General features: G+C 69.8%; 92 protein-coding genes and 1 pseudogene (1 of these 93 running past the window's edge). 36 read left to right on the top strand and 57 right to left on the bottom strand.

The window, feature by feature from the left end; all coding sequences use genetic code 11:
* The 3 genes from ABZ789_RS17640 to ABZ789_RS17630 form a co-directional block, all read right to left on the bottom strand.
* On the bottom strand, positions 1-118 hold the 5' portion of the coding sequence (locus tag ABZ789_RS17640; protein ID WP_358426152.1) for a ferredoxin. It extends 77 nt beyond the left edge of the window; the window shows 118 of its 195 coding nt (coding positions 1-118); it begins with the start codon at positions 116-118; its stop codon lies beyond the left edge, outside the window.
* Entirely contained in the window at positions 115-1,290 is a 1,176-nt protein-coding gene (locus tag ABZ789_RS17635; protein WP_358426150.1) for a cytochrome P450, read from the bottom strand. Before ABZ789_RS17635 ends, ABZ789_RS17640 begins: the two co-directional genes overlap by 4 nt.
* A gap of 83 nt (positions 1,291-1,373) precedes the next feature.
* Positions 1,374-23,378, bottom strand: coding sequence for a non-ribosomal peptide synthase/polyketide synthase (locus ABZ789_RS17630; RefSeq protein ID WP_358426147.1), 22,005 nt, complete (start codon positions 23,376-23,378; stop codon positions 1,374-1,376).
* A gap of 526 nt (positions 23,379-23,904) precedes the next feature.
* On the opposite strand from ABZ789_RS17630, the gene ABZ789_RS17625 reads away from it, so the two are divergent.
* A complete protein-coding gene (locus ABZ789_RS17625) occupies positions 23,905-24,489 on the top strand; it encodes a hypothetical protein (protein ID WP_358426144.1) in 585 nt (194 codons plus the stop codon).
* A gap of 23 nt (positions 24,490-24,512) precedes the next feature.
* Here ABZ789_RS17625 and ABZ789_RS17620 read toward each other — a convergent pair whose 3' ends face one another.
* Entirely contained in the window at positions 24,513-24,845 is a 333-nt protein-coding gene (locus tag ABZ789_RS17620) for a hypothetical protein (RefSeq protein ID WP_358426141.1), read from the bottom strand.
* A 228-nt stretch (positions 24,846-25,073) separates the two neighbouring features.
* Between ABZ789_RS17620 and ABZ789_RS17615 the strand changes: the two genes are divergently transcribed.
* From ABZ789_RS17615 to ABZ789_RS17595, 5 genes are all read left to right on the top strand, one after another.
* Complete coding sequence (locus ABZ789_RS17615; RefSeq protein ID WP_026061850.1) at positions 25,074-25,412, top strand: RNA polymerase-binding protein RbpA; 339 nt, start codon at positions 25,074-25,076, stop codon at positions 25,410-25,412.
* Between the two features lie 252 nt (positions 25,413-25,664).
* Positions 25,665-26,018, top strand: coding sequence for a chorismate mutase (locus tag ABZ789_RS17610; protein ID WP_358426138.1), 354 nt, complete (start codon positions 25,665-25,667; stop codon positions 26,016-26,018).
* Between the two features lie 12 nt (positions 26,019-26,030).
* On the top strand, positions 26,031-28,178 hold the full coding sequence (gene pabB, locus ABZ789_RS17605; RefSeq protein ID WP_358426135.1) for an aminodeoxychorismate synthase component I: 2,148 nt from the start codon (positions 26,031-26,033) through the stop codon (positions 28,176-28,178).
* Positions 28,175-29,113, top strand: a complete 939-nt coding sequence (locus tag ABZ789_RS17600; protein WP_358426132.1) for a prephenate dehydrogenase/arogenate dehydrogenase family protein — start codon at positions 28,175-28,177, stop codon at positions 29,111-29,113. The genes pabB and ABZ789_RS17600 overlap by 4 nt, the downstream gene beginning before the upstream one ends.
* Positions 29,110-30,099 carry a diiron oxygenase gene (locus tag ABZ789_RS17595; protein WP_358426129.1) on the top strand — a complete coding sequence of 330 codons (990 nt, stop codon included), beginning with the start codon at positions 29,110-29,112 and terminating at the stop codon, positions 30,097-30,099. The genes ABZ789_RS17600 and ABZ789_RS17595 overlap by 4 nt, the downstream gene beginning before the upstream one ends.
* Positions 30,100-30,162: 63 nt before the next feature.
* Here ABZ789_RS17595 and ABZ789_RS17590 read toward each other — a convergent pair whose 3' ends face one another.
* From ABZ789_RS17590 to ABZ789_RS17575, 4 genes are read right to left on the bottom strand one after another with little or no spacing between them, the layout of a single operon-like run.
* The gene (locus tag ABZ789_RS17590) at positions 30,163-30,939 is read right to left on the bottom strand and encodes a polyprenol monophosphomannose synthase (protein WP_358426127.1); all 777 of its coding nucleotides are present in this window, start codon (positions 30,937-30,939) and stop codon (positions 30,163-30,165) included.
* Positions 30,939-32,516: an apolipoprotein N-acyltransferase gene (gene lnt / locus ABZ789_RS17585; protein WP_358426220.1), complete on the bottom strand. Its 1,578-nt coding sequence runs from the start codon at positions 32,514-32,516 to the stop codon at positions 30,939-30,941. The genes ABZ789_RS17590 and lnt overlap by 1 nt, the downstream gene beginning before the upstream one ends.
* 20 nt (positions 32,517-32,536) lie before the next feature.
* The gene (locus ABZ789_RS17580; RefSeq protein ID WP_358426124.1) at positions 32,537-34,147 is read right to left on the bottom strand and encodes an amidohydrolase family protein; all 1,611 of its coding nucleotides are present in this window, start codon (positions 34,145-34,147) and stop codon (positions 32,537-32,539) included.
* Between the two features lie 19 nt (positions 34,148-34,166).
* Complete coding sequence (locus ABZ789_RS17575; RefSeq protein ID WP_358426121.1) at positions 34,167-34,712, bottom strand: FxsA family protein; 546 nt, start codon at positions 34,710-34,712, stop codon at positions 34,167-34,169.
* A 106-nt stretch (positions 34,713-34,818) separates the two neighbouring features.
* Between ABZ789_RS17575 and ABZ789_RS17570 the strand changes: the two genes are divergently transcribed.
* Genes ABZ789_RS17570 through ABZ789_RS17560 form a run of 3 tightly spaced genes read left to right on the top strand, consistent with a single transcriptional unit; the run spans position 34,819 to position 38,502 of the window.
* Positions 34,819-35,583, top strand: a complete 765-nt coding sequence (locus ABZ789_RS17570) for a TSUP family transporter (protein ID WP_358426118.1) — start codon at positions 34,819-34,821, stop codon at positions 35,581-35,583.
* 43 nt (positions 35,584-35,626) lie between these two features.
* Entirely contained in the window at positions 35,627-37,135 is a 1,509-nt protein-coding gene (locus ABZ789_RS17565) for a TldD/PmbA family protein (RefSeq protein WP_358426115.1), read from the top strand.
* A complete protein-coding gene (locus tag ABZ789_RS17560; protein WP_358426113.1) occupies positions 37,132-38,502 on the top strand; it encodes a metallopeptidase TldD-related protein in 1,371 nt (456 codons plus the stop codon). The genes ABZ789_RS17565 and ABZ789_RS17560 overlap by 4 nt, the downstream gene beginning before the upstream one ends.
* A 41-nt stretch (positions 38,503-38,543) precedes the next feature.
* Here ABZ789_RS17560 and ABZ789_RS17555 read toward each other — a convergent pair whose 3' ends face one another.
* Positions 38,544-39,077, bottom strand: coding sequence for a glutathione peroxidase (locus tag ABZ789_RS17555; RefSeq protein ID WP_358426110.1), 534 nt, complete (start codon positions 39,075-39,077; stop codon positions 38,544-38,546).
* Between the two features lie 132 nt (positions 39,078-39,209).
* Positions 39,210-39,626 (bottom strand): PPOX class F420-dependent oxidoreductase, encoded by a 417-nt coding sequence (locus tag ABZ789_RS17550; protein ID WP_358426107.1) that lies wholly within the window; start codon positions 39,624-39,626, stop codon positions 39,210-39,212.
* A gap of 73 nt (positions 39,627-39,699) precedes the next feature.
* On the opposite strand from ABZ789_RS17550, the gene ABZ789_RS17545 reads away from it, so the two are divergent.
* The 3 genes from ABZ789_RS17545 (at position 39,700) to ABZ789_RS17535 (ending at position 42,566) form a co-directional block, all read left to right on the top strand.
* Positions 39,700-40,464 (top strand): precorrin-3B synthase, encoded by a 765-nt coding sequence (locus ABZ789_RS17545; RefSeq protein WP_358426104.1) that lies wholly within the window; start codon positions 39,700-39,702, stop codon positions 40,462-40,464.
* 79 nt (positions 40,465-40,543) lie between these two features.
* Entirely contained in the window at positions 40,544-42,007 is a 1,464-nt protein-coding gene (locus ABZ789_RS17540; protein ID WP_358426102.1) for an NAD(P)/FAD-dependent oxidoreductase, read from the top strand.
* 85 nt (positions 42,008-42,092) lie between these two features.
* Positions 42,093-42,566, top strand: coding sequence for a hypothetical protein (locus ABZ789_RS17535; RefSeq protein WP_358426099.1), 474 nt, complete (start codon positions 42,093-42,095; stop codon positions 42,564-42,566).
* 72 nt (positions 42,567-42,638) lie between these two features.
* On the opposite strand, the gene ABZ789_RS17530 is transcribed toward ABZ789_RS17535, so the two are convergent.
* From ABZ789_RS17530 to ABZ789_RS17515, 4 genes are all read right to left on the bottom strand, one after another.
* On the bottom strand, positions 42,639-42,974 hold the full coding sequence (locus tag ABZ789_RS17530; protein ID WP_358426096.1) for a type II toxin-antitoxin system HicB family antitoxin: 336 nt from the start codon (positions 42,972-42,974) through the stop codon (positions 42,639-42,641).
* A complete protein-coding gene (locus tag ABZ789_RS17525; protein ID WP_358426093.1) occupies positions 42,971-43,228 on the bottom strand; it encodes a toxin HicA in 258 nt (85 codons plus the stop codon). Before ABZ789_RS17525 ends, ABZ789_RS17530 begins: the two co-directional genes overlap by 4 nt.
* A 261-nt stretch (positions 43,229-43,489) precedes the next feature.
* The gene (locus ABZ789_RS17520; protein ID WP_358426091.1) at positions 43,490-44,041 is read right to left on the bottom strand and encodes a PIN domain-containing protein; all 552 of its coding nucleotides are present in this window, start codon (positions 44,039-44,041) and stop codon (positions 43,490-43,492) included.
* A gap of 1 nt (position 44,042) precedes the next feature.
* Entirely contained in the window at positions 44,043-44,477 is a 435-nt protein-coding gene (locus ABZ789_RS17515; RefSeq protein ID WP_358426088.1) for a helix-turn-helix domain-containing protein, read from the bottom strand.
* 586 nt (positions 44,478-45,063) lie between these two features.
* Between ABZ789_RS17515 and ABZ789_RS17510 the strand changes: the two genes are divergently transcribed.
* Positions 45,064-45,468: a hypothetical protein gene (locus ABZ789_RS17510; protein ID WP_358426085.1), complete on the top strand. Its 405-nt coding sequence runs from the start codon at positions 45,064-45,066 to the stop codon at positions 45,466-45,468.
* 112 nt (positions 45,469-45,580) lie between these two features.
* Here ABZ789_RS17510 and ABZ789_RS17505 read toward each other — a convergent pair whose 3' ends face one another.
* Both ABZ789_RS17505 and ABZ789_RS17500 read right to left on the bottom strand, forming a co-directional pair.
* Complete coding sequence (locus tag ABZ789_RS17505) at positions 45,581-46,384, bottom strand: hypothetical protein (protein ID WP_358426082.1); 804 nt, start codon at positions 46,382-46,384, stop codon at positions 45,581-45,583.
* Between the two features lie 480 nt (positions 46,385-46,864).
* A complete protein-coding gene (locus tag ABZ789_RS17500; RefSeq protein ID WP_358426079.1) occupies positions 46,865-47,053 on the bottom strand; it encodes a hypothetical protein in 189 nt (62 codons plus the stop codon).
* Between the two features lie 717 nt (positions 47,054-47,770).
* Between ABZ789_RS17500 and ABZ789_RS17495 the strand changes: the two genes are divergently transcribed.
* The 4 genes from ABZ789_RS17495 to ABZ789_RS17480 all read left to right on the top strand — a co-directional run bounded on the left by ABZ789_RS17495 (position 47,771) and on the right by ABZ789_RS17480 (position 53,077).
* Positions 47,771-49,018: an IS256 family transposase gene (locus ABZ789_RS17495; RefSeq protein ID WP_358426077.1), complete on the top strand. Its 1,248-nt coding sequence runs from the start codon at positions 47,771-47,773 to the stop codon at positions 49,016-49,018.
* A gap of 289 nt (positions 49,019-49,307) precedes the next feature.
* Entirely contained in the window at positions 49,308-50,270 is a 963-nt protein-coding gene (locus ABZ789_RS17490) for an SMI1/KNR4 family protein (protein WP_358426074.1), read from the top strand.
* A 551-nt stretch (positions 50,271-50,821) separates the two neighbouring features.
* On the top strand, positions 50,822-51,772 hold the full coding sequence (locus tag ABZ789_RS17485; protein WP_358426071.1) for an SMI1/KNR4 family protein: 951 nt from the start codon (positions 50,822-50,824) through the stop codon (positions 51,770-51,772).
* A 195-nt stretch (positions 51,773-51,967) separates the two neighbouring features.
* The gene (locus ABZ789_RS17480; RefSeq protein WP_358426068.1) at positions 51,968-53,077 is read left to right on the top strand and encodes a transposase; all 1,110 of its coding nucleotides are present in this window, start codon (positions 51,968-51,970) and stop codon (positions 53,075-53,077) included.
* A 364-nt stretch (positions 53,078-53,441) separates the two neighbouring features.
* Here ABZ789_RS17480 and ABZ789_RS17475 read toward each other — a convergent pair whose 3' ends face one another.
* On the bottom strand, positions 53,442-54,188 hold the full coding sequence (locus tag ABZ789_RS17475; RefSeq protein WP_358426066.1) for an SDR family NAD(P)-dependent oxidoreductase: 747 nt from the start codon (positions 54,186-54,188) through the stop codon (positions 53,442-53,444).
* Between the two features lie 58 nt (positions 54,189-54,246).
* Here ABZ789_RS17475 and ABZ789_RS17470 point away from each other — a divergent pair, with 58 nt between their 5' ends.
* Positions 54,247-54,561, top strand: a complete 315-nt coding sequence (locus tag ABZ789_RS17470; protein ID WP_358426063.1) for a hypothetical protein — start codon at positions 54,247-54,249, stop codon at positions 54,559-54,561.
* 15 nt (positions 54,562-54,576) lie between these two features.
* On the opposite strand, the gene ABZ789_RS17465 is transcribed toward ABZ789_RS17470, so the two are convergent.
* Entirely contained in the window at positions 54,577-55,707 is a 1,131-nt protein-coding gene (locus ABZ789_RS17465) for a Xaa-Pro peptidase family protein (RefSeq protein WP_358426060.1), read from the bottom strand.
* A 35-nt stretch (positions 55,708-55,742) separates the two neighbouring features.
* Between ABZ789_RS17465 and ABZ789_RS17460 the strand changes: the two genes are divergently transcribed.
* Entirely contained in the window at positions 55,743-56,720 is a 978-nt protein-coding gene (locus ABZ789_RS17460; protein WP_358426057.1) for a 5'-3' exonuclease, read from the top strand.
* A 12-nt stretch (positions 56,721-56,732) separates the two neighbouring features.
* On the opposite strand, the gene ABZ789_RS17455 is transcribed toward ABZ789_RS17460, so the two are convergent.
* From ABZ789_RS17455 to pafA, 7 genes are all read right to left on the bottom strand, one after another.
* A complete protein-coding gene (locus tag ABZ789_RS17455; protein WP_358426054.1) occupies positions 56,733-57,563 on the bottom strand; it encodes a DUF4333 domain-containing protein in 831 nt (276 codons plus the stop codon).
* Between the two features lie 82 nt (positions 57,564-57,645).
* Positions 57,646-60,366, bottom strand: coding sequence for a DEAD/DEAH box helicase (locus ABZ789_RS17450; RefSeq protein ID WP_358426051.1), 2,721 nt, complete (start codon positions 60,364-60,366; stop codon positions 57,646-57,648).
* Complete coding sequence (gene tatC / locus ABZ789_RS17445) at positions 60,363-61,307, bottom strand: twin-arginine translocase subunit TatC (protein ID WP_358426048.1); 945 nt, start codon at positions 61,305-61,307, stop codon at positions 60,363-60,365. The genes ABZ789_RS17450 and tatC overlap by 4 nt, the downstream gene beginning before the upstream one ends.
* A 104-nt stretch (positions 61,308-61,411) precedes the next feature.
* The gene (gene tatA, locus ABZ789_RS17440; RefSeq protein WP_358426045.1) at positions 61,412-61,666 is read right to left on the bottom strand and encodes a Sec-independent protein translocase subunit TatA; all 255 of its coding nucleotides are present in this window, start codon (positions 61,664-61,666) and stop codon (positions 61,412-61,414) included.
* A 110-nt stretch (positions 61,667-61,776) separates the two neighbouring features.
* Positions 61,777-62,793, bottom strand: a complete 1,017-nt coding sequence (locus tag ABZ789_RS17435) for a YafY family protein (protein WP_358426042.1) — start codon at positions 62,791-62,793, stop codon at positions 61,777-61,779.
* The gene (locus tag ABZ789_RS17430) at positions 62,790-63,785 is read right to left on the bottom strand and encodes a YafY family protein (RefSeq protein ID WP_358426039.1); all 996 of its coding nucleotides are present in this window, start codon (positions 63,783-63,785) and stop codon (positions 62,790-62,792) included. The genes ABZ789_RS17435 and ABZ789_RS17430 overlap by 4 nt, the downstream gene beginning before the upstream one ends.
* A gap of 84 nt (positions 63,786-63,869) precedes the next feature.
* On the bottom strand, positions 63,870-65,228 hold the full coding sequence (gene pafA / locus ABZ789_RS17425) for a Pup--protein ligase (RefSeq protein WP_358426036.1): 1,359 nt from the start codon (positions 65,226-65,228) through the stop codon (positions 63,870-63,872).
* Positions 65,229-65,290: 62 nt separating this feature from the next.
* Between pafA and ABZ789_RS17420 the strand changes: the two genes are divergently transcribed.
* Positions 65,291-66,811, top strand: a complete 1,521-nt coding sequence (locus ABZ789_RS17420) for a phosphatase PAP2 family protein (protein ID WP_358426033.1) — start codon at positions 65,291-65,293, stop codon at positions 66,809-66,811.
* On the opposite strand, the gene prcA is transcribed toward ABZ789_RS17420, so the two are convergent.
* From prcA to arc, 6 genes are all read right to left on the bottom strand, one after another.
* Complete coding sequence (prcA, locus tag ABZ789_RS17415) at positions 66,760-67,524, bottom strand: proteasome subunit alpha (protein ID WP_358426030.1); 765 nt, start codon at positions 67,522-67,524, stop codon at positions 66,760-66,762. The genes ABZ789_RS17420 and prcA overlap by 52 nt on opposite strands.
* Complete coding sequence (gene prcB / locus ABZ789_RS17410) at positions 67,521-68,267, bottom strand: proteasome subunit beta (protein ID WP_358426218.1); 747 nt, start codon at positions 68,265-68,267, stop codon at positions 67,521-67,523. Before prcB ends, prcA begins: the two co-directional genes overlap by 4 nt.
* 104 nt (positions 68,268-68,371) lie before the next feature.
* Complete coding sequence (locus tag ABZ789_RS17405; RefSeq protein ID WP_006552173.1) at positions 68,372-68,563, bottom strand: ubiquitin-like protein Pup; 192 nt, start codon at positions 68,561-68,563, stop codon at positions 68,372-68,374.
* Between the two features lie 145 nt (positions 68,564-68,708).
* Positions 68,709-70,202 carry a depupylase/deamidase Dop gene (gene dop, locus ABZ789_RS17400; RefSeq protein WP_358426026.1) on the bottom strand — a complete coding sequence of 498 codons (1,494 nt, stop codon included), beginning with the start codon at positions 70,200-70,202 and terminating at the stop codon, positions 68,709-68,711.
* Between the two features lie 54 nt (positions 70,203-70,256).
* Positions 70,257-70,643 carry a nitroreductase family deazaflavin-dependent oxidoreductase gene (locus ABZ789_RS17395; RefSeq protein WP_358426023.1) on the bottom strand — a complete coding sequence of 129 codons (387 nt, stop codon included), beginning with the start codon at positions 70,641-70,643 and terminating at the stop codon, positions 70,257-70,259.
* A 79-nt stretch (positions 70,644-70,722) separates the two neighbouring features.
* Positions 70,723-72,492 (bottom strand): proteasome ATPase, encoded by a 1,770-nt coding sequence (gene arc, locus ABZ789_RS17390; protein WP_358426021.1) that lies wholly within the window; start codon positions 72,490-72,492, stop codon positions 70,723-70,725.
* 185 nt (positions 72,493-72,677) lie between these two features.
* Between arc and ABZ789_RS17385 the strand changes: the two genes are divergently transcribed.
* On the top strand, positions 72,678-73,157 hold the full coding sequence (locus ABZ789_RS17385; protein WP_358426018.1) for a nuclear transport factor 2 family protein: 480 nt from the start codon (positions 72,678-72,680) through the stop codon (positions 73,155-73,157).
* A 24-nt stretch (positions 73,158-73,181) separates the two neighbouring features.
* On the opposite strand, the gene ABZ789_RS17380 is transcribed toward ABZ789_RS17385, so the two are convergent.
* Positions 73,182-74,033 (bottom strand): tRNA (adenine-N1)-methyltransferase, encoded by an 852-nt coding sequence (locus ABZ789_RS17380; RefSeq protein WP_358426015.1) that lies wholly within the window; start codon positions 74,031-74,033, stop codon positions 73,182-73,184.
* An 89-nt stretch (positions 74,034-74,122) separates the two neighbouring features.
* On the opposite strand from ABZ789_RS17380, the gene ABZ789_RS17375 reads away from it, so the two are divergent.
* Both ABZ789_RS17375 and ABZ789_RS17370 read left to right on the top strand, forming a co-directional pair.
* On the top strand, positions 74,123-74,944 hold the full coding sequence (locus tag ABZ789_RS17375) for a PD-(D/E)XK nuclease family protein (RefSeq protein WP_358426012.1): 822 nt from the start codon (positions 74,123-74,125) through the stop codon (positions 74,942-74,944).
* 57 nt (positions 74,945-75,001) lie between these two features.
* Positions 75,002-75,841, top strand: a complete 840-nt coding sequence (locus ABZ789_RS17370; protein ID WP_358426009.1) for a thioesterase family protein — start codon at positions 75,002-75,004, stop codon at positions 75,839-75,841.
* A 41-nt stretch (positions 75,842-75,882) separates the two neighbouring features.
* Here the strand turns inward: ABZ789_RS17370 and hisG are convergent, their stop codons facing one another.
* From hisG to metH, 6 genes are all read right to left on the bottom strand, one after another.
* Positions 75,883-76,746 carry an ATP phosphoribosyltransferase gene (gene hisG, locus ABZ789_RS17365; RefSeq protein ID WP_358426006.1) on the bottom strand — a complete coding sequence of 288 codons (864 nt, stop codon included), beginning with the start codon at positions 76,744-76,746 and terminating at the stop codon, positions 75,883-75,885.
* A 91-nt stretch (positions 76,747-76,837) separates the two neighbouring features.
* Entirely contained in the window at positions 76,838-77,119 is a 282-nt protein-coding gene (locus ABZ789_RS17360; RefSeq protein WP_241386812.1) for a phosphoribosyl-ATP diphosphatase, read from the bottom strand.
* Positions 77,120-77,162: 43 nt separating this feature from the next.
* Complete coding sequence (locus ABZ789_RS17355; protein ID WP_358426003.1) at positions 77,163-78,053, bottom strand: pseudouridine synthase; 891 nt, start codon at positions 78,051-78,053, stop codon at positions 77,163-77,165.
* Positions 78,054-78,056: 3 nt separating this feature from the next.
* The gene (locus tag ABZ789_RS17350; RefSeq protein WP_358426001.1) at positions 78,057-78,938 is read right to left on the bottom strand and encodes a rhodanese-related sulfurtransferase; all 882 of its coding nucleotides are present in this window, start codon (positions 78,936-78,938) and stop codon (positions 78,057-78,059) included.
* A gap of 1 nt (position 78,939) precedes the next feature.
* Positions 78,940-79,647 carry an HAD family phosphatase gene (locus ABZ789_RS17345; RefSeq protein WP_358425998.1) on the bottom strand — a complete coding sequence of 236 codons (708 nt, stop codon included), beginning with the start codon at positions 79,645-79,647 and terminating at the stop codon, positions 78,940-78,942.
* A complete protein-coding gene (gene metH, locus ABZ789_RS17340) occupies positions 79,640-83,209 on the bottom strand; it encodes a methionine synthase (protein WP_358425995.1) in 3,570 nt (1,189 codons plus the stop codon). Before metH ends, ABZ789_RS17345 begins: the two co-directional genes overlap by 8 nt.
* A 51-nt stretch (positions 83,210-83,260) precedes the next feature.
* Here metH and ABZ789_RS17335 point away from each other — a divergent pair, with 51 nt between their 5' ends.
* Together ABZ789_RS17335 and ABZ789_RS17330 are read left to right on the top strand one after the other, a co-directional pair.
* Positions 83,261-84,160: a PAC2 family protein gene (locus ABZ789_RS17335; RefSeq protein ID WP_358425992.1), complete on the top strand. Its 900-nt coding sequence runs from the start codon at positions 83,261-83,263 to the stop codon at positions 84,158-84,160.
* Positions 84,157-85,302, top strand: coding sequence for an MFS transporter (locus tag ABZ789_RS17330; protein ID WP_358425989.1), 1,146 nt, complete (start codon positions 84,157-84,159; stop codon positions 85,300-85,302). The genes ABZ789_RS17335 and ABZ789_RS17330 overlap by 4 nt, the downstream gene beginning before the upstream one ends.
* A gap of 146 nt (positions 85,303-85,448) precedes the next feature.
* Here the strand turns inward: ABZ789_RS17330 and ABZ789_RS17325 are convergent, their stop codons facing one another.
* Complete coding sequence (locus ABZ789_RS17325; RefSeq protein WP_358425986.1) at positions 85,449-86,465, bottom strand: AraC family transcriptional regulator ligand-binding domain-containing protein; 1,017 nt, start codon at positions 86,463-86,465, stop codon at positions 85,449-85,451.
* Positions 86,466-86,587: 122 nt separating this feature from the next.
* Here ABZ789_RS17325 and ABZ789_RS17320 point away from each other — a divergent pair, with 122 nt between their 5' ends.
* On the top strand, positions 86,588-87,505 hold the full coding sequence (locus ABZ789_RS17320; RefSeq protein WP_358425984.1) for an SDR family oxidoreductase: 918 nt from the start codon (positions 86,588-86,590) through the stop codon (positions 87,503-87,505).
* 22 nt (positions 87,506-87,527) lie between these two features.
* Here the strand turns inward: ABZ789_RS17320 and ABZ789_RS17315 are convergent, their stop codons facing one another.
* Positions 87,528-87,989 (bottom strand): 6,7-dimethyl-8-ribityllumazine synthase, encoded by a 462-nt coding sequence (locus ABZ789_RS17315; protein ID WP_358425981.1) that lies wholly within the window; start codon positions 87,987-87,989, stop codon positions 87,528-87,530.
* 118 nt (positions 87,990-88,107) lie between these two features.
* On the opposite strand from ABZ789_RS17315, the gene ABZ789_RS17310 reads away from it, so the two are divergent.
* The 4 genes from ABZ789_RS17310 (at position 88,108) to ABZ789_RS17295 (ending at position 93,359) form a co-directional block, all read left to right on the top strand.
* Positions 88,108-89,175 (top strand): helix-turn-helix domain-containing protein, encoded by a 1,068-nt coding sequence (locus tag ABZ789_RS17310; RefSeq protein ID WP_358425978.1) that lies wholly within the window; start codon positions 88,108-88,110, stop codon positions 89,173-89,175.
* A 70-nt stretch (positions 89,176-89,245) separates the two neighbouring features.
* Complete coding sequence (gene otsB, locus ABZ789_RS17305; RefSeq protein ID WP_358425975.1) at positions 89,246-90,097, top strand: trehalose-phosphatase; 852 nt, start codon at positions 89,246-89,248, stop codon at positions 90,095-90,097.
* 54 nt (positions 90,098-90,151) lie between these two features.
* On the top strand, positions 90,152-92,569 hold the full coding sequence (locus tag ABZ789_RS17300) for a glycosyl hydrolase family 65 protein (RefSeq protein WP_358425972.1): 2,418 nt from the start codon (positions 90,152-90,154) through the stop codon (positions 92,567-92,569).
* 19 nt (positions 92,570-92,588) lie between these two features.
* The gene (locus ABZ789_RS17295; protein ID WP_358425969.1) at positions 92,589-93,359 is read left to right on the top strand and encodes an HAD family phosphatase; all 771 of its coding nucleotides are present in this window, start codon (positions 92,589-92,591) and stop codon (positions 93,357-93,359) included.
* Between the two features lie 3 nt (positions 93,360-93,362).
* Here ABZ789_RS17295 and ABZ789_RS17290 read toward each other — a convergent pair whose 3' ends face one another.
* From ABZ789_RS17290 to pepN, 4 genes are all read right to left on the bottom strand, one after another.
* On the bottom strand, positions 93,363-95,774 hold the full coding sequence (locus ABZ789_RS17290; protein WP_358425966.1) for a phosphoketolase family protein: 2,412 nt from the start codon (positions 95,772-95,774) through the stop codon (positions 93,363-93,365).
* Positions 95,775-95,834: 60 nt separating this feature from the next.
* Positions 95,835-96,518 (bottom strand): DNA alkylation repair protein, encoded by a 684-nt coding sequence (locus tag ABZ789_RS17285; protein WP_358425963.1) that lies wholly within the window; start codon positions 96,516-96,518, stop codon positions 95,835-95,837.
* Between the two features lie 64 nt (positions 96,519-96,582).
* The gene (locus tag ABZ789_RS17280) at positions 96,583-97,713 is read right to left on the bottom strand and encodes an integrase (RefSeq protein WP_358425960.1); all 1,131 of its coding nucleotides are present in this window, start codon (positions 97,711-97,713) and stop codon (positions 96,583-96,585) included.
* Positions 97,710-100,202 (bottom strand): aminopeptidase N, encoded by a 2,493-nt coding sequence (pepN, locus tag ABZ789_RS17275; RefSeq protein WP_358425957.1) that lies wholly within the window; start codon positions 100,200-100,202, stop codon positions 97,710-97,712. Before pepN ends, ABZ789_RS17280 begins: the two co-directional genes overlap by 4 nt.
* 76 nt (positions 100,203-100,278) lie before the next feature.
* Here pepN and ABZ789_RS17270 point away from each other — a divergent pair, with 76 nt between their 5' ends.
* Positions 100,279-101,010: a DJ-1/PfpI family protein gene (locus ABZ789_RS17270; RefSeq protein ID WP_358425954.1), complete on the top strand. Its 732-nt coding sequence runs from the start codon at positions 100,279-100,281 to the stop codon at positions 101,008-101,010.
* 116 nt (positions 101,011-101,126) lie between these two features.
* On the top strand, positions 101,127-101,564 hold the full coding sequence (locus ABZ789_RS17265; protein ID WP_358425951.1) for a carboxymuconolactone decarboxylase family protein: 438 nt from the start codon (positions 101,127-101,129) through the stop codon (positions 101,562-101,564).
* A 27-nt stretch (positions 101,565-101,591) separates the two neighbouring features.
* On the opposite strand, the gene ABZ789_RS17260 is transcribed toward ABZ789_RS17265, so the two are convergent.
* From ABZ789_RS17260 to ABZ789_RS17250, 3 genes are all read right to left on the bottom strand, one after another.
* Positions 101,592-102,320: a LysM peptidoglycan-binding domain-containing protein gene (locus ABZ789_RS17260; protein ID WP_358425948.1), complete on the bottom strand. Its 729-nt coding sequence runs from the start codon at positions 102,318-102,320 to the stop codon at positions 101,592-101,594.
* 44 nt (positions 102,321-102,364) lie between these two features.
* The gene (locus ABZ789_RS17255) at positions 102,365-102,820 is read right to left on the bottom strand and encodes a nitroreductase family deazaflavin-dependent oxidoreductase (protein WP_358425945.1); all 456 of its coding nucleotides are present in this window, start codon (positions 102,818-102,820) and stop codon (positions 102,365-102,367) included.
* Positions 102,821-103,116: 296 nt separating this feature from the next.
* On the bottom strand, positions 103,117-103,842 hold the full coding sequence (locus tag ABZ789_RS17250) for an amino acid racemase (RefSeq protein WP_358425943.1): 726 nt from the start codon (positions 103,840-103,842) through the stop codon (positions 103,117-103,119).
* A gap of 606 nt (positions 103,843-104,448) precedes the next feature.
* Here ABZ789_RS17250 and ABZ789_RS17245 point away from each other — a divergent pair.
* Positions 104,449-105,516, top strand: coding sequence for a hypothetical protein (locus tag ABZ789_RS17245; RefSeq protein ID WP_358425940.1), 1,068 nt, complete (start codon positions 104,449-104,451; stop codon positions 105,514-105,516).
* Between the two features lie 198 nt (positions 105,517-105,714).
* On the opposite strand, the gene ABZ789_RS17240 is transcribed toward ABZ789_RS17245, so the two are convergent.
* Positions 105,715-105,900 carry a hypothetical protein gene (locus ABZ789_RS17240; RefSeq protein WP_358425937.1) on the bottom strand — a complete coding sequence of 62 codons (186 nt, stop codon included), beginning with the start codon at positions 105,898-105,900 and terminating at the stop codon, positions 105,715-105,717.
* A 3-nt stretch (positions 105,901-105,903) separates the two neighbouring features.
* Between ABZ789_RS17240 and ABZ789_RS17235 the strand changes: the two genes are divergently transcribed.
* On the top strand, positions 105,904-106,866 hold the full coding sequence (locus tag ABZ789_RS17235; RefSeq protein ID WP_358425934.1) for an alpha/beta hydrolase: 963 nt from the start codon (positions 105,904-105,906) through the stop codon (positions 106,864-106,866).
* A 389-nt stretch (positions 106,867-107,255) separates the two neighbouring features.
* The gene (locus ABZ789_RS17230) at positions 107,256-108,134 is read left to right on the top strand and encodes a class III extradiol ring-cleavage dioxygenase (RefSeq protein ID WP_358425931.1); all 879 of its coding nucleotides are present in this window, start codon (positions 107,256-107,258) and stop codon (positions 108,132-108,134) included.
* 252 nt (positions 108,135-108,386) lie between these two features.
* On the opposite strand, the gene ABZ789_RS17225 is transcribed toward ABZ789_RS17230, so the two are convergent.
* The 6 genes from ABZ789_RS17225 to ABZ789_RS17200 form a co-directional block, all read right to left on the bottom strand.
* A complete protein-coding gene (locus tag ABZ789_RS17225; protein ID WP_358425928.1) occupies positions 108,387-108,488 on the bottom strand; it encodes a pentapeptide repeat-containing protein in 102 nt (33 codons plus the stop codon).
* A gap of 60 nt (positions 108,489-108,548) precedes the next feature.
* A complete protein-coding gene (locus ABZ789_RS17220) occupies positions 108,549-109,283 on the bottom strand; it encodes a heme-binding protein (RefSeq protein ID WP_358425925.1) in 735 nt (244 codons plus the stop codon).
* Between the two features lie 228 nt (positions 109,284-109,511).
* Positions 109,512-110,276: an ABC transporter permease gene (locus ABZ789_RS17215; protein ID WP_358425922.1), complete on the bottom strand. Its 765-nt coding sequence runs from the start codon at positions 110,274-110,276 to the stop codon at positions 109,512-109,514.
* Positions 110,273-111,085 (bottom strand): ABC transporter ATP-binding protein, encoded by an 813-nt coding sequence (locus tag ABZ789_RS17210; protein WP_358425919.1) that lies wholly within the window; start codon positions 111,083-111,085, stop codon positions 110,273-110,275. The genes ABZ789_RS17215 and ABZ789_RS17210 overlap by 4 nt, the downstream gene beginning before the upstream one ends.
* Entirely contained in the window at positions 111,082-111,444 is a 363-nt protein-coding gene (locus ABZ789_RS17205; RefSeq protein WP_358425916.1) for a DUF1048 domain-containing protein, read from the bottom strand. Before ABZ789_RS17205 ends, ABZ789_RS17210 begins: the two co-directional genes overlap by 4 nt.
* On the bottom strand, positions 111,441-111,776 hold the full coding sequence (locus ABZ789_RS17200; RefSeq protein ID WP_358425914.1) for a PadR family transcriptional regulator: 336 nt from the start codon (positions 111,774-111,776) through the stop codon (positions 111,441-111,443). The genes ABZ789_RS17205 and ABZ789_RS17200 overlap by 4 nt, the downstream gene beginning before the upstream one ends.
* A 672-nt stretch (positions 111,777-112,448) precedes the next feature.
* Between ABZ789_RS17200 and ABZ789_RS17195 the strand changes: the two are divergent.
* Positions 112,449-113,479, top strand: a pseudogene (locus ABZ789_RS17195) (transposase).
* Positions 113,480-113,630: 151 nt separating this feature from the next.
* Here the strand turns inward: ABZ789_RS17195 and ABZ789_RS17190 are convergent.
* The 3 genes from ABZ789_RS17190 to ABZ789_RS17180 form a co-directional block, all read right to left on the bottom strand.
* Positions 113,631-114,266 carry an RES family NAD+ phosphorylase gene (locus ABZ789_RS17190; protein WP_358426216.1) on the bottom strand — a complete coding sequence of 212 codons (636 nt, stop codon included), beginning with the start codon at positions 114,264-114,266 and terminating at the stop codon, positions 113,631-113,633.
* A 9-nt stretch (positions 114,267-114,275) separates the two neighbouring features.
* The gene (locus ABZ789_RS17185; RefSeq protein ID WP_358425911.1) at positions 114,276-114,893 is read right to left on the bottom strand and encodes a hypothetical protein; all 618 of its coding nucleotides are present in this window, start codon (positions 114,891-114,893) and stop codon (positions 114,276-114,278) included.
* Between the two features lie 120 nt (positions 114,894-115,013).
* Positions 115,014-115,343 (bottom strand): transposase (locus ABZ789_RS17180; protein ID WP_358425908.1); only part of this gene is annotated, 330 nt, incomplete at its 5' end.

Genomic DNA, 115,343 nt, shown 5'->3' with positions numbered 1-115,343 from the left:
GCACCTCGGTGACGTCGAGGATCAGTTCACCGTCGTCGTCGAGGTGCATCAGTTCGGGTGCGGCCTCCTCGCACAGGCCGTGGCCTTCGCAACGGGGGCGGTCGAGGGTGATCTTCATGCGGGGACGACCTCCGTGATGTCGAGCCGGTCGATGGAGCGGGTGGTGTTGGCGGGCACGCGGACCGGTTCCGCGGCGACCAGGCGGCGGGTGTGGGTGGCCAGCGCGGTGATCACCGCGTGCGCTTCGAGGCGGGCGAGGCCCTGGCCGGCGCAGCCGTGCGGGCCGTAGCCGAAGGACAGGTGGTCGACCGGGTTGCGGTCGATGCGGAAGGTGTCCGGATCGTCGTAGTGCCGCGGATCGCGGTTGCCGGCCCCGAACAGGATCGCCACCTGCGCTCCGGCGGGCACGGCGAAGCCGTCGATCTCGACGTCGCGGGTCACGGCCCGGCCCCAGGCGTGCAGCGGTGCCCAGTAGCGCAGCACCTCGGCGAAGGCCGCCGGCACCAGGGTGGGGTCGCTGCGGAGCAGGTCGAACTGCTCGGGGAACGCCGAGAACAGGGCGATGAGGTTGCCGATCGAGGCGATGGTGGTGTCCACCCCGGCGCCGAGATACTGGTGGATGATGTGGCCGGCGCTGCCGGCGGGGATGGCGCCGCGGGCTTCGGCGTCGAAGATGCCGCGGCCGACCGAGCCGGGGGTCAGATCCTCGGCGGTGACCTGCGAGCACCATGCATACAGTTCCCCGGCGATGGGGAAGTTCTCGGCGGTGCGCGGGTTCATCGGGCCGAGTACTTCCATGGCGGCCTGTCCCCAGCGGAGCATGTTGGCCCGGACCTCACCGGTGAAGCCGATGAGGTCGGCGACGATCTCGAGCGGGAAGGCGCGGGCGAGGGCGTCGATGGCCTCGAATGACCCTTGGGCGACGAGGTCGGCGACCAGCGCGTCGGCCTTGGACTCGATGGTGCTCTTGAGTCCGCGCAGCGCCCGCGGGGACAGGTTCTCGGTGAGGGCGGCGCGCAGTTCGGTGTGGACGGGTGGGTCCGATGCCAGCGAGGTGCCCTGCAGGACGTCGTTGGCGGCGGGGTTGAAGCCGACGGTGCGGGAGGAGAAGGTCGCCGGGTCGCCGAGGGCGTCCCGGATGACGTCGTAGCGGGTCAGGGCGTAGACGTCGTGGGCGGGCAGGTACACCACGGGGGCGAGTTCGCGCAGTGCGGTGAACGTCGGGTAGGGGTCGACGAGTATGTCGTCGGCGAACAGGTCGAGGTCGGCAGTGGGCGGGCTGCTGGTCATGCCTTCAGTGAACGGCCACTCACTGCATAAATCCAACTCATAATCTGCATCCACTGCTATGCATGGGATGCATAGCAGTGGGGTCAGGGGCGGTGGTGCCCGTTGCGTCCGGCCGCCTGCACCTCGGGATGCGTCCAGCGGCGCACCGCCGCGTCGCTCTCGCTCAGCCGTGCCGCGAGCACCGCGACGATCGTCTCGACCGCCGGGTCGGTGACCATCTCGTGGTGGTCGCAGTCGAGCCGGTACTGGTGGATCTCCCCCGCGATCACGTTGTGCCAGGCCGCCACCGCCGGGGTCGGGGCCTCCGAGCGGGCGGCGGTGAAGAACAACGCGTCCCCGTCGAAGATGTCCGGTTCGTGCCGCCGCACGGCGCGGGTGGTGTCGGTGGAACCGGCGGCGAGCCGTTCGAGGTGCCCGGCGGTCAGGCCGGTGCCGCCGCCGAACGCCTCGTCGAGCGCGGCGGCGGCGTCGGCGAAGCTCGGGGTGGTGCCGTCGACGGCGAGCCCGAGATCGCGCAGCATCTCGCGGGTGCCGATCGCCGGTGCGGCCCCGACGGTGAGGTGGCTGTCGAGCAGGGCGAGGGTGTCGACGAGTGCACCGGCGCGGCGCAGTTCGACGGCGACGGCTTGTGCGACGACACCGCCGAGGGACCAGCCGAGCAGGTGGTAGGGCCCGTGCGGTTGCACGCGGACGATCTCGCGCACGTAGTGGCGGGCCAACGCGGTGACGGTGTCGTGGCGGGCACCGCCGGACAGGGTGGGCAGTTGCAGCCCGTAGACGGGCCGGTCGTCGTCGAGGCGGTGCGCGAGCGTGCTGTAGGGCCAGGCCAACCCGGCTGCGGGGTGGATGCAGAACAGGGCGGGGCCGGTGCCGGGGCGCAGCGGTAGGAGCACCCGGAAGGCGTCGTCGACGTCGGCGGCACCGGGGTCGGCGCTGCCGAGCGCGGCGGCCAGTTCCGCCGGGGTGGGATGGGTGAAGATCGCGGCGATCGGCACCCGGCGGCCGAGGCGTTCCCCGAGCGCCGGCAGCAGCCGGGTGGCGAGCAGCGAGGTGCCGCCGAGGTCGAAGAAGTCGTCGTCGGTGCCGACGCGGTCGAGGCCGAGATGTTCGGCGAACGCGGCGGTGACGAGTTCTTCGAGCTCGGTGACCGGGGCGCGGTAGCTGCCGGCGGGGGCGGCGAAGTCCGGGGCCGGCAGTGCGTCGCGGTCGAGTTTGCCGGCCGGGGTGAGCGGCACGGTGTCGACAACGGTGATCACCGCCGGCACCATGTGCGGCGGAAGATGCTGCGCGACGAACGTTTTCACGTCCGCGGCGGTGGCGGCCGCGGCGGGGGCGAGACGGATGTAGGACACCGGCACCTGCTGCCCGGACGGGGCGGTGTGCCCGAGGGTGTGCGCGAAGACCACCTGGGGGTGGGCGGTGAGGGCGGCGTCGATCTCGCCGAGTTCGACCCGGAAGCCGCGGATCTTGATCTGGAAGTCGGTGCGGCCGACAAAGTCGAGCCGGTGGTCGGCGGTCCAGCGCACCAGATCGCCCGTGCGGTACATCCGCTCCCCCGCCCCGGTGGGGTCGGGCACGAACCGCGCGGCGGTCAGCGCGGGGCGGGCGTGATAGCCGCGGGCCAGACCCGGCCCGGCGACGTACAGTTCCCCGGCCACCCCGACCGGCACGGGCCGCAGCCGCGCATCGAGCACCAGGGCGGTGAAGCCGCGGCTGGGGGTGCCGATGGTGACGGGCTCCCCGACCTGCAGCGGCGCCCCCAGGGAGGTCATGATGGTCGCCTCGGTGGGGCCGTAGGCGTCGAAGACCCGGTGGGTGCCGGCCCACCGGGCCACCAGCTCGGGTGGGAGCGCTTCCCCGGCGACGAGCAGGGTGTGCAGGTCGGGGACGGTGGGCGGATCCAGGGAGGCCAGCGCCGTCGGGGTGATGAACGCGTGGGTGACCCGCTGCGCGCGCAGCACCGCGGCGAGGTCGTCGCCGCCGTAGACCTGCGGCGGCACGATCACCAGGGTCGCGGCGGCGCACAGCGCCATCATCTGCTCGAAGATCGACGCGTCGAAGCTCGGCGACGCCAGGTGCGACACGCGCGCGTCCGGGGTGACCTGCAACCGGTCGCGTTCCTCGCGGGCGAGGGAGGCCAGGCCGCGGTGGGTGACGGCCACACCTTTCGGGCGGCCGGTGGAGCCGGAGGTGTAGATCAGGTAGGCGGGATGGTCCGGGCGCAGCGGGGCCGGCCGGTCGGCGTCGCCGATCGCGGCCGCCGAGCCGGCGGTCGGATCGAGGTCGTCGAGGACGAGCCAGTCCACCTCGTCGGGCAGCGCGGGCCGGTGCGCGGCGACGGTGATGCCGATGCGGGCGGCGCTGTCGTCGAGCATGAACGCGATGCGCTCGGCGGGATAGGTGGGATCGACCGGTACGAACGCCGCGCCGCTGCGGACGGTGGCCCACACGGCGGTGATCGACTCCGGCGAGCGGGGAATCGCCAGGGCGACGACCTGCTCGGGTCCGGCGCCGCGGGCGAGCAGCAGCCGCGCCAGCCGGTTCGCGCGGGCGTCGAGTTCGCGATAGGACAGGGCCTGGGTTCCGTCGGTGACCGCGACGGTCTCGGGGGCGGTGGCCACGGCGGTGTCGAGCAGGTGCGGCCACACCAGCGCCGGTTCGGGGGCCGGTCCACGGGCGGGCACCAGCGCGGCGTGTTCGGTGTCGGTGAGCAGGTCGAGATCGCCGACCGGGCGGTGCGGGGTGTCGGTGATCGCGTGCAGGAGCCGGACGAACCGGTCGGCGAATGCGTGCACGGTGGCGGCGTCGAACAGGTCGGTGGCGTAGACGAAGGCCGCGTCGAGGCCGCCCTCGGGGTTCTGTCCGACGAGCAGTTCGAGGTCGAAGTTGCACACCGTCGGATCGAGGGAGACCCCGCGCACGCTCAGATGCGGCAGTTCCACCGCGGGCAGTTCGGCGGTGTGGAATTCGAGGGAGACCTGGAACAGCGGTGAGTGCGCGGTCGAGCGGGTCGGGGCGAGGGTCTCGACGACCCGGTCGAAGGGCAGGTCGGCGTGGTCGAAGGCGTCGAGGTCGCGGTCGGTGACCGCGTCGAGCAGGTCCGCGAAGCCGGTCTGCGCGGGCACCGGGGTGCGCAGCACGACGGTGTTGACGAACATGCCGACCAGGTCGTCGAGGGCGCGGTGGCCGCGGCCGGCGACCGGGGTGCCGACGGCGATGTCGTCGCTGCCGGACAGCCGGGCGAGCAGCACCGCGAAGGCGGCGTGCACGGTCATGAACACGGTGCTGTGGTGTTCGGCGGCGAGCCGCTGCAGCCGGGTGAGCAGGTCGGCGTCGACGGTGAAGCGGGTGATGTCGCCGCGGAAGGACTGCTGCGGCGGGCGGGGCCGGTCGGTGGGCAGGGTGAGCACCTCGGGTAGCCCGGTGAGGCGCTCGCGCCAGTAGGCGCTCTGGTCGGCGGCGAGGCTGCCGGGGGTGGCGGGGTCGCCGAGCCGGTCGAGTTGCCACAGGGTGTAGTCGGCGTACTGCACCGGCAGCGGGGGGAAGGCCGGGGGTTCGCCGCGGCTGCGGGCGGCGTAGGCGATCATCAGGTCGCGGGCGAGCGGGCCGGTGGAGCCGCCGTCGGCGGCGATGTGGTGCACGACGAGCACGGCGAGGTGGTCGTCGCGGTCGAAGGAGAACACCCTCGCCCGCACCGGGATGTCGACGGTGACGTCGAAGCCGCCGCCGAGGAAGTCGGCGATGGCGGTGTGCACGCTGTCCTCGTCGGCCGGCACCACATCGAGCGGGAGGGGGGCGTCGGCGGCGGCGAGGATGCGTTGGTGCGGTCCGGCCGCGGACGCCGGATAGACGGTGCGCAGGCTCTCGTGCCGGGCGAGCAGATCGTGCAGGGCGGCGCCGAGCGCGGCCGGGGACAGATGCCCGGACAGCCGGATGGCGAGGGGGATGTTGTAGGCGGCGGAGGTCGGGTCGAACTGGTTGATGAACCACAGGCGTTGCTGCGCCGGGGACAGCGGCACGTGCTGCGGGCGGGGTGCGGCGACCGGCCCGAGTTGTGGGCCGGTGTCCGCGCTGTCGCGGTCCCCGGCGGCGGGCCGGTCCGCGAGCCGGGCGGCGAGCGCGGCGACGGTGGGGGCGTCGAACAGGGTGCGCACCGGCACCGGGCGGCCGAGCCGATCGCCGAGGCGGGCCACCGCGCGGGTGGCGAGCAGCGAGTTGCCGCCGAGATCGAAGAAGTTGTCGTCGACGCCGAGTCGGTCGATGCCGAGCACCTCGCCGAGTTCGGCGGCGAGCAGGGCTTCGAGGGGGTCGGTGGGAGCCGGATGGTCCCGGTCGCCGCCGAGTTCGGGGGCCGGCAGGGCGGCGCGGTCGAGTTTGCCGACCGGGGTCAGCGGGATCTCGTCGAGCACACTCACCACGGTGGGCACCATGTGCGACGGAAGGTGTTCGGCGACATGCTGTTTCAGCTGAGCAGGGTCGATCTCGGTGCCGGGGGCGGGATGGAGGTGGGCGACGAGGACGGTCTCCCCGCTCGGGGCGGGATGCGCGACCGTCACCGCGAACCCGACGCTCGGGTGCGCGGCGAGCACCGCGTCGATCTCGCCGAGTTCGACGCGGAACCCGCGGATCTTGATCTGGAAGTCGGTGCGGCCGATGTACTCGATCCGCAGATCCCCGGCTTCGAGGTCACCGACCCAGCGCACCAGATCCCCGGTGCGGTACATCCGTTCCCCGGCGTGGCCGTAGGGGTCGGCGACGAACCGGGCGGCGGTGAGCCCGGGCCGGGCGTGATAGCCGCGGGCGAGGCCCCAGCCGGCGAGATACAGTTCCCCGGGCACCCCGAACGGCACCGGCCGCAGCGCCGGGTCCAGCACGACGGCGTGCACCCCGCGCAGCGGACCGCCCAGGGTCAGCGGGTCGTCGACGGTGAGCGGGTCGCTGATCGCGGCCATGATCGTGGCCTCGGTGGGGCCGTAGGCGTCGACGAGGCGCCGTCCGGGTGCCCACACGGTCTGCAGGTCCGCCGGCCAGGCCTCGCCGCCGACGGCGAGGTCGGTGAAGGCGGTCAGATCGGCCGGGTCGAGGGAGGCCAGCGCGGCGGGGGTGATGAACCCGTGGGTGACCTGCTGGTCACGGAGCACCCGGCCGAGTTCGGCGCCGCCGACGACGTGCGGGGGCACCACGACGAGGGTGGCGCCGGTACCGAAGGCGAGCAGATATTCGAAGATCGAGGCGTCGAAGCTCGGCGACGAGACGTGCATGACCTTCGCGCCCGGGCCGCCGCCGAACCGGGCGCGCTGGTCGCGGGCGAAATTGTCGAGGCTGCGGTGGGTGGTGAGCACCCCTTTCGGCCGGCCGGTGGAACCGGAGGTGTAGATCAGGTAGGCGGGGTGGTCGAGCCGCACCGCGGCGGGGTGATCGAGCCGCACCGCGGCCGGGTGGTCGGCGGCGCCGTCCGGGACGGTCGGGTCGAGGTCGTCGAGCAGCAGCCACGGCACCGTGTCGGGCAGCTGCGGGCGGTGCGCGCCGGTGGTCACCCCGAAGGCGGCACCACAGTCGTCGAGCATGAACGCCACCCGCTCGGCCGGATAGTGCGGATCCACCGGCACGAACGCCGCCCCGCTCTTGGTGATCGCCCACATCGCGGTCACCGACTCGATCGAGCGGGCGATGCCGAGCGCGACGAACGTTTCCGGGCCGGCGCCGTGGGCGCGCAGCACCCGCGCCAGCCGGGTGGACCGCTCGTCGAGGTCCCGGTAGGTGACGGTGCGCGATCCCTCACGCAGCGCCGGCTCGTCCGGGTACGCGGCGGCGGTCGCGGTGAGCAGGTGCGGCAGGGTCAGCTCACTGCCGCCGGCGGGTCCGTGCACCGGACGCAGCGCCGCCCGTTCGGCGGCGGTGAGCGTCGGCAGCGCGGTGACCGGGGTGGCCGGGTCGCCGGTCACGGCGTCGAGCACGGCGGTGATGCGCCCGGCGATGCCGGTGACGTCGTCGTGGCCGAAGACCTCCGGCAGGTACTTCAGCCGCAGGTGCACCGCGTCGTCGGTGTGCACGACCACCGACAGCGGATAGTGCGCGGCGTCGCGGCCGGTGATGTCGGCGACGCGCATCCCGCCGAGGTCGGTGTCGCTGTCGAGCCCGGCGCGTTCGACCGGATACGACTCGAAGACGGTCAGGGTGTCGAAGCGGACGGCGGCGCCGAGTTCCCGGTCGAGGGTGCCCAGGTCGAGATGGTGGTGGTCGAGCAGGGCGACCTGTTCGGCCTGGACGCGGTCGACGAGCGTGCCGACGGTGTCGCCGGGCCGGACGGTGATGCGCACCGGGACGGTGTTGATGAACAACCCGACCATCGCCTCGATCCCGGGGATCTGCGGGGGCCGGCCGGACACGGTCGCCCCGAACACCACGTCGGTGCGGCCGGTGAGCGCGCCGAGCACCACCCCCCAGGCGGTCTGCACCAGGGTGTTGACGGTGATGCCGCGGTCGGCGGCGGTGTCGTGCAGACGCACCGACAGAGCGGCGCCCAGCTCGACGTCGAGGTCCTCGGAGATGCCGGTGGTGGTGCCGGGCCGATGCTGCGGGGCGAGCAGGGTCGGTTCGTCGACACCGGCCAGGGCGTGCCGGTAGGCGTCGAGGGAGGCGTTGCGGTCGCGGTCGGCGAGCCAGGCCAGATAGCTGCCGTAGTGCGGTGCCGCCGGCAGCGCCCGCAGCTCGCCGTCGGTGGCGTAGAGCACGAGCAGCTCGCGGATCAGCACCGGGGTGGACCAGCCGTCGAGCAGCAGGTGATGATTCGTCAGCGCGAGCAGGTGCCGGCCCGGGCCGGTGTGCACCACCGTCGCGCGCAGCAGCGGCGCGGTCTCGGTGTCGAAGCGGGTGCGCCGGTCCAGGGCGAGCAGTTGCGCGGCCGCATCGTCCGGGTCGGGGTCGTCGCCGGTGTCGGCGACGGTGAACGGCACCTCCACATGGGTGGGGATCACCTGCACATGCCCGTCCCCGGTGGCGGGGAACGCTGCCCGCAGCGCCGGATGCCGGTCGAGCAGCAGCTGCAGCGCCCGCCGCATCCGGCCGGGGTCGACCTCGCCGCGCAGATCGAGCACCAGCTGCACGATGTACGCGTCGGGCCGGTCGCCGGCGAGCAGGGCGTGGAAGAGCAGGCCGGATTGCAGCGGCGCCGTCGGCCACACCGTGTCGAGCTGCCCGTAGCGCTGTTCGAGGCGTTCGATGAGGTCCTGGTCGAGGTGCACCAGCGGCAGGTCCGAGGGGGTCAGGCCACCGGCGTGCGGGCTGCGGGTGTGCCGGGTCAGGGCGGTCGCAGCAGTGCCGAAGTGGCCGGCCAGGGCGGTGATGTCGGCGTCGGTGAGCAGCCCGGCCGGATACGACCAGTGCACCCGCAGCACCGGCCCGGTGGGGGTGTCGGCGGTGACGGCGTTGATGTCGATCACCGCCGCGGCGGGCATGTCCGGGCTCTGCGCGCCGCCGCGGGGGAAGCTGTCGATGGGCAGCCAGGGGGTGTCGGTGTCGGTGATCCCGGCGGTGGGTCGGCCGAGATAGTTGAAGCTCAGCTGCGGGCCGGGCCGGTCGGCGAGATGGGTGGCGGTGTCGTGGTTGAGATAGCGCAGCAGCCCGTAGCCGGTGCCGTGGTCGGGGACGGCGGCGAGGTGTTCCTTGACGGTCTTGACGGCGCGGCCGGCGGCCGGGCCGGCGGTGAGCGCGTCGTCGAGGTCGATGCCGGTCAGGTCGAGCCGCAGCGGATGGATGGTGGTGAACCAGCCGACGGTGGCGGCGAGGTCGGCGCCGGCGGCGGCGGTGCTGTCGCGGCCGTGCCCCTCGAGGTTGAGCAGCAGGGAGCCGGGGTCCTGGCCGCGGTCGCGGCGCCAGGCCGCGACCGCCAGGGCGAGCGCGGTGAGCAGCCCGTGGTCGGGGTTGCCGTGGAAGGCGGCCGGTACCGCGGTCAGCAGCGCCTCGGTGACGGCGGTCGGCAGTTCGGTGGCGAGGGTGGTGACGGTGGCGTTGGTGTCGCGGGCCGGGTCGAAGGGGCGCCGGCCCAGCGGCGGGTCGGTGCCGTCGAGCACCGCGCGCCAGTAGTCGAGTTCGCGGAGCCGCTCGGGGTCGTGCGCGGCGTCGTGCAGCGCGTGCGCCCAGCGGCGCACGCTGGTGCCGGCCGGTGGGGGCAGTAGCGGCGCGGCCGGGGCGGGAGCGGCCAGCGCGGCGGCCCACGCGGCGGCCAGGTCGGGCACGAGGATGCGCCAGGACACGCCGTCCACGGCGAGATGGTGGATCACCACCAGCAGCCGGCCGGCGCCGCTGGTCGCGTCGAACCACACCAGTTGCACCACGGTGCCGGTGCCCGGATCGAGACGATCGGCGGCGGCGTCGAGTTCGGCGGCGGCCAGGGCGAAGAAGTCGTCGCTGTCGGCGGCGCTGGTCACCGGCACCCGGTGCACGACGGTGCCGACGTCGACGCTGCCGGGGGCCGGGACGTGCAGCAGATACCCGCCGGGGGTGTCCGGGGCCGGCACCAGCCGCACCCGCAGCATGTCGTGCCGGTCGAGGACCGCGGCGACGATCGCGTGCAGGGTCGCCGCGTCCAGGCCGGTGGGCAGACGCAGCAGCAGCGCCTGCGAGTAGCGGCCGATGCTGCCGCCGCGGTCGAGCATCCAGTGCGCGATCGGCGGCAGCGGCATGTCCCCGACTCCCCCGCCGGGCAGTTCCGTGAGCACCTCGGCGGGGGCGTGGGTACCGACGACCGCGGCCAGCGCGGCCGGGGTCTTGTGTTCGAAGACATCCCGCGGCGTCAGGTCCACACCGGCCGCCTTGGCGCGGGAAACCAGTTGGATGGACATGATCGAGTCGCCGCCGAGCGCGAAGAACGAATCGTCCACCCCCACCGTCGGCACACCCAGGACCTGGGCGAACAGGTCGACCAGGATGGTTTCGGGGCCGCGCGCCGGGGCGCGGGAGGCGGTGGTGCGGGCCGCGAAGTCCGGGGCGGGCAGCCCACGCCGGTCGAGTTTGCCGGTCGCGGTGACCGGCAACGCGTCGAGCACCACCAGCGTGGCGGGGAGCATGTAGGCGGCGAGGTCCCCGGACGCGCGGTCGAGGACGGCGTCGACATCGAGGTCGTGGCCGTCCTCGGGGACGACGTAGCCGACCAGCCGGTCGGAGCCGGTGGTGTCGTCGCGGTGCACCACGACCACTGCGCGCGCGACCCCCGGGGCGCGCAGCAGCGCCGCTTCGATCTCGCCGAGTTCGATGCGGTAGCCGCGCATCTGCACCTGGAAGTCGGCGCGGCCGAGATATTCGATGTCCCCGTCGCGGGTGCGGCGGGCCAGATCCCCGGTGCGGTAGAGCCGGTCGCCGGGCCGGCCGTGCGGGTCGGCGACGAACCGGGCGGCGGTCAGGTCGGGGCGGCGGTGATAGCCGCGCGACAGTTGTGCCCCGGCGACGTAGAGTTCGCCGATCACCCCGGTGGGCACCGGATGCAGCCGGGTGTCGAGGATGTGCAGCCGCAACGCCGGCAGCGGCGCCCCGATCAGGCTCGCCGACGCGTGGGCGGCCGGCTCCCGGGTCAGGGGGCGGGCGGTGACGTGCACGGTGGTCTCGGTGATGCCGTACATGTTCACCAGCGTCGGGGCGGTGTCGTCGTGGCGGCGGTACCAGCGGTCGAGCTGGGCGAAGTCGAGCGCTTCCCCACCGAAGATCACCCAGCGCAGGGCGGGCAGCTCGGTCCCGGCGGCCCGGTCGGCGTCGATGAGCTGGTAGAAGGCCGTGGGGGTCTGGTTGAGGACGGTGACCTGTTCGCGGCGCAGCAGGGCGAGGAAGTCGCCGGGGTTGCGGGCGGTGTGGTAGTCGACGACGACGAGCCGGCCGCCGTGGGCGAGCGCCCCCCACATCTCCCACACCGAGAAGTCGAAGGCGTAGGAGTGGAACAGTGTCCACACGTCGTGGGCGTCGAAGCCGAACATCTCGCGGGTGTCGGCGAGCAGCGTCACGACGGTGCGGTGCGGCACCACCACCCCCTTGGGGCGGCCGGTGGACCCGGAGGTGTAGATGACGTAGGCGGTCGCCTCCGCCGACACCGGTGGCAGACCCGCCGGATCGGCGGGCAGTTCGGCGAGGCGGGTCTGCACGGCCGGGGCCTGCAGATCCACGATCGGCGGGGTGTGGGCGGGCAACGCGGCGGCGTGCTCGGCGGTGGTGAGCAGGCACACCGGGGCGGCGTCGTCGAACATGTAGGCCAGCCGGTCCGGGGGGAAGGCGACGTCGATGGGCAGATAACCGGCGCCGCTGTGCAGGACCGCGAGCAGCGCGACGATCAGGTCGGTGCTGCGGGGCAGGGCGACCGCGACGAGCCGGTCCGGGCCGGCGCCGTGCTCGACGAGCAGCCGGGCGAGCCGGTGCACCCGGTCGGTGAGTTCGGTGTAGCTCAGGGTGCCGTCGGTGGCCGTGACGGCCACCGCGGCCGGGTCGAGTGCGGCGCCGCGGGTGTAGAGGTCGAGCAGGGTGGCGGTGGCCGGCCGCGCCGGGGCCGGTGCGGTGGGGCGTTCGGCGGCGGTGAGCAGGTCGACGTCGCCGATGGGCCGGTGCGGGTCGGTGGTGACGGCGTCGAGCAGCCGCAGCAGGCGCTCGGTGAACCCCGCGACGGTGGCCTCGTCGAACAGGTCGGTGGCGTAGGTGAACGCCGCGTCCATGCCGCCGGGCCCGGCGCCGTCCGATGCCGGGGTGTCGAGCAGGGTCAGTTGCAGATCGAACTTGGCGACCGGCAGGTCCGCGTCGAGGGCCTGAACCTCGAGGTCGGGCAGCACCAGCCGGGCCGGGTCGGTGTTGCCGTATTCGAGCACCACCTGGAACAACGGGGACCGGTCGATCTCGCGGGCCGGGGCGAGGACGTCGACGAGGGTTTCGAAGGGCAGTTCGGTGTGGCCGAAGGCGGCGAGGTCGATCTCGCGGGTGCGGCGCAGATGGTCGGTGAACGACAGTCCTCCGTCGACGGGGGTGCGCAGCACCACGGTGTTGACGAACATGCCGACCAGATCGTCGAGGGCGCGGTGGCCGCGGCCGGCCACCGGGGAGCCGATGACGATGTCACCGGTGCCGGTCAGGCGGGCCAGCAGCGCCGCGAACACCGCGTGCACGGCCATGAACACGGTGGTGTCGTGGTCGGTGGCGAGCGCGGTGAGCCGCCGGTACACCGCGGCGGGCACGGTGAACCGGTGCAGGCCGCCGCGGAAGCTGCGCTGGGTGGGGCGGGGCCGGTCGGTGGGCAGCGGCAGCAGATCCGGGGCGTCGGCGAGGGTGTCGCGCCAGAAACGCAACTGGCCGGCGGCCAGGGAGTGCGGGTCGTCCGGGTCGCCGAGCAGGCGGCGTTGCCACAGGGCGTAGTCGGCGTACTGCACCGGCAGCGGCACCCACGCCGGTGCCTGCCCGCCGCTGCGGGCGGTGTAGGCGAGCATCAGGTCGCGGGCCAGGGGCGCCATGGAGGCGCCGTCCGCGGCGATGTGATGCACCACCACCGCCAGCAGGTGGGTGTGGTCGTCGAGGCGCCACAACCGGATCCGCAGCGGCACCGCGGCGGCGACATCGAAGCCGGCGCCGACGAAGTCGCCGAGCGCGGCGGGCAGGTCCGCGTCGGTGAGCGGCTGCGCGTCGAGGAGGGGGACGACCGTGTCGGTGGCGACGACCACCTGCCGCGGGCCGTGCTCGTCGCCGGGATACCAGGTGCGCAGGCTCTCGTGCCGGTCGAGCACGTCGCGGACCGCGGCGGTCAGCGCGGCGTTGTCGAGCCGGCCGGTCAGCCGGATGGCCAGGGGAATGTTGTAGGCGGCGGAGGTGGTGTCGAACTGGTTGACGAACCACATGCGTTGCTGCGCCGGGGACAGGGGTAGCCGCTCGGGGCGGTCGGTGGCCACCAGCGGCACCTGATCGTGGCCGCCGTGGTCGTCGAGGATCCGGGTGGCCAGCGCCCGCACGGTGGGGGCCTCGAACAGGGCGCGGACCCCGGCGTCGGTGCCGAGGGCGGTGTTCAGGCGGGCGACGACGCGGGTGGCGATCAGCGAGTTGCCGCCGAGTTCGAAGAAGTTGTCGTCGACGGAGACCTGTGGGTGGCCGAGGGTGTCGGCGACGACGCCGGCGATGGTGGCTTCGAGATCGGTGCTCGGGGCCCGGTAGTCGCCGGCGGGGCGGGTCAGGTCGGGCACCGGCAGGGCGCGGCGGTCGAGTTTGCCGACCGGGGTCAGCGGCAGTTCGTCGAGCACCACCACGGTGGCGGGCACCATGTGGGCGGGCAGGCGGGCGGCGGCCCAGGCGCGCAACGCCCGCGGATCGGCGGTGCCGGACCCCCCGGTGCTGTCGGGCAGCACGTAGGACACCAGGACGGTGTCGCCGCTCGGGGCGGTGTGCCCGATGGTGTGCGCGAAGGCGACCGTGTCGTGTGCGGTGAGGGCGGCGTCGATCTCACCGAGTTCGATGCGGAAGCCTCGTACCTTGACCTGGAAGTCGGAGCGGCCGAGATACTCGATGGTGCCGTCGTGCCGCCAGCGCACCACGTCCCCGGTGCGGTACATGCGTTCGCCGGCGTGGCCGTAGGGGTCGGCGACGAACCGGGCGGCGGTCAGGTCGGGGCGGCGGTGATAGCCGCGGGCCACCCCGGCCCCGGCGATGTACAGCTCCCCGGCCACCCCGACCGGCACCGGCCGCAGCCGGTCGTCGAGGACCACCTGGTGGAAGCCGATGGCGGGGGCGCCGACGGTGACGGTGTAGCCGGCGTGCAGGGGTGCGCTGACGCTGGTTTCGATGGTGGCCTCGGAGGGGCCGTACCCGTTGAACATGCGCCGGCCCGGGGCCCAGCGGGCCACCAGTTCCGGGGGGCAGGCCTCCCCGGCGACGACGAGCACCTCGAGGTCGTCGAGGCCGGTCGGGTCGAGGGACGCCAGGGCGGTGGGGGTGATGAAGGCGTGGGTGACCTTCTCGGTGCGCAGCAGCCGGGCGAGTTCGTCGCCGCCGTAGACGTCCGGCGGCACGATCACCAGGGTGGCGCCGGCGCAGAACGCCTTGGTGAACTCGAAGATCGACGCGTCGAAGCTCGGCGACGCCAGGTGCGAGACACGGGCGTGGTGGGTGATGGTGAAGTGGCTGCGCACCTCGGCGTTGAGATTGGTCATGCCGCGGTGGGTGACGACCACCCCTTTGGGGCGGCCGGTGGAGCCGGAGGTGTAGATCAGATAGGCCGGATGGTCGAAGTGCAGGGCGGTGGTGCGGTCGGCGTCGGTGATCGGGGCGGCGTCGGTGGCGGTGATCCGCTCGGCGATCTCGGGGTCGTCGAGCACCAGCCACGGCAGCTGCGCGGGCAGTGCGGGTCGGTGCGCGGCGGTGGTGATCCCGACGGCGGCGGCGCTGTCGGTGAGCATGTAGCTCACCCGTTCGGGTGGATAGGCCGGGTCGACGGGCACGAACGCCGCCCCGGTCTTGGTCACCGCCCACACCACCGCCACCGATTCGGGTGAGCGGGTCAGGGCCAGGGCGACAACGGTTTCCGGTCCGATCCGGGCGTCGATGAGCAGCCGCGCCAGCCGGGTGGACCAGCTGTCGAGTTCGGCGTAGGTGATCTGCCGGTCGGCGAAGCTCAACGCGACCGCGTCGGGCAGGATCGCCGCGACGGAGGTCAGCAGTTCCGGCCACAGCTGCGGCGAGACCGGCGGCAGGCCGCGCGCCGGGGTCAGATCGGCCAGTTCCCGCTCGGTGACGATGTCGATGCCGCCGACCGGGGCGTGCGGGGCCGCGGTGACGGCGTCGACGATGCGGACGAAACGGTCGGCGAAGGAGGTGATGGTGGCGGCGTCGAACAGGTCAGTGGCATAGGTGAAGGCGGCGCGGATGCCGGCGGGGCCATCGGCGTCGGTGATTTCGGCGATGGACAGTTGCAGGTCGAACAGCGCCAGCGCCGGGTCCAGGTCGAGGGCGGTGACGGTCAGATCGGGCAGCGCGATCTCGGGCCGTTCGGTGTCCTGGAATTCGAGCAGGACCTGGAACAGCGGGGTGTAGGCGGTCGAGCGCGGCGGGTCGAGGACCTCGACGAGCCGTTCGAAGGGCACATCGGTGTGCCCGAAGGCGGTCAGGTCGTCGCTGCGGAGCCGGGCGAGCAGCGCGGTGAACGGCTCGTCGTCGTCGATGCGGGCGCGCAGCACCACGGTGTTGACGAACATGCCCACCAGGTCGTCGAGGACCCGGTGGCCGCGGCCGGCGACGGGGGTGCCGACGACGATGTCGTCGCTGCCGGACAGCCGGGCGAGCAGCACCGTCAGCGCGGCGTGCACCAGCATGAACACCGACGCGTCGTGGGTGCGGGCGAGGTCGAGCAGCCGCCGGTGCGCGGCGGCGTCGAGGGTGAACGGGATGCGGGCGCCGCGCCGCGACGGCTGCACCGGGCGCGGCCGGTCGAGGGGCAGTTCGAGCAGGTCGGGGGCGCCGTCGAGGGTCTGCCGCCAGAACCGCAGCTGGGCGGCGGCCAGCGAGTCGGGATCGGTGTCGTCGCCGAGCACCCGATGCTGCCAGAGGGTGTAGTCGACATACTGCACCGGCAGCGGCGCCCACTGCGGGGGCCGGCCGCCGTGGTGGGCGCTGTAGGCGGCGATCACGTCGCGGGCCAGCGGACCCATGGAGAAGCCGTCGGCGGCGATGTGGTGCACGACCACCGCGAGCACGTGCTCGCGGTCGGACAGGGTGAGCACCCGGATCCGGAGGGGGATCTCGGTGGCCACATCGAAACCGGTGCCCAGGATCGGGGCCAGGGCGGTGTCGAGGTCGGTGCCGTCGTCGACGGTGAGCACCGCCAGGTCGGGGACGGCGGCCGCGGCGGGCAGCACGACCTGCACGGGACCGTCGTCGGTGAGCGGATAGCGGGTGCGCAGCGATTCGTGCCGGCCGAGCACGTCGCCGATCGCGTGCTGCAACGCGACCTGGTCGAGATCGCCGGACAGCCGCAACGCGACGGCGATGTTGTAGGCCGGGGAGGTGGTGTCGAACTGGTTGATGAACCACATGCGCTGCTGCGCCGGGGACAGCGGGATCGGGTCCGGGCGTGGTCCGGCCACGGGGGCGCCGCGGTCGGCGCCGACCCGGCCCGGCCGGTCGAGATGGGCAGCGAGATCGGCGACGACCGGATGGTCGAAGACGTCCCGGATACCGACCTCGCCGCCGGTGGCGGCGGCGAGCCGCGCGGCCACCCGCATCGCGAGCAACGAGGTGCCCCCGAGATCGAGGAAGTGGTCGTCGGCGCCGACGCGGTCGACGGCGAGCAGGTCGGCGAAGACGGTGGCGACGAGTTGTTCGGTGGGGGTGCGCGGGTTCCGGTAGCCGGTGGGCGCCGGGGCCGGTGGGGCCGGCAGCGCGGCCCGGTCGAGTTTGCCGTTCGGGCCGATGGGCAGCGCGTCGAGCACCACCAGGGCGGCGGGCACCATGTAGTCGGGCAGCTGGGTGGCGAGCTCGGCGACGACCACGGCGGTGTCGATGCTCGCGCCCGGGCGGGGCACGAGATAGCCGGTGAGCCGGTCGTCGGCGCCGTGCTGGACGAGCACCACCGCCTGCCCGATCTCGTCGCGGCTGCGCAGCAGATGTTCGATCTCGCCGAGCTCGATGCGCAGCCCGCGGATCTTGACCTGGAAGTCGGTGCGCCCCATGTACATCAGGGCGCCGTCGGCGCGGCGGGCGGCCAGATCCCCGGTGCGGTACATCCGCTCCCCCGGCGCCCCGAACGGATCGGCGACGAACCGGTCGGCGGTCAGGCCCGGCCGGTGGAGATAGCCGCGGGCGAGCTGGACGCCGGCCAGATACAGTTCGCCGGCCGCACCGGCGGGTACCGGATGCAGCCGCGCGTCGAGCACATAGGTGCGGGTGTGCCACACCGGATACCCGATGGGTACCGCCCCGGCGTCGGCGTCGCCGGTGGTCCAGGCGGTCACGTCGACCGCGGCCTCGGTGGGCCCGTACAGATTGTGCAGGGCGGTGCGCGGCAGCGCGGCGCGCAGCGCCGCGGCGGTCTCGGCGGGCAGGGCTTCCCCGGAGGCGAACACGTGGCGCAGCGACCGGCCGCGGTGCGGGTGTTCACTCAGCGCGTCGACGAACACCGCGAGCATCGACGGCACGAAGTGCGCGACGGTGATCTGCTGCTCGTCGAACAGGCGCAGCAGATAGCCGGGATCGCGGTGCCCGCCGGGGGCGGCGACGACCAGCTGTGCGCCGACCTGCAGCGGCCAGAAGAACTCCCAGACCGACACGTCGAAGGTGGCGGGGGTCTTCTGCACCACCCGGTCGGTGTTCGACAGCGGATAGGTGTGCTGCATCCACCGCAGCCGGTTGACGATCGCCGCGTGCGGCACCGCCACCCCCTTGGGGCGGCCGGTGGACCCGGAGGTGAAGATCACGTAGGCGAGATGCGCCCCGGTCGGGTCGGGGCGGTCGGCGGCGGTGATCGGCGCCGGGGATTCGTCGGTGAGGTCGAGTTCGTCGAGCAGCAGTGTCGGGGCCGCGGTGGTGGGCAGTGCGGCGGCCGCGTCGGTGGTGGTGAGCACCGCGACCGGGCTGGCGGTGTCGAGGACGTACCGCAACCGTTCGGGGGGATGCTCGGGGTCGAGCGGCAGATAGGCCGCGCCGGTCTTGACGATGGCGTACATGCCGACGAGCAGTTCCACCGAGCGCGGCGCGGCCAGGGCGACGACCCGATCGGGGCCGGCACCGGCGCGCAGCAGGCGCCGCGCGAGCCGGTTGGTGACCGCGTCGAAGTCGGCGTAGTCGAGGGTGTGGCCGGCGAAGCCGACCGCCGGGGCGTGCGGGGTCGCGGCGACCTGCGCGGCGAACAGCGCACCCAGGGTGGTGGCGGGGCCGGGTTCGGTGGTGGTGGCGGTCGCGGTGTCGAGGACGGTGCGGCGTTCGGCGGCGGTGAGCAGGTCGATGTCGCCGACCGGTGTCGCGGGTTCGGCGGTGACGGTGGTGAGCAGCCGCACGAGCCGCTCGGCGAAGGCGGCGGCGGTGGGGTGTTCGAACAGGTCGGTGGCGTAGGAGAGGGTGCCGTGCAGCGCCGCGGTGCGGCCGGTCTCGTCGGCGACCGCGGTGACCTGCAGGTGCAGATCGAATTTGGTGGTGTGCGTGTCGATTTCGTCGATATCGACGTCGAGTCCGGGCAGTGCGAGGTGGGCGCCGGTGGTGTCGGCGAAGGCGAGCATCACCTGGAACAGCGGCGAGTAGGCCGCCGACCGGCCGGGGAGCACCGCGTCGACGAGCCGGTCGTAGGGCAGGTCGGCGTGCGCGAAGGCCGCCAGGTCGGTGTCGCGCACCGCGGTGAGGAACTCGGCGAAGGTCGCGTCGGCGGGCACCGCGGTGCGCAGGGCGACGGTGTTGACGAACATGCCGACCAGGTCGTCGAGGTGGCGGTGGCCGCGCCCGGCGACGGGGGTGCCGACGACGATGTCGTCGCTGCCGGACAGCCGGGCGAGCAGCACCGCGAGCGCGGCGTGCACGACCATGAACTCGGTGGCGGTGTGCGCGTGGGCGAGCTCCCGGATCCGCCGGTACAGGGTGGCGTCGAGGTCGAAGTCCAGGGAGGCGCCGCGGAAGGATTGCTGCGCCGGGCGGGGCCGGTCGGTGGGCAGGGTCGGCAGCTCGGGAGTTCCGGCGAGGGCCTTGCGCCAGTAGTCGAGTTGCCGTGCGGCGCGGGAGGTCGGGTCGTCGAGGTCGCCGAGCAGCGCCGCGAACCACAGGGTGTAATCGGCGTACTGCAGCGGCAGCGGCGCCCAGTCGGGGACGCTGCCGGCGGCGCGGGCGGCGTAGGCGGTGACCAGATCCCGGGCCAGCGGCGCCAGCGACGCCCCGTCGGCGGCGATGTGGTGCACCACCACGACCAGCACGTGCTCGTCGTCGGCGACGCGGAACAGGCGCATGCGCAGCGGGGGGTCGACGGTGACGTCGAAGCCGGTCGCGGCGACCGCGGCGATGTCGGCCCGAAGATCGGTGGGGCCGGTCGCGGTCAGGTCCGGGGTCAGCGCCGCGACGGGCAGGATCTGCTGGACGGGGCCGGCGGCGGTGGCCGGGTAGACGGTGCGCAGCGCCTCGTGCCGGCCGAGCACATCGGTCATCGCTGCGGCCAGCGCCGCGGTGTCGAGCCGGCCGTGCAACCGCAACGCGACCGGCAGGTTGTAGGAGGCGGAGGTCGGGTCGAGCTGGTCGACGAACCACAGGCGTTGCTGGGCGGCGGAGACGGGCACGGGCTCCGGGCGCGGGTGCACCGGCGCCGGAGCGGGCCGGTCGGTGTCGTTCCCGGCGGGCAGGTTCGCCGCCAGGGTCCGTACGGTGGCGGTCTCGAACAGCGCTCGCACGCCCAGATCGGTGCCGAAGGTGTCGTTGATGTGGGACACCACGCGGGTGGCGACCAGCGAGTTGCCGCCGAGGTCGAAGAAGCTGTCGTCCACGCCGACCTCGGCGACCCCGAGATGATCGGCGAAGATCGCCGCGAGGGCGGCCTCGGTCGCCGACGCGGTGCCCCCGGCGGTGCCGGCGAAGACCGGTTCGGGTAGCGCCGCCCGGTCGAGTTTGCCGACGGCGGTCAGCGGGATCTCGTCGAGGACGACGACCGCGGCGGGCACCATGTGGGCGGGCAGCCGCTGCCCGAGCGCGGCGAGTACCGCCTCGGGGTCGAGCTCGTGGCCGGTCTCGGGCAGCAGATAGGACACCAGCATCGGCTCGCCGGAGGGGGCGGTGCGGCCCAGGGTGACGGCGAAGGCGATGCCGTCCTGCTCGCTCAGCGCCGCGTCGATCTCGCCGAGTTCGATGCGGAAGCCGCGGATCTTGACCTGGAAGTCCGAGCGGCCCAGATATTCCACCGTCGGGGGCCGGCCCGCACCGCCGGTGGGATCGGTGCGGGGACTCCAGCGGGTGACGTCGCCGGTGCGGTACATGCGGGTGCCGGGCGCGCCGTAGGGGTCGGCGACGAACCGGGTGGCGGTCAGGCCGGGCCGGGCGAAATAGCCGCGGGTGACCCCGGGCCCGGCGATGTACAGTTCGCCGGTCACCCCACCCGGCACCGGATGCAGCCGATTGTCGAGGATCAGTTCGTCGATGCCGCACACCGGGCGGCCGATGGTGATCGCTTCACCCGCGACGAGTGCGTCGGTGATGTTGCACACGATGGTGGTTTCGGTGGGGCCGTAGGCGTTGTACATGCGCCGGCCCGGCGCCCACCGCGCCACCAGTTCCGGGGGGCAGGCCTCCCCCGCCACCGTCACCACCTCGCAGCCGAGACCGGTCGGGTCGGCCGAGGCCAGCGCGGCCGGGGTGGAGAACAGGTGGGTGACCTGCTCGTCGCGCAGCACCGCGGTCAGTTCGGTGCCGCCGTAGATATGGGCGGGCACCACCACCAGGGTCGCGCCGATCCCGAAGGCGGTCATGTACTCGAAGATCGACGCGTCGAAACTCGGGGAGGAGAAATGCGACACCCGCGCGGTCCGCGATGGGGTGAGCCGGGTGTGCAGGGTCGACGACAGGTTCGCCAGGCCACGGTGCGGCACCACCACCCCCTTGGGGCGGCCGGTGGAGCCGGAGGTGTAGATCAGATAGGCCGGATGGTCGACCTGCAGCGGGGTGCGCCGATCGGCGTCGGTGACCGGGGCCGCGCTCGCCGCCGCGATCCGCTCGTCGAGGGCGGGATCGCCGAGCACCAGCCAGGGCACCGTGTCGGGCAGGGCGTCGCGGTGGGCGGGGGTGGCCACCCCCAGCACGGTGCCCGAATCGGCCAGCATGTATTCGAGGCGTTCGGTCGGATAGTTCGGGTCCACCGGCACGAAAGCGGCCCCGGATTTGGCGACCGCCCAGATGGTGGCGACCGATTCCACGGAGCGGGCGATCCCCACGGCGACGAACCGTTCGGGCCCGGCGCCGGCGTCGACGAGGACGCGGGCGAGCCGATTGGACCAGTCGTCGAGTTGCCGGTAGGTGAGCCGCTGCGGCCCGCACACCACCGCGTCGGTGTCCGGCACGATCGCGGCGACCGCGCCGAGGATCTCCGGCAGGGTCTGCGCCGAGCGCGCCGGTTCGCCGTGCGCCGGCAGCAGCCCGGCCAGCTCCCGCTCGTCGACGAGCGGGAGGTCCCCGACCGGCAGTGTCGGCTCGCGGACCACGGCGGTCAGGGCGCGGCGCAGGCGGGCCGCGAGGTCGGCCGCGGTGGCGGTGTCGGTGTGGATCCGCAGGTCGGCGCCGGTGGTGTCGATGCTCAGGTGTGCGGCGGTGACGGGCTCGGCGCCGGCCGGCTCGTCGAGGTGCACCACCACCGGCAGGGCTTCGACGGCCTCGGCGAGCATCGCCGGGTCGACGTCGAGGTGGTCGGTGAGACGCTCGTGCAGCCGCCGGAGCCGGGCGACCAGCGCGGTGAACGGCTCGGCCGGGGTGATGCTCACCCGCAGCGGCAGCACGCGGCCGCGGTGGCCGACGCCGAGGAGGGTGTCGGTCCGGTCGGTCAGGCGGGCGGTGAGTACGGCGACGGCGGCGTGCAGCACCGCCCGCAGCGTGCCCGGCGGGTCGCCGCGGTCGCCGCGGTCGCCGCGGTCGGCGACGGCGGCGAGCAGCGCGGCCGCCGCCGGCAACGTCGCGTCGAGATCGGCGGCGGGGGCGGCGGGTGGGGGCAGTTCGATCCGGTCGGGGACGTCGGTGAGCAGCTCGCGCCACCAGGCGGTGGCGGCGGCGGCCCGGCGGCGCTGGGCGGCCAGGGCCAGGCTGGCCGGATGCACGGCGGTGAGCGGTCGGTCGGGCGGGCTGTGGGCGAAGTCGCCGAGCAGGTCCACGAACCGGTCGTGATGGGTGCGCAGTTCGTCGTCGTCGTAGCGGTTCGGGTTGCCGCGGAAGTCGAGGAAGGTCCGGGCGGGGTTGCCGCTCTGATAGATGTTGACCAGCAGGTCCTCCACCGGCCCGGAGGTCATGATGTGGAACTCGCCGGTGATGTCGCCGAGTTGGATCTCCTGCCGGAACAGCATCACGTTGACCATCGGCCCGGCATAACGGTGCGGGTCGCCGGCCGCGCCGGTCTCGCGGCGGATGTCCTCGAGGCTGAACCGCTGGTGCCGCAACGCCCCGGTGAGTTCGAGTTGCACCCGCCGCGTCAGCGCGGCCCGGGTGTCGGTGGGGTCGACGTGCACACGCAGCGGCGCGGTGTTGACGAGCATGCCGCCGGAGCGGCGGGCCACCGCGGTGGTGCGCGCGAAGACCGGCAGGTTGACGACCACGTCGTCCCGGCCGGTCATGCGGGCCAGATAGCACGCGACCGCGGCGAGCACCGCGGCCGTCGACGACAGGCCCGGTTCGTCGTCCATCGCGGTCAGGGCGTCGACGAGCGCCGGGGGCAGGGTGCGGCTCGACAGCCGGGACACCGCACCGGTGGGGGCGGTGCGCTCGGCGAGGGTGGAACCGTCCTCGAGGCCGGCGACCCGTTCGATCCAGTAGTCGCGGTCGGTGCGGTAACGCTCGGAGGTGCGGTACTCGAGGTCCCAGTCGTAGAGGGCGCGCAGGTCGGCGGCACGGGACGGTTCGGGTTCGCGGCCCTGCACCGCCGCGGTGTACAGGGCGGCGATGCGGTTGACCATCGTCATGGCCGCGAAACCGTCGAGGGCGACGTGGTGGATGCGGCTGTACCAGAGGAACCGGTCGTCGGCGACCTGCAGCAGGGTCATGTTCACCAGCGGGTCGCTGGCCAGATCCACCGCGGTGGCGTAGTCGGCGGTCATCCACGCGTGCGCGTCGGCCATCGGGTCCGGATGGTCGCGGAAGTCGAGCAGCGGGATCGCGTGGACCTGCGCGAGGGTCGGGTCGACATACTGGAAGGGTTCGTCGTCGACGTCGACGATCCGCAGATAGGCGGACCCGAATTCGTTGGCGGCGCGATATCCGCAGCGGCGCAGCAGATCCAGGTCCGGTGCGCCGCGCAGGTCGACATACTGCGCGATGCACACCGGTACCTCGGGTGCGAGTTGTTGGGCGAACCAGATGGCCCGTTGCGCGGACGACAACGGAAAAGCTCCGGTCGGCAACTGCGGACGACGCTGTCGCAGCGACATGACCCCTCCGAAAGCGATGTTGGCCGTGATCGGCACGTCCCCCGACATCGCGTGCAGGGGCCGACCCGACACCGCCGGCTGTGCGGTGAGGCGATCGGACCCCCGTTCGATCGTGCGTGTCCCGTGTGAGCGGGACCTCACCAAGCTAGACCACCTCTGTCGGCGGCAGCAGCGGAATCCGGCCGAGCCCGCTCCCGGGCCCACTGCGGGGGCGCCGTCGGCGCCGCGGCGCCGGCGGCGAAGCGGACACGACCTCGGAAATCAGGCGTTGACCACGGTTTTCGTCGCGGTTCGATAACATTTCCCGACCCCTGGGGATGATTGTCCTGTTCGTGACGGGGGTGATCTGCGGGGCTACCGGCAATGCCGCGACCGCACTCGGCGGAAAACGCCTCCACAATCCGACAGGTCTTTTTATTCTCGAAGCGACCGTCGTGTTCGTGCCCCGTGCCGCGACCCGGACGTGACCGGATCGCGACCGGATCGTCTCGCCCCGCCCGTTCGCCCCGACTCGAAGGAGCCCGAGATGTCGCGTCGCCGATCCGCCCCGCTCGTCACCGCCCTGCTCGCCGCCGCGCTCGCCGCGATGCCCGCCCAGGCGGCCGCCGACCCGGCTCCGCCGGGTGTGCCGCTCGAGCAGTTGCGCGCCGAGGTCGCCGATTCCCCGGAGACCCTCGCCGCGCTCGAACGGCTCGTCGACGACTCCGGCTCGGCGAATCCGTTCGCGCCGCCGCCGAAGAACATCCCGCAGCCGTTCACGGCACCGGCCCCGACCGTCGGGCCCGGCTGCGGCGGTGCCCTGGTGCCGTTCGCGATGACCAATGCCTGGGTGCATCCCGGACCGCACGGGCAGGTGCCGTTCGGCTCGGTCGCGGTGTTCGTCGAACCCACCGTGCCGGCGCCGGTCGCGGCGTCGGACCTGAAGTTCGTGTGGATGAACATGGAGAACTTCCGCGTCGGTGTCGCCACCCTCGGCAACGGCGGCGGACTGCAGTCGGCGGTGATCGACACCGGGCCCGGCGCGGTGCTCGGTGCCCTGTTCGGCTCCGTGCAGTACGCCAACGGGGCGTTCTGCCAGGTCATCTACACCATGGGTGGCTTCTTCGCCTGACCTGCCGGTCGCGGCGGGCGGGGTCAGCGCAGGCGTTCGGCGTCGCGGGCCAGCTCGAGCAACTCCCGGCACAGCGCGGCCAGTTCGTCACCGCCGGCGCCCTCGGCGACGGCGGTGGCCACATCCTCGGCGGCGCACCGCACCCGGAAGGCCCGGTCGGCGAGCGCCTCGACCTCGGCGGCGGTGAGCACCACCGCGTCGTCGGGCAACCCGGCGCGGCGGGTGGTGCTGCGCTGTTCGTAGGCCCGCTGCCGGCACGACTGGCGGCAGTAGCGTCGCCGCCGCCCGGTGCCGAGTTCGGCGACCGGGCGACCACACCACAGGCAGGTGTCGGCTTGCGCGTCACGTCCGGTCACGAGCAGTCACTGTACTGGCGCGCCGGGCGGCGCCGATACCGGCGCGCGGGCGGTGCGGATGCCGCGCGCGCGGCGCCGCGGCGGCTCGGTAGACTGGTCGTTCGGCTCTGCGAGGGGCCGCGGGAACGGAATCGGCTTCGTCGACGTTGAGCACTGTGGACGTCGAGCCCGGTGGGGGTGCCGCACGGCACCGGCGCCCGGGCGGAGCACACAAGGAAGGACACCACCATGGCAGATCGTGTACTGCGAGGCAGCCGACTCGGGGCGGTGAGCTACGAAACCGACCGCGACCACGATCTGGCGCCGCGGCGAATCGCCCGCTACCGCTGCGACAACGGCGAGGAATACGACGTGCCGTTCGCGGACGACGCGGAGATCCCCGGCACCTGGATCTGCAAGAACGGCCTCGAAGGCACCCTGGTGGAAGGCGCCGCACCCGAGCCGAAGAAGGTCAAGCCGCCGCGCACCCACTGGGACATGCTGCTCGAGCGCCGCTCGATCGAGGAGCTCGAGGATCTGCTCAAAGAACGCCTGGACCTGCTCAAGGCCAAGCGGCGCGGCGCCTGATCCCGGCGCACCCTCTGCTGCGACTGTGCCGCCCCGGACGATCCGTCCGGGGCGGCACAGCCCGTTCGGGGCCCGGACATCGGGGCGGCCGCCGCGGCGATGCGAATTCGGTTGCGGGCCTGCCACGAATCGATCAATCGTCGATATCGCGCTCGGAGCGCGTGCAATTATGACCCGAACGCCGACAGATCCCGATCGGCACCGCTGGGTTCTCCGCCACGGCCTTCCCGGCGGGTCGTTGCAAGGGGGTGAGTGCCCGTGACCGACCGCCATCACACCGCAGCGGAGGTGCCACCGGCCCAGGCCGCCGCCGAATTGGCCGATCTGCGGGCCGAACTCGACGACATCGACGGGGCCCTGCTCGACGGCATCCGCGCCCGCCTCGAGGTGTGCGGGCGGGTCGCCGAACTCAAACACCGCCACGGCCTCGACGTCCTGCAGCCCGGGCGCATGGAGGTCGTGCACCGCCGCGCCCAGGACTACGCGCGCCGGCACGGTCTGTCCGGTGAGTTCGTGCGCTCGCTCTACACCCTGCTCATCGACGAGGCCTGCCGGGTCGAGGACCGGATCGTCTCCGGGCCCGGCGCCGTCGACGGTGCGCACTGAGCCGAGGTCGTCGTGTCCGCGCCCCGCCCGATCCGCACCCTGTTGATCGACAACTACGACTCGTTCACCTACAACCTGTACGACCTGATCAGCCGCGTCAACGGGCTGCCGCCCCGGGTGGTGACCAACGACCGCCGCTGGGAGGACCTGCTGGTCGAACCGTTCGACAACATCGTCATCTCCCCCGGCCCGGGCCGCCCCGAGCGGGCGCGGGACTTCGGGATCAGCGCCCGCGCCCTCACCGAGGCCGGGGTGCCGGTGCTCGGGGTGTGCCTGGGCCATCAGGGCCTGTGCCAGTTGTTCGGTAGCGCGGTGGTCGCCGCCCCCGAACCGGTGCACGGCCGCACCAGTGCGATCGTGCACGACGGCACGGGCCTGTTCGCGGGGGTGCCGTCGCCGTTCGAGGCGGTGCGGTACCACTCGCTGATCGCCGACTCGGTGCCCGCCGAGCTCGACGCCACGGCGTGGACCCGCGACGGGTTGCTGATGGCCGTGGCACACCGGCACCTGCCGTTGTGGGGGGTGCAGTTCCATCCCGAATCGGTCGGCACCGCCCACGGCACCGTCCTGCTCACCAACTTCCGGGACGCCACCCCGGCCCGCTCCCCGATCACGATCGGCGGGCCCCCGCCCCCGGCGCCGATGCCGGAGTCGGCACCGCGTTATGTGCTCGCGAGCCGCACCCTCACCCTGCGCCCGGATCCGTCCGCGGTGTACGAGGCGGTCTTCGCCGCCGGCCCGCACGGTTTCTGGCTCGACGGCAGCGCCGCGCTCGAACCGCAGTCCCGGTTCACCGTGCTCGGCAACGGCGCCGGTCCGCGCGCCGAATATCTCACCTATCGGGTGGCGGAGGGTCTCGTGCGCGAGCATCGCCGCGACGGCAGCGTGCACGAACATCGCTGCTCGATCTTCGACCATCTGACCGCGCGGCTGGCGCAGCGGCGGGTCGCCGCCCGCGACGACCTGCCGTTCGGGTTCGCGCTCGGTTATGTCGGCTATCTCGGCTACGAACTCAAGGCCGACACCGGCGGCCAGCTCGTGCACACCTCCCCCCATGCCGATGCGGCCCTGGTGTTCGCCGATCGGGCGGTGGTCGTCGACCACGACGGGGGACGCTGCTATCTGCTGGCCCTGGCCGAGCGGGCGGACGATCCGGACACCCTCGCGTGGTTCGACGCGACCGCCGCGACCCTGGCCGCCCTGCCCGCGGCCGCGACCGACGGGCAGGTGCCGGCCCCGCTCGTCGGCGCCGGAAGTGCCGAGCAGCTGCGGTTGCGGCACTCCCCGCGACGCTATCTCGAGCTGATCGGCCAGTGCCAGAACGAGATTCGCAGCGGCGAGACCTACGAGGTGTGTCTGACGAACACCGTCACCGTCGATCACGGCATCGATCCGCTGAGCACCTATCGGGTGCTGCGGCGGCTCAGCCCCACCCCCTACAGTGCCCTGCTCGACTTCCCCGAGGTGGCGGTGCTCAGTGCCTCCCCGGAACGCTTCCTGCGGATCGGCGCCGACGGTACCGTCGAATCGAAACCGATCAAGGGCACCCGCCCCCGGGGCCGGACCCCCGCCGAGGACGCGGCGTTGCGGGAGGGGCTGCAGGCCAGCGAGAAGGACCGCTCGGAGAACCTGATGATCGTCGATCTGGTGCGCAACGACCTGTCGCGGGTGTGCGTGCCCGGCTCGGTGCACGTGCCGGCGCTGTTCGCGGTGGAGACCTATGCGGCGGTGCACCAGCTGGTGTCCACGGTGCGCGGCACCCTGCGGCCCGGGATGTCGCCGGTCGACTGTGTCCGCGCCGCCTTCCCCGGTGGGTCGATGACCGGCGCCCCGAAGGTGCGCACCATGGAGATCATCGACAAGCTCGAGGACGGCCCGCGCGGGGTGTACTCCGGGGCGATCGGTTATCTGTCGCCCACCGGCACCGCAGATCTGTCGGTGGTCATCCGCACCCTCGTCGCCACCGCCCACGAGGTGAGCTTCGGGATCGGCGGGGCGATCGTCGCCCTGTCCGACCCGGTCGACGAACTCGACGAGACCCTCGTCAAGTCGGTGGTCATGCGCCGCTGCCTCGGTGCCGCCCGCGCCGGCGCCGACCCGGACACCGCCGCCGGTCTCGTCGACGGTCCGCCGCCCCGGCCGGGGTGGGCCGGGCCATGACCGGCACCGGCCCGGTGCTCGTCGCCGGGGGGCTCGGCGCCGTCGGTGCCCTGCTCGGCGCTGCGCTGCGCGCCGACGGCCGGGAGGTGCTCGCCGTCGACCCCACCGCCGTCGACCCCACCGCCGCGGCCCCCGCCGGTGCGGTGCTGCGCGCCGACATCACCGCCCCCACCGCCCCGCTCGCCGCGGCCCTCACCACCGCGGACACGGTGATCCTCGCGGTCCCCGACCAGGTCGCCGTCGCCGCGCTGCCCGCCCTGGCGCCGCTGCTGAAACCCGACACGCTGCTGGTGGAGACCCTGTCGGTGAAGACCCCGATCGCGGCGGCGCTGCGCACCCACCGGCCGGGCGGCCCGGCGGTGGGCATCAACCCGATGTTCGCGCCCGAGCTGGGGCTCGCGCAGCGGCCCGTCGCGGTGATCCGGCACGGCGACGGACCGGCCGTCGCCGCGTTCGTCGCCGCCCTGCGCCGTTGGGGTGCGGCGGTCACCGAGATGAGCGCCGACGATCACGACCGGCTGACCGCCGCCACCCAGGTGCTCACCCACGCCACCCTCCTCGCCTTCGGCGCGGCCCTGGACCGTCTCGACGTCCCGGCCGGTGCGGCGGCGACCTTCCCGCCCCCGCACACCACGCTGCGGGCGCTGCTCGCCCGCCTCGGCGCCGGCACCGGCGAGGTGTATCACGACATCCAGCGCGCCAACCCCCATGCCGCGGCGGCCCGCCGCGCCCTCGCCGACGCCGTCACCGAACTCGACGCCGCCACCGGCTCACCGTCCGCCTTCGCGGCGGTGCTCGAGCGTGGCCGCCGCGCCCTCGGGGACAGCGCACCGGCAGCCCGGCAGCTGTGCGCGCAGCTGTTCGCCGCACTGCCCCGCAACCCGCATCCCGACGGCGCCCCCGGCGCCGCGGCCGAGGACAGGAGCCGGCCGTGACCGATCACGACATCCGGCGCACCCGTGTGCACACCCCCGACCTGCCCGAACACGACCCGGACGATCCCGCCGAGAGCGCGGTCATCGCCGGCCTGGCCCGGTCGTGGCCGCGGCGCGCCGCGGTGAAGAAACCCGAGGTCGACCTCGATGCGCTGTTCGAACCGCACCGCAGCGACTTCCCGGAACAGATGCTGCCCTTCGCCGAGCATCCGCGTTATCTCGCGCTCGACGAGCCGCAGCAGGCGCGCCTGCGGGCCTGGGCGTGGATCGCCTACAACAAGAGCGTCGTCGACATCGAGCAGTACGTCGTCAACCCCGGCTTCGCGCTGATCACCGCGGACGTATTCGGCTTCGGGCCTTCCGACACCGTGGTCACCGGGGTGCTGCAGGCGATGGTCGACGAGCAGTACCACACCCTGATGCACCAGCAGGCGAACGCGCTCACCCGCCGCCGCCGCGGCTGGGCGCTGCCGGAGTCGGTGCTGCCGCTGTGCCCGACGGTCCGCCGGCAGCGCACCGCGGTGGCGCAGGCGGACGATCCGCGGGCGGCGGCGCTGGTGCAGCTGGCGTACACCACCGTCGCGGAAACCTCGATCAGCGCCTATCTGGCGTTGCTCACCGGCGACGCGGCGCTGCAGCCGGTGAACCGAGCCACCGTGGCCGTGCACCGCCGCGACGAACTGTGCCACGCGTCGCTGGCCGGGGGGTTGCTCACCGCGGTGCTCACCGAACTCGACGACACCGACCAGGTGGTCCTGCTCGACGCGCTCGGCGCGGCGGTCGCGGCGTTCACCGGCGCCGACACCTCCACCTGGGCGGCGATCCTCGCGCACGAGCAGGTGCCCGGCGGCGACGAACTCGTCGCCGACACGATCGCGAGCACCGACGGCCGGCCGGTGGTGCAGGACTGCAGCGCCATCCGCCGCCTGTGCGCCGCGCTGGGGCTCGGGGACGAACTCGACGCCCGCTGGCCCTGGCCGAGCTGAACCACCGCCGGGCTCACCGGCCGACCCGGTGGCGGGATCGGCGCGCAGCCGCGCGGGGGCCGGTCAGCGGCCGAGCAGCGCCCGCAGCCGCGCCAGCCGGTTGCGCACTCCCCACACGGTGACCCGCACCAGCGCTTCCTGCACGATATTGCCGTTCATCTTCGACTCGCCGATCTCGCGTTCGGTGAACGTGATCGGCACCTCGGCGACGGTGAAACCGGCCTGCAGGGTGCGCCAGGCCAGATCCACCTGGAAGCAGTAGCCGTGCGAGGCGATCGCGTCGAGATCGAGCTTTTCGAGCACCTCCCGGCGGTAGGCGCGGTAGCCGCCGGTGATGTCGCGAATCGAGACCCCCAACGCCAGGCGGGAATAGATGTTGCCGCCGCGGGAGAGCACCTCACGATGCCACGGCCAGTTCACCACCGTGCCGCCGGGCACATACCGGGAGCCGAGCACCAGATCGGCGCCGGCGTCGATCTTCTCGAGCAGCAGGTGCAGCTGCTCGGGGGCGTGGCTGCCGTCGGCGTCCATCTCCACCAGCACCGTGTAGTCGTGCTCGAGCCCCCACCGGAAACCGGCGATGTAGGCGGCGCCGAGACCGTTCTTCTCGGTGCGGTGCAGCACCGCGATGCGCTCGTCGGCGGCGGCCAGCTCGTCGGCCAGGGCGCCGGTGCCGTCCGGGCTGCCGTCGTCGACGACGAGGACATGGGTGTGCGGCAGCGCCGCGTGCAGCCGGGTGATGATCCGCCCGAGATTCTCCCGCTCGTTGTACGTCGGAATGATCACCAGGGTCCGGGCGCTGGGTGCGCGGTCGTTCCCGGCGGGCGTGGCCGCTGCCATCAGAGGTCCTCCTTGTCGAACCGGCCACCGGCCGGTGCTCCTGCTGCGCCGGCGGGCGGTCGAGCTGCCGCACCGGCCTTCTCCCGCCGCTCCCGCACCAGGGCGAGACCGGCGGCGGCCACGGCGGCGGCGCAGAGCACGAGCTCCGGCGCCACTCCGAGCCGACTAGCCAGCGTAACGTCTGTGCGCACGGGCACCTGCGCCACCAGGGCGGCGGGCACGAACAGCGGTGTGCTCTGCTGCACCCGCCCGTCCGGTTCGACGATGGCGCTGACCCCGCTCGTCGCCGCGACCACCACCGCCCGGCCGTGTTCGACGGCGCGCAGCCGCGACATCGCCAACTGCTGGTAGGTCATCTCGGTGTCCCCGAAGGTGGCGTTGTTCGTCGGCACCGCCAGCAACTGGGCCCCCGCGTCGACCGACTCGCGCAACGCCCGGTCGAAGGCCACCTCGTAGCAGGTCGCCACCCCGATGGGGATGCCGGCGGCGGTGACCGTGCCGTCCCCGTCGCCGGGCACGAAGAAACCGGCCCGGTCGGCGTACTCGGAGAACAACCGGAAGAACGACCGCCACGGCAGGTACTCCCCGAACGGCTGGATGATCTTCTTGTCGTGCTGCTCCCCCGGCCCGCTCTCGGCGTCCCACACGATCACCGAATTGCTGGTGGTGCCGTCCCCGTTGACCAGGACCGCACCGACGAGGATGGGCGCATCGATCGCGGCGGCCGCGGCGGAGATGTCCCGGGCGGCGTCGGCGTTGCGCAACGGATCGATGTCCGAGGCGTTCTCCGGCCAGATCACCACCTGCGGGCGCGGGACCCGCCCGGCGTCGACCTCGGCGGCGAGTTCGAAGGTGCGGGCGACGTGATTGTCGAGCACCGCCTTGCGCTGGGCGTTGAACTCCAGTCCCAGCCGCGGCACGCTGCCCTGGATCGCCGCGACCGTCACCGTGGTCGCGCCGTCGTCCGTGCCGGTGCGCACCAGCGGCCAGGCCGCGGCCGCGAGCAGCGGACCGAGCACGGTCACCGCGACCGGCACCGCCCAGCCCCGGCGGGGACGCCGCCGGGCCGCGCGAACCAGCGCCGCGGCACCGGCGCCGGTCAGCGCCACCGCGAACGACACCAGCGGCGCCCCACCGACGACCACGAGGGAGACGAACAGCCCGTCGGGTTGCCCGAATGCGAGCCGACCCCACGGGAACCCACCGAAGGGGACACTCGAACGCAACCATTCGGTCAGGCTCCACGCCGCCGCGATCCACAACGGCGCGGCGGGCAGCGCCCGCAGGTGCACCACCAGCGCCCCGAACAGACCCACGAAGACCGCCTCGGCGGCGGCGAGCGCCAGCCACGGCAGCGGCCCCACATACACCCCGATCCAGGGCAGCAGCGGCACGAAAAAGCCCAGGCCGGCGAGGTAGCCGTACCCGAAACCCGCCCGTCGCTGCAGCGGCACTGCAGTCAATGCACCGATGAGGAGCGCAAGACCGACGGGGGCGAGGAACCACAGCGGGCGCGGCGGGAACGACGCGAACAGCAGCAACCCCGCGGCCACCGACAGCACCGCCCGCACCGTCATGCCCGCCAGGGGCCGGCCGATCACCGCGCGTACACCACCCGGCCGCGGTGCACACTGCGCACCAGCACCGGATCGCCGCTGCCGGGTTCGAGATCCGGCAGCGGCGCCACCCGCGACCGCGGATCCGTCGACCACCGCTGCACCGAGTCCTGGGGGGCGCGGACCACCAACTCCCCCACCTCCCAGATCGCGTAGGACGCCGGCGCCCCCGGATCCAAGGTGCCGGCCATGCCGTCGCGCACACCTCCGGCCCGCCACGCGCCCCGGGTGGCCGCGGCGAACGCCGCCCGCGGCGAGATGCCGCTGCCCGCGCTGCGGTGATGCACCGCCGCCCGCAGCATCGACCACGGCCGCGGCGCGGTCACCGGCGCATCCGAACCGAACGCCAACGACAATCCGGTGGCGGCCAGCGGCGCGAACGCGTTCAACGCCGCTGCCCGCTGCGCCCCGAGCCGCTGCGCGTACATGCCCTCCGGGCCACCCCACAACGCGTCGAAGCTCGGCTGCATGCTCGCGATCACCCCGTAACGAGCCAGCAGCTGCGCCTGCTCGACGGTCAGCGACTCGACATGCTCGAGCCGGTGCCCGCGCGCGGCCAGCGCCGGGCCACCGACCTCGGCGGCGACGGTGTCGAAGGCCGCCACCGCGGCGCCGGTCGCGGCGTCGCCGATGACGTGGAAACCGGCCTGGATGCCCGCCGAGGTGCACGCCCGCACGTGCGCGGTCACCTCCTCACCGGACAGATAGGTGGTGCCGCAGCACTCCGGCCGGTCGGCATAGGGCCGGGTCAGTGCCGCGGTGTGCGACCCGAACGAGCCGTCGACGAACAGATCGCCGCCGAGCGCGTGGGCGCCGGTCGCGGCGAGCAACTCGACCGCCTCCTCCCCCGAACGCACCGCCTGCCCCCAGTAGCCGCGCACCTGCACCGGATGGTCGGTGCCGAGCAGTTCGGTGAAGTCGTCGAGCCCGGAGATGTCCGGGCCGGCGCACTCGTGCACCGCGACGTAGCCGTGCGCGGCGAAATCGTCGAGGGCGGCCAGCCGAGCGCGGGCCCGCTGCGCGGCGGTCAGGTGCCGGCGGGCCGCACCGCGCACCGCGTGGTGCGCCGCGGCGGTCAGGGGCTGCTGCGGATCGAAGCCGGCCAGCTCCGGCAGCGGGTCGGCGGCCGCCCGCAACGCCGACGAGGCCGCCGCCGAATGCGCATCGACCCGGCCGAGATAGACGAGCCGGCCCGGGGCGGCGGCATCGAGGTCGGCGGTGGTCGGCGGGGTCGGATCGGGCCAGCGGGTCTCGTCCCAGCCGTGCCCCCACAGCACCGCGTCGTCGTGCGCGTCGGCGTGCGCGCGCACCCGGCGCAGCGCGTCGTCGCGGTCGGTGGTGTCGGTCAGATCCAGCCCGGTCAGGGCCAGACCGTGGGCGGTGACGTGCACGTGGGTGTCGACGAAGCCGGGGGCGACGAACGCGCCGTGCAGGTCGACGATCTCGGCGTCGGGATGCAGGGCCCGGCCGGGCCGGTCCTGCCCGACCCACACGACCCGGCCGTCGGTGACGGCCATCGCGGTGGCATCGGGGGCGCTGGCGCTGTAGATGCGGCCGCCGACGAGAAGCTGGGTGTGCGGTGCAGGGCTCACAGCTGCCCAGTCTGCCCGGTTACCGCTCCTCGCGGCGGCGCGGGGTCTCCACGATCTCCCCCTCGAGCACGGTGCCGCGGTCGTCGACCCGGTCGACGGTGGGCGAACCCGCACCGGTCAGGTGCGGGGCGCCGCCGACCACGCTGTGCTCGACCACCTGGCCGTCGACGACCACCAGCCGCTGCGCGGTGAACCCGCTCCGGTGGGCCCGGCGCGCGATCAGCGCGCGCACCACCGGGCGCAGCGCGGCACGGGTGGGCAGCAGCAACACCACCCCCAATGCGGTGCTGAGGATGCCGGGGATCAGCACCAGGGCGGCGCCGGCGCCGGTGAGCGCCCCGTCGGTGAGCACCTGCTCCGGCGACGTCGCGCGTGGGGCGCGGCCGTCGCGCAGCTCCGCGAGGTTACGCAGGGCGCGGCGCCCCCGGGCGGCGAGCACCAGATAACCGGCGACGCTCACGGCGAGGAAGATCAGCACGGTCGCGAGCGCGCCGAGGGCGGACCCGAGCCAGGCGAGCACCGCGATCTCCGCCACGACGTAGAGCACGAACAACAACGGGTACACGGCGGGGTTTCCTTCCGTCGGCGGTTTCTGTCCGGTCAACGAACGAGCGCCCGGTTTTGCTCCCGGGCTCCGGCCGGTGGTGGCCGTCCATGATCGAATGGCCGCCATGGAGGCCGTTGACTGGGCGCTGCTGCTGACCGCCGCGACCGCCGCCGGCTGGGTGGACGCGGTCGTCGGCGGCGGCGGGCTGATCCTGCTGCCCGCGCTGTTCCTCGTCGCCCCGCAGTTGACGCCGCAGGCGGCGCTGGCGACGAACAAACTCACCGCGATCTGCGGGACCGGCGCCGCGGTGCTGACCTTCGCGCGCCGCATCCCGCTGCGCTGGTCGCTGCTCGGCCCGGCCGCCCTCGTCGCGGCGGTCGCCGCGGCCGCCGGAGCGGCGGCGGTGTCGTTGATCGACCGGCAGGTGTTCATCTCGATCGTGATGGTGGTGCTCGTCGCTGTGGCGGTGTTCGTCACCACCCGCCCGACACTCGGGGCCGGCGGCACCCGCCGCCCGTCGCGGCTGCGGCTGGTCACCGTCGTGATCACGGCCGCGGCGATGATCGGCTTCTACGACGGGATCCTCGGGCCCGGCACCGGCACCTTCTTCATCATCGTGTTCGCGGCGATGCTCGGCAGCGAGTTCGTCACCTCGGCGGCGATGGCGAAGGTGCTCAACTTCGGGTCGAATTTCGGGGCGCTGGTGCTCTTCGCCGTCGGCGGGCACGTGTGGTGGACGCTCGGGCTGGCGATGGCGGTGTGCAATGTGGCCGGCTCGGTGCTCGGCTCGCGGATGGCGCTGGCCCGCGGCGCCGGCTTCGTGCGGGTGGTGTTGCTGGTCGTGGTGGTCGCGATGGTGATCCGCCTCGGCGTCGAACAATTCGGGTGAGCCGTTCCCCGATGTCGGTGCGCCGCGGGACTACGGTGGGCGGGTGAACGCGGTGGACGACGACTTCCTGGCACTGCCGTTGCAGGCGGCGGCCGACGCGGCGCTGGCGGTGGCGCAGGCGGCGGGCGCGAGGCACGCCGACGTGCGGGTGCATCGGCTCCGGACCGGCACGACGACGCTGCGCGACGGGGCACTGCAGTCCGCGGTGGACACCACCGACTGCGGTGTCGCGGTGCGGGTGCTGCTCGACGGCACCTGGGGATTCGCCTCGCATCCGGTGCCGGGACCGGACGGCGCCGCCGACGCCGCCACCCGGGCGGTGGCCGTCGCCCGCACCCTGCGCGCACTGAACCGGGATCCGGTGCAGTGGGCCGACGAACCGGTCCACCGCGACGCCGTGTGGGTCTCGCCGTACGAGATCGATCCGTTCACCGTCCCGGCCGCCGAACGCATCGCGGTGCTCGAGGATTATTCGCGGCGCCTGCTCGACGCCGGGGTCGACCACGTCACCGCGCAGCTGATGCAGGTCAAGGAGCAGAGCTTCTACGCGGATCTGGCCGGGTCGACGATCACCCAGCAGCGGGTGCGGATCCAGCCCGAACTCGACGCGACCCGCGTCGACCGCGAGGCCGGGACCTTCGAATCGATGCGTACCCTCGCCGCCCCCACCGGCCGCGGCTGGGAATATGTCGCCGGCGACCGGTGGTGGGACTGGACCGGCGAACTCGACCGGCTGCCGGACCAGCTCGCGGAGAAGGCGCAGGCCCCCTCGGTGGTCGCCGGCCGCACCGATCTGGTGATCGACCCGACGAATCTGTGGTTGACCATCCACGAATCCGTCGGGCACGCCACCGAATACGACCGGGCGATCGGCTACGAAGCCGCCTATGCGGGCACCTCCTTCGCCACCCCGGATCTGCTGGGCACGTTGCGGTACGGCAGCGAACTGATGCAGGTCACCGCCGACCGCACCGAACCACACGGGCTGGCCAGCGTCGGCTTCGACGACGACGGGGTCGCCGCCCAGCGCTGGGATCTGGTGCGCGACGGGCGGCTCGTCGGCTACCAGCTCGACCGGGCGTTCGCCCCGAAACTGGGGGTGGCGCGCTCGAACGGCTGTGCCTACGCCGATTCGGCGCACCATGTGCCGATCCAGCGGATGGCGAATGTGTCGCTGCAACCCGACCCGGTCGTCGACCGCAGCACCGCGGACCTGATCGCCGGGGTCGACGACGGGCTGTACATCGTCGGGGACCGCAGCTGGTCGATCGACATGCAGCGCCACAACTTCCAGTTCACCGGGCAGCGGTTCTACCGGATCCGCGGCGGCCGCCTCGCCGGGCAGGTCCGCGATGTCGCCTATCAGGCCTCGACCACCGAATTCTGGGGTGCGCTCGAGGCGGTCGGCGGCATCTCGACCTGGCAGCTCGGCGGGGCGATGAACTGCGGCAAGGCCCAACCCGGGCAGGTCGCCGCCGTCTCGCACGGCTGCCCGGCCGTGCTGGTGCGCGGCGTGAATGTGCTCAACACGGTGCAAGAAGGTGGCCGATGATCCCCGGAGCCGAGTTCGTCGAGACCGCGCTGGCGGCCTCCCCCGCCGACGAGACCATCGTGCTCGTCACCGACACCGCCGACGCGTCGCTGCGGTGGGCGGACAGCTCGATGACCACCAACGGCTCGGTGCGCGCCCGCAGCACCACGGTGATCGCTCTGCGCCGCACCACCACCGGCACGCACTGCGGGGTGGTCACCACCGCCGGCACCGACCACGCCGACATCGCCGGGCTGGTCGCGGCGGCGTGGACGGCCGCCGAGCAGGCCCCCGCGGCACCCGACGCGATGCCGCTGATCGTCGGGGACGGACCCGACACCGACTGGGGGGAGCCGGCCGCCGGCACCGGCATCGACGTCTTCGCCCCGGTCGTCGACGGACTCGCCGCCGGTTTCGACGACACCGACGCCCTCTACGGCTTCGCGCACCACCAGGTGCACACCCTGTGGCTGGGTACCTCCACCGGGGTGCGGCGCCGCTGGGTGCAACGCGACGGCTCGCTCGAGATCAACGGCAAACGCGGTGGCCTGACCGGGCCGAGCGCGTGGGTCGGCGCCGGGACCGTCGACTTCACCGACATCGCGATGCCCGCGCTGCGCAGCGAACTGGCGCGGCGGCTGGACTGGTCCCGCCACCGGGTCGAGCTGCCCGCCGGGCGCTACGAGACGGTGCTGCCGCCGTCGGTGGTCGCCGACCTGATGATCCCGCTGCTGTGGTCCCTCGACGGCCGCGGCGCCGAGGAAGGGCGCTCGGTGTGGGCACGCACCGACGGCACCCGCCTCGGGGAACGGCTCACCGCGCTGCCGGTGACGTTGACCTCCGATCCGGCCGCGCCCGGACTCGGCTGTGCGCCGTTCGTGGCCGCCACCACCTCCACCGACAGCATCTCGGTGTTCGACACCGGCATGACCACCGGACGCGTCGACTGGCTCCGCGACGGCGCCCTGCACGCACTGGCCTATCCGCGCGCGGCCGCCGCCGAATTCGGGACCACCCCCACCGCGCCGGGTGAGAACCTGCTGCTCACCGGGGGCAGCAGCGCCGATGTGGACGACCTCGTCGCCCGCACCGAACGCGGTCTGCTGCTGACCACCGTGTGGTATCTGCGGGAGGTGGACCCGGCGGTGCTGTTGCTGACCGGGCTGACCCGCGACGGGGTGTATCTGGTCGAGGACGGACAGGTGCGGGCGGCGGTGAACAACTTCCGGTTCAACGAGTCCCCGGTGGATCTGCTGCGCCGCGCCACCGAGATCGGCGCCACCGAACGCACCCTGCCCCGCGAATGGAAGGACTGGTTCACCCGCACCGCGATGCCCCCGATGCGCATCCCCGACTTCCACATGTCGTCAGTCAGCGCGGCTCATTGACCGCTGCGGTCGGCGACGCGCACCGATCGCCGGTGGCCCGCTCAGAGCAGGTCGGCGAGTTCCTTGCCGATCTCCTCCGGAGTGACGGTCGGTTCGAAACGGCGCAGCACCGCCCCCTGCGGGTCGACGAGGAACTTGGTGAAATTCCACTTCACCTCGTCGGTGCCGATCGCCTCCGGGCGGGTGGAGTTCACGTGCTCGTACAGGAAGCCGTGCTGCGGCCCGAAGTCACCGGGCGCGGCGGCACGCAGATGCCGGTAGAGCGGATGCGCGTCGTCGCCGTTGACGTCGACCTTCGCGAACACCGGGAAGGTGACGTCGAAGTTCACCCGGCAGAACTCCTGGATCTCGGTGTCACTGCCCGGTTCCTGACCGCCGAACTGGTTGCACGGGAACGCGAGGATCTGCAGGCCGCGGTCCTTCGTCTGCCGGTGCAGCGCCTCGAGGGCCTCGTACTGCGGGGTCAGGCCGCACTTGCTGGCGACATTGACGATCAGCAGATACCGGCCGGCGAAGCGGGCGAGATCCTCGCTGCCGCCATCGGCGGTGGCGACGGTGAAATCGTGCACGGACATGCGCTCTCCTGGGACTCGATCGGATCGACCCCGTCGGGGCCGAAATCACCACGGACCCTACGGGATCGGACGCACCGCCACGAGCGCGGCATCGCCCCCGGAGCGCGACGACGAGCGCCGGGGCCGCCGGGGCTACCGGCCGGCGGACTCGTCGGCGGCATCGAGCACGCACGCCAGGCCCACCGTGCCGGTGCGGCCGCGGCGCAGCACACTGGCACCGACGATCAACCGCCCGAGCACCCCGTACTTGCGGGCGATCACCGACCGGGCGTGCGCGGAGCCGTCCGCGTCGAGCACCACCGCGGTGCCCGGCACCGCCGCCGACCGCGGCTTGCCGCGCGCATCGCAGATCGCCAGCGACACCCGCGGATCGCGGCGCAGCCGCCGCACCTTGTAGGCGTCGGCGACCGTCCACACCAGCAGCCGGTCACCGTCCGGCGCCGCCCACACCGGGGTGCCCACCGGGCTGCCGTCCTTGCGGTAGGTGGTCAACAGCACGTACTTGGCGGCGGCGAGTTCCGCGAAACCGGGCGTAGTCGAATCGGACATGCGCCCAGCCTACGGACCGCCCGGTCCCCCGGGGCCGTCTCGTCCCGCCCCCGCCGCGTTCTACCCTGACGGCATGGCCGAAACCGCTGTCGACGTGCACCTGCCCGCCGGGCAGCTGACCTCCGCGCAGGTGCAGCTGCTCGCCGATCTCGCCCACACCCACGGCGGCGGGCGACTGCACCTGACCCCGCACGGCCAGCTGCAGGTGCGCGGCGACACCGCCGCCATCGCCGCCGCCCTGACCGAGGCCGGCCTGCGCGTGGACGTCCCCACCCGCGCCCGGGTGCTCGCCTCCCCGCTCAGCGGCCGCATCGGCGGCCACCGCGACCTGCGGGAGCTGACCGCCGAGGTGATCTCCCGCCTCGTCGACCGGCCGGTGCCGGCCGGCACGGTGGTCGGCCTCGACGACGGCACCGGCGACATCGTCGCCCTCGCCCCCACCGTCGCGGTCCTCGCCCGCCCCGACGGGCGGTTCGCGGTGCTCCGCGACGGTGTCGACACCGGGGTGCGCGTGGACCGGGCCGCCGCCGCCGACGCGCTGGTCGCACCCCCGAGCGGGCCGGCCGAGCCTGCGGAACCGGCCCCGGAGGTGCCGCGGCCACCGATCGGCTGGCTCGACCAGCCCGACGGGGCGGTGACCCTCGCCGGGGGCCTGCCCGGCGGGATCCTGCCGGCGCGGCTCGCCGAATTCCTCGCCGCCGTCGACCGTCCGGTGATCGTCACCCCGTGGCGGTCGGTGCTGTTGTGCGATCTCGACGAGTGGACCGCCGAGCAGATCGTGCGGGTGCTCGCCCCCATGGGATTGGTGTTCGACGCCGACTCCCCGCACCTGCACTGACCTGCCCGCAGACTGCGCGAACCGGACCGGTGCGACCGAACTACCGACTCCGGGCCGCCTGCCCGCCTACCTTTTATCCATGACCGGTGCGACGGCGGATTCCGACACCTACGACGTGATCGTGCTCGGCGCCGGACCCGCCGGGGAGAACGCCGCCGACTACGCCATCGCCGGCAGCGACCGCACCGCGGTGCTCGTCGAACACGAGCTCGTCGGCGGCGAATGCTCCTACTGGGCGTGCATCCCCAGCAAGGCGCTGCTGCGCCCCACCCAGGTGCTCGCCACCGCCCGCCACATGCCCGGGGTCGCCGACAAGATCAGCGCCCACGGTGTCGAAGTACCGGCCGTGCTGGCCCGCCGCGACGGTTTCACCCACGACCGCGACGACAGCTCCCAGGTGCAGTGGGCCCACGGAGCGGGCATCGACGTCGTGCGTGGCCACGGCTGCCTGACCGGGGAACGCACCGTCACCGTCACCGGCCGCGACGGCGACCGCCGGCTGCGCGCCCGGCACGCCGTGGTGCTGGCCACCGGCACGCGGGCGTCGGTGCCGGACCTGCCGGGACTGCGCGCCGCGCGGCCGTGGACCTCCCGCGATGCGACGAATCTGTGCGAGATCCCCCGCCGGGTGCTGCTCGTCGGTGGTGGGGTCGTCGCCTGCGAAACCGCCACCTGGCTGCGGCAACTGGGCGTCGAGGAACTCACCCTCGTGGTGCGCGGAGAGCGGTTGCTGCCACGCGTGGAGCCGTTCGCCGCCGAGCGGGTCGCCGACCGCATGGCCCACAAGGGTCTCGACGTGCGCTACCGCACCGAGATCCGCTCGGTGCAGCGCGCCGAGGTCGCCGACACCGGCGTCGGCCGCATCCACGGCGGCCCCGCGACCGTCGAGTTGTCCGACGGCAGCACCCTCGAGGTCGACGAGATCGTCGTGGCCGCCGGCCGGCATCCGGCCACCGAGGGGCTCGGACTCGCCACCGTCGGTCTGACCGACGGGCGGGTGCGGGTGGCCGACGATCTGACCGTCGAGGGGGTGGACGGGCAGTGGCTCTACGCGGTCGGGGACATCGCCGGCCGCACCGCCCTGACCCACATGGGCAAATATCAGGCGCGGGTGTGCGGGGAGGTCGTCGCCGCCCGCGCCGAGGGTCGCCCCACCGACGGGCCGCGGTTCCGGGCGAGCGCCGATCACGGTCAGGTGCCGCAGGTGATCTTCACCGTGCCGGAGATCGCCGCGGTGGGCCGCACCGCCGAGCAGGCCCGCGCCGACGGTCTCGACGTCGAAGTGCTCGAAGCCGACATCGACGTCTCCGGTGCTGCGCTGGCCCGCGACGACTATGCCGGGCACGCCGTGCTCGTCGTCGAACGCGCCACCGACACCCTCGTCGGCGCCACCTTCGTCGGCCAGGAGGTCGCCGAACTCGTGCACGCGGCGACGATCGCCCTGGTCGGACGGGTCCCGCTCGAGACGCTGTGGCATGCGGTGCCGTCCTATCCGACCATCAGCGAGATCTGGCTGCGGCTGCTCGAATCCCGCCGCCACTGACTCGGTCACGGGCCGCGCGAGCCACGCTCGCCGGTGCTGTCGCGAGACACACGGCAGGTGCCGGGAATCCCGTCGGTGACCGCTCGTGACTCTGAATCAGCTGCGGGAGAAGTACGCCGACATCCAGCAATCCAGCCTCGACTTCCTGCGCGAGTTGCTGGAACTGACCCGCGACACCGTGGCGGCCGAAAAAGCCGTCCACGAGATCCCACGGGAAGTGCAGGGCAAGGCCGCTCTCACCGAGCTGTTCCAGGCCTTGAAGACTGAGGGCACCCCGGTGATCGTCGACCACATCGTCACCCGAACCGACGAAGTGGTCCGCGCCGTTCGTTTCGATGGTTGGCAGGCCACCATCCGCGGAGATCAAGAGGTTCGACGAGCACTCCGCCAGACGCTGTATCTGCAGTTCAAGATCCGAGACAACGACGTCTTCGAAAAGGCCTTCGGTTATCTACTGAGGGCAGTCGTGTTCGCCACCCCGGGCACACAACCAGCGCAGTGCTCGCCCTTCGGGAGAAGGCCTGCGTTGATTATCGGACCAGAAGTCAGTCTCAGGTAGTACCGCTCTGCAAGATCTCCCGATGTCTCATTCTTTGGTTTTTGCGACGGTCTGATGCGGTCGGCTCTCCTGCTACGCGCTGGCCAGTCGCTGGGCAGCCCACTGGTTGAGTGAGACGTGGTTTTCTGCCGCCTCCATCACCAACCGGCGATGTACCTCGGCGGAGGTACGCACGTAGATCGTCCCGCTGTAGGACCGCTCCGTGAACGGCTGCGGCACCTCTTCGCCCGCGGCGGCAAGGTCGTTGGTGACGCCGGCTACCACCTCGACCAGCCCTTCGAGCGCCTTGGTCTGATCCTGGTCGAGCCATGACAGTGACGGGAACTCGAGTACCGTCGCCACGTACTCGTCGTCCTCCGGCGACCACTGAACACGGTAGGAATAACGCCGGGCATCGGCACCACTCATGACTGCTCCTCGATCTTCTTGATCGCTGCGAGTACCTGCTTGACCTGGTACGGCTTGGCCTCACCGTTCTTCCCCCGGTGGATGTTCACTCGGGGTCTCCCGGCCACGGCATCCGGAACACTGCATGGCTGGTTCCCTGTTGCCGCGGCTGCCCGAAGATCCGCACGCACAGTGAGTGCAGCAGTCCCCTCGTCGTAGGACACCGAGCGCGGGTTCCGCTCGAGTGCGGCTCGGATCTTGTCGGCCTTCGTCACCCACCATGCTAGCGCATGTGCTAGCACTTCATGAGTCGCCGATGCACTTCGGGTCAACCGACCGGGACCGCGGTCGGCGACTTGTGGGCATCCCACAACAACCCGGATCGTTGGTAGTTGGACAGTCATCCGGCATGCAAGCGGAATCGGGTCGACCCAGCTCCCGGCGTCTCGCAAGTCGAGTCCGAAACAAGGTCTCGAAACATCGGTGCGAGAACAACTGTCGGAACAATCAGGCTGTGTGCGGCGCATCGTGGAGTTTCAGCGGCGCAACGCCGCGGCGGAGATCGGTAGGCCCGCCGCGGCAAGGCGGTCGCATACGTCGGCCGGGGTGCCGGGCGGGTTACGCCACGCTGCGGCGGTCGCGCTGATCGCCTGGTGGACCCGCGCCCCGTCGAGCGTGAACAGGTCCATGACGAACTCGTCCGGGTGCAGGGCTTCGATGCCGAACTGGGCAAGTGCGGTCTCGGGGAAGTCGCGCAGGTTCGCGGTGACGATGACCTGCGCTCCGCAGCGGATCGCCGCAGCGAGCACATGCCGGTCGTCCTCGTCCGGGAGCGTCAGTGCCGGGATGAGCGCCTCGTATCCGGTGACCAGGCAATCCGGGACCGCTCGGTTCATCAGCTCCCGCAGCCTGGCCAGCGTCTCGGTGGGGATGTCCGGTCGGTCGGCGGCGAGATTGCGGAACGTCTCGTCGAGAATCCGGTCGGTCCACCGGGCGTGCACCAGCCCGGTCTGGGCCAGGCGAATCAACACGTCGCGCAGCACGTTCGGGTACAGCACGTTCGCGTCGTAGAGGACGGTGAAGGTCACGTCAGTAGAGTCCGAGGTCCTCGGACAGTGCGGCCAGCTCGTCCGCGGCCCGCCGCGCATTGCGCTGCTGGGTGCGTCGGTACTCGAGCAGCGAGGATGCCAGGATCCGGCGATGCCGGCCTACCAGCCGGTATCGGATGAGGCCCTGGTCGAGAAGTTTGATCACGTGCGGGCGCGAGACGTTGAGCAGCTCGGCGGCCTGCTGGGTGGTGAGCTCCGCATGTGCGGGGACCACGGTCACGCCCTGGCCGGCTGCCATGTTCGCCAGTACGTCTTTGATCAACTCCAGCGCGGAACTCGGCAGGTGCACGGACTCCGACATTCCGGCGACAGTGACGTCGAACGTGTCGGTACTCGGTTTCACATCTCGGAGAGCGTTCAACGCCTGCCGCGCCTGTTCTTGCTCCACGGCACTCGGATGTTCGATCGCGGACATACCCCACCTCCTCCAAGTGAAATATATGCAGTAAACGAAACAAACGCAATCGGGTGGTGTTCGAGCCGCAAGCCCGCCGTGGTGGAAATCTGCCCCGGCCCACTGTGTTCACATCGGTCTTCATGGGTGTGCTGTTTGACGATCCCTAACCAGCACGCATTTCGTGTGCAGGAGCAGGGCTACCGCGAATCCTTCTTGCGCTCATGGTCGGGGCCGGTAGCTCCGCCTGCCGAGTGGGATGTCAGCGGCGTTAGACCTCGTGAGGAACGTCGTGCGCCTTCACGGCATAAGGTCTTCACGTTAGAGTCCACCTGCCCACCCACCGAGGCGTTGGAAGGTCGTGGCACCCATGCTGTCTGCTGTGCGAGGTGCGGCAGTCATCCTGTCACTCGGCGTCCTGGCGACCGGGTGCGCAGCAGACGGGGGTGGCGATGAACCCGCTGCGGCAACCGCTGACGCAGCCGGAACTTCCTGTCAGCGGGTCGAATCGTTCGCCGGGACACTTCGAGTCGGAAACCCGACGCCGATGCCACCGACCGATGCCCCAGCCGATCGAGCTCTGGCACCCGGCGAGGTTCCAGCGGGCGTGGTCTATCCCGTGCTCGACGCCGTCACCATCGGCCCAGGCACTGACTCGGAGGCGGACAAGGTCACCTTGACCTTCGGCGGTGACGGGTCGATCGGTTGGTCCGCGCGGTTCGTGGACATCGCTTTTCGTGAGGGCACCGATGTTCCCGCCCCGGTTTCCGGGAAGTGCCTATTGCAGATAGACCTCAGTGGGGTGGACACCGGTGATGCCTGGACCGGCCGGTCGCCGGTTCATCTGTTCCCCTCCGGTGCCTCGGCGATCGTCGAAGTGTTCAGCTATCCCAGTGACAACTATCTGGCCCAGACGTTCATCGGTACCCGCACGAGCACCCCGGTGATCACCGTCGACGCTGCGGATCTCACCGATACGCTCACCGTCACGGTCGACGCAGCACTGCGGTAATTCCGGTGGTGGTGTCGACGATGCCCGGGAACGATGGCTCGCACACGGACAACGGACAGCTCGTAGCGAGACGAATCAGTTCCGGTGAAGACACCGTCCACGACGCAGAACATCAGGTCAGGGACTGCACAGGCACACTCCCCGGGGAAAAGATGCGCCACCGTCTGTGGCCATCGAGCGGTGGGTTCAGGTCACTGGTTTCCTCGAGTGAACACCCCTGCCACCCTTGAGAGGAACCCGATGCGCATCGACCGTCTCGTCCTTCCCGTCTCCCGGATGGTGCTCCAGCGCCGGGAGGACGGACCTCATCGGCCCAGCTGCCGCAGCTCGCCCGCGCCCGCTCGACGATGGTGAGGACATCGGCGGTCAGCAGCGGCGCCCGCGGGCTGCGGGGCCGGTCCCCGGCGGTTGCGTAGTCCCGGCGGATCCCGGACATCGTCCGGCGCACCAGGTCATCGCCGGTGGGACTGGACTGCCCCGCCTCGCGGTGATGATGCGCGATCGCCGCGAGGTGATGCGCCAACGTGGCCGGGGCATAGGCACGAGTGCCCTCCGGGGTGAGGGTGTCGGCCGCGGCCACCAGATAGGCGGCGACGGTCACCGGATGCGCCGGCAACACCTGATGTCCCTCGCTGCGGCACCAGGTGGTGAACTTCCGCCACGCCGAGGCGTAGGTGCGGCGGGTCCCGGCGGAGCGGGCTGAGGCCACCGAGGCGCCGATCCGTTCGAGGATCTGCGGCGCAAGATCGGGCAGGTCGAGGGAAGAACCGGCCTTGGATGTCTCCACGACCTCACCGGCGGGGATGTGCTCGCTGTCCACGAGCAGCGACGCTACCGAGGTGCGCCGACACAGATCGGGGATGGATCGAGTGCCGCATCCGCCGAGGGTGTCGGTGACGTGCACAGTGAAGGTCACCGGTGGAGACAGCAGCGGTGTCGCCGATCAGAGCGATGATCGAGATCGGCGCCGATCCGGGCGAGCTCCCTTCCGCACCGGTTGCCAGCAACCGGTGCCAGCAACTACCGGCAGGGTAGGGAATCAATGCTTGTAACGTCCGGGACCAAAGTCCCTATATGTGGGTGGCGGTCCTCGGATACCACCTCCCCGGTGAGGACTGCCCGGCTGTGCACTCCTCCCCTCATCTGTGCACGGTCGGCGGGAAGTTCCGATCAGGTACCGTCCGGACTTCCCGCGCTTGGAGGGTCTGTCGACGGCCCCGCGGCTGTGCGCCACTGCGGCCGCCCCGGCAAGTCCCGATCCCGAACGGGAGCGCTCGTCGGACCCGGCACGAGGATCGAGCGCGTGCGGGGCCGGTCGAAACGCAGATGTCGAACCGGGAACCGAGCATCGTCAGCACCGGCTGCGAGCTCGGCAATCGTGGCATCCTTCTGCACGTCACCGGTGGTGTCCACCATGCGCGGACTCGTCTACGGGCGTGAGCGTGCCGGGCAGACACCGGACCGCCGCGAGATCGGTCTCGGTCGGAGCGTGCCCGGTCAACGCTCGCAGTACTGCCTCGAGATCGTTGACCGTCAGCGCGGTGGCCGGTTGCTCCGGGGAGCGGGAACGGCGAGGCGCGAGCATGACAACAACTCCTCGACATACGCCCTGCGGCCTGTACGAGCGCGGGGGCGGAAAAAGGTGACCGCGTCCGCCCCGGACAGAGGCGGACGCGGAATACGAATGCGGCAGGGTGGGATCAGAGCACGATGCCCAGTGCTGCGAGCAGGCCGCCGAGGGTCAGGGCGAGAGATCCGAGAAGCATGCGCAATCCTCCTGAAGCAGTTCGGGATCGGGTGGTGCATCCGGGGCCGGACGCTGATCCGGGAATAGCCCGCTGTGTCTTGTTCGACACCTGATCTAGGTCGAAGTGACCTGTTCGTTATCGATCGAGGTCCTCGCTGCAGTTCGTGCCGATGCGCTGGCCGAGACGAGCGACGACCCAGAAGCAGTGGCCACAGCACCGCGTCCTCACCGATCCTCCTGATCCGGCTACGGGACCCCAGTGACAACTCGACGGTGGAACCGGGAGATTCACCGGCATTCGGACCGGGGTCCCCGCCCACGACAGCGCAGCCCCACCAGTCCTCGCGAGACATCTCACGGCAGCGTGTCGCCTGGCCGGCCGTAGGGAGAATCGAAGGGGTTGTGTCGGGCCAGTTTTCGCTTTGGTTGCGTCCATCAGAGTGGTGTACGAGCCGCAGCTGAATGAGTCTGTGGGCGTGTCGTAACCGGACGAAAGACGGCCATCGCGTGATTCTCGAAGAGACCGACCAAAGTCACTCGAGACAGGACCACGCGATGACCACTGCCCACGATATCGACCTGCGCCGCCTCGTCGAAGACCGACTCACCGGCGCCAGCCCTGATCTGCTGCGCGAGTTGTTGTCGATGTTCATCGACGCCCTGATGAGTGCCGAAGCCGACATGTTGTGCGGCGCCGACTACGGGCAACGTTCCGGCGACCGCGTCAACGTCCGTAACGGCTACCGGCATCGGGACTTCGATACCCGGGTCGGCACCCTCGATGTGTCGATCCCCAAGTTGCGGCAGGGTTCGTACTTTCCGGATTGGCTGCTGCAGCGTCGCAAACGGGCCGAACGGGCGCTGACCACCGTGGTGGCCACCTGCTATCTGCTCGGCGTCTCTACGCGCCGGATGGAGAAACTCGTCGACACCCTCGGCATCACCTCGTTGTCGAAGTCGCAGGTCAGCGTCATGGCGAAAGAGCTGGACGAGCAGGTCGAGGCATTCCGGAACCGGCCACTCGATGCCGGCCCGTACACCTTCGTCGCCGCCGATGCGCTGGTACTCAAAGTCCGGGAGAACGGGCGCGTGATCAACGTGCACACCTTGGTGGCGGTCGGGGTCAATGCCGAGGGCTACCGCGAGGTACTTGGTGTCGATGTCACCTCCGCCGAGGACGGCGCCGGCTGGCTGGCCTTTTTCCGCGGCCTGGTCGCCCGAGGTTTGTCCGGGGTGCGGTTGGTGACCTCCGATGCGCACATCGGGCTCGTGTCCGCGATCGGGGCGACGCTGCCCGGTGCCTCGTGGCAGAGATGCAGAACGCATTATGCAATCAACTTGATGACGGTGACCCCGAAGGCCTCGTGGCCCTGGGTGAAGACGCTGTTGCATTCGGTCTACGACCAACCCGACGCCGATTCGGTTCACGCACAACATGACCGGGTGATCGATGCACTCGAATCGAAACTATCCAAGGTCGCGGAGCATCTCGACACAGCGCGGGCGGACCTGCTGGCGTTCACCGCGTTTCCGAAGCAGATCTGGCGCCAGATCTGGTCCAACAATCCGCAGGAACGGCTGAACAAGGAGATCCGGCGTCGCACCGATGTGGTCGGGATCTTTCCCGATCGGACCGCGCTGATCCGGCTGGTCGGTGCGGTGCTGGCCGAGCAGTACGACGAGTGGATCGAAGGGCGACGCTATCTCGGGCTCGACGTCCTTGCCCGATCCCGCCGCAACAACCCGTCCGCGGAGACCGTCACCGAGCCTGCCGAGGAGGTGACACCCGCGTTGACCGCCTGAACCAACGATGAAGAATCACGCGACAAGGTCGCACACCACCTGCCGGGACTTGACCGCCCGCAGTGGCGCAGGGTGGCACGGGACCCGGGTACAGCATCTGCTTCATCAACCGAAACGACAACAGAGGAGGCGGAGTTGACTTGCGCTGGTTCTACCATTGGAACCGAGTGCTGATGAACGATCCGTTCCACGTCGATGCGAACGGCGGATCTCTCCCCACAGGATGATGAGTATCGGGGCCGGGAATGTGCCCGGCCCCGATGCTCGGGCCAGAATGGAGGTTGCAGTCATGATCGCATGGGATCTGACCGTCTTCTACCGCCGTGGTGACACCGGTGGCGGACAGGGACTGCACGGAATCAACAACTCTGATTCAATCGCGGAGGCAGCACGCGATGCAGTGCATGCCGCCCAGGAATGGGCGGAAAGAACCGGAAGCACCATCAAAACCATTCCCGGTCGCCTGCTGATAAACGGCCTGAAGGGACCGATCGATCTTCCCGGCCTTGACGGCTCCCTGCCATTGAACGAGGCCGTTGCCAGCGCCGAAGAAGCCTTGCGTAAGTGGGATGCACAACAGCAACAATCAGTAACCGAACGCGATACTGCCGCACTGCCCGAGCGGAAGAACGCCGATAGAGACGGGTTAGAAGGACCACGCTACGACATCGTCGGAGGCCATCTAGCCGCGTTGTGGCAAGACCTCGCTTCCACCGGAGCCCTCGACGACACGACGACACCAGGCGCCACCGACAACGATCTCGCCGCCGCCGAGAACCACACCGGATACCGGTGGCCCGACGAGATCCGCGAGCTGTTCAGCCTCCACCCCGGAGGTATCGAGATCGTGCCGATGTTCCGGCTGCTCTCACTCAACGAAGCGATCACCACTTGGGACATGTGGATGCAGATCACCGACGATCTACGAGAGCGCTGGCCGGAGGGTTCCGTACCGGACGAGTCGGCGATTCGGACAGCGCCCGCTGGCACTCCGGCCGAAGTGTTTGTACCCGAGCTGATTCCCATCGCAGATGACGCCGCTGGTACGTCGCTGTGCGTCGACATCCGCACCGGCTCGCTGCACGGTTGTGTCGTCGAGTACTCCGCCACGGCGGGTGGTTCGCGCCCTCTGTGGTCCTCGGCTAGCGCCATGGTCGCGGATGTCGTCGACGCCATCCGGGTACGAGGCACATTTCATGATGACTGGACACCGACCACTTCGGGAACACTCGCCTGGCAAAGTCCCGACTGAGCCTCCGCGGTTGACGGGAATCAGATCGAACTCGATCGAGCAGAAGGTGGCGGATCCAGCAAGGGAGGAATGAGCGTTCCGACGTTGACGGCTCCATTGTCTCGCCCATGATCCGTCAATCTGTAGCGGTGTGTCTCGCCAGTCTTTGTTGCATCTCGACATCAATGGTGCGTAAACGGCAATTTACGACCCCAATCCCGCAGAAACCGGGAGTGACCACGACACTGGGTCCGATTTGACTCGTTTGGCCCTGTTGTTGTTTGTCGAGATGCAGTGAAGATTGACAAGCTCGACCGCCGAGATTGACAACGATCGGTCAGGGCGAAACCGGTGTCACCTGCGCTTACCTGTAACGGCGACCGTTAGCGGCACCGACATTCTGTCAAAGTAGCCTGTCAATCCAGCCCTTCCGTCCTACATTCGACAGAACCGCAGCTGGTCTGGTGAGGCAAGAAAAACGACGCTGGTGTCGGATGCTCCTTTGAGGCATGTACCGCGGTCACGTGCTGGTCACCGCATGCCTCCAGCCGGACCGAAGGAGACTCGATCACATGACGACGCACTGGCGGATCACCATCAGCTCAGTCCAAGAAGGTGATTCTCGCCGAGGACTCGTGACTCTGAAAGGCAGCACATCGAGCAGCGCCCTGCCGGATGTCATCGGTGAGGCCGCAGACCGTGTACATGCCTGGGCCGACAAGTTCGGCAGGACCCTCGCCGGTTGCGCGACTCTTCAACTCGACGGCGAGGACGAAGTTGACGATTACTACAAGATCGAAGGTCTCGACGGTTCACTGTCGTTCGACGAGATCGCAGAGCGCGCAGTCCGGGAGAGGGTGCATCGCCGATCCCAGACGGAGCAATCGCCGCCCCGATCAGAGCGGTCGGTCCGGACACCGGTTGGGGTGGCTTCTCACTACGGGGCCGAGTCCGCGGGTTTCGCGACAGCGTGGCAGGCATTGCGAGACTTGGTCGCCGATGTCTCGATCGTCAGTGGTGCACCCCTGGATGACGTTACGAAAGTGGAGAGCGCGACGGGGGTCCGATGGACTGCCGACCTGCGGACACTGTTCACGCAGCACAGTGGTGGCTTCGAGCTGGTTCCTGCTTTCGAGCTGGTGGATCTGGGGCGTGTGCTCGAGGTGCGGCAGATGTTCTTCGACGCTGAGGAATTCGTAGTCGAACAGCATGCCGATCTCCCTCCGGTTGCAGCAGATGCCGAGCGTCCGGCGGGATCACCAGCGGATCGCTTCGTTCCGCAGTTCATTCCGATCGCCGAAGACAACACCGGTGCTGTGCTGGTCGTGGACATGCGCAGCGGCGAGCTGAGCGGCTGCGTCATCGAGTTCAGCACCAGCATGGGGGGCTCCGAGGCGTTGTGGCCGTCGCTCGGAGCGCTGGTAAGTGATGTGCTCACCGCCCTGACTACGGACGGAGCGTTGTTGCAGGGGAAGTATCGGCCAGAGGTCGGGGCGGGTCTTACGTGGTCACGAATGACGTGAGCACGTAGTGGTGTTCGACCAGGACGTTTTCAGGGTTGAACTCCGCCATGATCACTACATCGACAGATCTGGCGGTCCCGTTATCGGATGTGTTGAGTGATCGCGGCGGGGCGCACATGAGGGGCACCGACTAGGGCGGTGGTTGACCCGTTTGTCCTCGGAGTGGGTGCAGTCCTCGTGCGCTACCGTGCCTTGATGAACCAATCCGGCGTGGCCGTCGCGGATCATCATCAGTTCGTCCTGGGATCTGTGACCGCGGAAACCTACGAACCGTCGGAGACCGGCAGTGTCATCGAGGTCGGGCAGAACTTCGTCACGGTCATGACCGGCATCGCCTACGGTCCGGTGTCGTTGACCGTCGAGGTCTGCGACAACGAGCCGGCTTTCCACGCCGATCGGTGCGCGTGGGAGGTCGTGGAGGAAGCCACGGTGAAGGTGACCAAGGCATTCGCCGTGATCACCCTGAGTGGGGAGAAGCTACCCGACTTCGACCGGCTGGCCATCGGCCGGGGGTCGTATCGGTTCCGGGTGTCCGGTCGCGGTCGGGACACGCACTGGGCTCTCGAGGTCGACGAGCCCACCGAGGAGTATCTGGTGCAGGTGTGGCGGGTGAATCGGCCCCACGGGATGGTTCGGCTTCACAAGACGGACAGTGCCTGGGATCAGGAGATCGTCGAACATCCGACCCGCGCGTGGTGGGACCCCGATCCGGCCGCCGACGCGACCATCTACCTGAGGGTCGGCTACGAGAAGATGGCCGAGGCGGCGAAGCAGGAGGCCATCCGATGGGGTGGGAGACCGCCGTCCGAGAAACTGAGCCGGTGCCCCCAGGCGATCGACCTCGCCGGTGTCGATCGCGCGCTTGCGGACGCGATCGCGAGGGCTCGCGAGCCGAAACTTCGGCGCATTACCGTCTGGGCTGTCCGACGAGCGTTCACCATCGCCGGCATCGCCGACAGGGATTGGATCGCGCCGGCACTGGATGCGCTCGAGGACGGCAACCGGACGTTGCCGCCCCCGTTCGGCCGCGACGAACCTGAGCAGCTGTGGCAGGCGTTCCAGGACGACCCCACCATCGACACCACAATCCCTGAGAACGGTCCGGCTCCGGCGCCGGTCATCGCGATGTACGCGGTGCGAGATGCCTCCGAATCGTTTGCATTCGATCCGCTGCGGGGCACGTTCCAGAGCCTTCAAACTGCCGCTCGGACCGACGGCGGGAACTACATCGCGCTGATCCGCGATCTACGAAAGGAGTTCTTCCCGAAGCTGATGCCCGCTGACCGGTACGAGAGGTGGATCTGATCATTTGCCCGCTGCTGCCCCGGGGGCCATGCCGTTCTCACCGCTCAGAACCGTGCCACCTATCGCCGAAGATCACACACATCGGCGGATTCAGTCGCGGATGTTTCATATACGTTCGTTTTCGGAACAAGATCAATTTTGCGGACCGATCCTGCACACAGCACACCCCGAAACCATCCGGCACTCGATCGTGTCTTGGGAAGACGGCTGTCCGACCGTGCTGTTCAACCGTCCTGCATGCCGGTCTCGAATAGCTGACCCAAACTCCACCATCGTCGCCTCATGGACGGAATCCTCATCGGCTGTGCCCGATGCGACACCGCAAACCGAGATCTGCGAACCCAACGCTCCGCGAGGCGGTCCGTTACCGCGGCAGACGCCGCCAGATCGCCCGCGGCAGCAACCGCATCCCGAAGAACACCGGCCGCAGCACTGCCGGCACCCACACCTCCCCGCGCCCGCGGTGCAACGCCCGCACCGTCGCCTCGGCGACCTGCGGTGGGGTGCTCGACAACGGTGCCGGGCTCATCCCCTCCGTCATCCGCCCGATCACGAATCCCGGGCGCACCAGCAGCAACGACACCCCGCTGCCGTGCAGCGCGTCGGCGAGGCCGGACGCGAAGCCGTCCAGGCCGGCCTTCGCCGAGCCGTAGACGTAGTTGGCGCGCCGCACCCGCCACCCGGCGACCGAGGAGAACACCACCAGCCGCCCCGACCCCTGCGCCCGCAACCGCTGCGCCAGGTCGGTGAGCAACGCGACCTGCGCGAGATAATCGGTGTGCACGATCGACACCGCATGCGCCGCATCGGTTTCTGCGCGGGCCTGATCGCCGAGGATCCCGAACGCCAGCACCGCCACGTCGATCGGCCCGAAGGCGGTAAGTCGATCGAGCACCGCCGAGTGGGTGCCGAGGGCATCGGCATCGAACTCGACGGCATGCACCGCCGCCGCACCCGCCGCCCGCACCGCGGCGCACTCGTCGACCAGGTCATCGGCGCGCCGCGCGGCCAGGATCACGGTGCGGCCCGGAGCGAGCCGGGTGGCGACCTCGACGCCGATCTCGCTGCGCCCCCCGAAGACGACGACGGTTCCCTGCACGGTGTGGTTCATGCGGCCAGTGTCCCGGTCCGACCTGCGGGATGCCCCGCCGGGGTTCTACTGTCGGCGGATGGACAGTGAGCGCACCCCGAGCATCGATGTCTTTCTCGCCGACCTGAAGGCCCGCCGCGACCTTGCAACCGGGCACGCCGCCGAGGAGGGCTTCCCCGAATTGGCCACCGTCCTGTTGACCGTCGCCGAACTCGACCGGTTGCTCGACGTCCATCAACATCAGGACACGGAGATCATCGTCCACGAGTTCATCGCCGGTCTGAACACCCGCTCCCTCCGCACGCTGCACGACCGGGAGAAAGCGGTGCGGCAGGCCGCCGCCGAGCATCCCGGTCCGCTCGCGGACCGGATCATCGCCCTCCTCGCCGAGTGACCGACGGGGACGGAATCAGCCGGGCAGCACCGTCAGCCCATGCGGGCGCCGGTTCATCGATTCGCAGCCGTCCTCGGTGACGACGACGATGTCCTCGATCCGCGCCCCCCACGCGCCGCGGAAGTAGATGCCCGGTTCGATGCTGAACGCCATCCCCGGCTGCAGGGTGTCGTCGTTGCCGGAGACGATGTACGGCTCTTCGTGCACCGACAGGCCGATGCCGTGCCCGGTGCGGTGCACGAACACCTCCCCGTAACCGGCGGCGGTGAGCAGGCTGCGGGCCGCGGCGTCGACGTCCTCGGCGCGCACCCCCGGGCGCACCGCGTCGACGGCGGCCTGCTGCGCCTGCTCGAGCACCGCGACCTTCGCCGCGACCTGCGGATCCGGTTCGCCGACACTATAGGTGCGGGTCGAATCCGAATAGTAGCCCGGTTCGACGGGACCGCCGATGTCGACGACGACGATGTCGCCCGATTCGATGACCCGCTCGGACACCTCGTGGTGCGGGTCGGCGCCGTGCGGACCGGACCCGACGATCACGAACGCCGCCGCGGTGTGCCCTTCTTCGAGGATCGCCGTGGTGATGTCCGCGGCGACCTGCGCTTCGGTGCGCCCGGGCCGCAACCACTCGCCCATGCGGGCGTGCACCCGGTCGATGGCGGCGCCGGCGCGGCGCAACGCCTCGACCTCGTCGGCGTCCTTGACCATCCGCAACTGCCGGATCACCGCGGTGGCCAGCGCCGGGACGGTACCGAACCGGGCGGTCAGCGGCACCAGGTGCAGCGCCGGCATCGCCTCGGCCACCGCGACCGCACCGGCCGCCGGAACCACGTCGCGCACCAGCGCATAGGGGTCCTGACCGTCCACCCAGTCCCGCACCGGCAGCCCGAGTTCACCGATGGCGGAGTCCTCGAGCGACGCCAGTTCCAGGCGCGGCACCACCACGGTGGCGCCGGACCCGTCGGTGGGGATCACCAGGCAGGTCAACCGCTCGAACGATTCGGCGCGGGAACCGGTCAGATACCGCAGGTCCGGGCCGGGGGTGATCAGCAACGCGTCGAATCCGGCGGCGGCCCCGAGTTCGGCGGCGCGGGCCAGGCGGGTGCCGTAACGGTCGGCGGGGAATCGGGTGGCGGCAGCACTCATGCATCCGAGCCTAGTGCGCGCGGCCGGATGGCAGGATGTGGTCCGTGACCGCACCCGAGAACACTTCGCCCGCACCGCACCCGACGTTGATGCTGCTCGACGGCGCGAGCCTGTGGTTCCGGGCCTTCCACGCCATCCCGGAGAAGGTCACCGCCCCGGACGGCAGCCCGGTCAACGCGGTGCGCGGCTTCGTGGACATGGTGGCCTCCCTGATCCGCACCCACCGCCCCACCCGGCTGGTGGTGTGCCTGGATCTGGACTGGCGCCCGGCCTTCCGGGTGGCGGCGATCCCCAGCTACAAGGCGCATCGCGTCGCCGCCGGTTCCGACGGCACCGTCGAGGAGGTGCCGCCCGCGCTGCTGCCGCAGGTGCCGCTGATCCTCGAGGTGCTCGCCGCCGCCGGCATCGCCACCGGCGGCGCGGCCGGGTTCGAAGCCGACGACGTGCTCGGCACCCTCGCCGCCCGCGAGACCACCGACCCGGTGATCGTGGTCAGCGGCGACCGCGACCTGCTGCAGGTGGTCACCGACACCCCGGTGCCGGTGCGGGTGCTCTACGCCGGCCGCGGCCTGGCCAAGGCCGAACTGTTCGACCCGGCGCTGGTCGCCGAACGGTACGGGGTGCCGGCCGAGCGGGCCGGCGCCGCCTACGCCGAACTCGCGGCGCTGCGCGGCGACCCTTCCGACGGGCTGCCCGGCGTCAAGGGCGTCGGCGAGAAGACCGCCGCGTCGCTGCTGCAGCAGTACGGTTCGCTCGACGCGGTGCGCGCCGCCGCCCGCGACGAGACGTCGTCGCTGGCGAAGGGCATGCGGGTGAAACTCGCTGCCGCGGCGGACTATCTGGATGCGGCGCTGCCGGTGGTGCGGGTGGCCACCGACGCGCCGGTGGAGCTGTCCCGCCCCGATGTGCTGCCGGCCGCACCGGCCGAGCCCGCGCACCTCACCGCCCTCGCGCAGCGGTGGGGACTCGACCGGCCGGTCACCGCGCTCGTCGCGGCCCTGGCCGACCGGTAGCGCCGCGGGCGGTCAGTTGGGGCGGCCGACCTCGTAGGTGCCGTCGTCGTCGGTGACGGTGACGGTCACCTCCCGGAACTGTCCGTCGACGGTGACCGAGCAGGTGAAACTGTGCCCGACCTCGACCTTCTGGTCGCTCGGGCACTGCACGTCCCCGACCTGCCCCGCCCCGTACGACTCGGTGAGCACCTGGGCGACACCGGCCTGGGTGGAGTCGGTGTCGAGAACCTTCCCGCCCAAGGTGGTCGCCGCGATCACCCCGACGACCACGAGGACGAGCACCGCCCCGGCCCCGCCGAGGATCCACGGCAGCTTCGACTTACCGCCGGGCTGCGGCGCCGTCCCGGGCTGCGGCGGCCACGGTCCGGCCGGGGCATCCCAGTTCTGCGGGCCGGGTTGCTGCCCGCCCCAACCCGGCGCGGGCTGAGCCGGTTGCCCGGGGGCACCCCACGGCTGCGGCCCGCCGGGCGGCTGCTGTCCCCAGCCGGGCGGCGGGGCGCCCCAGCCCGGCGGCTGCTGCTGCGGGGCGGGTCCCCACCCTTGGGGATGCGACGCACCCGGCTGCGCGGCCCACGGATTCGGTTGCCCCCCACGACCGGTGGCCGGGCCCCAACCCTGCGACTGCTGCGGCTGCTGCTGCGGCGGGTCGGCGGGCTGCTGCTGCCCCCAGCCGGTGCCGGCGCCGCTGCCGCTGCCCGGCGCCCACGGCTGCGCGCCGTGCGGAGGGGCCCACGGCGATGCCGGCTGCTCACCGCCGCCGGACCCGGGCCGCGGCGCCCACGACTCCGTCGGTTCCGGCGGCGTCTGTCCCGGGGAGTCCTGCGGTTCGTTCGGCCCGGTCATCGTCGTCTCCACTCACCCTTCCCGTTGTGTGCCCATACGGTAGCCTCCGCCCGCCGCGCCGGCAGCACCCCCGCCGACCGGTTCATTCGGCGCTCGGGTCGACAGCGACGACACCGCGCCGGATCGCGCCGACCGCCTTACCGGCGGTGCGGGCGAGCTCCGGATCGTCCGCGCTGGCGCGGATCTGGTCGAGCAGATCGATCAACTGGCGGCACCAGCGCACGAAATCGCCGGGTGACAGTTCCTTCCCGGCCGCCTCCGCGGCGACCAGCGCCTCGGTCAGCGAGGCGGTGCTCGCCCAGGTGTAGGCGGCGGTGACGAACCCCAGATCGGGTTCGCGGGTCGGGGGCAGCCGGTGCCGGATCTCCTCGGCGCGCAACCCGTCGCACAGCCGAACCGTTTCGGCCAGCGCCTGCCGGATCGGCCCGGTCGGGCCGACCACGGTGACCGGTTCGTCGGTACGCGATTCGTAGATCACCGCCGAGGCGACCGCCGCCAGCTCCGCCGGGGCCAGACCCGCCCACGCGCGGCGCCGCAGGCATTCGGCGACCAGCAGATCCGATTCGGTGTAGATGCGGGCGAGCCGCTCCCCCGCCTCGGTGGTCGCCGGATCGTCCCCGCCGGTCAGATAGCCGCGTTCGGTGAGCAACGCGACGATCTTCTCGAAGGTGCGCGCCAGCGAATCGGTCGCCGCGGCGGCCTTGCGTCGTTGCTGCTCGGTTTCGCGCAGCAACCGGTGGTAACGCTCCCCGAGGCGGGCCAGCGAGTCCAGGTCGGGGTGCGTCCGCGCCGGATGGTTCTTCAGCCGGCGCCGCAACGCGTCGATCTCCCGGGTGTCGCCCTTGGTCTTGGTGCGTTTCGGGCGCCGCGGCGGCACCAGCCCCTTCGACCGCAACGCCGAGGCGATGTCGCGGCGGCCGCGGCCGGTGCGGTGATCGACGTGCCGCGGCAGACGCAACCGGCCCAGCACCGTCGCCGGGGACGGGAAGTTCCCGGCGGACACCCGCCCGGACCAGGCGTCGGCGGTGACCACCTGCGGCCGGGGATCACCGGCGTCGGTGTCCGGGTCGACGACCACCGCCAACCCGGTGTGCTTCCCGGCGGGCACCGCGACGATGTCACCGCGCCGCAAGGCCACCAGCGACGCGACCGCCGCGGCCCGCCGGTCCTGTCGGCCACGCCGCTCGTGGTCGCGTTCGGTGTCGGTCAGCTCGGCCCGCAACCGCAGATAGTCGAGGATCTCGCTGCTCTCGCCGCCGAGCTGGTCGCGCAACTGCGCCAAGGTGGCCTCGTTGCGGTCGATGCCGCGTTTGAGACCGACCACCGACTTGTCCGCCTGGAACTGGGCGAAGGACATCTCGAGCAGGGCCCGGGACCGGTCGATGCCGACGGCATCGATGAGATTGACGGCCATGTTGTAGGACGGCCGGAACGAGCTGCGCAGCGGGAAGGTGCGGGTGGAGGCGAGCCCGGCGACCGCGGCCGGTTCGATACCCGGCTGCCACAACACCACCGCGTGGCCTTCGATGTCGATGCCGCGCCGCCCCGCGCGGCCGGTGAGCTGGGTATACTCGCCGGGGGTCAGCTCGGCGTGGGTGTCGCCGTTGAACTTGACGAGTTTTTCGAGCACCACGGTGCGCGCCGGCATGTTGATGCCGAGGGCGAGGGTTTCGGTGGCGAACACCGCCCGCACCAGCCCCCGCACGAACAACTCCTCGACGGTGTGCCGGAAGGCCGGCAGCATCCCGGCATGGTGGGCGGCGATGCCCCGTTCGAGGGCGGTACGCCAGGACGCGTAGCCGAGCACCTCGAGGTCGGCGCGCGGCAGATCCCGGGTGTGCTCGTCGATGATGCGGCCGATCTCGGCGGCCTCGGTGTCGTCGGTCAGGTGCAGTCCGGAGCGCAGGCACTGCTGCACGGCGGCGTCGCAGCCGGCGCGGCTGAACACGAAGGTGATCGCCGGCAGCAAACCGTCGCGGTCGAGGCGGACGATCACCTCCGGGCGCGGCGGCGGCCGGAAGCGGGGACCGCGATCGCCCCAGCGGTCCATCCCGGACAGGCTCTGCCGGTGCCGCACCGCCGACACCAGTTCCGGGTTGACGACGATATCGCGGCGGCGCCGCGCCGGAACGGTGTCCGGTTCGGCGCGGCGGTCGAACAGGTCGTAGATGCGGGAGCCGACCATCATGTGCTGGTGCAGCGGGATGGGGCGCACCTCGTCGACGACGACGGTGGTGTCGCCGCGCACCGTGGTCATCCAGTCGCCGAACTCCTCGGCGTTGGACACCGTCGCCGACAGGCTCGCCAGCCGCACATCCTCCGGCAGATGCAGGATCACCTCTTCCCACACGGCGCCGCGGAACCGGTCGGCGAGGAAGTGCACCTCGTCCATCACCACATGGGTGAGCCCGATCAGCGCGGTGGACGAGGCGTAGATCATGTTGCGCAGCACCTCGGTGGTCATCACCACCACCGCGGCATCGGCATTGATCGACTGGTCGCCGGTGAGCAACCCGACGGCGTCGGCGCCGTGCCGGGCACACAGATCGTGATACTTCTGGTTGCTCAGCGCCTTGATCGGGGTGGTGTAGAAGCATTTCGTGCCGGCCTGCAGCGCCAGATACACCGCGAACTCACCGACGACGGTCTTGCCCGCCCCGGTGGGGGCGCACACCAGCACCGAATGCCCGCCTTCGAGGGCGCGACACGCCTCGATCTGGAACGGGTCGAGGGGGAATTCCAGACCGGCGGCGAACGCCGTCAGATGCGGCGCCGGCGCGGCCGGCAGGTGCTCGCCGGTCACAGGGTGTCGGAGTAGTCGGTGCGGGCCGGATCGGCGCTGGTCGGGGCCGGCTTCTCCACCGGAGCGGGAGCGGCGATCGTCGAGCCCTCGTCGTCGTCGAGATCGGCCCAGCCCTCCGCGCGGGCCCGGCGCGCCCGCCGCCGGTCGGTCAACCGGGCGACCTGGATGGCGAACTCGACGAGCAGGGTCAACGCCAACGCCAGGGCGAGCATCGAGAACGGATCCTGGCCGGGGGTGGCGATGGCGGCGAAGACGAACACCGCCATGATCAGTCCGCGCCGCCACGCCTTGAGCTTCTCGTAGGGCAGCACCCCGACCCCGTTGAGCGCCACGATCACCAGCGGGATCTCGAAGGACACCCCGAAGATCACCAGCAGGTTCAGCAGGAACCCGAAGTACTCGGCGCCGGACAGGGCGGTGACCTGCACGTCGTTGCCGACACTGAGCAGGAACGACAAGGCGTGCGAGATCACCAGATAGGCCAGGACCGCACCGGCGACGAACAGGGTCGCCCCGCTGGTGACGAAGGCGACGGCGTAGCGGCGTTCCTTGCGGTACAGCCCCGGCGTGACGAACGCCCAGATCTGGTACAGCCACACCGGGCAGGCCATGACCACCCCGGCGGTCGCGGCGACCTTCAACCGCAGCATGAACTGTTCGAACGGGCCGGTGGCGAGCAGCCGGCACGCCCCGTCGGCGCTCAGATCGGCGCGAGCCGAGGGCGGCAGATCGCAGTAGGGGCCGCGCAGGATCTCGCCGAGGCTGTCGAGCCCGAACAGGCTGCGGCTGTACCAGACGAACCCGAGGATGGTGGTGAGCACGACCGCGGCGAGAGCGATCAGCAGACGCGTGCGCAATTCGTAGAGGTGCTCGACCAGCGACATGGTGCCGTCGGGATTGGTCTTGCGCCGGCTGCGGCGCGGATCGAACGGGATGCGCACGGTGCGGTTCTCAGCTCCTGTCGAGACCACCGGCGCACGGGCGTGCCGGGGTCAGCGGAACGCCGGGACACCCCTTCGAGGCGTCCCGGCAGGATGAACGTCGGTCAGGCAGACCGCGGTTCGGTGTGCGTGTTCTGCGCGGCGGGATCGGTCGTCGGCTGCGCGGCCGGCAACGGATTCGGGGCGGGCTGCGGCGCAGCCGAACGGGCGTCGTCGTTCTGCATCTCCTTGACTTCGCTCTTGAAGATGCGGAGCGAACGACCGAGACCGCGCGCGGCGTCGGGCAGCTTCTTCGAACCGAAGAGAATCACGACCACCAGTGCCACGATGGCCCAGTGCCACGGGCTCATTGCACCCATTTACAACCTCCACTGATCGGCTCCGATCGATGCTACCGGACCTCGAGCACAACCCACGGGTCCACGCAGGTGGATCCACCCACAATTGTCGCCGTTTTCACCCAGATGTTTCACAACGGTGTTGCGGACCCGTGGTCGGTGCCCTCCGCGTCGAGGTCGGTGTAGGCGGCCAGCGCCGCCGCGGCCCGCGCCCGCACCGCCGCCTGCAACTCGGGGGGGTCGAGCACCTGCACCCCGGCGCCGAGACCGAGCAGCAGCCGCGCCATCCAGTCCGGGGAGGCATAACGCATGATCGCCTCGCAGCCCCCCTCGGGCAGCACCTGCACGTCGGTGAGCGGATAGTAGTCGAGCAACCAGGTGTAGGGCGCGGCGATGCGCAACCGGGCCGCCGGCAACGACGGATCGCCCTCGAACAGTTCGAGGTGCTCGTCGTCGCCGAGCGCCCGGTGCGGGGGCCGGGCCGGTTCGTCGAGCACGGTGGCCGCATCGATCCGGTCGAACCGGAACAGCCGCACCCCCTCGGCGCTGCGGCACCACGCCTGCAGATAGGCGTGCTCGTCGATGATCACGATGCGGATCGGGTCGACGACCCGTTCCGAGACGGTGTCGCGAGAGGCCGAATAGTAGGTCAGGTGCACGGCGCGGCCGTCGCGCACCGCCGCCCGCACCCGCCCGGCCGCGCCGCTGTCCCCACCTGCCGCCGCGGCGCCGGTGACCTCGCCCGGCCCGGGACCGGCGGCGGGGGCGGCGGCGGTCCCGGCAGCCGCCTCGATCTTCGCGATCGCGGACTGCGCCGCCGACGGATCGACCACCCCGGGCATCTCCTGCAACGACCGCAACGCCACCAGCAGCGCGGTGGCCTCGGTGGAGGTCAACCGCAGCGGCCGGTCGATACCGGCGGTGAAGGTCACCACGATGCTGTCCTCGGAGAACGACAGATCGATCAGATCGCCGGGGCCGTAACCGGGCAACCCGCACACCCACAGCTGATTCAGATCATCCATCACCTGCTTGGGGGTCACCCCCAGATCCCGCGCCGCCTCGGCCGCGCTGATCCCCGGATGCGCCAGGAAATAGGGCACCAGATTCAGCAGCCGCCCCAACCGCGCCGACAGCCGTGTACTCATCGACTCTCCTCCCCCGCCCGACCCGCTGCCCGCCCCAGGATGCGCTGCACCTCGGCGCGCAACTCCGGCGGGTCGAGCACCAGCGCGTCCGCTCCCTGCCCCGCCACGATCCGCGCGATCCACTCCCAGGACCGCACCGGCACCTCGAGCACCATCCCGTCCCGGCCGCCGACCCGCCGCGCCGCCCCGTCCCGGCCGAGCCGGCGCAGCTCGTACGCCCGCCCGTCGGCCACCCACAACCGCGCCGACCCGCTCACCTCCGCCGGGGAGGTCGCGGCGAGCACCCGGGCCCGCAGATCCACCCCCTCCGGGATCTGCACCGCCCCCTCCGGCCCGATCGCGGTGATCTCGTCGCCGATACGCGAGAGCCGGAAGGTCCGCACCGCATCCCGGTCACGGTCGTGGCCGACCAGATACCAGCGGCCGTGCACGGTGACCACACCCCACGGTTCGACGGTGCGGGTCGACCACGGCTCGGTCGGCGAACTGCGATGGGTGAACCGCACCGCCCGGCGCGCGTCGATCGCGGCGAGCAGCGCCGTCAGGGCAGGTTCGGAGCCACGGGCGCGCGGCGGCAGCGGCGCGACCACCTCCCCACCGTCGGTGTCGACGCGGATCCCGGACGCCCGCAACTTCAGCACCGCGCCCTGCGCCGCGGCGGTCAGTTCCGGGGACTCCCACAGCGCGGCGGCGACGGCGACCGCGGCGGTCTCCTCCCGGGTCAGGTCGATCTCCGGCAGCTCGTAGGCGTCGCGGTTGATGCGATAACCCTCCACCGTCGACGACCGGGACGGCCGCCCCGTCTCCAGCGGCACCCCCAGATCACGCAGTTCGTTCTTGTCCCGTTCGAACATGCGGCTGAACGCCTCGTCGCTCGCGCATTCGGAGTAGCCGGCCACCGAGGCCCGGATCTTCTCCGCGGTCACGAACTGTCGGGTGGACAGCAGCGCGATGACCAGGTTCACCAGTCGTTCGACTTTCGAGATCGCCACGGGCCAACCCTAGTGCCCGCACCGGCCCGGCACCGCACGGACGCTCGCGCACCGGGAACCGCGCCCCCGGGCCGGCAGGGATCCTCACATCGAGGCGATGAGCCGTTCGACGCGTTCGTCCACCGACCGGAAGGGGTCCTTGCACAACACCGTGCGCTGCGCCTGATCGTTGAGCTTCAGATGCACCCAGTCGACGGTGAAATCCCGGCCCGCGGCCTGCGCGGCCGCGATGAAATCCCCACGCAGTTTCGCCCGGGTGGTCTGCGGCGGGGTGTTCACCGCCGCCTCGACCGACTCGTCGTCGGTGGCGCGGGCCGCCAAACCCTTGCGCTGCAGCAGATCGAACACCCCGCGGCCCCGTTTGATGTCGTGATACGCCAGATCCAGCTGGGCGATCTTCGGGTGCGACAGTTCCATGTCGTAGCGGTCCTGATAACGCTGGAACAGTTTGCGTTTGATCACCCAGTCGATCTCGGTGTCGACCTTCGCGAAATCCTGCGATTCGACCGCGTCGAGGACCCGACCCCACAGGTCCACCACCTGCGCGACGTGCGGGTCGGGTGCGCGCTGATCCAGATATTCCACCGCCCGCGCATGATATTCGCGCTGGATGTCGAGGGCACTGGCCTGCCGGCCCCCGGCCAGGCGCACCGGCCGCCGCCCGGTCGGATCGTGGGAGACCTCCCGGATCGCGCGGATCGGGTTGTCGAGCGCGAAATCCCGGAACGGCACCCCCGCCTCGATCATCTCGAGCACCAGCGACGCCGAGCCCACCTTGAGCATCGTGGTGGTCTCGGACATGTTCGAGTCCCCGACGATCACGTGCAGCCGCCGGTACTTCTCGGCGTCGGCGTGCGGCTCGTCGCGGGTGTTGATGATCGGCCGCGACCGGGTGGTCGCCGACGACACCCCCTCCCAGATGTGCTCGGCGCGCTGCGACAGGCAGAAGGTGGCGGCCTTCGGGGTCTGCAGCACCTTCCCGGCCCCGCAGATCAACTGCCGGGTCACCAGGAACGGCAGCAGCACATCGGAGATGCGGGAGAACTCCCCCACCCGGGCGACGAGATAATTCTCGTGGCATCCGTAGGAATTGCCCGCCGAGTCGGTGTTGTTCTTGAACAGGAAGATGTCGCCGCCGATGCCCTCCTCGGCCAGGCGCTGCTCGGCGTCGATCAGCAGCTCCTCAAGCACCCGTTCCCCGGCGTGATCGTGCTCGACGAGCTGGAGCAGATCGTCGCATTCGGCGGTGGCGTATTCGGGATGCGAGCCGACGTCGAGGTACAGCCGCGCCCCGTTGCGCAGGAACACATTGGAGCTGCGCCCCCAGGACACCACCCGGCGGAACAGATAGCGGGCCACCTCGTCGGGGCTCAACCGACGATGCCCGTGGAAGGTACACGTGACGCCGAATTCCGTCTCGATACCCATGATTCGTCGCTGCACACTTCGACAGTACCGCGCGTACCCGGCCCCGACAGGGCGCAACGACATCTACGGTGCGAGGTGTGATCCTTCGCGAGCATTACCGCACCGCCGACCACGCCCTGTTCGAGCGCAGCGGCGCGCTCGGCCCGTCCCTCGCCGACCCGGTGCTCCGCGATCTCGGCCGGGCCGCCAACCGCAGCGTGCTCTGGCTCGGCGCTGCCGCAGTCTGCGCCGCCGCCGGGGGGCACGCGCGGCGCGGCGCGGTGCGCGGACTGTTGTCGGTCGCCGGCGCCAGCGCCCTGACCAACGGGCTGCTCAAACCGTTGCTGCCGCGCCGCAGGCCCCCGGCGCGCACCGAGGCGAAATTCCGGCGACGCAGCGTGCCGATCCCCCGCTCGTCGTCGTTTCCGTCCGGGCACGCCGCCTCGGCGGCCGCCTTCGTCACCGGTGTCGCGCTCGAATCCCCCGCGACCGCCGCGGTGCTCACGCCGCTGGCCGCGGCCGTCGCCTACTCGCGGGTCCACACCGGCGTGCACTGGCCGGGTGATGTCGTCGTCGGCGCCGCGGTCGGCGCCGCAGTGGCCTGGTCCACCCGCCGCTGGTGGGCGGTGCGCAGCCGCGAACCGGCCGAAGTGCAGGTCGCGGCCGCCGCCCCGGCCCTGCCCGGCGGCGACGGCCTGCTCCTGCTCGTCAACCCCGGCGCCGGAACCGCCGACGAAACCGCCACCGCGGCCACCGCCGCCCTGCCCGGCGCGCAGCGCGTCGACCTCGCACCCGACCACGACCCGACCACCGACCTGCCGCGCCTGCTCGCCGCGCACCGGCCCCGCGCGCTCGGGGTGTGCGGGGGCGACGGCACCGTCGCGGCGGTGCTCGCCGCCGCCCGCGACGCCGAACTGCCGGTCGCGGTCTTCCCCGGCGGCACCCTCAACCACTTCGCACACGATCTCGGGGTGACCGACCTGGCGGAGACGGCGCGCGCGATCACCACCGGGCAGGCGGTGGCGGTCGGGCTCGGGCAGGTGACGGTGACCGGACCCGGCGGTCGCACGGTGCAGCGCTTCGCCAACACCGCCAGCCTCGGCGGCTATCCGGATGCGGTGCGGCTCCGGCAACACTGGGAACCGCGCATCGGCAAATGGCCGGCGGCGGGGCTGGCGATGATCGCGGTGTTGCGCACGGCGAGCCCGATGCCGGTGAGCATCGACGGCGACGGGCGTGCGGTGTGGTTGCTGTTCGTCGGCAACGGCCGCTACAGCCCCGGCGACCAGGTGCCGATGTCGCGGTCGCATCTCGACCCGGGCACCCTCGACGTGCGGTATCTGCGGGCCGACCTCCGCCTGTCGCGGCTGCGGCTGCTCGCCGCCGCCGCGACCGGCACCCTCGGAGCGTCCCCGGTCTATCGGCATCGGCACGTGCGCAGCCTGTCGGTGCAGGTCGCGGGGCAGCCGGTGGCGTTGGCCACCGACGGAGAGGTGCCCGCCGACGGCACCACCTTCGAGTTCGTGGTGCTGCCGTCGGCGCTGGCGGTCTACCGGCTACCGGCCGATCAGCCGGCGTCCGGGCCCGGTTCGGTGCCCGGACCGTCCGACTCCGGCTGAGCGGCGCTCGGGGTGGGCAGCAGCGGGTCGAGCGCCGCCCCGGAGATGCGGCGGAACGCGCGGCGCGGCCGCTGCTTCTCGAGCACCGCGACCTCGAGTTCCCCGCGACCGAGCACCCGCAGTGCCCCGTCGGTGCCGGTGGGTTGCTGCAGGGCGGTCACCGCGACCGCCACCGCCTCCCCCAGGGGCAGCTCCGGCCGATAGGACGAGCGCAGGGCGGTGAGAATCGGCTCGGTGTTGCCGCCCATCACCACGAACTGCGGCTCGTCGACGATCGACCCGTCGTAGGTGATGCGGTACAGCTGCGGGGCGTCGTCGGTGTCGGCGCGGCCGACCTCGGCCACGCAGATCTCCACCTCGTACGGTTTGGGCTGTTCGGTGAAGATCGTGCCGAGGGTCTGCGCGTAGGCGTTCGCCAACGCCCGCCCGGTCACATCCCGCCGATCGTAGGAATAACCCCGCATGTCGGCGTGCATGATCCCGGCGCGGCGCAGATTCTCGAACTCGTTGTACTTGCCGACGGCGGCGAACCCGACCCGATCGTAGAGTTCGCTGATCTTGTGCAGTGCCTTGGACGGGTTCTCCGCGACGAGCAGCACCCCGTCCTGATAGGTCAACGCGATCACCGACCGGCCCCGGGCGATGCCCTTGCGGGCCAGCTCCGAGCGATCGCGCATGATCTGCTCGGCGGAGGCATAGTACGGAAGTGTCACCGGGCATCTCCTGCGGTGCGGTCGGCCACGATGGTGCGGGCCAGCTCGGACAGGTTTTCCTCCGCGACCGTCACGGCCCCGGCCGCGGTGATCACCACCGCCGTCGGGTAGATGCCGCGGGTGGTGTCCGGGCCGCCGGTGGCGGTGTCGTCGTCGGCCGCGTCGTAGAGGGCCTCCACGGCGGTGCGCAGCGCGCTCTGCTCGTCGGCGTCGGCGCGGTAGAGCTTCTTCAGCGACGACCGGGCGAACAGCGAACCCGAGCCGACCGCGTGGTAGCCGGCGCGTTCCTCGTAGCGGCCACCGACCACGTCGTAGGACACGATCCGGCCGGCGCGATGCGGATCGGGGGCGTCGAGATCGAATCCGACGAGCAGCGGCACCACGGCCAGGCCCTGCATCGCCGCCCCGAGATTGCCGCGCACCATCGCCGAGAGCCGATTGGCCTTGCCGTCGAAGGTCAGCGGCACCCCTTCGATCTTCTCGTAGTGCTCGAGTTCGACGGCGAACAGCCGCACCAGTTCGATCGCCAGGCCCGCGGTGCCGGCGATGCCGGCGGCCGAATAGCTGTCGGTGATGAACACCTTGTCGACATCGCGGGAGGCGATCAGGTTGCCCATCGTCGCGCGCCGGTCCCCGGCGAGCAGCACACCCCCGTCGAAGGTCACCGCCACGATGGTGGTGCCGTGCGGCGCGAGTTCCACGTGCTCACCTCGCTCGAGCCGGAACCGGTTCTCCGGCAGCATCTCCGGGGCGTGCCGGCGCAGATGCTCGGAGAACGACGACAAGGGCGACGCGAGGTGCAGCCTCGGCTGCACCTCGCGGTAGGGAAGAGAGGACCGTTCGGCTGTCACTGGCCACCTTTCTGCACATATGCCCGCACGAAGTCCTCTGCGTTCTCCTCGAGCACGTCGTCGATCTCGTCGAGAAGATCGTCGGTGTCCGAGGCGAGCTTCTCGCGACGTTCCTGACCGGCACCGCCGTCACCGACGACCTCGTCGTCGTCTCCGCCGCCACCGCGTGTGGTCTGCTCCTGTGCCATCGCCGACGACCTCCTCCTGTATTCGGCGCGGTCCGTCCCCGGTCGACGATCGGTGCGGTCACCGCTGCTTCGAACTCCTACCCTACCCAGCCGAACGCCCCGGCGGTGGCGACACGCGTTCGGTCACCGCGACCGCCCGGCGGGTTCAGTGGGTGAGCTGATCGACCAGTTCCGCCGCCGACTGCGCCGTCTCGAGCAACTCGCCCACGTGGGCGCGGGTGCCGCGCAGCGGTTCGAGCGTCGGGATGCGCACCAGCGATTCGCGGCCGAGATCGAAGATCACCGAATCCCAGCTCGCCGCCGCGATGTCGGCGCCGAAGCGGCGCAGGCATTCCCCGCGGAAATACGCGCGGGTGTCCGACGGCGGGCTGTGCACCGCGTCGAGCACCTGCTGCTCGGAGACCAGCCGCTGCATCGAGCCGCGCGCCACCAACCGGTTGTACAGGCCCTTGTCCAGGCGCACATCCGAATACTGCAGGTCCACCATGTGCAGGCGCGGCGCCGACCAGGACAACCCCTCCCGGTTGCGGAAACCCTCGAGCAGCCGCAGTTTCGCCGGCCAGTCCAGCAGGTCCGCGCATTCCATCGGGTCGCGTTCGAGCAGGTCGAGCACCATCGCCCACTTGTCGAGGATGTCGAGCACCCGCTTGTCCTCGGTGCCGTCGTGGAACCTCGCGGCCCGCTCGTGATAGATCCGCTGCAGTGCCAGCCCGGTCAGTTCCCGGCCGTCGGCGAGCGCAACGGTCTTGCGCAGGCTCGGATCGTGGCTGATGTGGTGGACCGCGGTGACCGGGCGGGCCAACTGCAGATCCGACAGGTCGATACCGGCCTCGATCAGATCGAGCACCAGCGCCGTGGTGCCCACCTTCAGGTAGGTGGACATCTCCGCCAGATTCGCATCGCCGATGATCACGTGCAGCCGCCGGTACTTGTCGGCGTCGGCGTGCGGCTCGTCGCGGGTGTTGATGATGCCGCGTTTGAGGGTGGTCTCGAGCCCGACCTCCACCTCGATGTAGTCGGCGCGCTGCGAGAGCTGGAAACCCGGCTCGTCCCCGGACTGGCCGAGCCCCACCCGCCCCGAACCGGTGATCACCTGCCGGGACACGAAGAACGGGGTCAGGCCCGCCACCACCGCCGAGAACGGGGTGTCGCGGTCCATCAGATAGTTCTCGTGGGTGCCGTAGGAGGCCCCCTTGCCGTCGACGTTGTTCTTGTACAGCTGCAGGCGCGGCGCGCCGGGCACACTCGAGGCGTGCCGGGCGGCGGCCTCCATCACCCGTTCCCCGGCCTTGTCCCAGATCACCGCGTCGAGCGGGTCGGCGACCTCCGGGGCGGAGTACTCGGGGTGGGCGTGGTCGACATACAGCCGCGCCCCGTTGGTGAGGATCATGTTCGCGGCACCGACCTCGTCGGCGTCGACGACCGGGGCGGGCCCGTTGAACCGGCCCAGATCGAACCCGCGGGCGTCCCGCAGGGGCGATTCGACCTCGTAGTCCCAGCGGGTGCGTCGGGCCCGCGGCACGCCCTCGGCGGCCGCATACGCCAGAACGGCCTGCGTGGAGGTCAGGATCGGGTTCGCCGATGGTTCGTTGGGTGAGGAGATCCCGTACTCGACCTCGATACCGATGATCCGCTGCATGCTCTCGAGCCTAGGTGATCGTGCCGTCGGCGGCGGGCAACAGCCCCACCGCGCTCAGGGAGCCGGTCGGGGGGTGCAGTCCAGATAGTCGGGCGCCCCGATCGCCCGCAACGCCCAGCGCACCGGCAGCGGCGCCCAATCCGCCTGCGGGTCGTGCCCGATCCGCGGGCCGGTCACCGGCACCGCCCGGCCCCGGGTGTGCACCACCGCGCCGCCGGCGGCGCACACATTGCGCACCCAATCGGTGTCCGCGCCGTAGGTCAACGCGATCCGCAGATCGTCGCCGGCGGTGAACAGCAACACCGGGGTGCGGAAGGACCGGCCGGACCGGCGACCGCGATGTTCGACCACCGCGGTGCCGGGCAACAGTTGCGCGAACGGGGTGGTGACCCGGTTGGTGGCCACCTTGTTGACTCGCGCCAGCGTGCGCCGCAGCGGCATGGCTGCTCCTCCCCCCTCCGCACCGCGCGCCCGGACCCGGCCCGCGGTGCGGGCAGGCCCGGGCGGGGCCGTGCGGTCCCTACAGGTACTGGCCGGTGTTCGATTCGGTGTCGATCGCGCGGCTCGCGCTCGCGTTCTTGCCGGTGACCAGGGTCCGGATGTACACGATCCGTTCGCCCTTCTTCCCCGAGATCCGGGCCCAGTCGTCCGGATTGGTGGTGTTGGGCAGGTCCTCGTTCTCGGCGAACTCGTCGACGATCGAGTCGAGCAGATGCTGCACCCGCAAACCGGGTGCACCCGTCTCGAGGACCGACTTGATCGCGTACTTCTTGGCGCGATCGACGATGTTCTGGATCATCGCCCCCGAGTTGAAGTCCTTGAAGTACAGGACCTCCTTGTCGCCGTTGGCGTAGGTCACCTCGAGGAACCGGTTGTCCTCGGACTCGGCGTACATCCGCTCGACGACCCGTTCGATCATCGTGCGCACGCAGGCCGCCCGGTCACCGCCGAACTCGGCGAGATCGTCGGCGTGCACGGGCAGGTTCTCGGTCAGATACTTCGAGAAGATGTCCTGGGCGGCCTCCGCGTCCGGACGTTCGATCTTGATCTTCACGTCGAGGCGGCCCGGCCGCAGGATCGCCGGGTCGATCATGTCCTCCCGGTTCGACGCGCCGATCACGATGACGTTCTCGAGGCCCTCGACACCGTCGATCTCGGCGAGCAGCTGCGGCACCACCGTGGTCTCCACATCCGACGACACCCCCGACCCGCGGGTCCGGAAGATCGAATCCATCTCGTCGAAGAAGACGATCACCGGGGTGCCCTCGGAGGCCTTCTCCCGGGCCCGCTGGAAGATCAACCGGATGTGCCGTTCGGTTTCCCCGACGAACTTGTTCAGCAGCTCCGGGCCCTTGATGTTGAGGAAGAACGACTTGGCTTCCTTCGAGTCGTCGCCGCGGGCCTCGGCGATCTTCTTGGCCAGCGAGTTCGCCACCGCCTTGGCGATCAGGGTCTTGCCGCAGCCGGGCGGACCGTACAGCAGCACCCCCTTCGGTGGGCGCAACGAATACTCGCGGAACAGATCCTTGTGCAGGAACGGCAGTTCCACCGCATCGCGGATCTGCTCGATCTGCCGGCCCAGACCACCGATGTCGTTGTAGCCGACGTCCGGGACCTCCTCGAGCACGAGATCTTCGACCTCGGCCTTCGGGATCCGTTCGAAGGCGTAACCGGCCTTGCTGTCGACCAGCAGCGAATCACCCGGTCGCAGCGTGAACGAGGCGGCCTCCTCGTCGAGGAGGTCGAGCGGGGCGTCGAGGGCGGCCGCGGCCAGCGGCGCCGCCAGCCACACGATGCGTTCTTCGTCGGCATGCCCGACCACCAGCGCGCGGGTGCCGTCGTCGAGCACCTCCCGCAAGGTGGTGATCTCACCGACGCGTTCGAAGCCCCCGACCTCCACGACGGTCAACGCCTCGTTCAACCGCACCGTCTGACCGGGCCGGAAGGTGTCGAGTTCGAGATTCGGCGACACCGCGACCCGCATCTTGCGGCCCGAGGTGAACACATCGACGGTCTGGTCGTCGAACGTCTCGAGCAGCACCCCGTATCCGCTCGGGGGCTGGGCGAGCCGGTCGACCTCCTCCCGTAGGGTGATCAACTGCTGGCGCGCGTCCTTGAGGGTCTCGAGCAGTTTGCCGTTGCGGACCGTGAGGGACTCGAGCCGGGCTTCGAGGTCGCGTATCTGATCGGTCGGTTCGCCGAGCCGACGGCGCAAGGTCGCCACCTCTGCGCGCAACTCTTCGATTTCGCGTGCCGCCGCAACCGCATCCGGCTTCTCTGACGAGCTCATAGCGACTCCCTCCACTGTCGATCATTCCACGCTACCGGGACATCGCCCAGCGCGGGAGAGGACACGAAACAGTCGTGTTCCGAACGTGTGTCGCGGGTGGGACAGGTCACGCCACCACCCTCCGGGCCGATGTTAGGCTTCCCTAATATCGCGAGTCGTTCGTTTCTCCCGAAAGGTACCCCGCCGTGATCTCACCCACCGCTCGCGTGACCTGCACCGCCGCAGTGCTCACCGCCCTGGCCACGCTCACCGGCTGCAGCTCCGACAGCAGCGAGGACACCGCCCCCGCCACGACCACCCCGACCACCACCACGAGCACCGTCGCCGCCGCGCCCGTGACCACCGAACAACTGCAGACCCAGATCGACGTGTTCTTCGACCCGGCCGCCACCAGCGCCGACCGCGCCGCGGTGGTGGAGAACGGCACCGCCCGGCTCGCCGTGCTCGACCAGTTCACCGGCGTGCTCGCCGGCTACCCGCTCACCGGCACCGTCGGCGAGATCACCACCGTCGACGCCGACACCGTCACCGCCACCACCGACGTCACCGGCCCCCACGGCGGCGCACCCATGCCGCTGACCTTCGAACAGGTCGACGGCACCTGGCTCATCGCCGACGAAAGCGCCTGCTCGGTGCTCAGCATGGGCCGGCTCAGCTGCGAATGACCCCGCCTCGGGCGCGGCGCCGGCTCAGCCCTTGCTGGGCCGGCGCTGCGGCTTCGGGGTCTCCACCCCGTCCTGCAGCCGCCGCGCACTGACCAGAAACGCCGTGTGCCCCTGCATCCGATGCTCCGGCCGCACCGCCAGACCCACCACATGCCAGCCGCGCACCATCGACTCCCACGACCGCGGCTCCGTCCAGCAGGTCTGCTCCCGCAAGGCCTCCACCACCCGCGACAACTGCGTCGTCGTCGCCACATAGACGATCAGCACCCCACCGGGCACCAACGCCGCCTTCACGGTGTCGAGCACCTCCCACGGCGCGAGCATGTCCAGCACCACCCGATCCACCCGGCCGTGCGTGTCCAGGTCGTAATCGGCCAGATCACCGAGCACCGTCGTCCAGTTCGCCGGGCGCTCCCCGAAGAAGGTGTCCACATTGCGCTCGGCGTATTCGAGGTGATCCGCCCGCACCTCGTACGAGATCACCTGCCCCGCCGGGCCCGCCGCCCGCAGCAACGAACAGGTCAACGCCCCCGACCCGGCCCCGGCCTCGAGCACCCGCGCCCCCGGGAAGATGTCGCCCTCCTGCACGATCTGCGCCGCATCCTTCGGGTAGATCACCTGCGCGCCCCGCGGCATCGACATCACATAGTCGACCAGCAGCGGCCGCAACGCCAGATACGGCGTGCCGTTCGTGGAGGTCACCACCACCCCCTCGTCGGTGCCGATCAGATCGTCGTGCAGGATCCCGCCGCGATGGGTGTGGAATTCCTTGCCCGGCTCGAGCACCACGGTGTACTTGCGGCCCTTGGCATCGGTCAACTGCACCCGGTCTCCGACCTCGAACGGTCCGCTGCGCCCGAGTCCGCCTACTGCCATCGCCGTGTCCACCTTCGTTCCAGCCCCGCACCCGCGAACAGGCACGCAGGTCCGGCACCGTGTCGGACCCGCGTCCTAGCCTGCCAGGTGTGACCACAGCCGCGACCACACCCCCCACCGACGGGGTGCGGCCGCTCGCCCTGTCCCCCTCGCGGGCCGCCGACTTCACCCGCTGCCCGCTGCTGTACCGGTTCCGGGCCGTCGACCGGCTCACCGCACCACCCACCCGTGCCCAGGCACGCGGCACCGTCGTCCACGCCACCCTCGAAGCGCTGTTCGCCCTCGACGCCCCCGACCGCACCCGCACCGCCGCCGAAGCCCTGCTCCCGGCCGCGCTGACCCGGGCACTCGACGCCGACCCCGGCCTCCGCCGGCTCGTCGACACCACCACCCGGCCGGCCTTCCTCGCCGAGGCCGCCGCCGCGCTCGGCACCTACTTCACCGTCGAAGACCCCACCGCGGTCACCGCCGAAGGCTGCGAACTGCGCGTCGAGACCGTCCTCGACGGCGACATCCCGCTGCGCGGCATCATCGACCGCCTCGACATCGACGCCACCGGCGCCGTGCACGTCGTCGACTACAAGACCGGCCGCGCCCCAGCGCCCCACCTCGAACGCACGGCGCTGTTCCAGCTGAAGTTCTACGCACTGATGCTGTTGCAGCAGCGCGGCATCGCCCCGGCCTCGCTGCGGTTGCTGTATCTCGGCGACGGCCAGGTGCTGCACTATCGCGCCGACCCCGACCAACTGCGCCGCTTCGAACGCGTCGTGCGGGCACTGTGGACCACGATCCGGCACCTGCGCGCCGACGGCGACTTCCGCCCCAACCCCGGCCCCGGCTGCCGGTGGTGCGATCATCAGGGCCTGTGCCCGGCCTTCGGCGGCACCCCACCGCCGTACCCGCGACGCTGAGACAGCGCCGCCGACGCCAGCCGCATCCCACCGCCCCGAACAGCAGGAGAACACCGAGTGAGCGACGCCGCCTACTACCTGCCGGTCCCTGAGGCCGCGTCCCCCACCACCGCGGCCGACGACCTGGAGATCGCGGTGTTCCGGCCCACCGCCCGCACCGTCAGCACCTGGGGACCACACCTGCAGCACGGCGCACCGCCCTCGGCGCTGCTCGCCCGCGCGATCGAACGGCACCGGCCCCGCCCCGACACCCGCCTCACGCGCCTGACCGTCGACCTGCTCGGTCCCGTACCCCTGACCGACCTCGAGGTCCGCACCCGCATCGAACGACCCGGTCGCCGGATCGAACTCGTCGTCGCCGAACTGTGGGCCACCGCCCCCGACGGCACCGACCGCGCGGTGGCGCGCGGCACCGGCTGGCGCCTGGAAACCGTCGACCTGCCCGAAATCAGCTGCACCTCCGAACCCCCGCTGCCGCCGCCCGCCGAGGCCACCCCCGCCGACCCCGACCCGTCCTGGAAAGGCGGCTACATCGACACCCTCGACTGGCGCATCGTCGTCCCCTTCGGCGCACCGGGCCTGTCCTCGGCGTGGATGCGCAGCGAGATCGCCCTCGTCGAAGGCGAGACCCCCAGCGGGCTCGACCGGCTGATGAGCGTCGCCGACGTCGCCAACGGGGTCGGTTCCAAACTCGATCCCCGCCGCTGGACGTTCCTCAACACCGAACTGACCGTGCACCTGTTCCGCGTCCCACAATTCCGCGAGCAGGACTGGGTCGGGATCGCCGCGGAAATGTCCGTCGGACCCGACGGGGTCGGCATGACCGCCGGGCTGCTCTACGACGAGACCGGCACGCTGGGCCGCATCACCCAGAACGTGCAGGTGCGGCCCCGCTGATCGCGGAGCCGCACCGAAAGACAACCAGGTGGCAAGCGTGCCTATTCGGCGGCGCGCATCGCCCGGCACGAACGGATGTTCGACGCGAGGATCGCGCGCGCCCCGATCTCGGCGAGCCGGTCCATCACCGCGTTGTGCCCCTTACGCGGCACCATCGCCCGCACCGCCACCGACGTCTCGTCGGCCAGCGGCGAGATCGTCGGCGACTCCAACCCGGGGGTGACCTGCACCGCCTGATCGAGCAGGTGCTTGGGGCAGTCGTAGTCGATCATCACGTACTGCTGCGCGAAGACCACACCCTCGAGCCGGGCGATCAGCTGATTGCGGGCCCGATCCGAACGATCCGAACCCTCCCGCTCGATCAGCACCCCCTCCGAATCGCACAACGACTCCCCGAAGGCGACGAGATCGTGCTGCCGCAACGTCCGCCCCGAACCGACCACATCGGCGATCGCGTCCGCGACCCCGAGCTGGATGGAGATCTCCACCGCACCGTCCAACCGGATCACCTCGGCCTCGATGCCACGGGCCTCGAGATCGCGGCGCACCAGATTGGCGTACGAGGTGGCGATGCGCAGCCCCTGCAGATCCTCGACCGCCCACTCCCGGCCCTTCGGTGCGGCATACCGGAACCGCGACGACCCGAAGCCCAAGGCCAGCCGTTCGGTGACCGGCGCCCCCGAATCCATCGACAGGTCGCGGCCGGTGATTCCCAGATCCAACTCACCGGAGCCGACGTAGATGGCGATGTCCTTCGGGCGCAGGAAGAAGAATTCGACGTCGTTGACCGGATCGATGACCGTCAGATCCCGCGAGTCCGTGCGGCGACGGTAACCCGCCTCCTGCAGGATCTCGGCGGCGGACTCGGACAGCGAACCTTTGTTGGGAACTGCGACGCGCAGCATGAGCAGGGGTCCTTTCGAACAACGAGCAGAAGCGAGGAAGGGAGCTACAGGGCACGGACGGCGGCGCCGGCAACAGCCGGACCACCGGCCGTCACAGATGCTTGTAGACGTCCTCGAGCTTCAGACCGCGCCCCACCATCAGCACCTGCACCCAGTACAGCAGCTGCGAAATCTCCTCGGACAGCTCCTCGTCGGACTGGTACTCGGCGGCGATCCACACCTCACCGGCCTCCTCGAGTACCTTCTTGCCCTGGAAATGCACACCGGCGTCCAGGGCAGCGACGGTCCCGGAACCCTCGGGTCGGGTCTGGGCACGTTCGGACAGCTCGGCGAACAGGGAATCGAAGGTCTTCACAGGGGTCGATTGTTTCATGCCCCGCCCCCGGGCCCGCATCCAGGACACCGACGCCCCGGGCTCAGAACTCGAGCACCCGCTCGCTGACGAACCGTCGCGGCACCCCACTGATCGGATCGGTGAACTCGAGCGCCCGCGCCAGCAACCGCAGCGGCGCGGTGAAATCGTCCGCACGGCGCCGCAGGAACTGCGGATAGAAATTGTCCCCGACGATCGGCAACCCCAAACCCGCCAGATGCAACCGCAACTGGTGCGTGCGGCCGGTACGCGGCCACAACCGGTAGCGGGCCAGCTCCCCCCGCCGCTCCACCAGCTCGATCCGGGTCTCCGCATTCGGCTCGCCGTCGAAGAACTGCGCCGCCGTGAGCTCCCCGTGCCGCTTGACGATCCGCGAGCGCACCACCCGCGGGAACTCCAGCTCCGGCCGGTACCGGGCGACGGCCTCGTACACCTTGCGCACCCGCTGCCGCTCGAACAACTCCTGATAGGGCCGCCGCCACGCCGGATCGGTCGTACACAACAACACCCCCGCCGTCATCCGGTCGAGCCGATGCACCGGCACCAGCTCCGGCACCGCCAACTCGCGCCGCAACCGCACCACCACCGACTCGCGGATATGCACCCCCCGCGGGATGGTCGCCAGAAAATGCGGCTTGTCGACGACCACCAGCCCGTCCTCGCGATGCAGAACCGGCACCGGGAACGGCACCGGCACCTCCGCCGCCGGCTCCCGGTAGAAGTACACGAACCGGGTCGGCTGATAGCGGGTGTGCCGCTCGACCCGACGCCCGTGCTCGTCGACCAACTCCCCCGCCGCCATGCGCCCGACCCAATCCTCATCCGGGTGCGTGGCCTGCAAGAACTCCACGATCGTGCCCGCCGCGGTCTCGGCGGGCATCCGGATGCGGTCCGGGCCGAGCCCATCGCGCACCGGCAGCGGCGCAGCGCGCACGCCCTAGCCCTCCACGCCGTTCGTCGCGGACCCCACCGGATCCGGCACACACCCCTCGCACACCAGGGTCAACTCCCGGCCGCGGACGTCCGGATGGTTTCGGTACCGTGAGGTCGGCGCGCCGCACACCGTGCAGCGACCGATCACCGTCGCCGCGTCGCTGAACTCGACGTTCATCCGCCCGTCGAAGACGTACAGCGAACCCTCCCACAGGCCCTCGTCGCCGAAGGTCTCGCCGTACCGCACGATCCCGCCCTCGAGCTGGTAGACCTCCTCGAACCCCCGGTTGCGCATCAGCGCCGACAGCACCTCGCAGCGCACCCCACCGGTGCAGTAGGTCACCACCGGACGCGACTTGAGATGGTCGTAGCGACCGCTGTCCAACTCGGCGACGAAATCGCGGGTGGTGGCCACGTCCGGCACGATCGCCCCCCGGAACCGGCCGATCTGCGCCTCGAAACCGTTGCGGCCGTCGAAGAAAACCACCTCGTCGCCGCGCTCGGCGACCAGTGCGTGCACCGCATGCGGCGACAGATGCGTGCCCCCGTCGACGATCCCGTTCTCGTCGACCTTCACCTCCTCGGGCACCCCGAAGGTCACGATCTCCGGACGCACCTTCACCGACAACCGCGGAAAATCGTGCCCGGTGCCGTCGGACCACTTGATGTCGGTGTCCTTGAAAGCGGCATAGCTGCGCAGGCCCCGCACATACTTCTTCACCGCAGCGATGTCACCGCCGACGGTGCCGTTGATCCCGTGCTCGGAGATCAGGATCCGCCCCGTCAACCCCAGCGACGACGCCAGCGTGTGCTGCCACAACCGGATCGCCTCCGGATCGGGCAGCGGCGTGAACTTGTAGAACAACACGATCTTCGGGACCGCCACCTCAGCACACCCCCGAGCCGTGCAGCTCGCGCAGATCGTCCGCGGTGACGCCCTCGAGCGTCGACCGGAACACCCGGCGCGGCGAACCGGGCACCTCCACCAACGACGGCACCACCAGCACCGAGCACCCCGCCGCGTCCGCCGCGGCCGCGCCGGTCGGCGAATCCTCCACCGCCAGACACTGCCCCGGCTCCAACCCGAGCAACTGCGCCGCCCGCCGATAGGGCGCCGGATCGGGTTTACCCGCCGGCACCTCGTCACCGCACACCGAATAGTCGAAATGCTCGCGGCCCAGAGTGTCCAGCGCCACCTCACACAACGCCCGCTCGGTGTTGGTGACCAGCACCGACCCCAACCCCGCGTCACGCACCGTGCGCAGCGCGGCCTGTGCGCCGGGCCGCCACGGCAGACCCTGCGCGAACAACCGCCCCATGTAATCGGTCAGCCACGCCGCCGCAGCCGCCGCCTCCTCCGGTGTCGGTTGCAGACCCAGACCCGTGAAGGTGCGCAACACCGCCAGATCCATCGGACCACCGATCGTGGCGATACGGGTCTCCTCGCTCATCGGACCACCGAGATGCAGCGACAACTCCCGCATCCCGATGTCCCACAAGCGTTCCGACTCGAGCAGCGTGCCGTCCATGTCCCACAGCACCGCACGCAGCGTCCCGGATGGCGCCGCCACCGGCACCCGAACCTGCTCAGACATTGAAGTACTTCGCCTCCGGATGATGCAGCACGAACGCATCGGTGGACTGCTCGGGATGCAACTGCAACTCCTCCGACAGCTCCACCCCGATCCGCTCAGGTTCGAGCAGCTCCACCAGCTTGATCCGATCCTCCAGATTCGGGCACGCCCCATACCCGAACGCGAACCGGGCACCGCGATAGCCGAGCTTGAAGTACTCCGCGACCTCCTCCGGATCCTCATCCGCGGCCGTGCCACCACCGGCGAACGCCAGCTCCTGCCGCACCCGCCGATGCCAGTACTCGGCCAGCGCCTCGGTCAGCTGCACCCCGATGCCGTGCACCTCCAGATAATCCCGATACGAATCCGCCGCGAACAGCTCGTTCGCGAAATCCGCAATGGGCTGGCCCATCGTCACCAGCTGGAACGGCCACACATCCACCTGACCCGACGCGAGCGCATCCTCCCGCGACCGCACGAAATCGGCGATGCACAAGAACCGCGACCGCTGCTGCCGCGGGAAAGTGAACCGATAACGCTCGGGTGCATCCGGGCGCGGCTCGGTCAGCACCACCACATCGTCACCCTCGGACACCGCCGGGAAGTAGCCGTACACCACCGCCGCGTGCTGCAAGATCCCCTCGGTCGCCAACCGGTCGAGCCAGTACCGCAACCGCGGCCGACCCTCCGACTCCACCAACTCCTCGTAACTCGGCCCGTCACCGCCGCGTTGCCCGCGCAGCCCCCACTGCCCGAGGAACAACGCCCGCTCGTCGATCAACGCCGCATAATCCGCCAACGGGATGCCCTTGACCACCCGCGTACCCCAGAACGGCGGCGTGGGCACCGGCAGATCCGACGCGACATCGCTGCGCGCGGGGATCTCCGCCGGCGTCTCGGCGGCCTTGCGCTTCTCCGCGATGCGCTTGCTGCGTTCGTGCCGTTCCTTGCGCTCGGCGGCCTTGCGTGCGGCCTCGATCGCTTCCGGGCTGTCCGGCGCCGGCCCCTCCCCGCGCTTCTCCGCCATCACCCGATCCATCAGCGACAGACCCTCGAACGCGTCCCGCGCATACGACACCTGACCCTGATAGACCTCCGCCAGATCGTTCTCGACATAGCTGCGCGTGAGCGCCGCACCGCCGAGCATCACCGGGAACTGTTCCGCGACCCCGCGGGCATTGAGCTCCTCGAGGTTCTCCTTCATCACCACCGTGGACTTCACCAGCAGACCCGACATACCGATCACATCGGCACGCTTGTCGATCGCCGCATCGAGAATCGACGCGATCGGCTGCTTGATGCCGAGATTGACCACCTCGTAGCCGTTGTTCGACAAGATGATGTCCACCAGATTCTTGCCGATGTCGTGCACATCGCCCTTGACGGTCGCCAACACGATCCGGCCCTTGCCCTCGTCGCCCGTGGACTCCATGTGCGGCTCGAGGAAGGCCACCGCCGACTTCATCACCTCGGCGGACTGCAACACGAACGGCAACTGCATCTGCCCGGAACCGAACAGCTCACCGACCGTCTTCATCCCCGACAACAGCGTGTCGTTGATGATCGCCAACGGCGGCGTCGTCTCCATCGCCTCGGTCAGATCATCCTCGAGACCATTGCGCTCACCGTCGACGATGCGCCGCTCGAGCCGCTCGAACAGCGGCAACGCCGCCAGCTCCTGCGCCCGCGACTCCCGCGCCGACGCCGCCGACACGCCCTCGAACAACTCCATCAGCTTCTGCAGCGGGTCGTAACCCTCGCGGCGCCGGTCGTACACAAGATCCAACGCGACCTGCCGCTGCTCCTCCGGAATCCGCGCCATCGGCAGGATCTTCGACGCATGCACGATCGCCGTGTCCAGACCCGCCTCGGTGCACTCGTGCAGGAACACCGAGTTCAGCACCTGCCGCGCCGCCGGATTCAAACCGAACGACACATTCGAGATACCCAGCGTGAAGTGCACCTCCGGATGCGCCTCGTGGATACGCCGAATCGCCTCGATCGTCTCGATCGCGTCGCGCCGGACCTCCTCCTGACCGGTCGAGATCGGAAAGGTCAACGCATCGACAATGATGTCCTGCGGCGCCAGCCCCCACCTACCGGTCAGATCCGCAATCAACCGCTCGGCGATGCGCACCTTGTGATCGGCGGTCCGCGCCTGACCCTCCTCGTCGATCGTCAACGCGACCACCGCCGCGCCGTGCTCGACGACGTGCTCCATGATCCGCTCGAACCGCGAACCCGGGCCGTCCCCGTCCTCGTAGTTCACCGAGTTCACCGCGCACCGGCCACCAAGATGCTCGAGACCGGCCTTGATGACATCCGGTTCCGTCGAGTCGATCATGACCGGCAACGTCGACGACGTCGCGAACCGCGACGCCAGCTCCGCCATGTCCTCCGCGCCGTCACGCCCGACATAATCGACGTTCAGGTCCAGCATGTGCGCGCCGTCGCGGATCTGATCCTTCGCGATGTCCAGGCACTTCTGCCAGTCCGCGGCAAGCATCGCCTCCCGGAACGCCTTCGACCCGTTGGTGTTGGTGCGCTCCCCGATCATCAGAATCGACGCGTCCTGCTCGAACGGCACCGCCGTGTACAGCGACGACACCCCCGGCTCCGGCTGCGGCGCGCGCGGCGCCGGCCGAACCTCACGCACCGCCTCGGCGACCTGCCGGACGTGCTCGGGCGTCGTACCACAGCAACCGCCGACGAACGCGAGACCGTAGTCGCGGACGAATCCGGCGAGAGCCTCCGCCAGCTCGCCCGGCTGCAACGGATACTCGGCACCGTTCGCGCCCAGCACCGGCAGACCCGCATTCGGCATCACCGACACCGGGATGGTCGCGTGCTGCGACAGGTACCGCAGATGCTCGGTCATCTCCGCCGGTCCGGTCGCGCAGTTCAATCCGATCAGGTCGATTCCAAGCGGCTCGAGCGCGGTCAGCGCCGCACCGATCTCCGAACCGAGCAACATGGTGCCGGTCGTCTCCACCGTCACATGCGTGACGATCGGGATCCGGCGGCCCGCCTGCTCCATCGCCCGCTTGCTGCCGATGATCGCGGCCTTCGCCTGCAGCAGGTCCTGGCAGGTCTCCACGAGGATCGCGTCCGCACCGCCGTCGAGCATGCCCAGCGCGGCCTTGGTGTAAGCGTCGCGCAGCGCCACGAACGGAGCGTGGCCCAAAGTGGGCAGCTTCGTGCCCGGACCCATCGAGCCGATCACCATCCGGGGCATACCGTCGGCGCCGGGACCCATCTCGTCGGCGACCTCCCGGGCCAGGCGGGTACCGAGTTCGGACAGTTCATAGATACGGTCGGCGATGTCGTAGTCGGCGAGGTTGGGCAGGTTGCAGCCGAAGGTGTTCGTCGAGACGACGTCGGCGCCGGCCTCGAAGTACGCCCGGTGGATCGCACGGATCACATCGGGACGAGACTCGTTGAGGATCTCGTTGCACCCCTCCAAACCGCGGAAGTCGTCGAGCGAGAGATCCGCGGCCTGCAACATGGTGCCCATCGCCCCGTCTCCGATGACAACGCGCCGCTTCAGCGCATCGAGCAGGACAGAATGAAGTGGGGTGGACATGCCCTTCAGACTAGTGGGCGCCCGGATCAGGCCGGGTCGTAGGCTGGACGAGTGAGTACACCCGAGTTTCCCGAGACCCCGGACCAGGACGTCCCCGTCCTGCGCAATCCGGTGCTCGTCGCCGCCTTCGAGGGGTGGAACGACGCCGGCGACGCTGCCAGCGGCGCGGTCGAGCACCTCGAACTGATCTGGGACGCCGAGCCATTCGCCGAGCTGGACTCCGAGGAGTACTACGACTACCAGGTCAACCGCCCACAGGCGCGGCTGGTCGACGGGGTCACCCGCGAGATCGAGTGGCCCACCACCCGCCTGTCGCTGTGCTCACCGCCCGGCAGCGACCGCGACGTCGTCCTGCTGCACGGCATCGAACCGAGCATGCGCTGGCGCAGCTTCTGCGACGCCATCATCGAACTCGTCGACGAATTCGAGGTCCACACCGTCGTCCTGCTCGGCGCGCTGCTCGCCGACACACCGCACACCCGCCCGGTCCCCGTGACCGGCACCGCCTACAGCGCCGAAGCCGCCGAACGCTTCAAATTGCAGACCTCCAGGTACGAAGGACCCACCGGCATCACCGGGGTACTGCAGGACGCCTTCGTCCGCGCCGGCATTCCCGCCGTGTCGTTCTGGGCAGCGGTCCCCCACTACGTCTCCAACCCACCCAACCCCAAGGCCACCGTCGCCTTGCTGCGCCGTGTCGAAGACGTCCTCGACCTCGAGGTGCCCCTCGGTGAACTTCCGCTCCTCGCCGAGGAATGGGAACAGACCGTCACCGACATGATCGACGACGACGAGGAGATCGCCGAATACGTGCGCACCCTCGAAGAGCGCGGCGACGCCGAAGCCGAGGAGGACATCTCCGAGGTGATCGCCAAGATCGACGGGGACGCTCTCGCGGCGGAGTTCGAACGCTATCTCAGGCGACGGGGTCCCGGCGGCTTCAATCGGTGAGGGGCGCACGCGAGCCGCTGCAGCGTACGGCGCTCTACGCGGGCGGCTTTCTCGGGCCGTTCGGCGGCAGTGTCGTCGTGTCGATGCTGCCCGAGATCGGTGCCGACACCGGCGTGTCCACCGGTACCGCCGCGACGACGCTCACCGCCTATCTCGGAGTCTTCGCCGCCGCCATGCTGTTCTCCGGCACCCTCGGAGCACGCTGGGGACGTGTCCGCACCCTCCGCACCGCGTATCTCGTCTACGCCGCGGTGTCTGTGGCCGCCGCCCTGGCCCCGACCTTCTCGTTGTTGACCGGCACCCGCATGCTGCAGGGCGCAGCCAACGCGTTCACCACACCGTTGCTGCTCGCCGCGCTGGCCGTCATCACCCCGAAAGACCGGCTCGGCCGTGCGCTCGGACTGTTCGGCGCGATGCAGGCTGCCGGTCAGACCGTCGCTCCGCTGGTCGGTGGTCTCGCTGCCGAGGTCAACTGGCGCTGGGCGTTCGTGGTGCTTGCCGGCGCGGCTCTGGTCCTGGCGCTGATCGGTCTTCCCGCTTCGGTACGTGACGACCCGTCCGATGCCGCGCAGGCCCGTCTGCGTGACGCCCTGAGCCCGCGGATCCTGCGGATCGGGCTGGTCGCGCTGGTGGGTTGGGGTGCGCTCGGCGGTCTCGGCTTTCTGCTCGCCTTCCGCGTCGAGGACGACTTCGGGCTGTCCCCCTCCGAACGCGGCGCGATGCTCACTCTGTTCGGTCTCGCCGGCATCCTCACCTCGCGACCCGTGGGAATGCTCATCGATCGCATCGGTGCCCGCCGCACCGTGCTCGGCGGTGCGCTCAGCGGCGCAGTGCTGGTCGTGATCGTCGGCACCGTCCCCCTGCTCGCAGTGGTCGGCATCGCCTGGTTCCTGGCCGGTGTCGCCTCGCAGTGTGTACTGGTCGGCGTCAACGCCGCGGTTCTCGGTGGGCCGGGCGGCAACCGCGGCGGTGCGGTCTCGGTGGTGCAGGCCTTCCGCTTCGGCGGCGCGGCCTTCTCCCCACTGCTGCTGACTCCGGTCTACGGCACCGGCCCCGTGCTGGCGTTCCTGCTGCCCGCAGCCCTTCTCGGGGTGCTCGTGCCGCTCGCGATGACGCGGCGCCCGGAAGGCACACCCAGTTGACCCACCCTGCGTCAGGGCAAGGTGTTTTGAGTAGTTGGTGACCCTGGTGGGTTGGTGAGTGTTCGTATGGAGGTGAAGTTCTGGTTTTCTATGGTTTCCGTATGATCCAGAATAATTCCATCTGTGCTGTAGCGCGATATCACCCGTCAGGACGACGCCCGCCGACTCCGCTTCCCGCCCGGCGTTCTTCCACTCCACCGCTTGAATGCCACAGAGAAACTCGAGGCATCGGCGTAGCCGAGACGGTGCGCCACCCTCTCCACCGGCAGGCCCGCATCCAGGAGCTCCTCCGCCATCGTCCCCAACGTCTCGGCCACGATCGCCCGGTACGACGTCCCCTCCTCCCCCAACCGTCGCCGCAGGGTGCGCACACTCGTTCCCAACTCCGCCGCCACCTCGCCCTGAGTGGGACCGTCGGCCGCCCGACGTAGCAGTACCTCCCGGACCCGGGCACCGAGCTCTCCGTGACTCTGTCTGCGCTGCAGCAACTCTGCGCACTCACGGAGCAGCACAGCAGCCGCCTCCGGACTGGCGGTCGGCATCGGACGATCGAGAGCGCGCGCGTCCACGACCACGGCATGCGTCGCCGGCGTGGACTCCACTCGGAGACCGCGGGCCCGGAGAACCGGCGGAACCCGATCGGCCAGCGATTCCGCCACCTCGATACGGCGCACCTCCGACGCGCTTCCCCACAGCGCGCTCCAGTGCGCGACGATGCCCGAGACGTCCCGCTCGAGCAGAAAGCCTCGCAGTTCGGCCGGCACGTGCCGATCGTCGAGGCAGAACCGGACCTCGTCGCCGGCGTAGTCCAACGCCGCCCGCGAGAACGCGAAGGTGAGATCGAAGAAGCGTGTGCCCACCTCGATGCCCTCACGCACGGTCGAACAACTCATCAGCGCGTATCCGAAGATCCCGTGCACCGCGGTCTGGTACCGCAATCCGAGCGAGAAACCCTCGCCCGGCCTGTCGCCGAGTGCCCGCACCAGGTTGCCGATCACCGTCAGTTCCTGGTCGGCGGTGATCTCGCTACCCGGATGGGCAAGTCGCTGCTCGGTCAAACCGGTGTCGCTCAGTAGGGCGGCGGCATCGACCCCCCGCTCGCGCGCGAAAGACAGCAGCAGAGCGGCACTCGTCGCCGCACGCCGCGAGGTCCACGTGTTCACGGGACCCCATCCTCGACATCATGGCCGAAATTCACAAGAACTTGCCGATAGTGTCATGGATCACGGAAAGTTCCGTTCGTAGCGTCGTCCTCAGGGATTCAGTGAGGAAAGGACGGCGCCACATGAGCGCGAACGTGCACGGCAAGAGAATCGTCATCACCGGCGGGGCCCGCGGCATCGGACGGGCCACGGCCGAAGCCCTCGTCGCCGCCGGGGCCCGCGTGGCCATCGGCGACCTCGACAAGGATCTGGTGCAGGACACCGCCGCTCGTATCGGTGCCCGCTTCGGCTCCACCGTGCTCGGGTTGCCGCTCGATGTCACCGACCGCGAATCCTTCGACGAATTCCTCAGCCTGGCCGACATGGAGTTCGGCGGGATCGACGTGCTCGTCAACAACGCCGGAATCATGCCCACCGGGGCGTTCCTCGAGGAAACCGACACCGTCACCGACCGTCAGATCGACGTGAACATCCGCGGGGTGATCCTCGGCTCGAAACTGGCCGGAGCCAGATTCGCCGATCAGGGATACGGGCACATCGTCAATCTCGCATCCGTCGTCGGCGTCGAAGGCGCCCCCGGCCTGGCCGTGTACTCGGCGACCAAGCACGCCGTCATCGGCCTCGGCTCGGTGCTCCGTCAGGAACTTGCCGGCTCGAACATCGCAGTCTCCACCATCGCGCCGGGGTTCGTGCGCACCGAACTGATCGCCGGCATGAAGCCGAATGCGCTCATCGAGAAGCTCGCGATGGTCGGCCCGGAACAGGTGGCGGCCGCCATCGTCGAGGTGATCGCGAGCCGCCGGCCCGGCCTGAAGTACGTTCCGCGTGCCGCCGGCTGGATCCTCGGCGCACTCGGCCTCATGCCGGAGGCCACCCGCCATCGCATCTCGGCGGCATTCGGACTCCACACCGTCGCGCTGAACACCGATGAGACCGCGCGGGCCTCCTACCGGCAACGCATCGAGGTGCCGCCGACGCCCGGGCCGAAGGATACGACCGGCTCCGACGCGCCCCGAGGCACCACGGGCCGCGCCCACTGAGTTCCGCTGTGCTGCCGGCCGGTCAGTCGCCGGTCGGCAGCGCGCGCAGCGACCGCACGGTCGCGTCGACCGCGCGGGCCGCCTCGGCGCCCTTCTTGACGAAGTGCCGGGTGAAGTACTCGACGTGCTCGTCGTGTTCGTGGAAGTGGTGGGGCGTGAGCACCACCGAGAAGACCGGCACGTCGGTATCGAGCTGCACCCGCATCAGACCGTCGATCACCGCGGTGGCCACGAAATCGTGTCGGTAGATTCCGCCGTCGACGACCAACCCGGCCGCCACGATCCCGGCGTAACGTCCGCTCTCGGCGAGACGCTTGGCGTGCAACGGGATCTCGAAGGCGCCGGGGACCTCGAAGAAGTCCAACGCGTCCGGCGAGAAACCCAGGCGGGTGATCTCGTCGGTGAAACCCGCGCGCGCCTGGTCGACGATGTTGCGGTGCCAGGTCGCCTGAACGAACGCGATGCGCCCGGTGATATCGGTCATGAGCACGAAACTAGCGCATCGGGTGTCGCAGCCTGCGGTGCGGGAGGACCGGGCAGGCTACCCGCGATTTCGTTTATTGCGCTTTTCCGTCATGTACAGAGTGACTAACGTGGTGGATGTGACGCAGCCGGCTCCCGTACCCGAGAACCCGATCGGTCCCCGCCCCGAGCGGTACATCGACATCTACCGCCGCGCCACCGCCCGGCTCGAGGCATGCCTTCCACTGGGCTGGTCGCTGTCGAGCGACCGACCCCGCTCTCCCGAGGCACCCTCGAGGCTGCTGATCACCGCGCCCGACGGCGAGTCGGTCTCCTTCGCCGTCGTCACCTCCCGCGGAGTGCTCTCCGGCGACGTCGCCCGCATTGCCGCAGATCTCTCCGAATCCGACCGAGGCTTCGTCTGCGCCCACTATCTGTCCGACCCGGTGCGTCGCCAACTCGACCGGCACGGCATCTCCTATGCCGACGCGACCGGCAACCTCTCGCTCGTCGCGACCCGCCCTGCGGTGTGGGTGCGCGACCGAGGCGCCGACGCCGATCCCTGGCGGGGTCCGGGCCGGCCCTCCGGGGTGCTGACCGGAGAACCGGCCGACCGGGTGGTGCGCGCACTGGCCGACCACGTCGGCGAGATCTCCGTCCCGGAACTGATCAAGCTGTCCGGCGCGTCGACCGGCGCGACCTATCGTGTGGTCGAGGTTCTCGTCGAACGCGAACTCGTGCGCCGGGTACCACGAGGGCCGATCGTCGAGGTGCGGTGGGAGCCGATGTTGCGGGCCTGGGCGGCCGAACGGAAGGTGTGCCCGGTCCGCCGGTTCACCGCACCCGACGGCGTCACCGCGACCCGCACGCGGCTCGCCGAACGCCTCGACATCCCCTATGCCCTCACCGGCGTGGCCGCCACCGACTACGCCGCACCGGCACTGCTCGAGCTCTACGCCGACGATCCCGACGAGTTCGCGGATGGTCTCGGGCTGCGCCCGGTCGAGCATGGTGGCGACGTGATCGTGGCGATTCCCTGGTCTCCGGTGGTCTTCGAACGTATGGACCGCCGTGGCGGACTGCGATATGCGGCCATCTCGCACGTCTACGCCGACCTGCTCGCGGGTCCGTTCCGCAACGACGACGCTGCCGAGCACGTCCGCTCGCGGCTCACCGCCGACGAAAGGTGGCGCCGGCCGATCCGGTGACCGCACCTGCTCCGATCCCTCGGGCGCGTATCCCGGTCGATCCTCCCGATCTTTGTGTACGGTTCGAAGCATGACGGGACGCCGTGACGACAGGAGTACCGATCGGACGACCGCACCACGTGCCGTGGAGGATCTGCCGTCTGCACTCGACGGGGAGGCCTTCTTACACCGGCTGGCCGGTCGCCGTCCGGCGGTCTTCCTCGACTACGACGGTGTGCTCACCCCCATCGTCGAGCGGCCCGAGGACGCGGTGTGGTCGGAGTCCATGCGCCGCACCGTCCGCGACCTCGCCGACCGGGCATCGGTGTGCATCGTCACCGGCCGCGACCGTGCGGTCGTGCAGCAACTCATGGGCGTCGACGATCTCGTGGTCGCGGGCAGTCACGGTTTCGACATCTGGAGTCCCACCGGCGGACAGCTCACCCATGGCATCCTCGACGACTTCACCGAGCTGATCGGCGAGGTCACCGAAACCCTTCGCACCCGGCTCGCCGGTCTCGAGGGCGTGGGCATCGAACCGAAACGGGCGTCGGTCGCCGTGCACTACCGCCAGGCCGGACCCGACGCCCGGGAACGGGTGAGCGCGATCGTCGAGGCCTTGCTGAAGGAGGACCCCGACCGCCTCGCGGTCGTGCCGGGAAAGATGGTCTACGAACTCAAACCCGCCGTGGACTGGCACAAGGGTAAGGCGGTTCTCCACCTGATCGAGGTCCTCGGCCTCGATTCCCCCGAGGTGGTGCCTCTCTATCTCGGCGATGACATCACCGACGAGGACGCCTTCCGGGCACTGCGCGACCGCGGGATCGGAATTCTCGTGGGCAGCCCTGAGGACCCGGAGATGGCCGGGCGCCGCACCGACGCCGAATTCGTCCTCGCCTCGGTGGACGAGGTCGAACGTTTCCTGTCGACCCTGGGCAGATGACGGGGCGCACCGTTCGGAAAGCTCGTGCCGACCACGATCCGCCAGGAGGTTCGCGTGTACGATCCGGAGTTCACCCTCGAGTACGACGGATTCGACCCCGAGGACGAGCCGCTGCGCGAAGCTCTGACCTCGACCGGCAACGGTTACTTCTGCACGCGAGGCACCGCAGAGTGGGAGGACATGACCGAGGTCCACTATCCGGGGACCTACGCGCACCGTTGCTACAACCGCGAGACCACGATCATGGGCGGCAATCCGGTCCTCAACGAGGACCTGGTCAATCTCCCCAACTGGCTCGTGCTGAAACTGCGCATCGACGGCGGTGAAGCGATCCGTCTGTCCCAGGTCGAGATCCTGGCGTACCAGCACTTCTACGACATCCGCACGGCGACAGTGATCCGCGACATCCGGTTCCGGGACCGCGATGGTCGCGAGACCTCGCTGCGCAGCAGACGATTCGTGAGCATGGCACATCCGCACCAGGGCGCGATCGAATGGATGCTCACCCCCGAGAACTGGTCGGGACGCGTCGAGATCGTCTCCGCGCTCGACGGCCGGGTCACCAACCGTGCCGTTGCGCGGTACCGCGCCCTCGAGAGCCGGCATCTCGATCCCGTCTCCCCCCGTACCTACGGCCCCGAGACGATCGCGCTCAAGGTGCAGATCCGCCAGTCCGACATCTACATCGCCCAGGCCGCGCGTACCCGGGTGTTCCGGGAGAACTCGGACAGCCCGCTGCTCGTCGACCGCGATCTGTACCAGATGGAGGACTACATCCAGCAGGTCCTCGCGTTCGATGCCATCGAGGGCTCGACGGTACGGGTCGAGAAACTGGTGGCGATGTTCACCTCGCGAGACGACGCCATCACCGAACCGCTCGCGTCGGTCGGCCGGCACATCCTGCGCTATCCGGACTTCGCCGATGCGTTCGACGAGCACGTCGCGGCGTGGGACGAATGGTGGGATATCTGCGACATCCACCTGCCCCGGGAGCCGCGTGCACAGTTGCTCCTGCGCTTGCATGTCGCGCACGTGCTTCAGGTGTGTTCGCGGCACACCTCGCGGCTCGATGCCGGGGTGCCGGCGCGAGGGCTCAACGGGGAGGCCTACCGCGGCCACGTCTTCTGGGACGAGTTGTTCGTCTATCCCTTCCTGGTGCTGCGGGCTCCCGAGATCATCAAGGGACTGATCTTCTACCGCTATCGGCGGTTGAACGAAGCGCAGGCCGCAGCGAGCGAGGCCGGCTACCGGGGAGCGATGTTTCCCTGGCAGAGCGGCAGCGACGGCACGGAGGAGACGCAGATGGTGCATCTCAATCCGTTGTCGGGGCGGTGGGATCCGGATCTGAGCCGCAACCAGCGGCATGTCAGTGCCGCGATCTTCTACAACGTGTGGCACTACTACCAGGCCACCGACGATGTCGACTTCCTCGCCGACTACGGCGCCGAGATGTTGCTCGAGATCGCCCGGTTCTGGGCGTCGATCGCGCACTACAACTCCGAGCGCGATCGCTACGAGATCCACGGGGTGATGGGCCCGGACGAATTCCACGAACGGTATCCGGGGTCGACCGAGGCGGGCCTGCGCAACAACGCTTACACGAACGTGATGGTCGCGTGGATCGCGGCGCGTGCCCTCGATGTCTTCGAGGTGCTGTCGAGGAGCCGGCAGAGCGCACTGCGGGCCCGGCTGCAGGTCACCGACGAGGAACTACGGACCTGGTCGGAGATGAGCCGCAAGATGTTCGTGCCGTACCACGACGGGGTGATCAGCCAGTTCGAGGGGTACGAGGATCTCGAGGAACTCGACTGGGAGCACTATCGGAGCCGATACGGCAATATCGGCCGCCTGGACCGTATCCTGCGCGCCGAGGGCCGCGACCCCGATGCCTACAAGATCGCGAAGCAGGCCGACACGGTGATGCTGTTCTTCCTGTTCGACGATGCCGAATTGCGGCCGCTGTTCGAGCAGTTGGGCTATCCCTACGACCGTGATCTCGTGCGGCGCACCGTCGACTACTACGACCAGCGGACCTCGCACGGCTCGACTCTCAGTCACGTGACGTTCGCGGGCGTCCTCGCGACCTTCGACCCGCAGTCGTCGTGGCTGCGCTTCAAACTCGCCCTCGAGAGCGACATCAGCGACCTGCAGGGCGGAACCACCAAGGAGGGCATCCACATGGGTGTCATGGGCGGCACCCTGGAGTTGCTGCAGCGCTATTACGTCGGTGCCCGCGTCTACGGCGGCGTGCTGGTGTTCCGGCCCAAACTCATCTCACACCTCGACGGGGTGGCCTTCTCGATGCGCTATCGCGGCACTCCCCTACGGGTACGGATCGACGGTGACAAATTGTGGGTGCGCGCGGAGGTGGAGGGCTTCCGGGTGCCGGTGCGCGTCGCCCTCGACAGCGAGTCGGTCGAACTCGGACCGGGCGACTCGCACGAGTTCCGGCTCGCCGCGGTGCCGGCCTGACAGCACGGAAGGACCCATCGTGACCGAGACACGGTCGAAGTTCGAGGCGGTGATCTTCGACGTCGACGGGGTACTCGTGGACTCGCCGCACGAGGCGGCGTGGCAGGAATCCTTGGCGGAGCTGATGACCGGGGACTGGCAGGATCTGCGCGCGGAGACTTCGTGGCACGAGGACGCGTTCACCCCCGAGGTCTACCGGCAGGTCCTGTCGGGGCGGCCGCGGATGGACGGTGCCCGCGCTGCGCTCGAGTTCTTCGGGGTGCCCGACGCCGAGCACCGCGCCGTCGAGTACGCCGACCGCAAGCAGCAACGGTTGCTGCGGTTGATCGACGAGCGACGGTTCCGCGCTTACGAGGACGGGGTGCGCTTCGTAGCGGCGGTGCGCGCGGCCGGCCTCGCGGTGGCGGCGGCTTCGTCGTCGAAGAACGCCGGATTGTTCCTGAAGGCGATCCCGGCCCAGGGCCGTCCCGGGGTGACCCTGCTCGAACAGTTCGACGCGGACCTGTCGGGACGTCCGGTCGCCCACGGCAAACCGGACCCGGAGTTGTTTCTCACCGCCGCGGCCGAACTGGGGGTGCCGCCGGCGACATGTGTGGTGGTCGAGGACGCGATCAGTGGGGTGCAGGCGGCAAAGTCCGGGGGCATGGCCGCCCTCGGTGTCGCCCGATTCGGGGACGCCGAGGACCTGGCGCGAGCCGGCGCCGATCTCGTGGTGGCCTCGCTCGACGAGGTCGACGTCGACGCATTGACTCTCGGCCGGCTCGTACGGCGGGCCCACGGATCCGATTGAATTTCAGTCGATTCCGACGCCCTGCCAGTGCCAGTCGGTGATCACGGGCATGTCCTCGCCGTGCGTGCGCACGTAGCGGGCGTGTTCGACGAGGGTGTTCTCGAGTTCGTCGCGGGCGTGCCCGGCGACGGGACGAATCCTCTCGACCCGGTCGAGTACGTCGAGCGCGAGATGATAGCGATCGATCCGGTTGAGCACGCACATGTCGAAGGGCGTGGTGGTCGTGCCCTCCTCGAGGTAGCCGTGGACGTGGAAGTTCTCGTGGTTGGTGCGGCGGTAGACGAGACGATGGATCAGCCACGGATAGCCGTGATAGGCGAAGATCACGGGCTTGTCGGTGGTGAACAACGCGTCGAATTGCGCGTCGGGCAGTCCGTGAGGATGCTGCCGATCGTCCTGCAATCGCATGAGGTCGACGACGTTGACCACCCGGATCTTCAGGTCGGGGAAACGCTGATGCAGGATGTCGACGGCCGCAAGGGTTTCCATCGTGGGCACGTCTCCGGCGCATGCGAGGACCACATCGGGTTCGACGTCCCGATCGGTCGAGGCCCACTGCCAGATGCCGATGCCCTTGCGGCAGTGCGTCATCGCGGCGTCGATGTCCAGGAACTGCAAGGCGGGTTGTTTACCGGCGACGATCACGTTGATGTACTGGCGCGTGCGCAGGCAGTGATCGGCCACCGAGAGCAGGGAGTTCGCATCCGGCGGCAGGTACACCCGCACGACCTCGGGTTTCTTGTTGAGGACATGGTCGATGAAACCGGGGTCCTGGTGTGAGAATCCGTTGTGGTCCTGGCGCCACACGTGCGAGGTGAGCAGATAGTTCAGCGACGGGATGGGTCGGCGCCAGCGGATCCGACCGGTGGTGAGCAGCCATTTGGCGTGCTGGTTGACCATCGAGTCGACGATGTGCGCGAACGCTTCGTAGCTCGAGAACACGCCGTGTCGCCCGGTCAGCAGATATCCCTCGAGCCAGCCCTGGCAGGTGTGTTCGGACAAGATCTCCATGACCCGGCCGTCGGGCGAGAGCCGGTCGTCGCCCGGCTCGATTTCGGCGTTCCAGGTGCGGTCGGTGGCGTCGAGCACCGCGTCGAGCCGGTTGGAATTGTGTTCGTCCGGCGCGAACATCCGGAAATTGTCGTCGTTGCCCTGCATGGTGTCACGGAGAAAGGCGCCGAGGACGCGGGTGGCCTCGGCGACGGCGACACCCGGTTCGGGGACGTCCACGGCGTAGTCCCGGTAGTCCGGCAGGATCAGATCGCGCAGGACCGCTCCCCCGTTGGTGTGCGGGTTGGCGCTCATCCGCCGGTGGCCGCGCGGCGCGAACTCGCGCAACGCGGCGACGGGAATTCCGTCGTCGTCGAACAATTCGTGCGGCCGGTAGCTCCGCAGCCACTTCTCGAGGTCCCGGCGGTGATGCTCGTCGCCGCGCGGATCGGCGATCGGAACCTGATGGGCACGCCAGGATCCTTCGACCGGTGCGCCGTCGACCTCGACCGGTCCGGTCCAGCCCTTCGGGGAACGCAGCACGATCATCGGCCACGCCGGGCGGGTGGCGTCACCGGAACTTCGGGCGTACTGCTGGATCTCGAAGATCCGGTCGAGGGCCCGGTCGAGGGCGGCGGCAAACCTGGGATGCATTCCGGCCGGGTCGTCGCCGGCGACGACGATCGGTTCGTGGCCGTAGCCGCGCAGCAGCGAGATCAGTTCGTCCTCGCCGATCCTGGCGAGCACCGTGGGGTTGGCTATCTTGAAGCCGTTGAGATGCAGGATCGGCAGCACGGCGCCGTCGCGGCGGGGGTCCACGAACTTCGTCGAGTGCCAGCTCGCGGCGAGCGGCCCGGTCTCGGCTTCGCCGTCGCCGACGACGGCGGCGACGATCAGGTCCGGATTGTCGAAGGCTGCGCCGTAGGCGTGGGAGAGGGAGTAGCCGAGTTCGCCGCCTTCGTGGATCGAGCCCGGTGTCTCGGGGGCGACATGGCTGGGAATGCCTCCGGGGAAGGAGAACTGGCGGAACAGGCGCCGCATGCCATCCTCGTCGCGGGAGATTTCCGGGTAGACCTCGCTGTAGGTGCCTTCGAGCCATGCTGCGGCTACCGGTCCGGGTCCGCCGTGGCCCGGCCCCATGACGTACATCATGTCCAGGTCGCGGGCCGTGATGGCGCGATTGAGGTGTGCGTACACGAAATTCAGGCCGGGGGTGGTGCCCCAGTGGCCGAGCAGTCGCGGTTTGATGTGTTCGGGGCGCAGCGGTTCGCGCAGCAGCGGGTTGTCCATGAGGTAGATCTGTCCGACGGACAGATAGTTCGCGGCACGCCACCAGGCGTGGAGACGCCGGAATGCGGGGTCGATCGCGGTGTCCGGATCGGCGGATTCGCCGTCGGGATCGGTTTGCAGGGTGCGAAGCGGCATCGTGCTCCTCGTCGTCGGCGACCCGGGTGTCGGTGCAGCGGTACCCACCCGAAGGCGGACTCACGCGCCGCGGCGGCGCACCATCTCGGCGATCCAGCTCGGCGCGTACGGCGACGTGCAACCCGGGGAGGTCGGATAGTCCTTCAGGACCCCCAGGCGTTCGCCGATGTCGATCGCGTGGGCGCGGTGTTCGGGATGCTCGATGCCGATCTGGGCCAGGCACGTGTTCATGGCCCACTGCAGGCGCTCCGGGGCGTGTCGCATCTGCGCTTCGATGGTGTCGAGCAGGCCGGGCAGATCGAGTCCGTCGGCGTTCTTGACGACGCGGCCGGCGGTCAGAGCCCAGCCTGCGCTCGCGACGATCGGATCCGGGTCGGTGATCCAACGCGCACGCAATTCGTCGGCGTGCGGGCTCTTCTCGACGACGTAGCCCACGAACCAGTCGTGCACCTTCGGGGTTCCGGTCTCGCGGACCATGGTGTCGAGTTCGTCGACGGTGAACGTTTTGGGCCGGCAGATCAGGAGCGCGAGGAGGCGGGCGGTGCTGTCACCGGTGTCCCACAGCCCTCGTGCGAGGTCGTGCTGGGTCTTCAACCGCTTGGCGACGGCCCGCAGCGCGGTGAGATTCACCCCGTGCTTGTCGCCGTGCTTCTCGTTCACCGAGCGGATCTTCGGATCGTCGAGTTCGGTGAGCTCGGCGAGCACTTCGTCGACGGTCGGGGCATCTGCTGTCGTCCGGGCCACCACGAACTCCTGTCGGTAGGTCGGTGGCCTCAGACTACGACCGATCGGCGACAGCGTGAGGGATTCAGAGACCGAGATGGGTGACGGCATTACCGACGAGGCCGGCGTGGTGGCGGCTGTAGAGCGCCACCATCCGTTCGTCGGCGTGCCCGGTCTGCGTCATGATCGTCTGGGTCGTCGCGCCGCCGCGCACCGCCTGGGTGACGAAACCGGCTCGCAGGCTGTGTCCGCCGAGGGTCGCGACGAGGTCGTCGCTGAATCCGGCACGGCGGGCGCGCCGCTGGATCATCGAATGCACCGACTGCCCGGACAACGCACTGGTCCCCACTGCCCCGCTGCGGTGTACCGGCCGGAACAGCGGCCGGTCGCCGCCGGGCGCGCGCCCGGCGGCGAGGCCGCGACAGCAGTGCTCGTTCGTGTCGGTCCCGGCGGCGGCGAGCAGGTCGACCGCGGCCGCACGGCCGGCCTCATCCCACGCATCGAGCACCTCCCGCCAGCGGCGATACGCGCAGACCGGGCAGGTGTGCGGATCGGCCCCGTACGGCAGGGTGACGGTACGGCCCCGCGCGCTGCGGTCGGTCTTGGACCTGCGGACCGTCACATAGAGCCCGTCGGCGCGATGCGGGACGATATCCGCGACGACGAGGCCGGTGAGCTCCGACCGGCGCAGCGCCCCTGCCAACCCCATGAGCAAGAGCGCGGCGTCGCGGCGTTCGGCGACGCGCTCCGCCCATCCGGCCTCGGCAGCTTCGGCCCTCATGGCGCGCAGGATCGTGCGGATGTCGTCGGTGAGCAGCGGGGTACGTCGCGCGGGCGGGGTGGCACGGTCGCGGCGGATGCCGCGCAGCAGGTCGCGAACCGATTCGTGCACACCGGGTTTCGGCAGCCCAGCCAGGGCGTGCATCTTGTTGACGGTCGACACCCACCGCGACAGCGTCGACGGTGCGTACGCCCAGCGTCCATCGGGTCGCAGTTCGGCGGCCTTCTCGGTGAGGAACCAGCTCAGTTGCTCGGCGGTGGCGGGCATCGGGGGATGCCCGGTGCGTTCACACCAGCGGGTGAAGATCGTCCAGTCGCCGATCTGGGCGGCGCGGGTGTTCTCCGAAGTCGCCTTCTCCCGCAGCCGGCGCATCGCGGTTGCGACGGTGTCCGGTACCGCAGGCGGCTCGGGTCGATGCAGATCGGGAGCGTTCACGGAGTGTTGCGCCTTTGCACGCGCAGGTCGCGGGCGAGGTGGTCGCGCTGTTCGATCACCAGGCGCCGCAACGCGGCGGGAGCGTCGGAGTGGGCGTCCAGCCAGGCATCGACCGGTTCCAGGCTGTCGGCCGCGGGGAACAACCCCACCACGATCCGCCGGGCGATCTCGATACTGCGATCGGCCCACGTCTCGCGGAGAACCGCGAAGTAGTCGGGATCGTATGCGGAGATCAGGTCGCGGCGGGCCCCGGCACGAAAACCGGCGATCGCCGCGTCGAGATGGTCGTTGCTGAGAGTGTGATCGGCGAGGATCGTCGCCCAGGTGTGCGCCTTGACCTCGGCGCGGGGCCGGGAAGCGAGTGCTCGCAGATGCGCGGTACGCCCCGACGCGGTGTCGTCGCTGCGCAGTTCCTCGTCGAGGTCGGCCTCGTCGGCGTCGCCGGTGGTGGTGAGCGCCGCCCACCAGCTCCACCGCAGATCGGGGTCGAGGCGCAGTCCGTCCGGCGGTGCGGTGCGTCCGCAGAGGATCGCGCGCAGGTCGGCGGCGTGCCGGTCGTCCACACTCGCCGCGACAGCGACGGCGCGGGCGAACGCCAACTGGGTGTCGCTGCCCGGCTCCGCGCTGTACAGCCCGTCCCACACCGCGTCGAGCCATCGGCGCCGCGCCGCGGGCCGGGCCGCAGGGGCCACATAGTGTTCGACGGCGTGGGCGGCGTTGGCGAGCACGGCGGTCAGCAACGCGATGTCGGTTTCGTGTTCGGCGAACCGGGCGGCCATGGACAGATAGCGGTCGGCGCCGAGTTCGCCGTCACGGGTCGCGTTCCACAGCGCCGACCACAGCAGCCCGCGTGCGAGAGGTTCGCGGACGCGGTCGAGCGAGGTTTCGACCGTGTCGAGCGATCGGGCGTCGAGGCGAACCTTCGCGTAGGTGAGGTCGTCGTCGTTGAGCAGCACCATCGCCGCGTCGGGCAGGTCGATGCCGGTGCGTTCGTCGGTCAGGTCGATCTCGATGCGGTGGGTGCGCACGAGATCACCGGAGTCGTCGGGGTCGTAGCAGCCGACGGCGAGACGGTGCGGGCGCGGGTCGCTCTGCACGATCTCGTAGGAGCCGCCGTCCTCCTCGAGGTGCAGGGTGGAGACGCCGGTGGTCTGCAGCCACGCCTGGGCCCACGACGACAGGTCGCGACCGGACGTGCTCGACAGTTCGACGAGCAGATCGTCCAGGGTGGTGTTGCCGAAGGCGTGCGTGCGGAAGTAGCGGCGGGCACCCTCGAAGAAGGCGTCGCGGCCGACATAGGCGACGAGTTGCTTGAGGACGCTCGCACCCTTGGCGTAGGTGATGCCGTCGAAGTTCAGCTTGGCGGCTTCGAGGTCGACGATGTCGGCGACGATCGGATGCGTCGTGGGCAGCTGGTCCTGCAGATACGCCCAAGCCTTACGGCGGTTCGCGAAGGCCACCCATGCGTCGGTGAATCTGGTGGCCTCCGCACTGACGAGGGCACCCATGAAGTCGGCGAAGGATTCCTTCAACCACAGATCGTCCCACCATTTCATCGTCACCAGGTCGCCGAACCACATGTGCGCCATCTCGTGGAGGATCGTGTTGGCGCGGGCCTGCCGCTGGGCGGCGGTGGCGGCGCCGCGAAAGACGTACGCCTCGGTGAAGGTGACGCAGCCGGGGTTCTCCATCGCGCCGAGGTTGTACTCGGGGACGAACACCTGGTCGTACTTGCCGAACGGATACGGATAGTCGAAGTGATCGGCGTAGAAGTCCATACCTTGGCGGGTGACCTCGATGATCTCGTCGGCATCGAGATGTTCGGCGAGCGAGGCACGGCACAGCACACCCAGCGGCACGGTCAGCTCGCCGCGAGTCCACGACGCGTCGACCCGGTGGTAGGGGCCGGCGACGATCGCGGTGATGTAGGTGGAGATCGGCTGGGTCGGCGCGAATGTCACCGTCTGCGCGTCGTCGCGCTGGACTCGCCGATCCGCGCTCTCGTTCGACAGCACCTGCCAGTTCCCCGGAGCGGTGACCACGAAGGTGAACGGCGCCTTCAGATCCGGCTGTTCGAAGCAGGCGAACACGCGACGGGCGTCGGCCGGTTCGTACTGCGTGTAGAGATAGGTTTCACCGTCGACAGGGTCGACGAATCGGTGCAGCCCCTCCCCCGAGCGGCTGTAGCGGCCGGTCGCGGCCACGGTGACGACGTTGATCTCCTTCAGCCCGCCGATCGCGATGCGCGCACCGTCGTAGACGACGGGCACGGTTTCACCGTTGATCGTCACCGACTCCACCGAATCGCCGATGAAGTCGAGCCAGGTCTCGTCCGTGGACGCCGTGAATTCGAGCGTGGTGACGGTGGGGAATCCGGCGCGGTGGGTATCGACCGCACCTCGCAGGTCGAGTTCGACGCGATAGGAGTGCACGTCGAGTGCGCGGGCGCGCGCGGCGGTTTCGGCACGGGTCAGGTTCGCGGAGCTCACGAGATCCGATCCTGCCATCACGCGCCCGCACTCGACAGAACCAGCAGATCTCGGGCACCGATCGCTTCGGCTGCCGGTGTCGCCGGTCGCCCGTCCGTTCGAGATCGCCGCTGTCGGTATCGAGCGCATCGACAGCGATGTCGGCGTCCGAATCGACGAGGACGGCAGCGCAGGAGGCGAGCCGTACGATCCGGAGATGACCACGACCGACTACGGCATCCTCGTTTTCGACGACGTCGAAGTGCTCGATGCTTTCGGCCCCTTCGAGGTGTTCTCCGTCGCCGCACGACTCACCTCCGGTAGCGAGCACGCAATCGGGGGCGCCACCCTGGTCTCCGCCTACCGGGATCGCCCGATCGTGACCGCGCGTGGCGGGCTGCGGGTGCTCACCGACGTATCGATTGCCGACGCACCGGCGTTCGATGTTCTGCTGATCCCCGGAGGCGTCACCGGTCGCGTCGAGCAGGAGGACGCGGTGGTGTCGTGGATCGCACAACGCGCAGACACACCGGTTCTGGCTTCGGTGTGTACCGGTGCCTTCCTTCTGGCGGCCGCTGGGGTGCTGACCGACCATCGGGTCACGACGCACTGGGACGATCAGGCGGAGCTGCGGCGACGCTTTCCCGCATTGACCGTTGTGCCCGACTCGCGGTGGGTGTGCGACCGCGGCATCTACACCTCTGCCGGGATCTCGGCCGGCATCGACCTGGCGCTGCACCTGGTCTCGCTCGTCGACCGCGATCTGGCGCGGCGGGTCGCGCGGCAGATGGAGTACCGGTGGCGGGAGTCCCCGGAAGGCAACGGGTAGGGAGCGGCCGGCTTTCCCAGGAGCGATGCGAACCGCCCCCAGCGGTCTCGGTGCGGCTGACAGAATGAAACAACCGGTCATTCGTGCCGGTGTCGCTCACCGGAAGGACATCCACGATGGCGCACGTCAACCTCGGTAAGCAACACCCGGCCGCCTACAAGGGCGTGCTGGCCCTGAACCAGGACGTCGAGGAGGCCGTCGCGCAGGCCGGTCTCGATGCGAAGCTCGCCGAACTGGTGAAGATCCGGACCTCGCAGCTCAACGGATGCGCGTTCTGCCTGCGTATGCACACACGCGACGCGCTCGACAAGGGCGAGACCACCGATCGCCTCGCGGTCCTTGCCGCCTGGTGGGAGTCGCAGTACTTCACCGAACAGGAGCGGGCCGCACTCGCGCTCGCCGAAGAAGTCACGCACCCCATGGAGCCCGGTCGTCACGAGTGGGACGACGGGTCACTGAGCGACGAGCAGGTCTCCGCGATCACGTGGCTCGCGATCGTCATGAACGCGTGGAACCGCATCGCCGTTCGGAGCCACTACCCCGTCGCCCCGTGACCTGCACCGACCGGACGGCCTCCCCGATCAGAAGGCGGTGAGGTTCGGGAGGAACAACACCTGCCCGACGGTGATCTTGTTCGGATCGGCGACGTGGTTGGCAGCCGCGATCATCGCGAACATCTCCGCGTTCCCGTAGTGGTCCTCCGCCAGAGCCCGCAGGGTATCGCCGGCGACGACCGTGTGCCGATAGTTGAGTCCCGGACGGATCAGCACGCGTCCGACCTCGACGTGATCGGGATCGGTGATGTGGTTCGGGAACGAGATCACCGGATGCAACTGCGCCTCGCCGTACCAGCGATGTGCCAGTTCGGACAGCGTCTCACCCTCCACCACGGTGTGGTGCCCGACGTCGCCGAGTTCGGGGATCAACAGCGAGCGGCCGACCTCGACGACATTCGGGTCACCGATGTGGTTGGCCGCGGCGAGTACCGGAAACAGCGTGCCGGCGCCGTAGAAGTGCTGTGCCAGTCCCGACAGCGTTTCGCCGGGCGCGAGAGTGTGCCGACGGGTGATGTACGGGATGAGCAGTTCCTGACCGACGGTGATCTCGTCCGGATCGACGATCCCGTTGGGAACAGCGATGACGGGGAACAGGGTCGCGTCACCGTAGAACCGCTGTGCCAGCTTCGACAGGCTGTCGCCTGCGACGACTTCGTATTTCGTAACCATGATCGTGCCTCGGAGCTTGTGGATGGTCGGCGCTTCGAGTGAGCCGCCGAGGACCATGCTTCGCACCTCCGGGGGCGTGGACACGCGTAGCGCACTACCCGAGTCTCGTGCCGCGCGACATCCGGCCGCTACGTCGAGGGAATCAGTTCGAAGACCGGATGGTGTTCGGCCTCGGCGACGAACCGCTCCACCGGGTCGTTCGCCGTTGCCTGGAAATAGCGTCGGGTCGCCGACGCCAGTTCGACGTACCGCTGCAGGACGGGGCCGGCCTCCTCAGCCGACACCTCGCGGGTCGAGTAGCGACGGGTATCGCGACGTCTGCCGAGTTCGACCTCGCCGGAGGCACGCGCGTTGTGCACCCATCCCACCGGTCCGTACGGGGCGACCAGCCATCGCTTTCCGTGCAGATCGACCACCACGACGGGGTTGCGCCGGAGTTTCCCGGTGCGCCGTCCGCGTGTTGTCAACAGGGAGGAGTGCGGCACCATACCCGCGCGGGCAAGAACGCACATCACGACGTTCTCGAGGTGTCTCCACCGGCTCGGTCGGTACCTGCGCTCGGGACGGAACGAACTGTCGGTCATGGTCCGCGCCCGAGTCCGCCGCGTACCTCGGAAGGCTTACCGAGGTTGTTCGACGTGGGAGAACATCGACGCGAGACGCACCCCGGCCTCGCTGGGCCGGGGCAGCGTGGCCGACGTTGCCGCATGCGGCCGGCCGGACGACGACCTGTCAGTGCCGGCTGGTGGATTCGTCCGTGACGAGCCGGTACAGCACATACACCGCGAACCACGCGATGAGGACCGACGCGATCACGAGGGCGATCTCGTAGAAGAGGACCATGTGCTCGATGCTACGACCCCCTCGAGCCGCGTGCCTGTTATCGCCGGAACTGTCCGCCGCGCCAGCTGGGCAGCTCGCGAGTGCCGAGTGCCACCTCGAGGGCCGCGCGACCGGACAATCGCGTCGAGTCCAGCACCGGTAAGGGTGACTCGTCCGGGGAGAGCAGGAGTGGGATCTCGGTGCACACGAGCGCGACCGCATCGCACCCGGAGTTCGCGAGCCGGCCGATCAGGTCGACGAAGGACGCCCGGGTCTCGTCCCGGAAGACTCCGTGGACCAGCTCGTCGAAGATCGCAGCGTGCACCAGGGCCTGGTCGTCCTCGGTCGGGATGATGCTCTCGATCCCCCGTGCCGCCAGTTCCCGCGGATACAACGGGCCTTGCATCGTGAACCGCGTTCCCAGGATGCCGACCCTTCGGTGCCCGGCGCGCTGCGCCGCGTCGGCCACGATGTCGATCAGATGCAGGCCGGGAATCGCGAGTGGCTCGCCGGCTGTCTCGAGTGCCAGGTGGGCGGTGTTGTCCGGGCACACGAAGAAGTCGCAGCCTGCCTGCTCCAGACGGGCGACGCTCGTCGTGAGCACTGCGCGCACTGCTTCGTAGTCGGATCGGTCCCAGGCGGGCATGCAGTGTACGAAGGAGATGCAGTCCATGGTGATGTCGGGATGGGCCGGATGTCCGAGTCGGGTGCTGTGCTGACAGACCTCGCGCCAGCACAAGGACGCACCCTCCCAGCTGTGGCCCAGGATTCCCACGTGTTTCACTGCCGTACCCCTCTCCTGCGACTGTGGTCGCTCTCCCTGTGACGAGCGGGAGAGCGACCACAGTAGTGACGGATCAGGACCCGGACGACGATCCGGTCTCGATCAGCTGCGTGATGACGGCGACGAGAACCTCCGCGAGGAACGTTGATGCAGAGCCCATTCGAGTATCTCCTCGTTCGACGTGTGCGCTCGATCGAGCGCAGACTGCGCAGCGCTGCAATGCCTTTCATCGCATCCGCATGCTGTGGCAGACGGTAGACAACTCACGCTCCGCGCATGCGATGGCCGGCGCCACGATCGAGGGTCCCGCTTTCCTTACAGCCTTCCCCTGCCCCCGATCCGAGGGCTGCACAGTTTTCGGAGCCTCCGACCACATGATCGTCATAAGTGGGGATTATGACGATCAACTCGTCTGCCTGATTTCACTGCAATCAAGGTCGATCTAACTCAAGTTTTCTGTAACGGAATACGAATTAATGTCCTTTCCCCAGTTCGATGCATTTCATAACGTTTCGTTTCGTGACAGTATGGTGTCTTTATTACGTAACTTAATGCGATACACTGCTCTCGACCTGGGATTTCGGAGCGAGACCACGAGGACCACCGATGACCGACGCACACTCCCCCACCCCCGAACCTGCCACCGACGACGAAGACCCGCGCAAGCCCCGGGTGGGGCGTCCGCGGAAATACGCAACCCCGGCCGACCGCGTGCGCGCCTACCGCGAGCGCGAACGGGCCAAGAAGGAAGCAGCGGGCACGGCTCCGCCGGCAGTCGACAGCCCCGACGATGCGGTCTCCGCGCTCACGTCTGCCACCACCGCGCTGCGGGCACTCGCCACGAACACCGTCGAGCAATACGCCGCGATCGCCGACCGGATCACCACCGCGGTCGACAAACTCACCGACGCCGAAGCGCTCGAAGCGCAGATGGCGCGGTCCGCCGCCGAACTGGCCAAGGTCAAAGCCGACGCCGACGCCAAGATCGTGCGCCTCCGCGAACAACTCACGCAGGCCCTAGAGGACCGCGACAACGCGGACGCCGCGGTGGCCGCCGTCGACACCGAACTCGCCGACGCCCGCGTCGCCCACACCGAGCAGGTGCGCCGCCTCGAAGAGGCGCATCACACTGAACTGACCCGGGTGAAGGAGGAGCACACAGAGACCCTCCAACGATGGAAGGACGAGTTCGACGCGACCAACGCCGAGCACGCACGTGTCGTCGCCGAACTGCGTGCAACGATCGCCCAGCAGGACGAATCCCTGGCCACGCAACGCCGCGAACTCACCGACACGGTTGCGCAGCGCGACCGCGCGACCGCCCAGATCACCGACGCGCGCGCCGAACTCGCGCATGTACAGGCATCTCTCGAGCGAGAGGTCGCGGGCAGAGAACGTCTCGAGGCCGAACTGGGCGCGGAGCGCGAACGCGCCGCCGAATTGCGTAGCTGGCTCGAAGACTCCCGCATCACTGCGGCGACCGCGCAGGCCGCCGAAACCGCAGCACGCGAACGGGGCAACGAACTACGGGCCGAACTGTCGGCGCTGCGCGACGAGATCAACGCCCTGCGCAGCGAGGCGAAGTCATTGCAAGTCGAGAACACGCAACTCCGAGCCGAGTCGGCTGCCCTGCGTAGCGAGCTCGAGGCAGCGAGAGGATCCGGCACACGCTGAAGGCCCGGACTCGTCACCGAGCGCATTTCAGCGATGCAGCCGGCACCTACCCGGCTTCCGCTGCCGCACGGGCCTGTGCCGCAGCATCCGACGTGCCGGCGATGGCCGCCGTGGTCCGGGCGCCTTCGGCGAGGATGGCGAGCTGGGGGCAAGGGATTCGGGCGCAACGGCTTCGGCGACCAGGCGTGCGACGTAGCGTTAGACGTCTGCCTTGTGCTCGCGCACGATCTCGGTAACACGCAAGTTCGCCGAGCCGAGTTCGCCTAAGGCGTTGAGGAATCGGCAACCGTGGAAGTCGGGATCTGCGAACCAGTCGCTCAGGAAGTCGTCGAGCGAGAATGATTGTTCTCGCCATCCGGCTCCACCGACCAGAAGGACGGTCACGCCATGTCCGCGAACCCGAAGAACATCTCCCTCGAGCCCGCCGCCCAGGCCTTCGTCGAAGCGACGGCCGACCCGCCGTACCTCTACCAACTCGCCCCCGAGGAGGGACGGAAGGCCGTCGACGGTGTGCAGGACGAACCGATCTTCAAACCCGCGATCGACGAGGAATGGATCGAGATCCCCGGCGGCCCGACCGGCACCGTCCAGGTTCGCATCGTGCGCCCGGCCGGGACCACCGGCACGCTGCCGGTCATCCTCTACACCCACGGTGCCGGATGGGTCTTCGGTGACGCCCACACGCACGACCGCCTCGTGCGCGACCTCGCTGTCGGCGCGAACGCCGCCGTGGTCTTCCCCGAATACGACCGCTCACCCGAGGTGCGCTACCCGCACGCACTCGAACAGGTCTGGGCCACCGCGCAGTGGATCGTGACCGCCGGTGCCGAGAAGAACCTCGACGGCACCCGCCTGGGTGTCGCCGGCGATTCGGTCGGCGGCAACATGACCGCAACCCTGACCCTGCTCGCCAAACAGCGCGGCGGCATCGACCTCGCCGCTCAGGTCCTGTTCTATCCGGTCACCGACGCAGCCTTCGACACTGCCAGCTACCACGAGTTCGCCGAGGGATACTTCCTCACCCGCGACGGCATGAAGTGGTTCTGGGACCAGTACACGACCGACGAGACCGACCGCGCCCAGATCACCGCCTCGCCGCTGCGTGCCACCACCGAGCAGCTCAGCGGGCTACCCCCGGCTCTCGTGATCACGGCCGAAGCCGACGTGCTGCGCGACGAAGGCGAAGCCTACGCAGCCAAGCTCCGCCGGGCCGGCGTCCCCACGACGGCAGTGCGCTACCAAGGCATCATCCACGACTTCGTGATGGTCAACGCCCTGCACGACACGTTCGCCGCGAAAGCCGCGGTCGCTCAGGCGGTCGCGTTCCTCCGGGACGCTCTGCACGCGTAGCCGACTCCTTGCGGCGCTCGCACAACAGCGGAGGCGAGCGCCGCAGCGGGGTGCCAGTGATTCAGCCCTGTGGGGTCACCCCCGGAATCGGCACTAACTCGACCCACCGCAGTGCCGATCCCCCGCCCCAGGAAGGACTAGAACTGTTCCGTCGAGGGCGATTCTTAGCCAGAATGCCGCAATCGGTATGTCCCACAGATGCTCAAGTTCGAGGACGCTGCCGTCGTCGCGCCACAGCCGCATCCCCCGTCGCGAGCGAACGGAGCCGGCCATAGTCGACGAAACCGCGGCCGGAAACCCTCGACCATCTACGCGCCGACCCGCCCCGTATTCCAACGCGAGGTCTCGATGTTAGTTTTGCTTCCCCGTTGAAATGGCCGGAGGTCCGCATGCACGCCACACCCCCATCCGAGCTACCGACATACTTCCTCAGCCACGGCGCAGGACCGTGGCCGTGGATGGGCGACAACATCTTCGGTCTCGACCACTCCCATCTGCGCACCTCCATCGAGCGGATCCCCCAGGAAGTGGGAACCGCCCCTACCACTGTGCTGGTGATCTCCGGCGAATGGGAAGCCGACGAATTCACCGTACAAACCAACCCGCACCCCCCGATGCTCTACGACTACGGTGGCTTCCCCGAATTCACCTACCGTATCCAGTACCCGGCACCTGGATCTCCTGCCGTGGCAGCACGCATCACCACCCTGCTCGGCGAAGCAGGCATCCGCGTCGACACCGACCCTCACCGCGGATACAGCCACGGCACGTTCTCCCCCATGCATATCGCGTGGCCCGGCGCGGACATCCCCGTTCTGGAACTGTCGATCAAAGCGTCGTACGACGCCGGCGAGCACCTCGCCGTCGGCCGAGCTCTGGCACCTCTACGCCGCGAAGGTGTACTCATCATCGGTAGCGGATCGAGCTACCACAACCTACGACCGACCGATCCGCACCTCGCAGCACGAGCTTCCCGACAATGGGACGACTGGCTCACCGCCGCCGTGACCGGAGCACCCGAACAACGCAGCGCTCTCCTGCAGAACTGGCACCGAGCACCCGGTGCCCGTGTGGCTCATCCCCGCGAAGACCACCTGCTGCCGTTGATGGTCGTCGCCGGCGCCGCCGAGACGGAACCGGCCCAACGCACCTATCACGAGGATTCCTTCGGTGGAGTCGCGGTGTCGGGCTACCGCTTCGGCAATCCGAACACGCTGCCTGAGCATCTGATTACGCATCCGGCCACACACGGCGAAATGCGGTGGTGAGAAGAGAGTACCGCGGAAGGATACGGACGGCCGACGAGCACGGATCACTCCTCTCCTATGGCACCGGCCGATCGTGGAGAAATGGGACCGGTCATCTGGGCGAGCACCACACCAATCATTGCGGAGCCCGTCGATGCCCCGAGGGAACGTATGAGCGAGTCGAAGCCGTTCGCAGCCACGATCTCGTTGCGGGCCACCGTTCCATGATTAGGCTTGGGCATGACGCCGTAGGCGATGCCCATACCGGCCTGCTCACCGCGTGGGGATCGTCAACGCGACTCCCGCGTCGGTGAACTCTGCGTCGGTGAGGCTTGCTCCGCGCAGGTTTGCATCGGTCAGGTCTGCCTGGCACATCTCAGAGATTGACGCCTGCACTGTCCGCGGCAACGAAGTGATCCGGCGGACCGTCACACGTCAACAAGTGGCCACCGGTACCACTACTTCGTTGCGACGGCGAAAAGGGAGGCTCCAAGAAGGATCGTAGAAGCAAGCGACGGGTTCTCCCACCGGCACCCATTCGGTGTTCTCCAGTGCGCCAAGCAGCTCGGCGGCACGCGTGGCGACCGCCGTAGCGCTGCGGCTACCGGTGAAACGCCGTGCCGCAATCGTTTCGTCAGGTACCTCCACCAATTCCACCTCTTGGTTGTCGGGGGTGGGCAGGGCACTCATCGTCCATTGCGAGGGCATGTAGAAACTGATGATCCACGAGTTGTCCGCACTGCGTGCCTGAGACACGGGCGCAGTCATCGCAATCTTCGGCTTCTCCTCGTTGCCGCCGAGGATGTATTCGGCCAATTTCCGGAAGCCCGCATCTCGTGCACTCTCCTCGTCACCGCGCACCGCCGTCCGAGCGGCCCGTCGCGGCGCGTACCCGGCGGATCTCGACACCGTGCGTCCGCTCCTCGATTTCATAGTGCGGCTCTTCGGTCGCGCCGTCGGGGCTGCGGGGTCGGTGAGGTAGACCTTGTGGCGCAGCTCGATCATCACCGAGCTCACGCGTTCATCGCGGCCGTAGTTGCGCAGCGGTACGTAACTTCCTGCGTACGGGGTGTTCTCGGCGAACTGATCGATCTCGGGCAGGGACGCGAATGCGCCGTGGACAGCGGCGATCAACCATCCGGAGGTGTGGACTGTGTCGGTGCGATACAAGTGCCGGACGTTCGGCGGTGGGGTCCTCGAAGCTGGATGGGGTGGCGGGATAAGAGTGCAGATCGATGATCACCGCGCGTCTGCACATGTCGAATGAGGCATCAACCAGCTCGAGCAGTTCCGGCGGCGAGCACTCGTTTCGACACGCTCACCGTCCGGTATCCGGCCACCGTCCAGATCGCTGCGATCAGTCGGTGGCTGTGAGGCAACGAGCTTGTGAAACACGCCTTAGCTGATCTTGCGTCGGTAGACCGCCGTGGCAGCGACGTATGCGAGAGCAAGGATACCGACGCACCAGGCGAGGGCGACCCAGATCGCACCCTCGATCGGTCGCTGGGCGAAGATATCGCGAATCGTGTCGACGATGGCGGTCACCGGCTGGTTCTCGGCGAACCACCGCACCGGGGCCGGCATGGTCTCGGTGGGCACGAACGCGGAGCTGACGAATGGCAGGAAGATCAGCGGGTAGGCGAAGGCGCCTGCCCCGTCGACGGTCGTCGCGGTAAGTCCCGCGACGACAGCGACCCAGGTCAATGCCAAGGTGAACAGGGTCAAAATGCCTGCCACGATGAGCCAGTCCAGCACGCTCGCCCCGGTGCGAAAGCCCAGGATCGAGGCGACGCCGATGACGACCGCCAGGGAGATCGCGTTCGCGATCAGCGACGTCAGCACGTGCGCCCACAGTGCGCTGGATCTCGCGATCGGCATGGACTGAAAGCGTTCGAAGATCCCGCCCTGCGTGTCCATGAAGAGCCGATAGGAGGTGTAGGCGATCCCCGACGCGATCGTGATGAGCAAGATTCCGGGCAACATGTAGTCGAGGTACGAGCTCGTTCCGGTGTCGATCGCCCCGCCGAACACGTACACGAACATCAGCATCAGAGCGATCGGGGTGAGCGCGGTGGTGATGATGGTATCCGGGCTGCGCAGGATGTGGCGCAGCGAGCGGCCCGTCAGGGTGGCGGTGTCCCGGTAGGCATAGGTGATGGTCATCGTCGCTCCTGACGGGGTGTCGGGGGGTCGCTGGCCGCCTGGGGGTCGACGGTGTCGCTGTTGCCGACGACGGCGAGGAATACGTCCTCGAGAGTGGGCTGCTTCTCGACGTACTCCACCGTCGCGGGTGGCAGCAGTGCTTTCACTTCGGCGAGGGTGCCGTCGACGACGATTCGCCCCCGGTGGAGGATCGCGATCCGGTCCGCGAGTTGTTCGGCCTCCTCCAGGTACTGCGTGGTGAGCAGCACGGTGGTGCCACTATCGGTGAGATCCGCGATGGTCCGCCACACGTCGAGGCGTGCCTGCGGGTCGAGACCGGTGGTCGGCTCGTCGAGGAAGATGACCGGCGGATCTCCGATCAGACTCATCGCGATGTCGAGTCGTCGACGCATACCACCGGAATACTCGGACGCTTTCCGGTTGCCCGCGTCAGTGAGCGAGAAGCGGTCGAGTAGATCGTCCGCGACCCGGCGGGGGCCATCGACGTGACGGAGTTTCGCGACGAGCACAAGATTCTCTCGCCCGCTGAGCATTTCGTCGACCGCTGCGAACTGCCCGGTGAGGCTGATCGACTCTCGCACCTGGTGCGGTCGGGTAGCAATGTCGAAACCGTTGACGGTAGCCGAGCCGGCGTCGACCGAGAGCAGGGTGGCCAATGCCTTCACCAGCGTCGTCTTGCCCGCTCCGTTCGAGCCGAGCAGCGCGAAGACGGTGCCGGGTGCCACGTCGAAGTCGACACCTCGAAGCACCTGCAGGTCCTTGTACGCCTTCTCGAGGCCCCGGACCCGGATCATCGTGCCGGTGGTCATTGCTGTCCTCGTTCTGCATCCTCGGTGGCGCTGGTCAGCCGGGCGCGTTCCTTGTCGATCCACTGCTTGGCCGTGTAGGCCTGCACGAACGTCTCCGTGAACTCGACCGGGTCCTCGCCGACGATCTCGCGCACCGGTGTGCCGTCGATGGCGGCCCGCTCCCAGAGATCGGCCAGGTCTCCCACCATCGTGACGAGGGTCGCGCCGTCGGTGATGCCGCTGGAGTAATTGACATATCGCAGCACTGCCTTCGCAGCGGTGTCGTACGGTGCGGGAAGTGCATCGATGCGGGCGGCGTGTCGTTTGTACTGCTTCTTCTGGTCGAACGATCCGGTGATGTTTTCGATCCAGTTGGTCATGACCGTGATCCTCCCTGGCGCAGTTGTTCGATGCGTTCTGCGAGGAAGTTCCATGTCCTCCAGAACTCGTCGAGTTGTTCATTTCCTTTTGCGTTGATGGAAAAGACTTTTCGCGGAGGACCCTTTTCCGAGGGCACCTTCTCCACGTCCACGAAACCACGTTGTTCCACCCGGACGAGTAGGGCGTACACGGTACCTTCGGCGAGTTCCGTGAAGCCTCGGTCTCGCAGCAGGGCGGTGATCTCGTAGCCGTAGGCGGGGCGTTCGGCCAGGAGCGCCAGGACGATTCCCTCGAGTGTGCCTTTGAGCATTTCCGTCATCGGATTCGCCATTTCCGCCCTCCACCTACTCGGCGTTACTGAGTACCAGTACAAAGTAACGCTGAATACCGGTACTTGGCAACACCGAGTAGTGCCCGAGTGGCTACTCACGGTACGTGAGGCGGGAGGTTCGCGTCGGCGGCCACGTCGTTGACGACCCGTCACCACCGACCTCCTGTAGAAAACCGCGTTCGAAGCCACTGTGCCCTGAGCTCAACAGAGACGCTCGAGGACACGCCTCCTCGGTTCCACACGAAGGCGAAAATCGGCGACGTACCGCTCGACTTCGGACGCCGAGACCAGCCCGCCTCCCTCTGCAGCCGGCACGAAACTCGACATCAGATCTGTCGACGTCGCAGGACACACGGGCCGACCCGTTGCCCCTTACCCGTGTTCCACCTTTTCGTGTGGCCCGACACCGCTGGGGCACACAGGTACTCCGGATCGACTCAGCCTGCCGGCACAGCGCTCGTTGCCGGACCCCGTCCTGCTCGAAATGACCAGCGGCTCTGTTTGTCACGGTTCGCCGCCTCCCGCGGTTGCGTCCATGAAGATGGTGTACGAGCCGCAACTGAATGACCCTGCGGGCGGGTCGTAAACGAACGAAAGACGGTCACCGCGTGATTCTCGAAGAGACCGACCAAAGTCGCTCGAGACAGGACCACGCGATGACCACCGCCCACGATGTCGACCTACGCCGCCTTGTCGAAGACTTCACTCACCGGCGCCAGCCCTGATCTGCTGCGTGAACTGTTGTCGATGTTCATCGACGCTTCGGTGAGCGCCGAAGCCGACGTGTTGTGCGGCGCCGACTACGGCCAGCGTTCCGGCGAACGGATCGACACCCGCCATGGCTACCGGCATCGGGGCTTCGATACCCGGGTCGGCACCCTCGATGTGTCGATCCCCCCGTTGCAGCAGGGTTCGTACTTCCCGGACTGGCTGTCTCAGCGGCGCAAACGGGCCGAACGGGCCCTGACCACGGTGGTGGCGACCTGCTATCTGCTCGGGGCGTCCACCCGAAGGATGGAGAAACTCGTCGACACCCCTCGAGATCACGTCTTTGTCGAAGTCGCCGGTCAGCGTCATGGCGAAAGAGTTGGACGAGCAGGTCGAAGTCTTCGCAGCCGGCCGCTCGACGCCGGTCCCTATACGTTCGTCGCCGCCGATGCGATGGTCCTCGAGGTCCGGGAGAACGGGCGGGTGGTCAACGTGCACACCCTGGTGGCGGTCGGCGTCAACGCCGACGGCTACCGCGAAATCCTGGGTGTCGAGGTCACCTCCACCGAGGACGGCGCCGGCCGGCTGAGCTTTTCCGCGGACTGGTCGCCCAGGGCCTGTCCGGGGTGCAGTTGGTGACCTCCGATGCCCACGCGGGCCCGGTCGGAGCGGTCGGAGCGACCCTACCCGGCGCATCCTGGCCACGATGCCGGACGCATTACTCGACCAACCCGATGGCGGTGACCCCGAGAACATCGTGGCCTGGGGGTACCACCCGCATGCGGGGGGGTGAAGACATTGCCGCATTCGGTCTACGACCAACCCGACGCGGATTCGGTTCGCGCGCAATAGGACCGGGTGATCGACGCTCTCGAATCGAAGCTACCGAAGGTGGCCGAGCATCTCGACACATCGCGAGCGGACCTGCCGACGTTCACCGCGTTCCCGACGCAACACGCCCGCCCAGACCGTCACCGAACCGACGGAGGAGGTGACGCCCGCCTTGAGTGCATAACCCCCACGAGGAATCACGCGACGACCTCGCACACCACCTCACGGGACTTGCCCCGCCAATGCCTCCCCCGACATTGGTGACCTCCCCCCGTTCAGCATGTGTGCGAGCAATGGCCATGCCCCACATCCGGATCAGACAACGACATAGCCGAGTTCGTGGGCCGCGGTATCAACGGCATCAGCCAGACCAGGATGCGACAAGGGAAGAGACAGGACAGGACGCTGCGGAAACGCGTCGGCAGCACGCTCGACGACAGCAACGGACGTACTGCCGGCAAACCGGCCCCGATAGGCGATGCCGTCGAGACCGGTGTGCGCGCGATGGATAGCACGGGCCCAATGCTGCGAGAGACGATGCGGCGCGGAATCGAGAGCATGGTTTCCTCCCACCCGCGTGACCCATGCACCTCCACCGATACCGGACACGTCGAGCAAGCGCACAATGCGGGTGAAGCGCACACCGGTCAGATAAGGGACACCGCGATGGCGATCGATCACCCGCGCCGATTGAAACGCCTCCGCCAATGCACCTCGGGGGCTGGAAGCGCCATACCAAACTCCGTAGCCAGGATGATCCCCGCGAGGGAGCGGATGTTGATCGAACCGCAGGATCGGCCCGAACTCACGCAACGCATTCCACGGGAGAACATGCGAGCCGGTCGTGCGGTGCACGCGCCATACGATCTCGCTCGGCTGCCACTCGAGCTCTTCCTTCGGTAGCAGACCTGCGGTACGAAGCTGCGCGATCGAGGGAGGCGGCGGAAGCATTGCCCCCATCTACGCCGATTCCCACTCGATGGCAGCAAGCACGTCGACCACGCGCTCGATCTCTTCGGGTGTGCCGGCGCTGCCGGTCAGCCACGCGACGATCGAGACCGGCCCACCCTCGACAACCAATGACGGCTGCGGCTGTGTGAGCAGTGTCTGCACCGTCAGCGGGTGCAGGTCCCTCGGGACGTGTGGCAGGACTTTGTCGAGGTGAGGCACTGTCCCACTGTCGGTGAACTGCGCCGGGGGCAACAAGCGGTTACGGCCGGAATCGAATGCCCACAGGGTGCCGTCGGCGATTCGTTGCCTGATGCGGGCCGGCGTGACGCCGAGACGGAGTGCAGCGTCTGCAATGGACAGCGAGGTCGCGACGAGGTTGGCCATCCGGACGTCGCGGTCGATTCGCGCAGCCGTGGCAGCGGGGGGACTCGCGGTGAATCCGGCTTCGGTGAGCACGCGTGCGTCGTGTTCGGACAGTGCTGGTCCGGCCGGATTCGCCGTATGGAGGCCCTTCAGGATCTGCACGAGTTGGTCACGGCCGAGGTCGACGCCGGTCACTTCACGCAAAGCCTCTTCGAAATCGAGGTCGCCTCGCAGATAGCGGCTCTCTGTCGTTGCTTCGCTCATCACCACGACCTCCCTATTTGCGATGATTTACATCCGCAAATACATGATAGCGAACTCGGCCGAGAAGGCACACCCTTATGACTCCCGTCGGCCTAGGGCGTGTTTCAAAAGGTCGCTGGCTCATAGCCACTGACTGATTGCGGCGATCTGGACGGTGGCCAGATACCGCACTGCGAGTTTGTCGAAGCGGGTGGCCACCGCCCGGAACTGCTTGAGTTGGTTGATGCCGCATTCGACGGCATGCCGCTGCCGGTAGACGGTGCGGTCGAAGGCCGGTGGTCGCCCACCCTCGGAGCCGCGGTTGCGGCGGTGCGCGAGCTGATCGGACGGGATCGCAATGGTAGCCCTGATCCCACGTTTACGCAGGTAGTCCCGGTTCGCTCGGGAGCTGTAGGCCTTGTCCGCCAGCACCCGATCCGGTCGCGTGCGCGCTCGGCCGGCACCGAACCG

It is taken from the genome of Rhodococcus sp. NPDC047139, from assembly GCF_040643435.1.
Lineage (GTDB): Bacteria > Actinomycetota > Actinomycetes > Mycobacteriales > Mycobacteriaceae > Rhodococcus.
The sequence above is the reverse complement of the archived record's forward strand: the minus strand, read 5'-3'. Positions and strand labels throughout refer to the sequence as shown.

Bases quoted from the DNA above. Each gene is read 5' to 3' on its own strand.
- ABZ789_RS17635 (WP_358426150.1), bottom strand. From the start codon at position 1,290: ATGACCAGCAGCCCGCCCACTGCCGACCTCGACCTGTTCGCCGACGAC.
- ABZ789_RS17630 (WP_358426147.1), bottom strand. From the start codon at position 23,378: ATGTCGCTGCGACAGCGTCGTCCGCAGTTGCCGACCGGAGCTTTTCCG.
- ABZ789_RS17625 (WP_358426144.1), top strand. From the start codon at position 23,905: ATGTCGCGTCGCCGATCCGCCCCGCTCGTCACCGCCCTGCTCGCCGCC.
- ABZ789_RS17615 (WP_026061850.1), top strand. From the start codon at position 25,074: ATGGCAGATCGTGTACTGCGAGGCAGCCGACTCGGGGCGGTGAGCTAC.
- ABZ789_RS17600 (WP_358426132.1), top strand. From the start codon at position 28,175: ATGACCGGCACCGGCCCGGTGCTCGTCGCCGGGGGGCTCGGCGCCGTC.
- ABZ789_RS17590 (WP_358426127.1), bottom strand. From the start codon at position 30,939: ATGGCAGCGGCCACGCCCGCCGGGAACGACCGCGCACCCAGCGCCCGG.
- lnt (WP_358426220.1), bottom strand. From the start codon at position 32,516: ATGACGGTGCGGGCGGTGCTGTCGGTGGCCGCGGGGTTGCTGCTGTTC.
- ABZ789_RS17570 (WP_358426118.1), top strand. From the start codon at position 34,819: ATGGAGGCCGTTGACTGGGCGCTGCTGCTGACCGCCGCGACCGCCGCC.
- ABZ789_RS17560 (WP_358426113.1), top strand. From the start codon at position 37,132: ATGATCCCCGGAGCCGAGTTCGTCGAGACCGCGCTGGCGGCCTCCCCC.
- ABZ789_RS17555 (WP_358426110.1), bottom strand. From the start codon at position 39,077: ATGTCCGTGCACGATTTCACCGTCGCCACCGCCGATGGCGGCAGCGAG.
- ABZ789_RS17550 (WP_358426107.1), bottom strand. From the start codon at position 39,626: ATGTCCGATTCGACTACGCCCGGTTTCGCGGAACTCGCCGCCGCCAAG.
- ABZ789_RS17545 (WP_358426104.1), top strand. From the start codon at position 39,700: ATGGCCGAAACCGCTGTCGACGTGCACCTGCCCGCCGGGCAGCTGACC.
- ABZ789_RS17540 (WP_358426102.1), top strand. From the start codon at position 40,544: ATGACCGGTGCGACGGCGGATTCCGACACCTACGACGTGATCGTGCTC.
- ABZ789_RS17530 (WP_358426096.1), bottom strand. From the start codon at position 42,974: ATGAGTGGTGCCGATGCCCGGCGTTATTCCTACCGTGTTCAGTGGTCG.
- ABZ789_RS17515 (WP_358426088.1), bottom strand. From the start codon at position 44,477: ATGTCCGCGATCGAACATCCGAGTGCCGTGGAGCAAGAACAGGCGCGG.
- ABZ789_RS17500 (WP_358426079.1), bottom strand. From the start codon at position 47,053: ATGCTCGCGCCTCGCCGTTCCCGCTCCCCGGAGCAACCGGCCACCGCG.
- ABZ789_RS17495 (WP_358426077.1), top strand. From the start codon at position 47,771: ATGACCACTGCCCACGATATCGACCTGCGCCGCCTCGTCGAAGACCGA.
- ABZ789_RS17490 (WP_358426074.1), top strand. From the start codon at position 49,308: ATGATCGCATGGGATCTGACCGTCTTCTACCGCCGTGGTGACACCGGT.
- ABZ789_RS17485 (WP_358426071.1), top strand. From the start codon at position 50,822: ATGACGACGCACTGGCGGATCACCATCAGCTCAGTCCAAGAAGGTGAT.
- ABZ789_RS17480 (WP_358426068.1), top strand. From the start codon at position 51,968: ATGAACCAATCCGGCGTGGCCGTCGCGGATCATCATCAGTTCGTCCTG.
- ABZ789_RS17475 (WP_358426066.1), bottom strand. From the start codon at position 54,188: ATGAACCACACCGTGCAGGGAACCGTCGTCGTCTTCGGGGGGCGCAGC.
- ABZ789_RS17470 (WP_358426063.1), top strand. From the start codon at position 54,247: ATGGACAGTGAGCGCACCCCGAGCATCGATGTCTTTCTCGCCGACCTG.
- ABZ789_RS17465 (WP_358426060.1), bottom strand. From the start codon at position 55,707: ATGAGTGCTGCCGCCACCCGATTCCCCGCCGACCGTTACGGCACCCGC.
- ABZ789_RS17460 (WP_358426057.1), top strand. From the start codon at position 55,743: ATGTGGTCCGTGACCGCACCCGAGAACACTTCGCCCGCACCGCACCCG.
- ABZ789_RS17455 (WP_358426054.1), bottom strand. From the start codon at position 57,563: ATGACCGGGCCGAACGAACCGCAGGACTCCCCGGGACAGACGCCGCCG.
- tatA (WP_358426045.1), bottom strand. From the start codon at position 61,666: ATGGGTGCAATGAGCCCGTGGCACTGGGCCATCGTGGCACTGGTGGTC.
- ABZ789_RS17435 (WP_358426042.1), bottom strand. From the start codon at position 62,793: ATGAGTACACGGCTGTCGGCGCGGTTGGGGCGGCTGCTGAATCTGGTG.
- prcB (WP_358426218.1), bottom strand. From the start codon at position 68,267: ATGCTGCCGGAGAACCGGTTCCGGCTCGAGCGAGGTGAGCACGTGGAA.
- ABZ789_RS17405 (WP_006552173.1), bottom strand. From the start codon at position 68,563: ATGGCACAGGAGCAGACCACACGCGGTGGCGGCGGAGACGACGACGAG.
- dop (WP_358426026.1), bottom strand. From the start codon at position 70,202: ATGCAGCGGATCATCGGTATCGAGGTCGAGTACGGGATCTCCTCACCC.
- ABZ789_RS17395 (WP_358426023.1), bottom strand. From the start codon at position 70,643: ATGCCGCTGCGGCGCACGCTGGCGCGAGTCAACAAGGTGGCCACCAAC.
- arc (WP_358426021.1), bottom strand. From the start codon at position 72,492: ATGAGCTCGTCAGAGAAGCCGGATGCGGTTGCGGCGGCACGCGAAATC.
- ABZ789_RS17380 (WP_358426015.1), bottom strand. From the start codon at position 74,033: ATGGCAGTAGGCGGACTCGGGCGCAGCGGACCGTTCGAGGTCGGAGAC.
- hisG (WP_358426006.1), bottom strand. From the start codon at position 76,746: ATGCTGCGCGTCGCAGTTCCCAACAAAGGTTCGCTGTCCGAGTCCGCC.
- ABZ789_RS17360 (WP_241386812.1), bottom strand. From the start codon at position 77,119: ATGAAACAATCGACCCCTGTGAAGACCTTCGATTCCCTGTTCGCCGAG.
- ABZ789_RS17345 (WP_358425998.1), bottom strand. From the start codon at position 79,647: ATGTCTGAGCAGGTTCGGGTGCCGGTGGCGGCGCCATCCGGGACGCTG.
- metH (WP_358425995.1), bottom strand. From the start codon at position 83,209: ATGTCCACCCCACTTCATTCTGTCCTGCTCGATGCGCTGAAGCGGCGC.
- ABZ789_RS17320 (WP_358425984.1), top strand. From the start codon at position 86,588: ATGAGCGCGAACGTGCACGGCAAGAGAATCGTCATCACCGGCGGGGCC.
- ABZ789_RS17315 (WP_358425981.1), bottom strand. From the start codon at position 87,989: ATGACCGATATCACCGGGCGCATCGCGTTCGTTCAGGCGACCTGGCAC.
- otsB (WP_358425975.1), top strand. From the start codon at position 89,246: ATGACGGGACGCCGTGACGACAGGAGTACCGATCGGACGACCGCACCA.
- ABZ789_RS17290 (WP_358425966.1), bottom strand. From the start codon at position 95,774: ATGCCGCTTCGCACCCTGCAAACCGATCCCGACGGCGAATCCGCCGAT.
- ABZ789_RS17265 (WP_358425951.1), top strand. From the start codon at position 101,127: ATGGCGCACGTCAACCTCGGTAAGCAACACCCGGCCGCCTACAAGGGC.
- ABZ789_RS17255 (WP_358425945.1), bottom strand. From the start codon at position 102,820: ATGACCGACAGTTCGTTCCGTCCCGAGCGCAGGTACCGACCGAGCCGG.
- ABZ789_RS17245 (WP_358425940.1), top strand. From the start codon at position 104,449: ATGACCGACGCACACTCCCCCACCCCCGAACCTGCCACCGACGACGAA.
- ABZ789_RS17235 (WP_358425934.1), top strand. From the start codon at position 105,904: ATGTCCGCGAACCCGAAGAACATCTCCCTCGAGCCCGCCGCCCAGGCC.
- ABZ789_RS17230 (WP_358425931.1), top strand. From the start codon at position 107,256: ATGCACGCCACACCCCCATCCGAGCTACCGACATACTTCCTCAGCCAC.
- ABZ789_RS17225 (WP_358425928.1), bottom strand. From the start codon at position 108,488: ATGTGCCAGGCAGACCTGACCGATGCAAACCTGCGCGGAGCAAGCCTC.
- ABZ789_RS17215 (WP_358425922.1), bottom strand. From the start codon at position 110,276: ATGACCATCACCTATGCCTACCGGGACACCGCCACCCTGACGGGCCGC.
- ABZ789_RS17210 (WP_358425919.1), bottom strand. From the start codon at position 111,085: ATGACCACCGGCACGATGATCCGGGTCCGGGGCCTCGAGAAGGCGTAC.
- ABZ789_RS17205 (WP_358425916.1), bottom strand. From the start codon at position 111,444: ATGACCAACTGGATCGAAAACATCACCGGATCGTTCGACCAGAAGAAG.
- ABZ789_RS17200 (WP_358425914.1), bottom strand. From the start codon at position 111,776: ATGGCGAATCCGATGACGGAAATGCTCAAAGGCACACTCGAGGGAATC.
- ABZ789_RS17190 (WP_358426216.1), bottom strand. From the start codon at position 114,266: ATGCTTCCGCCGCCTCCCTCGATCGCGCAGCTTCGTACCGCAGGTCTG.
- ABZ789_RS17185 (WP_358425911.1), bottom strand. From the start codon at position 114,893: ATGAGCGAAGCAACGACAGAGAGCCGCTATCTGCGAGGCGACCTCGAT.